Genomic DNA, 90,441 nt, shown 5'->3' with positions numbered 1-90,441 from the left:
CTATCACAAGCCCCGAACATACGTTCGGGGCTTTTTTGCGTTTATAGGTTTTGAATACAATGGAATTATAGTACCTATAAATATTTGCGATTTGAGCCATCAAGTCGTTCATAAATTTCCTTTTTACCTAATAAAATTGCAGTTTTGCACAAATAATTTTTATATGGGTACAGTTTTCCAATCACTTCAATTAATCACTTCTGATAAAACCTCAGAGCCTGCGGATTATTTGTATGATGGACAAAAAATTGAGAAGATCTCTGCGAATTCAAATGACACCTCTCACGACTATTTAGACTGTTCAGGTTTATTGGGTTCATCGGGATGGATAGATCTTCGTTGCTTTGCAGGTGAACCGGGTATGGAATACAGGGAGACGTTGGAGAGCCTTTGCCAGACACTTGCGTATGGCGGCTTCGCCCAAGCGGTCATACTGCCAAACACGAAACCTGCCTTACAATCCAAAAATGAGATCGCCTTTGTACAACAAAGGGCGAGGCAATTTTTCCCTACATTGCATATTCAGGCTGCTATTACCAAGGATATCCTTGGCGAAGATTTTACGGAGATGCTGGATCTACATGACCAGGGAATACGGATTTTTGGGGAAGGAACTAACCCGCTTTCGCATTCAGACCGGATGACCAAGGCTTTACAATATCTTCAAAAGTTTGACGGAATCCTTTTTGACCAGGCCTATGACCCCATGTTGGCACTTTATGGGCAGATGCATGAGGGATATAGTTCCACGCTGTTAGGTTTGAAGGGTATCCCCACACTTGCTGAAGAAGTAGCTATACAGAAAAACCTGGCTATTTTAAGATATAGTGGGGGAAACCTGCATTTTCAAACTTTAAGTACGGCTGAAGGCGTAAGACTTATTCGACAGGCAAAAGCGGATGGTTTGCAGGTTACGTCGGACGTATCCCTGTATCAGTTGTTGTTTTTGGATGAAGATTTGTCGGATTTTAATACGGCCTTAAAAGTAATGCCACCATTTCGAACCCGTGAGGACAGGGAAGCCTTGGTCGAAGGTCTTACCGATGGGACCATAGATGCAATAGTTTCTAATCACATTCCCCATGACTTTGATTCCAAGCATATGGAATTCGACTTGGCCCCGTTTGGTATGGCAGGTATTCAGACGTTTGCTGCTGGCCTCTCTTTATTGGAAAAGGAACTGGGTTGGCCACTGCTGATTGATAAAATCACCAAGGGACCAGCGCGGGTGATTAAGATGGAAGAGGGAGAAATGCGCAGTCTAACGGTATTTGATCCCAAAGCTATATGGAAATTTGATGCGGCTTCTAATCCCTCTTTAAGCCAAAATTCACCTTGGTTCAATGCTGAAGTAGCTGGTAAGGTAAGGTATGTAGTGAATGGACAGAAAATGGTGAAAATCGATGAATAGGTATTTCAACGCTGCTTATCCATTTGGTTTTACAGCGGGTATTTTGTGTGTTGTTGGATTCTTGTTGATGTATTTATTGGAAATTGAGCCTATAAGTATGGTTCTTGTTTTTGGATATATCATCACGCCGGTTTTCGTATTCATTGGTATAAAGCAGTTTAGGGATAAGTTTAACGGAGGTGAATTGTTTTTCGGGCAGGGTATGACCGTTGGATTCTTTGTGTACACATTGATGGCAGTGATTTCGGCAACTTTTATTGGGGTTTTTATTGCGTTTGAACCTGAGGTTTTTGAGACCTTTAAAAGTATGAATATTAATTTACTCAATGAGAAGCGGGATATCCTGGTTGAGCAGCTAAACCAACAGGCATTTGACGAAACCTATGTAAATATCCAACAAATGACTACATGGGACGTAATAATGAATGATTTTTTGAGAAAAGTTATTCCGGGATTGTTCTTTACAATTTTAATTTCTATAATTTTAAAAAGAACTTTAAATACTTAATCGTCATGGAAACATCTCCTATTGCTTATGCTGCCAAAGTAGGCGTATATATCGGGCTCATTATGGTGATAATCACTCTCCTGTTATATTTTGTGGACTACACTTTATTGGTTTCAATGTGGTTTGGGATTCTTGCTTTGATTTTGTTTTTTGGCCTTATTCTTTATGCTGGGTTTAATTTCAGGAAAGCCAAAGGAGGCTTTTTAGCCTTTGGCCCTGCTTTTCAGTTTGCCTTTGTAACCCTGATAGTATGCGGTGTTATTGCCATGTTGGGAAACATACTTTTATATCAAGTGATCGATCCGCAACTTCCAGAACTACTCGTAGAAAGCCAGCTAGAATCAATGCTGTCGATGATGGACAGGTTTGGGGCTGGGGACAGCATAACAGGTGATCAGATTGATGAGATGCGTGGAGGGCTGGAGGTAAACTATACCCCTGCCGGACAGATGAAAAGTTTTGGGATAGGCCTCATTATATATGCAGTCTTGGCCCTGATAATCGCTGCCATAATTAAAAAGAAGGACACTTCATTGGACTACTAATTTTGAATGCTACAAATATCCGTTGTCATACCAGTTTTCAATGAAGAAGAATCCCTGCCGGAATTGACGGCTTGGATAAGTAAGGAAATGGAAATTCATCAATATACTTACGAGGTAATACTGGTGAATGATGGCAGTACGGATAGGTCATGGGATGTGATAAAGGAATTGGCAAACAAGGATTCGCGGATAAAAGGTGTTGAATTTATCCGTAACTATGGTAAATCCGCTGCTTTGGATGTAGGCTTCTCAAAAGCCCAAGGCGAGGTGGTCATTACTATGGATGCCGACCTGCAAGACTCTCCACAGGAGATTCACTCACTCTATCAAATGATATCTAAAGAGGGATATCATTTAGTATCTGGTTGGAAAAGGAAACGTCATGACCCGATTAGTAAAACCATTCCTTCGCGGTTCTTCAATGCAGTCACCCGCTTGATATCCGGAATAAAGCTCCATGATTTTAATTGCGGCTTGAAAGCCTATCAAAATAAGGTTGTCAAAAACATTCACATTTACGGGGAAATGCACAGGTATATCCCTTTGATTGCCAATTGGCAGGGATTTGATAAAATAGGTGAAAAGGAGGTAGTCCATAGACCTAGAAAATATGGCTACACAAAATTTGGATTGGAGCGCTTTATTAATGGATTTCTTGACTTGATATCTGTATCGTTTGTCAACCGTTACAAGAAAAAACCCATGCACTTTTTTGGTACTTTGGGTACCATTTCCTTCCTATCTGGCTTTATCATCACGATCAAACTAATCATAGAGAAGATAAATGGCCTTAACAAAGGGATACCTGTAAGGGAAATCACTGAACAGCCGCTGTTTTTTCTGGCCTTGGTCGCCCTTATAGTTGGGGTACAACTGTTTTTGACCGGTTTTTTGGCTGAGATGATGACGTCAAACAACTCCCATAGATCGGACTACACTATTTCCGAGGAGATAAACTTGCTGGAATAATGTTTTTTTCCATCATCATTCCAGTATTTAATAGACCTGATGAGATTGTGGAGCTTCTTGAAAGTATTAGTCTTCAGGAGAACATTCTATTTGAGGTCATCGTGGTAGAGGATGGCTCCACCCTTACATGCAAGGAGCGTATAGCCCCTTTTAATGAGCGTATAAACCTGAGCTATGTCTTTCAAGAAAACACAGGGCAGGGTTTTGCCCGAAATAGGGGCATTTCTCTTGCTAAAGGAGACTTTTTTATATTCTTCGATTCCGACTGTGTCTTGCCAAAGGGGTATCTGGTAAAATTATATAGGGCCATTCAATCCAGAAACCTTGATGCCTTTGGAGGACCGGATGATGCGGGTGAGGGATTCTCTGCTTTTCAAAAAGCCATGAACTTCAGTATGACTTCTTTTTGGACTACTGGGGGGATTCGGGGCAAAATGAAGGATCCGTCAAAATTTCAGGCCCGTGGCTTCAATATGGGGTTTTCCCGGAAAGTGTTTGACCGGGTTGGGGGATTTATTGACCCAAATATGGCTGAAGATATTGAGATTAGTTTGCGGATTAAAAAAGCTGGGTTTCGGTTGGAGTTGGTACAGGAAGCCTATGTGTTTCACCATAGAAAAAACACGTTTGTTTCCTTTTTGAGGCAGAGCTTCCAATTTGGCAGAAATAGAGTACATATTTCCACCTATCATCCAGATGCGGTTCAGTTTGTCCACGTTTTACCAGTCCTATTTCTATTGGGCTTGTTTGCAATCCCGCTAGTTTCACTTCTTAGCCCCGCCTTATTCCCGATTTTGGTCGGAGTATATTTATGTTGGGGGCTGGGCGTGGTGATTTCTTCCACATGGGGTAACCGTTCTATTTTAGTAGGCACCCTTGCATTTGTTACGTCTGTCGGACAGCTAGCGGCGTACGGTGCCGGATTTTTAAGACAGTGGTTGTACAAATAAACTGATCTTTCTCCCTATATCTAGTATTCTAAGCTCCTTTTCGGCAAACGAAGATAATTTCCTCAGGGGGTAGTCCATGCCGTTTGACTAGGTCGGCAGGTATGCTAGTTACAAAGGTATCTTCCTCAATCTGAAGTCCCGATTTGCGTAGCCGGGCTGCATAGTCCTTACCGTATTTTCTCACATGGTCTCTTTGTCCAAAAACTCTTTCGCGTTCAACGGGATCGGTGATAGAATCGTCCTCGACGGTCTTCTCCATGGAATAAACGGGAGATTGTATGATACCCCAGCCACCATATTTTAACACTCTATTGATCTCTTTACACGCGGCAATGTCGTCGGCGACATGCTCCAGAACGTGATTACAAAAAACAACATCAAAACTTTGGGCTTCAAATGGGATATGATGTATATCCATTTTTACCTGCGCCAGGGGTGATTCCAAATCTCCTGTGATATATTCCAAATTGGGCAATTGGTTAAATCTATCGATAAAACATAGTTCCGGTGCCACGTGCAGGACCTTAAGATCATCTTTGAAAAACCCAGTTTTTTCTTCCAAAAAGAGCCACATGAGCCTGTGTCTTTCAAGGGCAAGACAGTGAGGACAGAGTGCATTTTCTCTTGCTTTTCGACCATAGGGCAGGAACTTTCTCAGCCTATGCCCGCATACATTGCATAGAACGCTGTCACCGCGGTAAAAAATAGCAGCCACTCTCAGAAACAGATGGCTGAATAGCTGTAAGTATTTACGGGGAATATAGCGGATCGTCCAGCTTATTAGTGTCTTCATTGGGATTCAATATGGGAAATTTGAACTCGCAAGGTAAACATACTTCCTAAATTCCGCAGTACTTTCCAGTAACCGGGTGATCCTTATGAAGAAAAAACCCTCCAGGTTTCAACTGTTTAATTTGAACAACTAGCAGATTATACACAAAACCTGGAGGGTTTGCGGATTTAAGGTACTTTGAAAATTATCCGTACCGATACCGTCATCTCCACATTTGTCTAAAATTTTTTAGGTAATTGATGTTATATTATGCCTTCTATGGATGTTTTGGAATGGCAGCGTTTAGACACGCAATTCAGTCCATCTACATGGTTGTCAGATAGAATTTATGTTAGTGGTGATATAAAATGCTTACTGGGAAAGTTTTTGCCATAGAAAAGTTTAAATTTGTAGTTATAAATTACAAATTGATGAATAAGAACCTATTATACGTACTCGTTGGGAGTGTCATTGTTATTGTCATTTTATACTTTTCATTGGGCTCCAGTGGTCCGGGAGGGATCCATGACATTACAGCCTCAGTCGTACAGGGTAAGTTTAAAGTCGAAATTACCACAACCGGAGAATTGGAAGCCCTCCGATCTGTTCAGGTGTTTGGTCCCAGTGACGCGAGGAGATTTAGGATCGGAAATTTCACCATTGACAAAATGGTGGATGAAGGAACTGTAGTAAAGGAAGGTGATTTTATCGCATCCATTGATAAGACGGAATTGTTTGGTCGAATTGAAGATAAGCGCCTTGATCTTGAACAGACAAAAGCCCAGTTTGAACAAATTCAATTAGATACTTCGCTTAACTTAAGACAAGAGCGGGACAATATACTTAATATGGAATATATTGTTCAGGAACAAGAACTAATATTAGAGCAGTCCCAATACGAACCACCTGCGATAATCAAACAAAATCAATATAACGCTGAAAAAGCTAAGCGTGAACTTGAACAAGCAATCGAGAGGTATCGGATCAAGACACTTCAAGAACGGGCTAGAATGATTGAAATTGGGTCCAAACTCAGGGAGGTGAATTTGGAAGTGGATCAAATGGTGGAAGTTTTAGATAAGTTTGTAGTAAATGCTCCCCAGGATGGGATGGTCATCTATGTGACAAACAGAGGATCTAAAGTGAAGGACGGATCTCAGATAAGCTCTTGGAATCCTGTTGTCGCGACGCTTCCTGACCTTACTACTATGCAGAGTATTACCTATATCAACGAGGTGGATATCCGTAGGGTAAAAATCGGGCAGGAAGTAGAAATTGGATTGGATGCATTTCCTGATAAAAAATTTACCGGCAAGGTAACTAAAGTGGCAAATGTAGGTCAGCAACGTCCAAATTCTGACGCAAAAGTTTTTGAGGTAATTATACGGGTAAATGAAAGTGATGACCTCCTACGTCCGTCCATGACCACAAGTAATGCTATCATTGCGGATGAACTGAATGATGTCATGTACATTCCTTTGGAAGCCATCAACGTAGAAAATGACAGTATTAATTATGTCTATTTGAAAAACGGTGTTAAGCAGGAAGTTCTGATGGGACTAACCAATGCCAATGACGTAGTTATTGAGAAAGGGTTGAATCCAGGGGATAAAGTATATCTTTCCACGCCCAGTTGGGGGGATAATTTAGCAGTGAAGTTGTTGGAAGAATTGAATGGAAAAAGAAATTTGGACTTGGATGCGCCCAGGGTTACAGCTGACAGAAGTCAAGGATTTTTAAAAGAAGGTATTGAATAATTTTTTAAAGGGATTAGGTATATCCAATAGACGGCTTATGTTGAATGAAAGGCTATTAGCCAACCTTTACATAGCATTTGAAGCAGTAGTGGCAAACAAGTTGCGTTCCCTGTTGACCGCCTTGGGGATTATATTTGGGGTGGCTGCTGTAATTGCGATGTTGGCAATTGGCAACGGTGCCCAGCAGGAGATCCTCGAACAAATAAAGCTTGTCGGGGTCAATAATATTGTTGTTGCTCCAATCGTAGAACAAGTCGAAGAGGATGTCGATGAGAATAGTAGCTTGGATCGGGAAAAAGGAAAATTCTCCCCGGGACTTAAACTTCAGGATGTCGATGCTATTCTAACTACAATTCCTGGGGTTAAGAAGATCAGTCCCGAGATAGTTTTTGACACATACATTGTCAAAAGTGGACTACGCCGTTCCGCAAAGTTAGTCGGTGTTACCCCATCTTATTTCGATGTTTTGGATTTCAGACTTAGAGAGGGTCGGATGTTCAGCGAAAAGAATCTTGTCAAGGGCGATGCTGTTTGTATCATAGGAAGAAGCGTACAGAGTAAGTTTTTTCCCAAAGAAAATCCCATAGGAAAGAAGATCAAAAGTGGGAATCAATGGCTGGAGGTAATAGGTATACTAGAGGAACGAGTAGTAACTGAATCCAGTATTTCTAAATTGGGAATTAGGGACTTCAATATGGATGTCTATATCCCCATACAGACCATGCTGGTTCGCTATAAAAACAGAGACTTGGTGACCAGTTCGGCATTGATGAGCGGCAATAATCAATCTAGCAGTTCAAATTACCACCAGATAGACAAACTAGTGGTACAGGTTGAGGAAAGCGAGCTACTTAATCCTACAGCAGAGGTAATTTCTAAACTATTACAGAGACGTCATTTCAATGTGGTGGATTTCGAAATTACCATACCAGAACTACTTTTGAAGCAACAACAACGCACCCAAAATATTTTTAATATTGTGTTGGGGGCAATCGCCGGCATATCATTATTGGTAGGAGGAATAGGGATTATGAACATCATGTTGGCCTCTGTTATGGAAAGAATAAAAGAAATAGGACTAAGACTTTCGTTGGGAGCAAAAAAATCCGATATTGTGAATCAGTTTCTTTTTGAAGCTGTGATGATAAGCGTTTCAGGTGGTATCATTGGCGTGATTCTAGGTGTCGTATTGGCACATATGGTGTCAACCTTTGCCGAATTCCCAACCATCATTACCATGCCGTCGATTATTCTCTCCTTTGGAGTGGCTGCGACGGTGGGATTGGTGTTTGGAATTGCCCCCGCCCGAAGAGCTGCAAGCCAGGATCCTATAACTTCTTTGCGATATGAATAAAAAACTAGTACTAAGCCTACCAATCTTTTTCTTCTTGACCTTTTTTACGACCTACGGTCAGGAAACAGTTAGTTTTACACTTCAGGACATCATTACCCGGGCAAAATCCCAGTCCCCTGCTTCGCTTCAGGCTGAAACAAGGAGGGAGAATTTTTATTGGGGGTATAGGTTTTACCAGTCCAATTACAATCCCCAACTTCGGTTGTCAGGGACCGTTCCAAGTTACAGACAGGAATTCAGTAATGTAGAGCAGCCGGACGGGTCCATAGAATTCAGAGAAGTCCGTCAAAACTTGATGGATTTGGAATTGGGACTTGTGCAGGAAATTGCAGCGACCGGCGGAAGAATTTCAGTCAACAGCAGTACCAACAGGTTTGATAATTTCATAGCCTTGCCAGGTGCTCCTCAGACCAGGTGGAGTGGAGTCCCGATGAATGTGCGCTTGAATCAACCAATTTTTGCTTTCAATCCACTTAAATGGGACAGGAAGATAGAACCATTGCGCTATGAGGAAAGCAGAAGGGGATATGTGGAAGATATGGAGGCAATTTCCCAGCGGGTTTCTGAGATGTTTTTTGACTATTTGGTAGCCCAAGTAAGCCTGGATATCGCTACCATAAACCTGAACAATTCAGAGGAAATTCTTAAAATAGAGCGGGGAAGGTATAATATAGGAACGACCTACGAGGATAAACTGCTCCAAGTGGAGCTCCAAGTGCTGCAAGCGAAGCAAGACTTTGCTAAAGCCAAGTTGGAAATGGAAACGAATTCACTACGGCTTAAATCCTACGTAGGGCTCAATGAAACGCTGGCACTGATTTTAATTCCGCCGGCAGAAATTCCAGCTTTTTCCATCAATGTTGAAGAAGCGATTGACTATGCTTTTCAAAATCGATCCGATGCTCTAAATTTTGAAAGGCAACGCCTGGAAGCCGAGAGCGACGTTGCTCGAGCGCGTGGTCAACGATTCACGGTAAATTTAAACGCAAGTTTTGGATACAACAACGCAGCATCTGCGTTAAATGATATATACGTGAATCCAAATACCCAGGCCTTGGTAAATCTAGGATTTCAAGTTCCCGTTTTAGATTGGGGAAGGAACAAAGCTAGAATGAGTATGGCTAAAGCAAATCAAAAATTGGTTAATTATACAGTAGATCAGGAGATCATTAATTTTGAGCAAGAGGTGTTTACCAAAGTGAAAAACTTCGAAATGCTTCGGGATCAAATTGAAATTACGGAGCTATCTGATCAGGTGGCAGAGAAGCGATACGAGATTTCTTACAGAAGGTATCAAAATGGAAATGTTACAATTACTGATTTGGGAATTGCGCAGGAGGAAAAAGACAGGAACCGACGGGCGTATATAGAGTCGCTTAGGGAGTTTTGGACGGCTTACTATGAAATGCGTGCACTCACCTTATATGATTTTGAGAGTAAGCAAAGGCTCTATAGTGAAGACCTCCCTGCTAAATAGGATCCTTATAATCTTTTATGATAGATGTAACCTGCGCTGTTATTTCTTATGGCAATAAAGTTTTGGCCGTTCAGCGTGGACCAACCCAGGATTTGCCCGGCAAGTGGGAGTTTCCCGGAGGGAAAGTGGAGCAAAATGAATCTGAAGAAGAATGTTTGATTCGTGAAATCAGGGAAGAGCTTTGTTTGGATATCCAATTAAATAGAAGACTACACCCTGTGGAACATGTATATGATAGATATACCATTCGTTTAATACCTTTTACGGCCACCATTCTTGGAGGGAAAATCCTTCTCACAGAGCATCAGGATTACACATGGCTTTCTCCGGTAAATTTGGAATCAATTGACTGGGCTCCGGCTGATTTGCCGATTGTTTATCAGTTGCAAGACAATTGGAAGTCGAGGTGATGATCCATATAGAGAATACATTCGGATTAATTTGTTTTTCAAAATCCTGAAAGAATATTAGATAAATACTTAGATGTCCTTTTTTATCTAGATGATAATCAATTGTCTGGTTTTTTTAGTATTTTGTAGAAAAATTTTTACCATACCCCTATATCTATGGAAAAAGACGAAATATTGCCTGAAGATCATTCTTCCAAACCGCAGTACACAGGACGTAGGCTTGTAATGATGGAGCCTGGGTCAAGTAATAAAAACATCAGTGATGCAGCAAATAAGGTTTCATTACGGCTTGCTTTTTCATCAGATTATAAGAACCATGAAGAGGATTATGCCAATGCTTTTGATGAGGCGGATGGAATTGTCTTTGAAAAATTCGGCATAGCAGTCATCAATGACCATCATGAAGGGGAGATCGGAGAGCTTACAAATGCACCCCTAGCTAGAAGGGTGTTTTTATATGATGAACCAGAAAGATACCTTTACACTCTAAATTCAAACCCATTGGCCAATATGGGAAGATCTTTATGGGGTTTTATCTGTTCAATTTTCGGATTGCGTAACGACAGAAACCCTATTTCAGATCCGGTAAATCCCCATCCTATTTCCCTTCCAGATTCATTTAGTGATAATTCGGATTCCTATTGGGGAATTCAATCGATTGGATTTCAGAACAAAAGCTATTCGGGCAAAGGGGTTAAGCTTGCTATTTTGGATACGGGCATCAATGAAATCCATCCGGATTTTACAGATAGAGAAGTTGTTTCTAAGTCCTTTATAGCGAATGAAAAGGTAAATGACCTAAATGGTCACGGGACACATTGTACGGGAATTGCGGCCGGGTATACCCAAGGAGAAAATGGAATTCGATATGGCGTGGCAAACAAAGCTTCCATTTATGTAGGCAAGGTTCTTTCCAACGCAGGACGAGGACCAGATAGTGGGATTTTGGCGGGGATGGAATGGGCCATGAGAAACGGATGTAAAATTATATCCATGTCCCTTGGTTCCTTCATGCGGCCCGGACATACTTATTCCAGAATCTATAATGATGTTGCGAAAATTGCGCTGGATCAGGGGACGTTGATCATCGCTGCTGCGGGAAATGATAGCCGAAGATCCCAGAAAATTATTCAGGCAGTCAATCATCCAGCCAACTGCCCGAATATTATGGCAGTAGCGGCTATTGACAGATTTTTGAAAGTGGCGGACTTTTCATGTGGATCGGTCAATAAAGACGATGGTCAGCTGGTGGATATTGCGGGGCCTGGTGTAGCTGTTTTCAGTTCATCTAAGAGCCCTGAGAATTACATTTGGGACAGCGGAACCTCTATGGCAACACCCTTTGTGGCTGGTGTGGCGGCTCTTCTATGGGAGATACATCCGAAAGCAACACCTTATGAAATATGGGATATGCTGAAAGACCAGGCAAGAAGTCTACCGTTGTCTATCGATGATGTAGGAGCTGGCTTGGTACAGGTGCCGCGATAATTTAACAGTCAAACACTTAGACCATGCCAAATCAACCTATAAATTTCATAGCTTCGGTGGAGCCTTCGGAACGTTTCCAGATACAAATTATAGCTGGCAAACTGAAGGATAAAGGATGTCAGATTCGGAATATATTAACGATAACAGGGATAATCACAGGTTGTACTTCCGGAGTTGAATCCAGCCTCGATGAGCTTAAAATCGACGGAATTCAAACCATTGAAGAAGATAGGGAAGTAGGGGCAATTTGATTCGAAATGGGCATTAGCATACTGCTGCATATTTCATCACCTATACCCATCGGGGACGATTACTACAAGCTTTCCTGCAATGCCTGCTTTTCGTCCGTTATTGTAACGCTATCCGGTTCCACAACTGCATTATGAGCTGAAACCTGAGCTATTTCTTTTTCAAGTTCACTCATATTTTCCGGATGATACCGATTTCCTACCACAGATTTCCCGGTCAGAGATTCAAACCAGGTACAGGCGGCGGTATACCTGCCTATATTCATGTCAAGATGGTAGCCGTCACGGGTAAAGTTATCTCCAATCACTGTGTTTCTGCCGTTTTGTATCGCTGTACCTGAGGGAATGAGGAGATCGAAGTTGTATTCCTCGTATATCATTCTATAAGTTTCTACCAAAGCGTCATACATTTTTTCTTGACTGCCGCCATAGTTTACAAAACCTTCATGCTTGGAATTCTGCGCATAGGCCCAGGTTTGGTGGATTATGAATTTTACGTCGGGGTTAGTGGCCTGCTGCCTGACAAAGGCTAACAACGAGGGAAGGGTAGCGCCGTAGGAATCATACACTCCGGAGAGGGAACTTACCTGCTGAAAACTGATATAATCCCAATCATCCTCTTTTATAGCATCTGCCAAGGCCGTGTTGGGAGTACTCGATTTATTCCCGTTTACTTCGATTTTACGATACGTGTAGGCGGGGTTGTTTTCATTGGCGTGCTTCCAGTGAATCGCCAAAGGGGCTCCTCCAATGTAAAGATTTCCTATTTGCATTGATATCCCTTCGGATTCAGCTAGTTCAAACAGGTAGTTTTCTATTGCATCTTCCGAAAAGCTGTTGCCTATGGCTAAAATTTTGATTGCTCTATCCTTTTCTAATACGGAATCAGGAATTTGAGCGAGTAAGTGAGCTAAGAAGGGGTTTAAAAATAGCAAGAGGATGGCTAATAAAGAGAATTTAGCAGGTGAATGCGCCTTTGGTGTGTTCATATCGTTAAAATTGGTCTTATGGGTAGGGTAAAGTTCAACCACAGCATAGTGGCCTCCAATACCCCCACCATGGATTGGTACAGTGCTGATTTTATTTGAAGGTATATTTCAACCCAATTCCCGCCCGAAAATAGGAACCATAATCCAACGGGAAAATTGGGCTAGCCTCCAAAGATAGCCCAACGTTCCGGCTGGCTGAAAATGGCTTAATTAGTATCCCCAGGGGTACACCTATATAAAGACCATTCGACGGCTGATTTCCAAGGTGAAAGCCGGAGTAGAAATTTACCTCTTCCCGCTGAATGAAATTATACCCAAATGTCCCTTCAATACCGATTCTTCCTCCTGTGGAAACCCGCGCTTCTCCAAACATTTTTTGGTCTGGATCGGAACCTATTGAGGCGAAGGTACCGGAGCTCAATCGATAAATTCCTGCACTTACCTGGGCTTGAGAAGCAGTGATCCAAGCAAGGAATAGGGTAGCTGTCAATAAAAATAGTTTTTTCATTCGTTTATAAAGTTAGTTTGAATGGATATTGTCAAAGACCCTGCCAAATGGGTTAATGAATCAACGATTTAAATCGAGAATAAAAATTCGAATACATACTTCTGTTTTTATTCCGTAGGTAGGTTTTTATGACTGCCATCGCAAAATGGAGGATTTTTAGTTTGCTTACACATGCAAAGTAAAACTTCTCGGTCTTCATCAGGTGTGAATTTTACGGGTTTGAAAGTTGTGCCGCGGTGGGTTCCGTCACAAAATGGCTGCTTGAGACTTCTGCCGCAACTGCACCATGCTTCTAACTTCCCTTTGATTACCCTTACTTTTGCTGGTTGAAATCCTGAATTGTCGTAATGGTTTGCCATAGAGTGTTGGAATAAAAAAAGGCAGCCAATTTGAGTGGCTGCCCTTCTTAATAGTATTATTGCTGTCTAATGTGCGGCTATTAACGGCGGTTGCTCAAAAGACCGTTATATTAATGTGCCGTTACTTCTGTCGGAACACCTCTAGTATTTGTTGAGTTTTTCTGCCAAAAGAAGAAAATCAAAAACAATACAATAAGGATGGCAGGGAAAGTAACCATGCTAAGAAGTGTGTCCTGTCCGGCAGCCAATGCTAAGGCATCGCCAGTCAAGCCCTCTGCGCTTTTTTCCGCGGTAGAACTGTCAATCCATCCTCCAATGATCGGTTGGAAAATCGCTGTGGAAAACATGCCAATTCCACCAATAATTGACATTCCCAAAGCACCACTAAGTGGAACCCGCTGCGCAACGGCTCCAACCATCACTGGCCAAAAGTAACATACTCCCAAGGCAAAAACGATGGCAGAAACGTATGCCATTGGTCCTGTAACAATGCTGAAAAGGTAAATCCCGATAGTAGCAAGGATCGCCCCTCCAAGGAGTACGCCTGTTTGTCCTAATTTAGCTACAACTGGACCAGCGAAGAATCGTCCAACAGCCATAACCCCTGTAGTTAACGCCAAAATCAACATGGCATTAGCCCCACTATTTGCCATTACGATATTAACCCATTGTTGAGGTCCGAATTCGGTAATTGCGGTGAAGGCCATAGCAATGAATAAAAATATAAAAACTGGGCTGATCATCGCTTTGAAATTTTCCCCAAGTGATGTAACACCCTCCACTTTTGGCTGAGGGAATTTTTTTCCATAAAACAATACGGCATATATAACTGTAGGAATCATCAGCACCCACATTTGAGTCTGCCATGCACCCATCACACCGCCTATACTCGTCATGATGTTTGAAATAATCGCACCGAGCATGATTCCACCGGGAAACCACATGTGGAATCGGTTGAGCATTTTATTCATTTTGATGCCGGAATACATATCGGCAATCATTGGATTACAGGCAGCTTCTGTACATCCGTTACCAAAACCGATAAAAAGTGTTGAAATCAACAATGTGGTGTATCCATCTGCATAGATGGTAAGCAAAATGCCCAATGTATGGGCGACAAAGGCTACCCGCATGATGTTGGCGGGCCCGAAGGTGTGGTAGACCAACCCGCCAATAATCATGGAAATCGGGAAGCCCAAAAACCACATGGAGTTGATAAATCCTAATTGTTCGCCACTTAAACCAAATTCTTCACCAAGTTGGGGTAGAATACCGGCCCGTATGGCAAAAGTAAAAGCGGTGGTAATCAGTGCAAAGCAACTTCCGTTAAATAAAGCGCTTTTGTTAATGTCTTCGTTCATTGATATTGGGTTTAAAATGTTGTAAAATGGTTTTTAAGGATGATTAATAGATTTGTTCCGACAAGATAAAAAAAAATGATTTTAACTTTTGTCTTTTAAAATAAATATTGAGAAAAATTTGATAATTCTGTACATTTCAGAGGTTTAGGAATTTTTTAAAATTCAAAGGAAAGTCGATTGGGCAAAAAAGGCCGGGAAATTGATATCCCAAAATATGTCTTAGTTAAATAATTAAATGTTTATGTTTTTTCTGAGTAGCCTTTAAAAGGCTTACTCAGGAGTGTTATTTTGGAGTTAAAAGGAGAAAAGATCAATAATCGGGTTGCAATTCACACGAATTAAAAGATGTTGGTTTTTTTAGTTAATTTTATTACATTACCCTCAGTTTTTGTTAAAAATCCCGACGATCTGAATATGAAACCAATTCAAAAAGAAGACCTCAATCAAGAGATTTTCGATATATACGATGAATATGTACATAGTAAAATTAACCGCCGTGACTTTGTAAATCGGCTTTCCGTATATGCAGTTGGCGGGCTTACCGTTTCCTCCATAATGGGTTTTTTGCTGCCCAATTATGCAGCGGCCAAACGCTATACCATGGAGGACGATCGCTTATTCTCTGAGTATGTGGAGTATGATTCACCAAAGGGTGCCGGAAAAATGCGTGGACTACTTACTCGACCTGCAGGCCAAACCGGCAAGTTGCCAGGGGTTTTGGTAGTTCACGAAAACCGGGGGCTTAACCCATATATCGAGGATACAGCTCATCAAGCTGCCTTAGATGGATTTATCGCCTTTGCACCAGATGCATTAACCCCATTTGGCGGATATCCAGGCACAGATGACGAAGGCCGAACCATGCAGGCAACCCGTGATAGGGAAGAAATGCTTCAGGATTTTATCGCAGGGTACGAAATGTTGGTGAAACATGAAGGTTGCACTGGTAAAGTCGGGGTGGTAGGTTTTTGTTTTGGAGGATGGATTTCCAATATGATGGCCGCCAGGATTCCGGAGTTGCCTGCGTCGGTTCCCTTTTATGGAGGGCAGGCCTCCGCGGAAGATGTGCCGGGAATCAATGCTGCATTGCAGCTGCATTTCGCTGAATTAGATACCCGGGTAAACGAAGGATGGCCTGCCTATGAAGAGGCACTTAAAGCCAACAATAAAAACTATGAAGTTCATTTCTATCCTGGTGTCAACCATGGATTTCACAATCATTCTACCCCCCGCTATGACAAGGAGGCAGCGGAACTGGCTTGGGGAAGAACCATTGCGTTTTTTCGGGATATGTTAAAATAATGTTCTAATTAATTCGCGGTCCTAAAAATAGTTGAATAGGTTATTTGGTTGGCAGATTGGACCTTTTTGGAAATTGACAACGTGAAAAAAATAATGTCATGCCATCTGAACCACAATTAAACGAAGATCCAATTATTTCTAGTACTGTAGATCCATTAGGTGCAGACCAGGTTTCTGGCCAAAATGAGAATAATAAGGAAACAGCAACCGGAAAAACAAAGAAAAATAATTGGCTGGTGGCCTCTCTTAGAAATAAGAGTGAGCGATACCGGGTATCCGTTCTCATTGCCCTGGTAATAATCGGGATTACTTCTACTATCATCTTGGCCTATTTTTGCTATTTTGTTTGGCTACCTGCTATTTGGAGTTGGGGCTTTCAGCCGATTTCTTGGTGGAGAGCAATCTTCGCAGTGATTGGAGCAATCTATTTGATATTAGGACCACTTTTACCGTATATCGCTCTTGAGGGCACTTTATCTGGAATAGGAGGGCTCTATACCGAGGAAGCTTCCAATAAGTTTGAGGCTCAGATCCACGAAATCGAAGTAAAGCAGTCGGGATATGAGGAAATTTTAAAAGAAAAGGATACTGAAGGATTAATTCCGATGGTCACTTACAGTCGAATAGAATTGGAGCAATACTATAAAATTGGACTTAGCCAGTCCCAGCGTAGCTTTCAATTCGCCATGATCGCCATGTGGCTGGGATTTTTGATCATTGTATTCGGAATAGTTTCCTATATCGTTCCCGCGAGTTTTATCAATAGGGACCTTGTGGAAGGAAATTTTCAAATTCTAACGATTTCCAGTGGGATTGTAATGGAAGTTATCGCCGCACTTTTTCTGGGGATTTATAGAAATTCGATGAACCGGTCTACCTATTTCTATAACAGGCAAGTATTTATCCATAATGCGCTTTTGGCCTATAAGATTTCCAAATCGATGAAAGAGCCGGACCTTTCCAAACAGCTTATCATAGAAAAAATCCTTGAATTTGGTATTTCTGCTAATCCATTGGAGAGTAAACGTAGGTCTTCAGACGACGGGGATTAGACCGTTTCCTCATTCATTCTGCTTTTTCGACGTGTGTTGGAGTTGTAATACTTGTCCGGACAATCTATCTTTTACATGGAGCGAGTCCATCCAATATATGTTGGGAGCAAAAACTTCGTCCAAGTGCCTTTGCCACCGCTCTGCCCGGATTTCTTCAATCTGCAAGGCTTTTTTTAAATAGGTAAAAATCGATGTGCCCTAACAATTGACCCCTGAGCACATAGAAAACAAGCTCATTCTGATTCTTCTCCATAAAAAAGGTCTGTCGAGTAAAATGAATTTATATTGATTTTTCTGGCATGAGCCTTTAATGCAGGAACATCGCGTCTTGGCATTGTTTAACTTCGAGCAGTATCCAAATTCAATAGTGTTAAAATTAAGAATACTTATCCAAAGATTGATTTGGGATGGCTACCTTTGTTCATTAGTAATCGACCACTTTGCGAAACACGCTAAATTTATGACCATGGAAGAACAGATAGATGCCCTGATACTCAAATTTCTTAACAAAGATGAGGGTGATCCTTATCATTATGGCAATAAACTGGCGAAAATTGGCACCCCGGAAGTAAAGGAAAAGTTGATCGCCGTAGTTAAAGGGGATGATTTGGACAATGCTTTTTTGGCCGCAAAGGTCTTGGGAATTATGGAAGAAAACACAGATGCCCTTAACGCCATCCTGGAAGTCATCCATTTGCCCGCCAATAGGGGAACCAATGGAGGGTTGGTGTCTATACTGGAAGATTTTGATCTAAGTGATAAATTTGTCGATATTTTTCGTATTTACCTTTTTGGCAATTTCAAGGCTCATACCTTAGCCAAACAGTACTTGGATTATACCGAATTTGATATCACTCCGCGCACGCTGAAGAAGGCAGAAAAGCACTGGAACCATTTTCTGAACAACTCATCAGCAGATGAATGGTTTGAACTTAAAAAGCAGGAAGCGGAAGTTATATTTAAAGAAATCCGGGAAATATTAGGCTCCGATCAGTAACTTTATCGGAAAAGGAAAATAAAAACCTGCATACAATATGTATTATATCCTTACCTACCACACCGTTGCGGATTATGTCAACAGGCGAGTGCCTTTTCGCAACGAGCATTTGGCTTTAGCAAATTCTTACCGAGATAGAGGAATTATGATTATGGGGGGTGCTTTAGCCAATCCTGTTGACAAAGCAGTTGTACTATTTAAATCGAACTCGACGGAGGTCATAGAAGAATTTGTCCGTCAGGATCCATATGTACAAAATGGATTGGTGGAGTCTTGGGAGATTAGGGAATGGACCGTGGTAGTGGGGGGTGATGAATAGGGAATGCCGGGGTGAATTTGTCGTACAACCTCACATTAATTTCTCCCGTTCAAACTATCATACTTGATAGCTATGGTCCGGGTATTTATCTTTTTCACAGGAGTATGCTTACTTCCAATTTTTGGATGGTCTCAAGATTTATCGCCAGGCATTATTGGACGTTCGAACTTCACCCTAAATCGGTTTAATGAAAGTCTGGACAGAGCTGTTATTCCGGAGTTAACGCTAATAGGTCTCTACAGGCTCCCATATCTACAACCTTTGGATATGGGGCTCAGTTTGGGTTATAGCTTATATGGTACAGATTTGGAAAAGCGGGATGACCTTTTTCCTGACTCCTCCGAAACATATCGCCTTAGAAAATACCACAACCTCTTGAACCTGAAGGCACACCTTCGCTTCTATCCATCCCGCTCTATACATTTCCCACTATTCTTTGAAATCCAGGGCGGCGCGGTCAATATTAACACCCGATATGCCATCCGGGATAAGGCTTTTGACGAACCTCTAGAAAAAGACGGGATTATCAGGGACTGGGTGATGGGATATGGGGCAGGTATGGGATATAAGATCCCCTTTCGTAAAGATCCTACAAGAGGTCATATCGAAATCCGGTTACTATACCATGACAGTGCTTTTGCCAAATTTATCAGGAAGGGTCAAGCCCAATTTGATGCGGACATGGGGGAATTTGGGCAATTTGTTTATCAACCTCACCGTGCTCCACTTACCATGCTGGAGCTTTCTATTGGTGTTTTTATGGCTAATCTTGGAATTTAACCCTACTGTTTATTACTCATTAGTTCCTCAATTTCATCTGGGTTGATAGGGATATGTCCCATAAGGTCTAAAAAGCCATTTTCTTGAATGACGATATTGTTCTCAAGCCGAATGCCGATACCTTCTTCCGGAATATATATTCCAGGCTCCACCGTAAATACCATGCCGGCGTGGATAGGTTCGTACATAGTACCCACGTCATGCACATCCAAACCCAAGTGGTGGGAGGTGCCGTGCATAAAATATTTTTTGTAAGCAGGCTTGTCCTTGTCCTCTGAATCAATGTCGGATTGGGTAAGCAAGCCCAGACTCATCAACTCAGATTGCATGACCAAGCCCATCTCCTTATGGTACTCCTGAATCGTAACTCCGGGCTTCAATATGGTATAGGCGGTTCGCATGACCCGCAACACTCCTTCATATACCTCCCTTTGACGCTTGGTAAACTTTCCGTTTACCGGTATGGTCCGCGTCATATCTGCGTTGTAATTACCATATTCGGCACCCACGTCAAACAAAATCAGATCTCCGTCCTGACATGTTTGGTTGTTTTGGACGTAATGGAGTACACAGGCATTGCCTCCAGAGGCGATGATTGGCTCATATGCAAATCCCCGACTGCCCTGACGGACAAACTCATGAAGAAACTCTGCCTCCAACTCATACTCTTTTATTCCCGGCTTAACTACGTTTAAAATTCTTTTAAATCCATCATTGGTGATGTCGCAGGCCTTTTGGATTTGGGCGAGTTCCTCGGGTTCTTTTATTGCCCTAAAAGTATGCATCAGAGGAGCAGCGCGCTTATAAGTATGTAGGGGATACCGCTTTTTGCAGGTTTGGATAAACCGCGCATCCCTGGTTTCAACCTGCACGGCAGCACGAAGATGCTCGTTGGTGTTTAAGTAAACGTTCTCACTTAGTGCCATTAATGTGGAAAATACAGCGTCAAAATCCTCCAGCCAATTTACCTTCTGAATCCCAGACCGCTCAGTGGCTTCTTCCTGAGTTAATTTATGACCCTCCCATACGGCGATATGTTCGTCTGTTTTTCGGATAAAAAGAATTTCCCGCATATCCGCTTTGGGGAAATCGGGACATATAACCAAAACCGTTTCTTCCTGATCGATTCCGGACAAGTAGAAGAGGTCATTGTTTTGCCTAAACTTCATCGTACCGTCCGCATTGGTGGGCAAGACATCGTTTGACTGGAACACAGCGATGGAATTGGGAGCTAACTTTTCGACTAGTTTGGCTCTGTTTTTTATATAAAATGATGCGTCTATCGGTTGATATCTCATGGACTTGGAAATTGCTCTGTGGATACAAAGGTAAAAAATTATCAGCCTTTACCTATAATCCGGTTTCTTTCCCAATAATTGCTGTTATTTTTGTGTTTTGGTGAAAAACAACGCATGTCATATCAGATAAGGGAATTAGCAAACGGAATACGAATTGTACATCAGGAAGTCACTCACACCCGAATGGTTCACTGCGGATTTATCCTGGATATTGGTAGCAGGGATGAAGGAGAGGATAAGATTGGACTGGCGCATTTTTGGGAACATATGGCCTTTAAGGGTACCCAAAAGCGGAAAGCTTTTCATATCATCAACCGACTTGATTCTCTTGGCGGGGAATTAAACGCATATACAACCAAAGAAAAAATCTGCTTCTATGCAACCATCCTCCGGCAGCATTTTGGCAAGGCGGCAGAGTTGCTTTGTGACATTACCTTTGACAGTATCTTTCCACCCAAGCAAATTGAAAAGGAAAGACAAGTAATCCTAGAAGAAATGGCCATGTACCGGGATTCTCCGGACGATTGCCTGCAGGATGAATTTGATGAAATCCTTTATCCCGGACATAGTTTGGGCAAAAATATACTGGGTACGGAAGAGAGTGTTGGTACCTTTGTCCAGCAAGACTTCCTGAAATTCCTGGAAGAAAGAATGGATACGCATAAAATTGTTTTTTCCGTAGTGGGAAATATCAGCTTCAATCGTGTGCTTGCCAAGGTGGTTCCCTTTTTGGAAAACATTCCCACCAAAACCAGCAACTATCAGAGACAACCGGTGATGGCCTATAAGCCTTTGACCTCCATTTCATATAGGGATGTCACCCAAGCGCATTGTGCTCTTGGCAAACCGGCCCTGTCCATCAATGATCCTAACCGATTCAAGCTCTTTTTACTCAATAATGTACTGGGGGGACCGAGTATGAATTCGCGGCTGAATATGGCTCTACGGGAGAAAGCGGGTTTGGCCTATAGCATTGAATCGGTATTTCAGTCTTATACGGATACAGGATTTATCGGTATTTATTATGGCACGGAAGAAAGGGCTGCTGCAAAAGCTCGTAAAATTGTCATGAGGGAGCTTAAATTGATTAGGGAGAAAAAACTGGGATCTCTTCAACTCCACATGGCCAAGGAGCAAACCATCGGACAAATGGCTATGGCAGAGGAAAACTATGCCGGTCTTATGCTCGTCTATGGTAAAAACCTGCTGGACAAAGGAAAGATCGAACCCTTGGAAAACATATTTGAAACGATTAAATCCGCTACCGCCTCCGAGCTGTTGGAATTGGCGCAGCAGGTATATGACGAAGATCAGTTTAGCTACTTGACATATCTGCCAAAGGAGGTGTAATATGATACCCGAAGAACTATTTGCTTATTGTATAGCCCATACTGAAGCGGAAGATGAGATTCTCCAAGAGGTAACCCGGCAAACCCATCTGAAAGTGCTGAAGCCGCGGATGCTTTCAGGACCTGTTCAGGGCAAATTTCTTGAAATGCTTGTCAAACTGATGCGACCCAAACTGGTTTTGGAAATAGGAACCTTTACCGGATACTCCGCAATATGCATGGGAAGAGGAATGGAAGCCGGTGCCAAACTGGTTACCTTGGATATCAACGAGGAACTGGAATCCATGGTCCGTGGTTTTATCAGCAAAGCGGGTTTGGATGAGAGGATAGATTACCGGATTGGCAATGCTTTGAAATTGATTCCTGAGATTTCCGGGACTTTTGATCTGGTTTTTATTGATGCGGATAAGATCAATTATGCGAATTATTATGATCTTGTCGTTGATAGGTTAAATCCCGGCGGAGTGATTTTGGCAGACAACATACTTTGGTCAGGTAAGGTACTGGCTGAAAACCGCAAAAAATTGGATAAAGACACGGCGGCCATTCTTGCCTTCAATCAAACAGTGCAGGAGGACCCCCGGGTGGAAAATGTAATTTTACCCATCAGAGATGGAATAATGATGGCCAGAAAGCGATAAGCAATCCCATGAAAAAACGAATACTTTGCAGTCTTATTTTTATAATGTCCTGGTTGCCACAGTTGCTGGCGCAGGTGCCTGAAGTGCCTTCTGTTATTTATTTTGCAGACATGACCTTGCGGCTCAATGAGCAGGCTAGGAGGGAAATACAGGCAGACGTAAATGCACTCTACCGCAGTCCCAACTACTTTCAGATCAAATTGGACCGGGTGAACCTATATATGCCAGTCGTGGAGCGGGTACTTAGGGAGCAGGGAGTGCCTGTGGATATGAAATATTTGGTCATCCAAGAAAGCAGCCTCATATCCGATGCAGTATCTACTTCAAATGCAGTAGGCTTTTGGCAATTTAAAAAAGGAACCGCTGAAGAGGTATTTATGCGGGTGGACAACCAAATCGATGAGCGCAAAAACATCGCCTCCTCCACCCGGGGAGCTGCCGAATACCTTAAAAAGCATCAGCGCTACCTGGACAACTGGGCTATTACCTTGATCTCTTATCAGATGGGATTGGGTGGTGCCCGGGGGCATTTTGGTGATCAACATAAGGGTAAGCGTACTATGGATATAGATCGCAATTCCTATTGGTATTTGAAGAAATTTTTGGCACATAAGGTCGCGTTTGAAGGACAGACAGGTAAGCTTGTCAGCAACGGGGACTATTTGCATGAGCATGCGGTGAAAGGGCCGACAACCCTCGGCGCCGTTGCGAAAACGCTGGGCGTTAGCGAAAATCATCTGAAAGAATACAACAAATGGGCCACTACGGGGCAAATTCCTGGAGATAAAGTATACATAATTAGTTATATCAGGAAAGGTGTTGCTCCAGTCAGGCCTGCGATTGCAGATTATGAGCCCCGTATAGAAGCAGGGCCCCAAACCGCAGCCCGTCAAAATTCAGAAGCGTTTCCGAAGGTTACTGGGAATACGGCAAGGGCAACCCAGCGAGGACAGGTCAAAGTAAACGGTATTAAGGCCGTTTTGGCAAGTAACAGTGGGCCGATAGAACAGTTGTCCGATCAGGCAAATATTCGGGAGCGAAAGCTCCGCCGAGTAAATGATCTTAAAAAATCTGACCCCATTGTAGGGGGGGCTTTTTACTATACAAAAAGGAAAAAGGGAAAAGCGGAAGTAGCTGAGCATATTGTGCAGCAGGGTGAAACACTCTGGAAGATTTCCCAACTTTATGGTATCCGCATGCATTCTCTTAAAGCAAAGAATAGAATATATAAAGACGCCGATCTCCGGCCGGGAATGGTCCTCAAATTACAGGGATATCGGGCAAGAAATGAGGATATCAAGGTTGTCGCCCCTTCCCGCGTGCAACCAAATCAACCCGCAACTCCGGTGCAGGTTGCAGAATCCCGGCCTAGCTTTTCCACACCACCGCGGACAACTAACTCGAACAACACGGTATCTACTCCATCGGAAAACCAGCAGAATATCGAGCATGTGGTACAACCCGGAGATACGTTGTATGCGATCTCAAGAAAGCATGATGTAAGTGTGGACCAAATTAGATCTTGGAACAATATAGATGAAAGTAATCTTTTGAAGGTGGGTCAGAAATTGATTATCAAAAAATAGCATATTTGTTCGGCCTAAGCAGCCGAAGTAAAAGTGATTTCCCGATACTATGCGAATAGGAAGAGTTTTTTTAGGTTTGATTTGCCTGCTACTTGGCAGCAGGGTTGTTGCGCAGGACATTTCTCCTATTGTCCGGGCAGATACAGTCATTATCAGCGGAGATACGTTGATCATGTTGGGGGATTCGCTTATTTTCACCCCCAAAATCAAAGAAATTTACTGGGATAAAGGCGGGAATTTTAATCTGAGCATTCAGCAGGTAGGACTAAGCAACTGGTCTGCGGGTGGGGCAAGTACATTTGCCTTCAATACTGCCCTGTTGATGTATGCGAATTATAAAAAAGACGAAAAGATATGGGATACAAAGCTCACTGTAAACTATGGCTTCAATAGGCAATCGGGTCGGGCATATCCTATAAGGAAGACGAATGATAACTTTATATTTTTAAGTAAATACGGAAGAGAAATATCAGAGAGCATGTATCTTTCTACACAGATAGACGCACGGACACAGCTTCTGGAGGGGCATCGGTATTTCAGGCCTGCTGGGGCTGAAAGAGAAAGCCGAAACAGAATTTCCGACTTGATCAGCCCTGGATATATCCAATCCTCCACCGGTCTAAACTATCAAAAGGAATTAAAAAATAAAGGAAGATTTTCTTCCATCATATCACCCTTTACAGGAAGGTTTACCGTAGTACTAGATGATTCGTTAAGTATGGCAGGTGCCTTCGGTGTGATACCCGGAGAGAATGTGCGTGCGGAGGCTGGAGTTTCTTTGGCTACCTCCGTTGATACTCAGATAATGGAAAATATCCGATGGAAAGCTGACCTCAACCTATTTTCCAACTATGAACGGTTTGGAAATATGGTCGTCAACATGAATTCGATTCTTAGCATGAAGGTAAACAAATACATTACCACGCGGATAGAAACAATTTTGATTTACGATGAAAGCGTGTTCATCCAGCAGGAAGACGGAACCTCTACCCGGGCCATACAATTGCAAAACCTAATAAATTTCGGAATTGGGATTGACTTTTGAAAGTATACTAGCTAATTCAAAAATCAGCCTCCAGCCCAAACCGCTTCTGTAGTTCCTTTAGAGCTGGCGACTTTTCAAGCAGGTAATGCAGTTTATCGGAAGAGGTATAGAGATTTTTAGAGGGCTCAATGGCTTCCTCCACAATCTCATAGGTCACATCTACCCGGACATGTTGGAGTTTTTTGCGAAGCAGTCCGGTGAGTTCAGGCTTGCACTTCGAAAAAATGTCCTGCTGCAGCTCGCCTGAGAGTTGAAAATGCACCCGTTCCTCTTCCACTTCAAAAGGTTGCATAAGCACGGATACTTCCATGTTCTTATGTGCTATCCTGTAATCTGCTATAATTGCGTTCAGCGCTTCTGTTACGATGCTTTTATCCAGTGTGGGATTGGTGTGAATTTCCTCTTCTGTATGTAACGGTTTGGAAGAGTCAGCCTGATTGGTATCAACTTTTTCAGGTTTTTCCTTTGACTGTTGTTCAGCATGAAGGATACTACCCGGGATTGATAAGGTTTTTTTAATTGGTGAATTGGTCCTAGCCTTGACAGTAGATGGGGCTGTTGTGGCAGATTCAACGTCTTCCGGATTCTCGTTAGCTAGGCTTTTTTTTTTGCGTCTTCCTGAACCAATGCTGCCAAGGATACCGCCCGAGGTAATTTGGCAAGTTTCATAAGTAACAGCTCTACGTGCAGCCGTTGGTTTTTACTGCTCTTATAGCTTAGGTCGCTTTGATTGGACATATTTAGAGCAGACAACAAAAATGAAAGGGAGGTTCGTTGGGATTGATCCCTATACCGCTGTTGCGCACTTTCGGACACTTGCAGCAAGGGAATAGTTGCAGGGTCCTTGGATACCATCAGCTCTCTGAAATGCTCGGACAATCCTACCAAGAAGTTGTGCCCATCAAAACCTTTCTTCAGAATCTCATCAAAAATCAACAAGCTTTCAGCTATGCTTTCGTCCAATAATGCGTCCGTGACCCGGAAGTAATAATCGTAATCAAGGATATGGAGGTTGTTGATGGTTTCCTGATAGGTGATTTTATTGCCGTCAGAAAACGTGACAATCAGATCAAAAATGGACAAGGCATCACGTAATGCACCGTCTGCCTTGGTGGCAATAAGGCGTAGTGCTTCTTCCTCATAGGTGATGGTTTCTTTTTCGGCGATAAATTTTAAGTGATCCGTAATATCGCTGATCTGAATGCGGTTAAAGTCAAAAATCTGACACCTGGACAGTATGGTTGGGATAATTTTATGCTTTTCCGTGGTCGCAAGTATAAAGATAGCATACTTGGGTGGCTCCTCCAAGGTTTTCAAGAAGGCGTTAAAAGCCTGATTGGAGAGCATGTGAACTTCATCTATGATATAGATTTTATATTTGCCCTTCTGAGGTGCATACCGTACCTGGTCGACCAGGTTACGGATGTCTTCCACAGAGTTGTTGGAAGCAGCATCCAGCTCGTGTACGTTGAAGGAACTGTTGGCATTGAAGGAAAGGCAGGAATCACAGGTGTTGCAAGCTTCAAAGTCACCTGTGATGTTTTCGCAGTTTATAGTCTTGGCTAGGATTCGGGCGCAAGTAGTTTTGCCCACCCCTCTGGGACCACAAAATAGAAATGCCTGTGCCAGGTGGTCATTCTTAATTGCATTCTTGAGCGTGGTTGTGATATGCTGCTGTCCCACGACGCTCTTAAAATCCGAAGGCCTGTATTTTCTGGCTGAGACTACAAAATTTTCCATCACCGCAAGTTATAAAATTAATTCAAATCCGCTTCCCTCCGGCAATGAATTTAGATCGGAGAGGCGGTTATTGTCCTGATTGTATGCCGCTTAAAAATTGAGTGATAGACCGGTCCTAAAAGCAAAGATCACATTGGTCACTGGTACAATGGGTCGGTTCTCATAACTTATATCAAAGCTATTAGTCAAAGAAAATCGTTCCGTGATTTTGGTGTTGATGATGGTAGAGCTGTTGATCCTTTGTCGGAAATCTGAAATGTCCCTATCATAGCCCACCTGATAATAGTTGACCAAGTTGACATCCACATAGTCATTTAAAGTAGCTCTCAGCGACAGGTAATTGGAGCTTTTTATTAGACTGACCTGAACGACCTCCTCGGTGTAGGGATGCTGCCATGTTTCCCATTCCTGCAGTCCTCCCAGGCCTAATATGAAGTCTACACGGTCATTTTTGACCATGTTGATCCGAACAGATCCTCCCGCCAGTAGCCTGGGATCAAGGCCCCGGAAATTATCAAAGGAATATTGTAGGTAGGTTTCGTAATTGACTTTGTTTTCCCGGTTGAAATTGACCCGCCCGTGGACAAATCCAAAGTTTAGAAAATCCGATTCGTTGATTCGGAGGTAATCAAAATTGGAAACGAATACATAGGCATGCCGTTTTGGATAATAAATGGCGTTTACATCCAGATTGTATCCGAACAAATTGACCGGATCTTCAATACCGGCACTGCGGTTAAATACATTTAACCCGAATGTCGTCTTGAACTGGAAATGTTTTGCCGTATCCTTTTCCATCCGCAGCCTCTCTATGTTGAGGATCTGCGCTTCGCTGCTGAAGGCAAAAGCAAGGAAAAAAAGGAAAAGGAAAATTAGCAACGGAGGGTATTTGATGTGCAAACCTGTTAATTTTAGATTCAAGAAATTATTCAGAAGGATTCGATTGGCTTAACCCAATTCCGGACCTGCCACGAGAAAGCACTGTTCAGGTTTGCCTGGATGTGAGTTGGATTTCAAATACATGCGGTATAAGTCACGCTGCTTTTTGAAACCACAAGATTCGAGCCAAGACACCCAATGGGAGTTTGAAACAGACGAATCCAATACCAAAGGTACATCCCTTGTCCGAATACATGCAAAACTAAGTAAAGTTTTTGCCACTTGTGCGTCAGTCGCCACCAATGGGCCAATGTGCAAATATCTGGTCCCACTTCGTGCCAAAAGGAATCCTTTTACATTCCCATCCTCCTTATACATACAGGCCAAATCGGGTTGCTGGCGCTGGGCATGTATGAGAACTAGCTTCCGGTCTGAACCGAAAGCTCCTTTGTCCATTGGAAATATTTCAAAAAGATTCTCGGATGTAAGGGGAATGACATTAGCGGAATTTTCTTCAAAGATCAGAGAGGGTGTAAATTTGTCGGTGGTCATCCGAATTAAAGCATATTCCTGCTTGAACCCGAGTTTATCATAAACCGGATAGCCAGCTGGTGTAGCATCCAACTTGATGGAGGAGGCAGCTTCGAGGCTTTGGATAACCGCCGTCATCAACATCTTACTGACACCTTGTCCACGGTAGGCTTGGTTCACAAGCATCATTCCTATCCAAGCCACTTTGTTTTCGTAATTTATCCCAGTCACGGTACCGATTACCTTATCTCGGTATGTTGCAACAAGACATGATTCCGGGCTGTTTTCCATGAAAAGTTCCCAATCGAAAATCGTTTGGTTCCAGCCTTCGGCATTTTTTAATTCCATGGCTGCTTCCAAGTCCTCGGGACACATGGTGCGTAAACGGATAGGTAGTTTGGGAGGTACTGAATTTGACATGGTGTAAATTTATAAAAATCTATAGAAATAGGCACTTCTCAAATATACAAAATCTGCGTACCACATCGATGCTTTTTTTTTCAAGTGAAATTCCTCCGTTATCCATCATTTATTTAAATCCAACTATTGCCGTTCAACTAGACTCTATTATTGATTTTTCTTTAGTTCACATCTTTTGCGGAGGTTTAGAGCAGTTACGACATTGTTATACCTTGTTACTTTTTTGCTGCAGGTCAAAAATAGAATTTATCCTAAACACTTTTAGTACCAAAAACTTCGTCAAACATGCCTCTGCCTTTGCCGCCGCACTGCCCGGATTTCTTAACGCCAAAATCTGCAAGGCGGAAGCTATACTGGTATATAGGTGCGAATTGGGGGATTGGGGTATAATTTTCCACTGACTTCCAAATAGTATTTTACATTAATGCGTAAACCTTTCAGGTTTATTGATAATCAACTAGTTGTTCAAATTTTTTGATTGCAACCTGGAAGGTTTTTTTCAAAAGGATTACCTAGTTACAGGAATGTCCCGCGGATTTTAGGTTTTATTTAAACTGAACAAATTAGGTTTGTTTTGCCCATTAGGAATTAATTGTTGCTTTAACTTTTTTATGTGCTACGGTTGGCAGCTGTCAGCCGTGGTTCCATTCGATACTATTGGTACATATCCTTCCAATAATAAAATAACGTACACAAATACCACCTTTCCAAGGGATGTTGGGAATTTTTTCTTATTTTTCAGATAATTCTTAAAGAGAATATATTTGACAATCCCTTAGATAGCCCTAATGATCAAAACCTTTATCCAACTTGAAATATTGAAGCGAAGCCGCTCCACCTCTTTTGCCCGGAGTCTGGCCATCGGTATATTTCTTGGGTTTATGGCCTTGTTGTTGATGGGTTATCTGTTGCTGATCGGCATTGGAATGAAGTACATTATTGAGGAGTTTTTCTCCCCCAAAAACACAGCGGAATTTCTCAATACCTACCTGATCTATTTTTTCCTGTTTGAGATTATCTATCGCTATTTCGTCCAACAACTACCTGTATTTTCCCTCGAGAATTTCCTACACCTTCCTATCCCCAAATCTGGAATTATTCATTATTTACTGATTTCCTCTTTTATTTCTCCGTTAAGCATTATTCCATTATTGCTATTTGGTCCATTTGCTTATCTGGAAATAGCACCTAGTTACGGTTTAATAGCTTCTTGGGTTTGGTTGGGGTCGGTATTACTGACGAGTTGGTCCATCCATTGGTTTATGCTTTGGTTTAAGCAACGCTTTGAAGATAGTTTTGTGGTAATTTTGGTTCTGTTCGCTGTTATTCTTTTGGGTTCAGGTTCTGCTTATTTCGGTTGGTTTGATATTGGAGCTTTTTTTGAGCCGGTTTTTACCTTTGCGCTGGAGCATGCGGTGCCGGTGGTATTGTTGGCGTTGGTGATGGTCTGCAGCTATTTCCTGTGTTTTGCCTTTTACCGTCAAAATGCCTATTTGGAAGATATTGGGGAGGAAGATCCCTTTCATTCTGGAGCTGCTTCTTTGGGGTTTTTATCTAAGTTTGGAATGGCAGGAGAGATGGCCAATCTGGAGTGGAAGCTGATTCTTCGCCACAAGAAGAGTCGCACGTACCTAACACTCTGCTTTTTTTTTCTGTTATATGGGTTGATTTTCTACGTCAACCCTGCCTATGTTTCCCAGGATGGGTTCTCCTATCTCTTCATCTTTGTGGGCATGTTTATCACCGGGATATTTATGTTGCAGTATGGGCAGCTTTTTCTGAGCTGGAACTCGGCCAGTTTTGATTTCTTTCTACATCAACGTCGGGGATTGGAAGCATTGGTGAAGGGCAAGTACCTGCTGTTCGCGGGGGTATCAGTAGTTTGTTTTCTACTATCTATTCCATACGCTTATTTCGGATGGGATATTTTATGGATACACCTGGCCACATTCCTCTTCAATATGGGCATAACTGTTCATTTGGTCATATACCTGGCACTCTGGAAACCAAAACCCATGGATTTGAATAAGGGCGCTATGTTCAATTACGAAGGAGTGGGCATCGCCCAGTTTTTGATGATTATACCCATGATGGCGGCACCTTATGTGGTGTTTTTGCCGGTGGCTTATCTGGGTGGTGACTATGCGGGGTTGATTGCCTTGGGGGTAATCGGGTTGCTTGGCATGATTGCCTATCCCAAACTGTCCGATATCTCCGTTCAAAAAGTACTCAACAACAGGTATGAAATTTCCTCCTCGTTTAGACAAGAATTATGATAGAAGTAAAGTCTCTTAAAAAAATCTATAAAGACACTACTGTACTTGACATTCCCTTCCTGACTATACCCAAGTCTGAATGCTTTGGGTTGGTGGGGAATAACGGGGCGGGAAAAACCACCTTTTTCCGGATCATGTTGGACTTAGTACGTGCGACAGAGGGAAATGTGTATGTTGACGGAGAGGATGTGGGCCATTCAGAGAATTGGAAGTCCAAAGTTGGGGCTTTTCTCGATGAACACATGTTACTTTCTTACCTGACTCCGGATGAATACTTTCAGGCCTTGAGAAAGATATACCGGCTTTCAAAGGAAGATCTTGATATACACTTGGAGCGGTTTAGAGATTTATTCAACGATGAAATATTGGGTAAGAAAAAATTTATCCGCGATCTGTCTAAGGGTAATATAAAGAAAGTAGGCATAGCTGCAGCTATGCTGGGAAACCCCGAGGCGGTATTGCTGGATGAACCCTTTGAGAACCTTGACCCGAGTTCCCAGATACGTCTAAAAAAGTTGATTTTGCAGGAGAAGGAAGCCAACCAAGTTACCTTTCTGATTTCCAGCCACGACCTGAATCATGTCACAGAGATCTGTGACCGTATAGTGTTATTGGAAAAAGGGTTGATTATTAAGGATCTAGAGGATAAGAGCCGGATGACTGAGGAATTAAATTCCTATTTCAATGTTCTCTAAAGTCCGTTGAATTTGTATAATCCAATCTTTTTTCCAATTAAAAGATATTGACTTTACCTATCTGGAAGAAAACCTTTTTTCGATAGTATCTCCTCCGTTTTAAATAGTTTCATTAGGAGGCTTTCCGAATAGAATTATGGCAAACCCATGGTGCTTTTTTTGGTTTGTATCCAAAAAACCGATAATTTGGCAACCTTGGAACACACAGATTGATTTTCAAAATATGAACACATTTGATCCTTCAGATAGAAGGAATTTCATTAAAAAGGCAAGCTTGGGTTCCTTTGCAGCACTGTTGGGGACGGATATTGTATTTGCGCTTCCTAAAGGTTATCTCCCGGTAGCTTTGGAAAATGACCCCCAAAAACTCTTTGGGAAACACAAGGATCTAATCGTTAGAAACAATCTTCCATGGAACGTAGAACCGCCAGCGCACTTGCTTGACGACAAAATAACTCCTGCTGATAAAATGTTTATCCGTAATAACGGATTGGTGCCGGAAAATATCGATGTAGCCAAATGGATCCTTACTATCAAAGGGGAAGCCATAGATCAGGAGAAAACCTATACCCTTGAGGAGTTGAAAACAAAATTCCCCCGGCATACCTATCATTTAGTTTTGGAATGTGGAGGCAATGGCCGATCGGAATTTTACCCACCCACAGAAGGAAATCAGTGGGAATTGGGTGCGGTCTCCTGTGCCGAATGGACAGGAGTACGCCTTAAGGATATACTGGCAGATGTAGGGATCAAAAGTAACGCGGTTTATGTTGGTTTCCATGCAGCCGATCTTCATCTAAGTAGGGATGCGAATAAGGAGGCAATTTCGCGGGGTATTCCCATTGACAAGGCACGTGAGGATGAAACGTTGGTGGCTTTTCAGATGAATGGGAAGGACATCCCACTGGTACATGGTCACCCGCTGCGCTTAATCGCCTCTGGGTTTCCTGCGTCTGTGTCGGGGAAATGGTTGACTGCTTTATCTGTAAGAGATAGAGTGCATGACGGTGAAAAAATGGCGCCTCCGTCTTATTCTATTCCCTGTGATCCGGTTGAAGCTGGGGCTGAGGTAGCCAACGAAAACATGTGTATAATCGAAAAGATGCCCGTTAAATCGCTTATCACATATCCCAAAAGTGGTGCGATGATCAAGGAAAATGCAACACTTGGAATTCGTGGACATGCCTGGACGGGTGAAAGCCGAATTACTAAAACTGAATATTCCATTGATTTCGGGGCTACTTGGAAACCCTGTCAGCTTGAGCGAGGCAAAAACAAATATGCTTGGCAGGGTTTTGAGGCTAAAGTAGACTTTCCTAAAAAGGGATATTACGAAGTTTGGGTAAAGGCAACAGACGATAGCGGTATGAGTCAACCCATGCTTACGCCAGGCTGGAACCCGAAGGGATACCTAAATAATGCCTGTCACCGAATAGCTATTAAAGTCACTTAATTGATGCGGGAACGTCTAAATACAAGGTATTATACAATTATTCTGGGACTGGGTATTTTGATATTAGTCTTAGTAGGCTATTTTTTTTATGATACTGCTGTACAGGAGCAAGTAGATTTTATTGCCGCTGATGCCCCGATTCCCCTAGAAGATATAGAAAATCGCATCGAAAACGGCGTTCATGTACAAACAGGACTGTTGGATGGGGAAGGTTTAAATCTGGTAATCGCACATTGTACTGCCTGCCATTCCGCACAGCTGGTTACCCAAAATCGTGCTGATAGAGATGGATGGAAAAAAATGATTGTATGGATGCAGGAAACCCAAAATTTATGGGATTTAGGAACGCAGGAAGAAACCATACTGGACTATCTGGCCAAAAATTATGCGCCGGAGGAAGTGGGAAGCGGTAATTTTCGTCGTGCGCCGCTAAAGGATATAGAATGGTATGAGTTGGAGAAATAATCTCATGGCAGATTTTTAATCTGCCATTATTGAACAACCAGTTTAAGGCTTGGCAATGAATATTTGAATAAACCTGTCATTTCCGTTTGTAACGTACCTGTTAAATGCTATCTGGGCCCCGTTTCTTGACCAACAATGGGCGAAAGGTGCTTCTTCTTTCTTTTCTGTAATTCGGGTTGGGTTTGATACTTTTCCTTCGGAGGAAACCTCCGCGGTAAATAGGCTATTGTCCGTCACATACGCAAACGTGATAGAAGTAGGATGCCAGCGAACCATGCTTTGAACGTCCGTTTCGTGATGGGTTGCCTGAATAGGCTCTCCACCGAGAGGTGATACTAAAAAGACCTGTACTATACCGGTGTCGTCTTTAGCCAAGTAGCTAATATAAGAACCATCCGCAGGTGAACTTACCCAATGACGGGGATTAGGGGAGACACCGGGATAGGTTCTGTTTTCCGTTCTTGTGATCCTCCTTATAGTTACTCCTTTAGGTGGTGCAGGCATGGTTTCCGCTGTTCCTTCCAGAGGGCCTTCATTTCCCGGGATATGAATATCATCCGGTATATCTACCACGAAAACTTCCGAGATATTTGCCCCATCATCTGTGATCAAATCGCCAATAAATCCCCTAGCCCGTTGGTAGGTATCGTCCGGTTTTCGGTAACCTTGGCTTCCCACCCACCAGTCTTCATACGCCCGACTTATTTCATCGGTTCCGGGTTTGGGATTGGGTACGACGGGGACTACCAATGCGGAAAACCATTCCCCTTGGATATTTGAGGAGTCTGGTTTAACGGGAACTTTTGGGCCTATTCGTTTGGATACACCTATAGTTCGGAGATCATTTTTCTGTCCTGTTTTAGATTCTAGGTCGACCATCAATGCATCGTTGTACGTGTACCCCATCCAGTCGCCATCTCCGCTCCATTGATGCCGGTGGGTTCCTCCACGCAAGGCTCCAGGTGTAAAGGGGTCATAAATATCTCTGGAATCCATATAATGCAGGGTCTCCGGATCGCGCTCGTCTAGGATTACGCCGCTGCGTCTATGAGCCGCATAGGGCTGCTTTTCATTTGCCGGCTGCAATCCGTGGATAAACACCACCTGAGGAAGAAACGGATGATAGCTGACTGCGCCGACTCCGGGACCGAAAGGGGTAGGGTTGCTTACCTGATAAAGAATTTCTTGGATTCTGGAGGATACATGTACTTTTTCTATCTTGGTATTTAGGGCGATTCCAGCGGGATTTGGCCTAGTATCGTAGACTATCCATTGGTCGTCCGGGGAAAAATTCTCGTTATAGTCCAGTTCATGGTTTTGATCTGAAAAGGTGAGTTGGGTTTCCGTCCAGTAGCGTGGCGTGTCGCAGGCAGTCATGGATATAAAGCAGATAATTCCCAGTAAAGGTGTGGGATAATTTTTGATATGCATACTTGAATTTCTTTGGCGATTAATGTAACCTCTTTAATGCCAGTGGGTATATGGATGGCTCTAAACTATTTCCTTCCATAATGGGTTTAATTTTCAGGGTTGGTCATTTATACATTGAATGATTTGCAATATCCGGTGAATTTTTATCTTTTTACGCAAACAAGTTACTTATGAAAAACGTGAATTCAAATTTTCAGCTACAAAGGACCTTGCTGCCTTTTTTATTGATGGTATTATTTATGGTGGCCAGTTGTTCCACAAAGATTTATTTCCCTGAATCTCCGGTTGTGCCGGGGGCAGATCCAAAGGCTGATGTTAAAAAAAATAAAGAGGGAGATTACGTAGTCAAACTGGATGTAAATAACCTGGCTTTGCCTGAACGGCTATCTCCTCCGAAAAGAAACTATGTCGTGTGGGTAAACACAGAGGGCGAGGGAGTCCGTAATATTGGCGAACTAAAAAATCGCAGAGGAATGTTTTCGAACAGCAATAGGGCGAGTTTTGAGGGAAGTATTCCTGTGAGGCCCACCCAAATTTTTGTAACGGCAGAAAGTAATCCCGATTTACAGTTTCCGGGAGAGCATACTGTACTGAAGAGTGATGTGTTTAGAATTAAGAAATAGAGGTTAATACCATGGAAATACAAATTTGGTCAGATATTATGTGTCCATTCTGCTACATTGGAAAGCGGAGGATGGAAGGAGCACTTAGGCAACTTGATCTCACAGATGAAGTGACGATAGTATGGAAGAGCTTTCTGCTCAACCCGGATATGAAAACCGACCCTACACGAAACAGTCTGGAATATTTGGCCGAGACCAAAGGATGGACCAAGGAGCAAACCCAAGAAATGGTGCAGAATGTGGTGGATATGGCCAAAGAAGAGGGCTTGGAATACAGCATGGACGATACTAAGGTAGCCAATGCGATGGATGCCCATAGGTTGATTCAGTTGGCTAAGACAGTTGGAAAGGGCGGTGATATGGAGGAGCGGCTTTTCAGGGCTTATTTTATGGAGGGGAAAAACATCGCCGATATGGATGTGTTGGTGGATTTAGGGAAAGATGTTGGAATAGACGGTGAGCGAGTCCGGGAATGCCTGGAAAAGGGCGAGTTTTCGGACAGTATTCGGCAGGATATCCTGGAGGCCCAGCAGATTGGAGTTCGGGGAGTGCCGTTTTTTGTTTTCAACAACCAGTATGCCATTTCCGGAGCCCAGCCTTTGGAGCTGTTTGTGCAGACGATGGAGAAGTGTTTGGAGGGGATTAAATAATTAAGAATCTCACGGCGGGTCCAATTTGGCGTGAATAGGACGATCCTGCACGAATTAGCGGGCATTAATATTAAGGAACCAAAAATTACTATATAATTTCCCACACATCAAATATATTATCAATGTGTGGTTTCCCTCCAATTGAAATGATTTTAGCTGATATAAATCTGCGCATATCTGCGATATCAGCGGGAAATATTTGTCTGACTAATAAAGGACAGACGATGAAGTTTGGCTAAATATTTTATCTCTGTTCAAGCGTATCTTTTTCGGGAACTTAATTAGGCTTACTTTTGTCTTCTATTTCCAAATGGGGCTGACCGGTTTTGACAGTAGGTGTAAGGACTGGGCCAGCATGTCGGGTGGAGCATGTACGCCCGTGAATAATTCATGCGAACCATAATTGGCGAATCTAATTACGCCATGGCTGCATAATCTATCCCTCTGGGGACAAGATACGCGTAAAGGGTTGAGCATCGAGAGATGTTCCCCGGCCACATCCCTCAGTCCTCCGTCCGTTCGGGGCTGATCCAGGGGTGTCGACAAGATCGGACTAGTGCCTGCGATGCTGCTAAGCGGGTGCGAAACTCTAGCGGATAAGTCGCGCATGGGTGTGTCATCCAGCAGTGCGCGGTCGAAAACCCAACCGATGACTAAACATGTAGACGGTACGGTGTTTCCCTATCTGGACGAGGGTTCGAATCCCTCCAGCTCCACCTAAAAATTCTCCGCTTCCCCTGAAAATCTTTGATTTTTAGGAGAAGCGGAGAATTTTTGTTTAGGTTTAATTTGACTTTTCCGTAGTTTTGAAGCTTTGGAAAAGATTTATTCAACACGTTAAAATTGATAAACTTGCGAGAACTTGGGTTGAAAACATTCTGTCCAGTATAAGGTCTATATAAGCGGAAATATGATCAAACGTACAATTTCAAACCTGCCAATTTCAACTTCTTAATATGCATTCCAGCCCGGATTAAGTCGTCTGCTTCTATGGCAGCTAAGGTCTTTTGAATAAGTTCGAATAGTTTTTTACGCTTTTCCAATCTGTCGAATGGAAAAGGATCCAGATTTTGCGAAAGTAACTGATTGATTTTCTCCTCAATCTGATTTTGTCTATTCCTCAATTGCTGCGCGATCAGCGAGATATTGGTCATTGTCAATTAAATTAACGTTTAGAAGTCAATAATTTAGACAAAAAATATTAATGTTTACCTTTGATTGATGTCTATTTTTTTTTCACCAGCAACTTTCTTTTCTCTGATTCGACTTTTCCGTCCCTCGTCTTAGATATTTTTATTTGTTTAATTTTAGCTATCCATTTACAGGTGTATATAAAAAGAGCGCCGGAGGGCTCTTTTCTAAACTTTTGCCTTCTTGGCCTTTCCACCTTTCGGGGCAGCTACCTTTTTACTGATATACGCCGTATGGGTTTTGCCATATTTGTCGGGCTCTTTTAATGATGCGACTTCAAATACTAGGTATTCGTTGCCGTCGTAGTCGATCATCAGGATTTCCTCCAGTGTTTCCTTGGAGATGGATACCCGGATGATGTCGAGATCTTTTACCTGAGTTCCTTTGCCGATGTAAGTTATTTCATCTGTTTATAATTGTTTTTTAGAGGTCAGATGAAATCTTCGCATGCATTATAATCATCCCTCCGTGTAAGGTTCTCCTCATGCTCGATTTCATGTGTATATAATTGTTTTTTAAAGGTCACCCCGATCAATCGGGGCAGGCTATGGAATCTCGCTACTATAATCATCCCACTGTGTGACGTGCTCGTCATGCTCGATTTCAAATTGTGACATGACTTTATCTGTTTCAATTTAATTGAGAAAACAGGGGCTGCCAGGGACATCCAAGCCCCGAAAAAATTGTGGAAGGCTTCCCCTGGAAAACCCAATTTTTCAGAACGGGCGTAGCGTACCCTTTGCGGGTGTACCGCAGATCCCATCTTTGCATCAATTAAAGGTTTCAACTGGTCAAACGATCGAAAACAGATAACTAAAAGTATGTTTTAATCACACGTGCCTTGGCTTTTCAACTTTAAACAGTTTATCAAATAGATCCGTTTTTATTACAGAAATCTCATTCCGCCAAAGCTCACCCTCAAATTTTATTTCTACTAAGCCCAGGTATTTCATAAATTTTTCAAAAACACGGTAGGAATAACAATTTTCACAATGATCAATTCTGTTTGAATAAGGGGGTTCGGGACCATCAAGCAGATTAGGGAAAGCCTTGAAATATTTTTGGGCATAAAAGCGATTACTATGCCATTCATTGCCAAATCGGCTTATCAGGATGAGAGAAAACCCACTACCTATTGGACCAATGCCGTTTTCTCCATATCCGTCGAAAAAGGCCCAATTAAACTTTTTCATATAGGTTTTTATAATCAACTGGGTTAGCATATCGTCCTTTTGAAGGATTTGTTGGCCCTGTTTGGTTAAACTAAGTTTATTTGAACGTTTTTTGACCAGTCCCGCTATAGTGAGCAAGATTCTTGATAGCGTAATCGAAGGGACTTCGGCTTCTTTTAACTGTTTAAGCGTCCGTCGTTCAACATATTTTTCTTTAATAAAATCTTTACTGTAAATTTCGGCAACCACTTTGGTCGGTAGAAATCCCAGCTTTGTTAGTTTGAGCTCACCCATCCCTTCAATTAACTTAGCGAGGTATTTGATCTGGTTCAAAAGTGGTATTTTTCCGTAATCGTCGTCTTCCAATTTCTGTAAACCGATTGGACTGCTTTCTTCAAACGTAAAATGCAAAATCGAATGCATTTCTGCCGGTGAGTATCCTTCAAAATCAGGGACAGGCCGGTTATTTTGTTCAAGCATTATTTTATTTAGGTGCTTTTGCAGTTCTTCAAGCATCGTTTTCCATTTTGAAAATTAAATTAATGAGATTAAGTCACAAGTTAGACATTGTAAGAGCAAAGGTTTTTAAATTTAAATTATAACAAAATATCCAGTATGCCAGAAAAACACAAAAAAAGCCCCGAAGGGCTCTTTTTTAAACTTTAGGCTTTTTCGCTTTACCACCTTTCGAGGCAGCTACCTTTTTGCTGATATACGCCGTATGGGTTTTGCCGTATTGGTCCGGTTCTTTTAGCGAGGCGACTTCAAATACCAGGTATTCGTTGCCGTCGTAGTCGACCATATGGTCTTTGAGGATTTCTTCCAGTGTTTCCTTGGAGATGGATACCCGGATGATGTCGAGATCTTTAACCTGGGTTCCTTTGCCGATGTAAGTTTTTTCGAATTGTGACATGACTTTTCTGTTTAAGGTTTTAAATTTGATTATGCCCAAGATATCGGGGGCTGCCAGGGACACCCAAGCCAAGGGCCGTACTAAAAAATTGTGGAAGGCTTCCTCTGGAAAACCCAATTTTTTCGAACGGGCGCAGCATACCCTTTGCGGGTGTACCGCAGACCCCATCTTTGCATGTATCATAATTCACAACCGGGAACAGGATAAGTCGATGAGACGGGAAAAACTTGAATAGTTCGAGAGCTAGGGTAGATTGACATTTCTGAAAATCCTGTCTATGCAAATAAGGGGCGTGTTATCATCGAGTATTAGGGATGTATATATAGAAGCGGCTGGAGTATTCTATTCCAATAAAGTGTAATTCATTGACATAAATAAATGTAGACAATGCCCGCATAATAAACGAGAAAATCAATAATTGGCTAAACACTCCCGGATGAGGAGAATTTAAAACGGCTGTATTTTCACAGGTATTATTCAAGTATAGTTTGAAATTCTTTGTGAAACTCTTCCCCGTAAATGTTTTTATATTCCTTTTTGAAGTTCTCGAAAACACCTTTTGCTAGGGAGTGTTTGCCAAGATAGACAAGGGATTTGCATTTCAACATCATTGCTTCTTCGTTAACCAAATCAAAATAGAAAATATGATTGGCAATCTCAATCAAAAATTCAGGGTCATCAGAAATGTTGATGCTATTTGCATAATGAGTGTAAAGATCGATTATTTCATTGCCAATTTCGGACTTAAACGAATCGAGCCATTCATATTCAAGATTGGATAGAAAGCTTCCCCGTTGCACAATTGCAATCAATTCTTTAATTCTTTTTTTGCTTAGGTCTTTTTTGTCCTGAATTATGTTGTAGTAGTTGAAAAAGTCTACGTTAATTTGGGTAGGGTCAATGTTTGCCTTCCAGTATCCCGTTTCTTTAGATATCTCGCATCCATTTACCTCAGAGAGTATCGATTTTAACTTTGCGATATTGACCGACCGATTATTTCTCGCACTTACGTTAGATTTGTCAAACCACAGTAAATCTTTTAGCTTTTCTGAACTGATTCCTCTTTTCCATCTGATAGAATATAATAAAATCAATAGAAATAGTTCTCGGATCAACGGGGTGAAATTTTTCGTAATATCATTTCCAGATTTATCAAACAACTGGAAAACTCCGAATAGATACATGGTATTTTGTTGCACCTCCCCGACTGTTCTCCTAGAATCGATTTCTGTAATAGACGTTGAGGTTATTTCTAATATCGGGATATGACCAGAATTTTCAATTTTCTTCCGTCCATTCAAATAGAATATAAGTATAAAAAGTAAAACTAAAATACCTAATATGGACAAAATATAGGCGTATGAAGGTATATTAGAAGGCTTTTCCGTATCAAGAATTGGGATGGGAGGGCTTGAAATTGAGTATATTGCTATTTCGCTATAGTTGTCAGTGGTATAGAATAGGGTAACGGCAAAGAATTTCTCCAGTTTAGAAGAGTAATACAAATCGACAAATGAATTGATGTCGTAGAATTTAAACGGTATTTTATTCCCTACTTCAGTATAGGTAGCAGAATCCAGTGATCCCCTAATAAGTTGCAATTCCGAATTAAACTTGTGTTTGGAAAAAATAAGACCATAATAGCCCCGAGCATTCTGGTCTATAACCATGGAATTAGCGAAAACGAAATCCTCATCCTTAATTCTTAATTCCGTCATTTTTTTGAATGTTTGATCTTGGGGATCAAATCGTAATAGGTCGTATAAATTTGAAGGATTATGAATTTGCTGGCCTGTATAAGTACCATATCCGCCTATCAGGTAAATATCCCCTTCAGCAGATCCTCCAAGAGCGGCAAGATACCTTGGCGTGTAGGACTCTGCGGGAGGAGCAATAGAATCCCAAGTTCCGGTTGGATTGTGGAATTTCCTTACAATATTTTTATAGATAAAATGACCATATCCTCCAAAAAAATAAAATGTGCTATCCTTGCTGTTAAATATTTTATTAAAATGCCAGTTGTCGGTAATCCGTTTTGGAGGAGTATAGTTTTTTGTCCAAGCTTGCGTTTCCGGACTGTATGTTGAAACCAACCCCTGATCTAGGTAGATGTTGTGAAGTCTTTTGAGGGTTGTGTCATAATAGGACTGATTGCCCTGCTGAAGTTGAAGACTTCCCGACTGATTGGGTAGGGAAGTTAACTCGTTGTTGGATGGAGAAAATGAGATCAAAGAATCTACTCCAACGATGTATAGTAATCCATCCGTTGAATTGAATGCCACACTTACAGGTCCTTCCGATGAAATCTTCTTTAATAACCTCCATTCGGAACGTAGCTCCTTTACCCATAGGGGATTAAGAACATCTCCTGACCTGCCCGCAATATTTTCCGCAGCTATATTTCCACTTTGTTCATCTAATAACCATTGGTATATTAAATTCCCATGTTCATGAATCTCGATGTTTTGAACGACCATCGGCGGAACATCAGTAGTTTTAAATTTCGAATAGTCATTTGCTCCAAACAAAATCTTAAAGCAACTTCCCTGCTCAAAGGGGATTTTTTGTGAACTGGTAATGCCCAAGAAGGAATATGTTAAGGTTTGACTTTCCAGATCATAGTCGAACGTAAACTTATTCCAAGATTTGAAAATATCCGTATCGTCTAAATCAAAATAGTGCGGGATAGACTCCCCTTGGTTTATGAATATAATATGGTTTTTTGAGGGCGAATTGATATTACTTATCAAGTCAATATTTCGGTTTTCTGGGTCAATTAGTCGAAAGATGTAACCGAAATATTCAAACTGATCAGGTCTAAATGAAATGTCAAAGGATAGCTGAAAATTTTTATCAAAACATAACCTGTTTTTTGGGCTTAGGTCCAATCCTGTTCTTTGGTCTTGAATTGCCTCATTGCTCACAAAAGATAGACCATAGAATTGGCCCATTGTAGGGGATGATACAAGTAGAAGACAAAATAGAGTAAAAGAAAAGCATGTATAATTGGATTTCATTGTGTATTTCAGTAGGATTTCAGCAACAATATTTGCAATTACGGTTATCGTGGATCGAGATCATTTAGCTTCAATTGCATAATTTATCCGTTGCTTCTCCGTATCATTTTGATGGATTATATAAATTTTACATTTTCAACGATTTCTGTACTTTAAAATCAAGATATAAATACAGTAAATTTTTGATTGGATGGGGATCGCTTTACATCATGCTCTACAGAGCATTAGATTCAAATAAATAAGCTTAAAGCAACTATTTGGGATCCTCTCTCTCAAAACCCATTATACAAAATTACATTTAAAATTTCACTTAATGTGACCATCTAATTCCGTATTGCAACCATCTATAACAAACGGAAAAAATAATATTGCCATTAATCCAGATGTTAATTTTTCATTAATCTTTTTTTAATGATCTCCACTATCATTGTAAAACGGCTTTGCGATGCTTTCCATTTCACGGCATAATTATTTGATTGTTAAATACCTATAAGCAAGGTCTCAATTTTACATACACCAATAACCCTTAATTTATGAAACCTACAAATCAAAAATCACCTGCCGCAAGGAGAAATGCACTTAAAGCAATCGCATTGGGCTCAACTGCCGGATTGTTAGGTCTTTTGGATAGTTCTGAAGCTCGGGCGGAATCCTATGTAACTCCGTCTTATCAAAAAGGCACTTCACCTGTTACGATTACCAAAGTAAGAGCGATCACCACTGCGCCAGGAGGATCCAATCTTGTAATTGTCAAAGTGGAAACATCAGAGCCTGGACTTTTTGGTTTGGGCTGCGCGACTTTCACGCAACGAGCGGCAGTAGTGGTTCCGGCAGTTGATATTTATCTCAATGATTTTTGCGTAGGCAGGGATGTTGACAATATCGAGGATCTGTGGATGTCCGCTTATGTCAGTTCCTATTGGAGAAATGGACCTGTATTAAACAATGCGCTATCAGGATTGGATCAGGCTTTATGGGATATTAAAGGTAAACGGGCAAAGATGCCTGTGTATCAATTATTAGGGGGGCGTAGCAGAATTGATGTTGACACCTATATACACGCAAGTGGAGGTACAGTTGAAGAAATTACGGACAAGGTACAGGAATTTATGGATAGAGGATGGAGACATGTCCGTATCCAACAAGGCGGATATGGAGGAACCGGAACTTTTGGAAAAGTTGTGCCCGATTTCAAATCTGCCGGATATGCAAGGGATACCGACGGATATTCTGATCAGGGAGAATACCTCCGCCGTGTCCCCAAAATGTTCGAATACGTGAGGAAAACCTGCGGTGAGAAAATAGAGCTGCTGCACGATATGCACGAACAAGTAGAGCCAATCCAAGCCATTAATATGATAAAGGAGTTGGAAGACTACCGTCCATTTTTTATAGAAGACCCGTTCTCTCCAGAAAATATGGGGTGGTTTAAGCAACTGCGAACTACAACTAGTGTACCACTCGCCATGGGAGAACTTTTTAATAATATAAATGAGTTCCGCGAACCAATGATAAATCAGATGTTTGATTTTATCCGTTGCCACATCTCTCAGATTGGTGGTATAACTCCGGCGATGAAAGTGGCGAGATTAGGTGAGTGGTTTAATGTACGAACGGCTTGGCATGGCCCGGGAGATACTTCCCCGGTTGGACATCAGGCAAATAACCACATTAATCTTGCTGTTTACAATTTCGGGATTCAAGAAGGGCAGTTTTTCAACGAAAAGGTTCAGGAAGTCTTTCCAGGAACTCCACTTATGAAGAATGGTTACTTTACAGTAACTAACCAGCACGGATTGGGGATTGATATCAATGAGAAAGTGGCTGCTAAGTACCCCATTCGTCATAATGGTATGGGGACCCTTCGGAAAGGCGACGGAACCATTATAAAGCCCTAGTTCATCCTTTTGTTGCCGCAGAACCTCGGAAATTTTTTTCTGTGTTTCTATCTCCAATCACATTGGTTCTGCAATAACCCGGATTCAATCTAACTAAACGATTTCATGAGAAAACTACTATTTTTAATTTTGTCATTTGTGATTTTTTGCTGCTACATATTATACTATTGCACTGATAACCGATCGAGGTTAACAACTGGCGAAAATTGGCCAAGATATGGTGGAAACAATCTGGGAAACAGGTATTCTCCTCTAACACAAATTCATGGTGGAAATGTGAATGACTTGGAAATTGCCTGGATGTATAATGCTGCTGTTACAAAGGAGGGAGCAATACAGTGCCAACCAATTATGATTGACGGGATACTCTACGGGACTACTCCTGAGCTAAATTTGTTTGCGTTGAATGCCGGAACAGGAGAAGAGGTCTGGAAATTTATACCTTCCAAGACTGATCGTCCTCACCAAAGTCGGGGCATAATGTATTGGGAATATAGGAAAGATAAACGTGTCCTTTATACTGTAGGCAGTGGACTTTATGCGGTGAATGCAATTACTGGGGAAGCAGTTGATGAATTTGGAGAAAATGGAAGGGCAGACCTAAAGCAAGGATTGCAGACCAATCTAGACCACGACGTCAGACGGCTATCTGTCAACGCTACAAGTCCAGGGGTAATCTATAAGAATACGCTGATAATCGGATCCGCTGTCTCAGAGGGGGGAGATGCGGCTCCAGGTCATATACGCGCATTTGACGTAAAAACCGGAACGCTTAGTTGGGTTTTCCATACAATCCCACACCCAGGTGAATTTGGCTATGACACTTGGCCAGGGGATGCCTATAAAAAAATCGGAGCTGCAAATAGCTGGAGTGGAATGACCTTGGATGAACAGCGCGGTATTGTCTTTTTCGGCACCGGTTCGCCAGCCTCTGATTTCTATGGAGCGGATCGGAAAGGAGAAAACCTATTTGCCAACTGCATCGTGGCATTGGACGCACTCACTGGGGAACTTAAATGGTATTATCAAACAATCCACCACGATCTTTGGGATCGGGACATATCCAGTCCACCCAATCTCACAACGGTGAGCCATAATGGGAAAGAAAAGGATGTTGTGGTACAAGCGACGAAAGATGGACTAATATATGTTCTTGACAGAGATGATGGTACTTCAATATTTCCTGTCGAAGAACGCCCGGTTCCAACAAATGGACTTCCCGGTGAACATCCTTTTCCGACCCAAAAATATCCACTCAAACCAGAACCATTTACAAGGCAAGTGTTTACTGAAGCTGATATTACAGATCTGTCACCCGAAGCCCACGCATTTGTAAAAGAAAAATTTCTTCGATTAAAAACAACAAATAAATATGCCCCGCCAAGCACCCAAGGGACTTTGCTTTTCGGGTATAGTGGAGGTGCCCAATGGGGTGGAAATGCCATTGATCCTGATGGAATTCTTTACCAAAATTCAAATGAAGAGCCCTGGGAACTTGTAATGACAGAAAGGAGCAATCTAAGTAAAAATTCCGGAAGGACTGGAAAAGTATCTAAAGGTACGGCACTGTATTTAGCCAACTGTGCATCATGTCACGGCAAGGACATGAAAGGAAATGGACCAGAATTACCCAGCCTCATTGATATAGAAAATAGACGTTCAACAGCTGATATCGAAAATCTTATACTAAACGGTGGAAGCAGAATGCCATCTTTTCAGCACTTATCTCAAGAGGACCGGAATAGTATCTCTGGGTTCATTTCCAATAGTGGAGCTGACACAATAATGGTCCAAACTGATCAGCTCGAACAAAAAGGAAACGAACTCGAAACCAACAACGCATTTCCATATATCCCTGCCTATGTCAGTAACCCATGGAGGAGATTCACTGATCAAAATGGATATCCAGGAATAAAGCCACCCTGGGGTACACTAAATGCCATTGACCTTAATACCGGTGAATACCTCTGGAGAGTCCCATTCGGAGAATATCCTGAACTTGCCAAAAAAGGAATCCCTATTACCGGAACGACCTCTTATGGTGGTCCGCTGGTTACTGCCGGCGGTTTAGTGATCATAGCAGGCACGAAGGACGAGAAGATAAGGGCATTTGATAAAAATACAGGCATTACACTATGGGAGTTCCAACTTCCCGCAGGAGGTTTCGCCACTCCCATTACCTATGAAGTAGACGGCAAACAATATATAGTAGTAGCGGCAGGTGGTGGAAGAGAACAGAAAATGGGAGGCAGTTATATTGCCTTTTCTTTAAAATAAATCAATTAAAATAGCCAATGATTGTGCGTATCTTCCGTGACATTCGGTTGGTTACCTCAAAGTGAATCGTCAAAGGTTGAATTATCTGATGTTTTGGTTCAGAAAAGCAGTCTCACTTTTGTCTTAGGAAAATGTACCAAATCTTACCTTATGAAGTTTCGGGACAATACTCCGGCGTTGTGAATTCGCGACTGCTCTGTCAAAATGAAAAAGACCGTTTCCTATATGTTGAATTTTGGAAACGGTCTTAATTGAATATTGCAATAGCGGCTATAACTATCCCGGGTGTGGGTTGGAACCTTCTTTATTTTTTAAATTATAAAGATAAGCTTTGAAAAATAGAACTAAGGTCTGACTGGTTTTTGGGCACTGAAACCTCCATTACCTCGAAACCACTGAGTAGCCTGGCCGGTAAGCCAAAGGTAATAATCAGAATCCAAGCCATCCTCTATACCCATAAATTTACCACTTCCATTGAGTGGAACCTCAGACTTTCTAAGACATTTAAAGATGGCTGTACCTTCATCAATTTCGTCAAACATGGCAACATATAAGGATTTAGCCCCCGCAATTTTAGCTCCCGCCACTTGTTTCCATAGAAAATCACCTTCATTTCGGGGAATTTGATCGTATAATGCTGCGTCTTGTCGCAAATTGCCCCAGGTAAATCCGGGAAAAGCCAGTGGTATGTAATGAATACCGTTGGATTCACACCATCTAATATCCTCGGAAAGAACGCCTCCTGATGTGTTCGCATAACTTTCACCGTTGTACCTGCCTACTGCCCAAGGCATGATGACATCCACTTTTTTGATTAGGGTATGTAATGCGGAGGAGGATTCGGTATCTCTATCCAACGTCCTCCAATAATAGGGCACCCCAAGCATGACCGATACTTTGTTTTCAGGACCTTTAAGCTGACCGACTAAGTGATCCACATCAGAAGTTGTGTAATTTCTGTCGTCATTGAATCCTACTCCCCAGATGGTAACTAGCGGCTTGCCATTATGTCGGACATAAGTGGGATTTTCATTATTGTCAAACAATTTGAACATTGCTTGCAACTCCTCCCAATCTTGTTTCAGGTACGCTACATCCTCTGATCGACAACCACTGAGATCATACATTACGCTGATAGCTCTCCCATATTTTTTAGCCGCCTTCAGAGCGTTGGAAAGTACCTGATTAAAATGCCGTCGGCCTTTAACATTTTCCTCTTTAATCTCCACTACGAATCTTTGCATTTGAACACCGTCAATGCCATAATCCTTCATCCATTTAAAATGGAGGTCGACACTTTCCTCGTCGTAAGGACTATAGACATAAGCCGGACTTCCATCCCCATATTGAAACGCAGTCATGTATTTTTGGCTGTATTCATTCACTTCTGGCCAAAAATCAATTGTCGAATAACCAGGTTCAAATCTACCGGCACGCTCGTAATGATACCATCCCCTGTCAGATCCGTCGCCTTCGGTAGCAAACCAGCCTTGATAACCAGCCATTACAAGGCTGTCAAGAGAGGTGTACATTAAACCCGTTTCGTCATACACCATTTCGGGAACGTTTTCTCCAGGAAAATCGGGATCTTTTACTATAGGGTTTGCTTCATTTTTTACACAGCCATTTACTATCAAACAAACTAAAGCAAGAATAGATATTTCTTTCATTTTCATTTTGGATATAGAATAAAAACAAACCATCCCCAAGGTTTTAGATGGGGATGGTTTACTGCAAAATTAAATAGTAATTCTAACTGCCGGGCCGTAGTTGAATTTCGCCGACCCTGCACTGCTTAATGCCCCGATTCGGAAATAGTATGGTCGTCCAGGTAATAAGGTGTTTGTATTGTTGGAGAGGTCTATCGTTAGCGTAAAAGTCTCCTGAGTATCTGTTGTTCGATTTAAAGTGCTCTCCACTCTTGACGTTAAAGTCATGGGATTGCCCACATTTGGGTTTGGGTGTACATATAAACCTATCCTTGCCACATCTTGGGTGGAGGTTTGTTCAATTTTGAATGTAGCCGTGACCAAATTCCCGTTCCGCTCTATTGATGGCTCAATTATTCTTAGATATGGAGTAACAAGAAAATCAAGCTTTGTTCTTCCCTTAATTTCCATAGTATCGATAGGCGCAATGTCATGGAAGTTGCCACGTACTGCGCGTACCAGATACTGTCCCGAGAATATTTGACTGTTTCTATATGTGCCATCACCCGTACTTACCAATGTTTGTGTCACATTGGTCTGGTTTTCAACCCAACCGTGCTCAATGATTTCGATGACAGTTCCGTTTATGATATCCTGTGCAAGCGGCTGATTGGTACCCTCATCGATAAAAGTACCGTATAATTCCGCATTTGGCTGGTCATAATTATCAATTACACATGAGTAATTTAGAGCCAATGCCAGAAAATAAAATATATGTCTTACCCTTTTCATAGTTGTTTCTTTTCCAATATTTTAATGATTTTTCAAATTGATATTAAGTGGATTAACCTGTTGGGTTCTGGATCACACCACTAGCTCCCACACCTGGAATAGAAAGGTAGTAGTCCCTTATCAAAAAAGTTCTCGGATTCATATTGTGCACATTTGCCCGAACAAAAATGTACTGGACCGGATTGATCCTCAAATCTAATATAGGAAGGAGAGCATGGGATATTTGCGCTTCGAAGACTTCATGTCGTTCCCTCCTTCGAATCAGGTCCCACCATCTCTTATTTTCAAACGCCAATTCAACGGTCCTTTCTCGCATCACATTGGAAATAGTTAAGGGAATTGCAACTGTGTGACCCGCCCGTCGACGAATATCATTTATCGCCTGCGCTGCCTCTGTTTCGTCTCCAAGCCCGCTTTCTGTTACCGCCTCCGCATAATTTAACAGGATTTCGGCGTACCTGAACTCAATCCAATCTGAAGTGCTTTGATTCCATCCGGGTGCAACCGGACTTTCTCTCAAAAATTTCCTAAAAGAAAAGCCAGTTTTTGTATTGTTACCTCCAAATCCGTCAAACCCTGAATAATCATTCGGTGTAGGTCCACCGTAATTATAATAGGTTTTACCGTTTATCTCAACGGATCCGCCAGTACGGATTCTCGGTGAGCCATCCGGCAAAATGTAACCTGCTTGGATTACTATCTCCGTACCCTTCATACTGCTGCCCGGTAGTACTACGGTGGCATGTAGGCGTGCATCTTTGTTTAAAAACGGGTCCGAGGGATTGTCAAATCTTAGATAGGTTTTATTTGCATCAAATCCGTTATAGTTGTCAATGTCTCCGTCGGTTGTAGTCACAATAGGAGCGGATTGTCCAGGTACAGTGTAGTCTTCATACATATCAACCAGATCGAGAGTTGGGTTCATACGACCAGGATGTGGCCAACCATTGGCAAGCTGGGCTGGGGTAAACCAAATATCATAATTATGACCTCTTCTGTCTCCAGGGATTGTATGACCTTTAATGAAAATTGCTTCGTTTAACGCCACATTGGGATCTTGAAACATCCTCCTGTAATTTTCTGCCGCTTCGGCGGGAGTCGCAGGCGTAGGCTGATAAAGTGAGAAAACTCCGGAATTCATGATTTCAGCAGATGCCTCAATGCACTGGTTGTAATATCCGTTTGCATCGTTTGCTGACATACCAACATAGCCAAGATCCACAGCATCTCCGGTGAGTGGGGCTTTATTCCAGAATTTCGCTAATGAAGCTGCGTGTAAAGCCACGCGGGATTTGAGGGCTAAGGCAACCCATTTTGTTGCTCTTCGTTCGCCATTCCATGATTCCGGGAGTTTAGTGATTGCCACATCGAGCTCTGATAAAATATAATCGTATGTTTCCTTTTCTGAACTCCTTTGAACTTTCAACGATTCAGCGTCTCCGAGATATTCCTGACTTTCTTTAATTAATGGTAAACCACCATAGCGGATCGCAATACCAAAATAGGCAAATGCCCTAACAAATGAGGCTTCTCCGCTTAACCTGTCCCTCTCTTCCGTGGGGATATTTAAAGTTGGAATTGCATCTATGAGTAGGTTTACATCTCTTACTAGCGAATAACCTGAAATCCAATAGTTGTTCATATTTTGCCCATCGCCATTTGGTCCATTGTTGAGACCTCCGGCTTCAGAATGAACTGCTTCGTCAGTAGACTGGGCTCTTGTTTGTCCACCATTGTTTGGGCCTCCTTGGTTTTGGTTGAATCCGGCGTTGAAGAAGAGAAAATCTTCTGTAGGCAGCTGATAATATAAGTTTGCCATATAAAGCTTGACACCAGCCGGTGAAGAAAAGACCGCCTCTACGGGAAGCTTATCCTGTGGCTGCAAGTCAAGTACATCCGAACAGCTGGATGCAATTATGGTAAAAGCAGCTAGAATTGCAGTTGATAAATATATTTGTATCTTCATTTTTTTTCGAATTTTGTTATTGCTATTCGTTAAAAATTTACACTCAGGCCTAAATTATAATTCTTGCTTAAGGGATAGGTATAGCCTGCATTAAACGCGCCCTCCACTCTTTCGGGGTCAAACTGCTTCATAAATGGATCCTTTGCGAAAGTCACCAGGTTAAAGCCATTCATATAGACTCTTAGTCGCTCCATCCCAAGCCGAGACAACATGTCAGAATTAAACGTGTATCCAAACTCCATACTTTTTAATCTTACAAAAGAAGAATTCCTTCGCCATACAGAACTTTCCGCGTATAGCATTCCAACGTCTCCATTAAAGCGGGTGGCGGGCCATTCACCAGCGATCCACTCACTATCCAAATTATAGGGATCCTCTTGGTGCCACCTATCGAAAAAGTATGCTGGCAGATTACCCCTGAACGCAAACATTTCTCCATACACTTCACTGAATCGCATGGTATATCCGCCAGCACCTTGAAAATGTAGGTTCAGATCAAAACCTTTCCATTGTGCGCCAAAAGTTGCACCAAAGTTGACTAACGGTGTTGCACCGTAATTTAGTGGTGTTCTTGCATCCTCTTCATTAATGATTCCGTCGTTGTTTACATCTTCATACATGAAATCCCCGGGAAGTTCCCTCATACCTCCCAATGCGCCCCCGTATACCGGGCCATTCCATACTTCTTCTTGGCTTTGGAATTGTCCTGTTACTATATAACCGATTTGTCTGTTGCCCCATCGATTTTCCTCTCCGTGAAGCCACCTGTCGCGTTGGCTTTGAAATGGAGCCCTTTCTTGGTATAATGTCATGTAGCGGCTAAAATTGAAATTACCTCTTACAGTGTATTGGAAATCATTAATAGAATTGGTGTGTCCCAAGGAAAATTCAAAGCCAACCTGACGGCTACTGTTCAGATTTTCTTCTGGAAGAGTACCACCAAAGGTATTGGGGAGGGATATAGTACGTCTTGCCAGCTGCCCTCTTCGTTCCCTATTATACACATCCGCGATGATCTCTAACTTCCCGTTCCACATTGTAAGATCAAATCCGATATCCGATAAGTGGTTAGTAGACCAAGTTAATAGCCTGTTGGTTATTTCCGGCGAAGCTAGTCCATTTGTTAGGTTGTTATTGGAAAATTCCCAAGTACTAACACCACCAAAAGTAAATCCCGGAAGGTATTGAAATGGTGCTCCCTCATCAGAACCAATTACTCCGTAGGAGCCGCGAATCTTAAGTTCGTTTATTGCTGGGGCATTATTTAAAATGAAGTTTTCCTCGGAGATTCTCCAGCCCGCTGATACAACAGGAAAAAATCCAAATCTTCTTTCCGGGTGGTACCTGAAAGAACCGTTGTAGTTAAAAGCAGCTTCAATTAGATATTTTTGAGAGAATGCATAATTTACCCTACCTATATAGCTAATCCTGGAATTCACATCGTCCTGCCCATCATTCTGCAGGTTGGTTTGCCCAGCGAAACGTATTTGATCACTCGTGTAGAAGTCGCCATAATACCTTCTAGCAGATTGCCACCTACTCCAGCCTTTGATTTGCTCCGCAACGAGCGTACCTGAGATATCATGGTTTTGGCCAATTTTTGTTTTATAATCGGCAGATAAACGAAGGGTGTAGGTATTGCCCACATCTGTTCGGGCACTGATATTCTGATCGGCCCTCTGAATCAGCGGGTTGTATGTATCTGTAGCTGGAGTATAAGTATATGTGGTAAATCCTTTGTACAAGTTTTTAAACATGATGTTACCCGTATCAAATGCCCCGGTTCCGGTAATGACTAGGTTTTTTACATAGGGAACTGTATACCTCAACTCAGCCATGGTTTGAACTGCTCTGTTTTCTACTTCAGTATAACCTGACAAGTCACGGTCTGCTATTACAGTAGGTGTTTGAAATCCCGAGGATACAAATCCCGGATAGAGTGGATTATCATTGGCAAACGGCCTCTCCGTAGGAAGTGTAACCCGGGTTGTTTTAAAAATATTAAAGAAGTTGTCCCCAGGTTCTGTTTGTTTATCATACCTTCCAGAAATCATAAGTCTGGCCTGGAGATTATCAGTTAGGTCGGCTGTTATATTACTTCTTAGGTTGAATCTGCTATAATTCATGTCATTGCTTCGAAGTAATCCACCATCTTCCACATATTCCAATCCTAAATAGTATAGCACTTTTTCACCCCCACCACTTACAGATAGGTTGTGCTGGGTTTGGCGGGCATAGTCTTTCATAGTGGCATCATACCAATCGACATTGGTATAACCGGGCAAAGTGCCTTCCATGTACCTCTGAAGCTCGTCTCGAGTATAGTAGGGAATTCCCGCTCCCGGGCCATAAATATTCGCATCATTGCGCATTTGGGCAAACTGGGAAGTAGAAGACATAATTGGGATACCAGTAGGTCGGGTAATACCTGAGACGGCATTATAGGTAAATGAAGTTTTCCCCCGATTTCCCTGTTTGGTAGTGACGATTATTACTCCATTTGCTGCACCAATTCCATATACAGCTGCCGACGCGTCTTTCAAAACGGAGATGCTCTCAATGTCCTCGGGATTTATACGTTGGAAGGCGCCTGGATCATTTCTTATGATGCCGTCAATTACAAACATAGGGGTACCAAAACCGCGTATGTTTATTGAATTGTCAAACGATCCAGGTTGTCCAGAATTTTGACGGATGTTAAGCCCTGCCACTTTACCTTGAAGCTTTTGGGCCAAGCTTGAATGCGTGGTGGTTTGAATTTCTCGGTTGTCAATAGCACTTACAGAGCCAGTTAAGGTTGCCTTTTCCGCAAATCCATAACCTACTACGATAAATTCCTCCAATTCTTTTTGGTCAGTTATCATAGCTACATCGATGATGTTTCTTCCATCAATGATTTCCGTTACAGTCTCCATACCTAGGAAAATAAAAACCAATTGTGTTGCATTGGCTGGGACGTTTATAGAATAAGCTCCATTAATGTCGGTTATCGTTCCACCGACTCTTGCTCCGTTACTATTTAAGACGACATTAACTCCTGGCAAGGTGGTGCCATCCGCACTATCAGTCACTGTACCTCTTATTATTCCATCTTGAGCTGACAGGAATAATGGGCAAATGAGCAAAATGGTTAACAAGTAAATTGCTTTCATATGTATTGAATCAATTATGTTTTTATAGGTTATTGTTGAATTTCATGAGTTTTTGAAAATGTTCAGGGTGGAGTAGAATAATGCATGATTTTTTGGGTTAAGAAAATTTATGGAAATCGATGTCGTATAATTTTAGTCATCACCTAATATCTTGTTAAAGAGATTTTCATCCTTATCAACACATGCAACAGCCTGAATTACGGCGAATGGATTCTGAATAGTGATCGGATCTGCGGACTCGTAATTGCGCATTCGTGATCCAATCAGGGATATTGTCAATTTTTTTTCACCCCGTACTAACATGAAATCTATTGACTTGCCGACGTTTGTTAATGCTCCGTTTCCACCTGAAAATGCCTCGACATTGGTAAACGCCGTGTGCCCTTCGCCTTCGATTATTATTGGATGCGTTTCCTCCACGGTAGCTCCAGCATTTGCGATAATGGAACCTTGGGCTATCATCCAATTGCGATTTTTGGTGTTGTTTCCTTGCTTAAAAATTCCAACTGCGACACAATCTAAATTGAAATTAGTTAGTTGACCATAGCTCTCATCTCCAAGATGAATTCCGCCCCACGTACCGAATGTGAATACGTCTATCAGTTGGGCATTGTCCGTATGATTAATGGAATAAGCAAAGGTTTTATTTGCCACAACATTATCAATTACTGCTTTAGAAAACCTAAGTCCGATTTTCCGCATAATGGCTGGATTCACATGGGTGTGGAGAAACCGGGGAATATCATAGCAATAATCAATTTTTATAAACTCACCGCTTAACGGATAGCCATAGCAATGCTCAATTAGAATCAGTTCACAAATAAATTCCCTAGAAGCGGTAAAATCCATTGCCATATATTCTCCATAAAAAGTAAGATTGGACAAAGTCACCCCTTGGGTACTTGATGTTTTGCTGGTTTGAATTGTGGGTGGGTATTTAATAACTTTTTGGGGATCATCAAGCTCTTGATTTCCATACCAAAACTGGATTCCTCTGATCTGGGTTGCGGATTCTACAGTAATGAAGGCACTGGCTGCATCTTCTATTTTAAAGACGCTACCAACCGGCATATTTTTCGTAGGATGTTTCGTGCCCCTGGGTGTTGGACCATGTACACCAATTAGCGATACATTCTGTTTAAGGACCAATCCACTATTTAATGAATAGGGTTGATCTGTCGGATCGATATATAAAGCTGCACCGTAAGTTGAAGCCCAATCTATAGCTTTTTGAAGGTTTGAGGTATTTTCTGCCGGAGTGTTTTCGGGTAATACGTTAAATTCTTTTATGCTAATATGGGATGTGCTATGCTGTTGGGCTACACCAAAACAATGAATAAATTGTGTAAATAACAGGAGGAAAATTAAGTACTTCATAGTGATATTTTGGGTTTAAATAATCTAGACTAGTCAACGTATGACTAATTTGCAATTTGGCTCAACTTAGTCCCGAGGGGATGAATAAAACATTAATAATTAATTAACGAATTAAAAAATATTATTAAATAACTGAATATCAAATAAATAAAAATCAATCGCATTGATTTATCAAAAAATATTATGTTTACCTTAAAGAAGAAAATCTAAAGTTTAGATGAATTTACCATGACTAAACAATGAGGAAAATGACCTAAATCACTACAGAAGATCATATATTTCTTCTCACTTATTCATCTTTTCCAATCTCATAATAAGCCTGTAAACAGCCGTATTGAAACCTGTCATCGACATACCTCATACCTATTTTTTCCATCAGTCTGCGGGAAGCAATATTCCCAATATGCGCCGACGATAGGATTTTCTTTAATACAAAACCCTGACAGCCGTATTCCAGCAAACCCAATGATGCTTCCGTAGCATATCCCCTGTTCCAATGTTCCTTTTGAAAACCGTCGTAGCCGACCATCAGGATTCACGCCAGTGTTTCACTTGAAGATGGACACCCAGATGATGTCAAGATTGGGAACCTTTGCCGATGTAGGTTTTGCGAATTGTGACACGACTTTTACTGTTTCAATTTGATTGAGAGAACGGGGGCTGCCAGGAATCCCAAACCAAAGGCCGGGCTAAAAATTGGCGTTGCCGTAAATTTGAAACGTTGAATCAAATAAACCAAAACGTATATAAATAATGGGACAAGTAAAAAAAATCACAGTGGAAGCAACAGAGAATGCTCCCGTAGCAGAAGTTTGGAAGGTCTGGAAGATGTTGGAACCAAACCTTTAGGCTATCCTGATTATTTTGCCAGTGCCCTTACCATCTGCAAAGTTCTGGGGCTATTGGCTATTTCCAATCCTAAAACTCCGGCTAAGTGGAAAGAATAGGCCTAAGCGGGATTTTCCTTTAAATTAACTGAAATTATGAAAATCGTAAATGTAGTCTAATTCAGTTATATTGAATACATTTATAAGAATATTTAAATTTATATACTTTTTTTTTTGGTTTTGAGTTAATGCCTCTTCGTCAGCGCTTTATTTGTTTATCCGAGAAATAGTTAGACTGGAGTTATTTACCAAGTATTGGGTAAAATCCATTCAAAATAATGCATGAAGAATATTAATATTTCAAAAAGGTAAATCAAATTTTAACAAATATTTGGAAGTAAAACATGGATAGACGTGAATTTACAACTAAATCTGCATTTATGGGTGCAGGACTTGCATTTTCAAATTTCGTTGACTTTGCACGAAAGAAATCCGTTCGCAACGCTGGACTGAGTGTGTCAATACCCATTCCAATTCAGATAGTCATAGATGATGTGGGCTGGTGGTCTGGTAAAGACGGCCATGACCGCCAGGAGCCATACCGTACGGGAATTAACCGTAATCATGTTCCTGCGGATTATCAAGCTATCGTAGATTTGGGAAAAAAACTAGGAGTACGTCCACAGGCAGCTACCATTCTTTGTGAGTGGGACAGAGAAAATATTTTGAGAAATGTGCCCACGATTACGTGGATGCGTGAGAAATGGGAGAACAGTAAATGGGTGGGGCCTTGGTTGGATGAGGCAGCAGATATTATAAGAAATAATCAAAATCACTATGAGCTCACATTGCATGGTGTAGGGCATGAATATTGGGAAGATGAAAACATGACAAGGGCAGAATGGGCGGACAGCTCGGGAACGATGCGACCTCTTGACCAGGTTGAACTTCATCTTGATTATTATGAAGAATTGCTGAATCAAAATCAATTAGGTTCTTTTCCATCTTCTTTTGTTCCTACCGCTTTTCTACATGGTTTTGGTTTAACAGGTGATCATCCAATCAGTATGGCAGAAGTGGTAAAGAAACGTGGAATTGAATACATCAGTACTCCTTTCGAAAATATGTTTAATGCAGAGGGTGCTCAATTTGGCTTATTTGGTGTTGATTCTGGAGTTATTACCGTTGACCGAGGAGAAGATTTGCTTAATTGGGATGCTTTTAGTGCCAAACCAGAAGGGGTAGTAATTGGAACCACTTGCGGTTTACATTGGCCAAATCTACTACATGCAGACCCAAATCGCAATTCCGAAATTGTCGATGCCTGGGTAGAACTTTTAAAGCCATACAATGATAAACCCGAAACTTTATTGGCCAAGAATTCTTCATCATTTAGAGATCAACTTGTACATCATGTTTGTACCAAAGTGCAAATTCATGATAATAAATTTGACATTGATTTCCTTGAAACTGCTAAGCTCAATGGACAACTTTGCAATACCCAGCTATCGGTTAAAATAGAGTCAGAAAGAATGTTAACATTCAATTCGGATGATTTGAAAATATCCAACTCCGAAACATTTCATGGTAAAGATACTTATGTATATACTTTGGTTGTTGATCGAATTAATGATATTGAAAAAGCTGTAGTGAAATTTGAGGCCTTATGAAATTTCACTAACCAAATTTCGAAACCCAATCGGCCAATTATCCCTGCGAAATAGTGTGTATCAATGCTAATGTGCCTATTATCTAGGAAATAGTTGAAGTATCTGCGGTCAATGCTTTTTTTGTTTTTATAGCTGATCCAACAAATATTGATGTTCCCAAAACAGCCGTTTTCGATTAAAGCGGATTACAGTAGCGAAAGCTTTGTCCGGAATGCCTAACGATATAGGAGATAAGTGTAATTTTTTTGTCGCACACCTTTCGCATACCGATCCTATCAATTCACGAAAAGATACAAGGGAAAAACTAGAAGTTGGAATTTCTAAAGAGAGAGTTGATGTGACTACTCCTCAAGTGCCGTTTATATAGAGGATATGAAAATTGAGCCGAAGCAATTCCTAGTAATTCAATCCATGCTGTCTTTTAAGATCCCACTTGGCGGATTGTGGGTTAGGATGGGAGAAACAAAAATATTGGACAGTTTTTTTCTGACAGCCCGTATGTAGACCCACCAAGATTGTAGGGAGGATAAAGTATCCTTCTAGACGCCGACAGCGATTATAAACTTACAGATACATTTTAATCTGTTGAAACGAAAGGTTTAATAGAAAATATTAAGGTTTAATAAATAGATGGCAATAAAATAAAAGTTTTTTTATTATATATACATTTTATTATATATTGCACTAACCTCTGTGGAAATGGTAAATAATGATTTTTTTAACTAAGGCGGTTACCCATGATTTCGCTTATATGTGGAAAAATAGAATTGAATTTATAAGTATGGAGGCGTAAAGCTCTCCGCAAGGATTGGCAGATGCTCTTGCCTTGCCAAACATGCAAGGTGACTATAATAATAGGAGGAAGGTTTGGTGGCACCAGAATGATAATGATAAGGTAAAAATTGAAAACTTAACTTAGTAGAAGAAAAATGAACTTAGAGATTAGGCAGCACATACCCAGTTTTAATAATGGGCCGTTGAGCTTGTTTTTAGTATTTGTGTTTGCCCAGTGTTCTAATCCATCGGTAACTACTTTGCCGAGCTCCGATAAGGATAACGGTGGCATTTTTTTACCAGGAGGTTTCGAAGCGTTGGTGGTCGTTGACAGTATCGGCAATACTAGGCATATCGCCGTAAACGACAATGGAGATGTCTACGCTCAACTTCAGAGTTCAGAAGATGGGAAAGGCACTATTGCCATGCGCGACCTTGACAAGGACGGCAAGATGGACAGCATTGTCCATTTCGGGGATTACATCGATAGAGGTAGCGGCGCCACCGGTCTCACAATACATAAAGGTTTCCTATATACCAGTACCAAGAAATATATATTTCGGACCAAATTGGCTCAGGGCGAATTGGTCCCTACGGGTGAGACAGAAATAGTGCTTACAGATATGGATCCCAACGTCGATAGAAACTGGCATACTACAAAACCAGTTGCCTTTGATCAAGAGGGAAATATGTATGTGCCCTTTGGAAGCCCATCTGACGCTTGTCAGGATATAGATCTATATGGGCCGGTAGGCATTCCCAACGGGAAAGGAATTGATCCATGTCCAGAGCTGGAGAAACATGCCGGAATATGGCGTTTTGATGCCGAGAGGATCGGTCTTACCCAAGAGGATGGGACTAAATTTGCCACTGGTATAAGAAGTGTTGTGGGGATGGAGTGGAACCCGAAGGATGAAAGCCTATATGCGGTTGGAAATGGAATCGATAATTTCCATACTATTTTTCCTGACCTTTATACAGGTTGGCAGGCCGCAATGCTGCCCGCCGAAGTTCTGATGAAGGTGACCAAAGGTTCTGACTATGGGTGGCCCTATGCCTATTATGACCAGATTCAAAAGAAAAACGTCCTGCAACCTGGGTATGGTGGTGATGGCAAAATTGTAGGTAGGGCGAGTGAATATGACGAGCCCGTGATAGCGTTTCCCGGACACTGGGCCCCTATGGACGTTATGTTCTATCATGGGGATCAATTTCCAAAACGGTATAATAACGGTGCATTCGTAGCTTTTCATGGCTCAACGGACCGGGCTCCCTATCCTATGGCCGGATTCATAGTTTGTTTTGTGCCCTTTGATGACGATGGCATTCCGAAAGGGACATGGGAGGTCTTCGCTGACGGGTTCGCTGGGGTGAATATCGTTAAAAATACAAGCGATGCCGACTATAGGCCCATGGGACTTTCGGCAGGTCCGGATGGTTCCCTGTATATCAGCGAGTCCAACAAAGGAAAAATCTGGAGGGTAATGTACAAGGGGGATAAAGATTTGTTCAGTGACGAACAGCTGATTGCAATGGAGGACCGCAAGGAGACCCAAAGCTATATCAGGGATCCTGATCCGGTAAAGGATCTGATACAGGAGGGTGATACGTACAGCGGCCGGATACTGTATAATACCTACTGTACAGCATGCCACCAAGGCGATGGGAAAGGGGACAATAACCGTTTTCCCCCGTTGGTCGATTCAGAGTGGGTCACAGGAGACGAGGATAGATTAATTGATATTGTTCTGAATGGAATGCAGGGAGATATAGAGGTCAACGGAAAGACCTATAACGGTTTTATGCCTGGACATGACCACTTGGACAATCACTCCATTGCGTCCATATTAACATATGTCAGAAAGAGATTTGGTAATGAATCATCCCCAATCAGTGCTTTGAAAGTGGAGGAAATAAGAAAGCAATCATCAGATAAAAAGTAGGCAAAACCTAAGAATGGATTTCATATGATTAGAATCATAACAAGGACCAAAGGAACAGTGGCTATCGTTTTAGCTAATTTATTATGTGTATGTTCTTTTTCACAATCTTTGGTCGATAGCTCCTCACATGGCCTTGCCAATGAATTAACAAACGATACCCAAGAGCCGTTTTTGGTCAAAAGGTGCAGTGAATTCCATATCACGGGCAGTGGAGATAATCCTGAATGGGAAAAAACCGAATGGTTACCACTTACTAAACTGGATCCGGAGGGATCAAATTATAAAAGTAAATTCAAAGTCTTGTCATCGGAAAAAGGCATCTATGTGCTCTTCCAAGGTGAGGATGACATAATTACCACCTCGGATTATGAAGACATGGATAAAATTTGGAATGGTGATGTTTTTGAGGTTTTTTTTCAACCGGATAAACAAGATCCAGTATATTTTGAATATGAGGTGAACCAGTTTGGCAAGCAATTACTTCTTACTATCTCCAACTCGAAGAATGGAGTAAGTTGGATACCCTTTAACGAGTATGATAGGAATACGTATGGAACACTCAATAAAGTTGAAATAGAGGGGGGGCGGCAAGCACTTGGTGAAAAGATTACCTCATGGAGAGCGGAGGTTTTTATATCCTATAAATCATTAGAACTCGTTTCTCCAGTACCCCCGAAAAGTGGCACGGTATGGAACGCCAATTTTTGCAGGCTTGACCATGATTCCGGAAAGATGGTAAAGTGGTCCTGGACTCCGACGATAGAGAATTCTCTTCACGAACTGGACAAGTTTCGCGCCATTAAGTTTGAATAGCCAACGCTGTAATGAAAATGACAATTGAGTAATTAGCTTAAAAATATTTAAGGAATATTAACTATAACACATCTAACTACACGATTGACACCAAAAAAGTACTATTTAAACACTATATAGCTTATTAAATGCCCTTTATTCAGCTCAGGGGAAATACCTCCTGGGGAAACAATAAAAGTGGGTTAGAATTTGCAAATCACAAAAGATAAATAATTCGTTTTAAAATTTTAATATGACCAATTCGCCTTTCGGTATTACACCCGAAGAAGATCATGTCTGTAATGAAGGGTATGTTAGGTCAATGAGGCGAACAGCACTTCTCACCTGAGCTCAAAGTGTAAATGCTTACAAGATGCTTTTGGATGCATATCTCGATACCGTTCCCCATTCGCGAGCACTGTTGTCCCATGCGGGCGGATTTCTGGCATGGTATAACGAAGCCTATAGAACTACCTTTACCTTTACAAACATAGACGCCATGCCCGCTCCACAGAAGGGATCGTCGGAGGTGCGTTTTGGTTTTTTCAACGATTGTTATGAAGCTGGAAGGATAACGGCTCGCTTTCCGTGGGGAATCCTATGATCAATGACAAGTATGGAAATAGTACCTATGACCGATACCGAGTTGTCAAATGGCTCTACAAACAAAAACAAATCGTTCAGGGGGAAGGATGGATTGGCGATAATGTCTTTGGCAATATTCCGCGCGATATTATAGAAGCCCAACAACTCAGGACAAGTAGTTTGAATATGAGGTACGGTGCGTATAACCTGTGGAATAATTTTATTGAATTAGGCACTTACAACATAAACTCTTTATAGGGGTTGGGAGGCTTATCTATCATCCTTCGCATTAAATTTTCAATGATTCCTTCCTTCATTTGGTGACGGTTAAATCTGTAAGTGTACTCATTGATGTATAGTTGTAGATACTTTATTGAGTGGTGTGTTCGTCTCAACCGAGACTTAAACATCATGATAGAATATAGGGAGTTTCATACAAGTGCCTAAATCAAAAAAATAATTTTAATAAGGTTTTGAAAGAGAAAATTAAATTATAACTTTACTAACGAAAACTTAACACCAAAATACTTTTTAATTAATTCTTTTATCTAAGGAAATGATGTAATTAGTTTCGATTACTTAGCATTTATGCAGAGGTTCTAGAAACTCTTGTTTAATATTTTGAATGAATATATAATCACACCGAAACTAAAAGCTATGATTTCAAAATTACGTGGGTTTTCGTTACACCGTGGTTACGGGGTAAGAAACATTGCTAAAATGGCTACGGCAGCCATTCTATTTTTTAATTCCTTAACTGCTTTTTCTCAATCCCTAGAGATAACCGGAAAGGTGGTGGATGAAAACAATGCTCCCATTTTCGGAGTTACAGTATTTTCAGTTGAGGATTCCAAATTTGGCACAATTACGGATTTTGATGGAAATTATTCATTGATTGTTCCGGCAAACAGTACCCTTCGCTTCAGTTACATTGGATTTCAAAGCCAGGATATACAAGTAATGAATCAATCAATAATTAATGTAACGCTAGAGTCTTTGACATCTCAATTGGATGAGGTAGTCGTTATAGGTTATGGAACTACGGAGAAAAAAGACGTAACTGGGGCGGTTTCTACCATATCATCCGACCTGATTACACAGGCTCCCGTTGGCGGCCTTGAGCAGGCCATTCAAGGTAGGGTGGCCGGGTTAACCGTTGTGCAGGATGGATCTCCTGGGGGTTCCCCAAGTGTCCGCATTCGAGGCATTGGGACTATTGGCAACAATAATCCGCTATATGTTATCGATGGGGTTCAGACTACAGGAGGTCTGAATAGCTTAAATCCCGGGGATATCGAATCCATAAGTGTACTCAAAGATGCCTCTTCAGCCGCAATTTACGGAACCCGGGCAGCTAATGGAGTTATAATAGTCACCACAAAGAGAGGCAGAAAAAACACTCCAACTCAGGTTAGCTTATCTATACTTAACGGTTTTCAACAGGCTTGGAAACATGCAGATGTGTTAAATGCGCCAGAATATGCAAGAGTGATAAGGGAATCAAGGGTCAACGCAAATACGCAGCGAACGGCCAACGGCAGTACAGACTTACTGCCGTTGGTACCTGAGTTTGATAATCCCGATTCACAGGTTTCCTTGACGAATTGGCAGGACAAATTATTTCGTTCAGGACATATACAGGAGTATAAACTGGATATAGCAGGAGGTAATGAAACAACTAATTTTTCCTTTTCGACAAGCATACGTGACGAAGAAGGTATAATTCTTAACTCTTTATTTAGGAGATACACCGGAAGAGTCAGTTTAGACCATGCTATAAGTGAGAAGTTAAATATCGGAGCTACATTATTTTATTCTCATAGGAATTCTCAGGGTGTGCCAAATAATGATATTTGGAATGGGGCTTTGCAATCTGCGTTAACCATGCCGGAGAATTTTCCCGTTAGGAACGCTGACGGAAATTTTGCCGCACCGACTGGAGGAAATGCTGGTATCTATGGCAATTCGCAAAATCCCGTAGCGCAAGCGTTAAGGTCTGACAACAGCTCGCCCATTAACCGCGTTTTAGGAAACGTCTTTTCGGAGTGGGAAATGTTGGAGGGTTTAAAATTCAAATCAATGTATGCAGTAGATTTGACATCTTCTACCTCTAAATATTTTCAGCCTACTTTTGCCGAAGGTTCTAGACCAACAATAATAGCCACATTGTCCCAATCGAGCGGAACAAGTTCATGGTGGGGTTTCGATAACACGTTAACCTACACAAAAATGTTTAACAATCATGATTTTTCTTTAGTTGTCGGAACGTCCGCACAAAAGGAGAGTTTTGAATCGTTTTCGTCTTCCAGGCAAGGGTTTCCCGAAGGTAATCCCGAAGGTCTGCGCTATCTGGATTTTGGAGGTCAAGGGTCGGATTTAGTTTCCGGTTCAGGGGGTACAGCTACATTGTTGTCCTACTTTGGCCGTTTCGGCTATAGTTATTTGGACAAGTATTTATTATCTGCTACACTTAGAAGGGATGGCTCCTCAAGATTTACAGAGGGTAATAGGGTTGGAACTTTTCCATCCGCTTCCTTGGGATGGAGGATCTCCAATGAAAATTTCCTTAATAAGTCTGAGTTTCTTACCAATTTGATGGTAAGAGCGAGTTGGGGAAAGGTAGGAAATCAGGATGTTGGAAGTTATTACCCCTATGTAACCACAGTCGGATTCAACAACAGGTATAATTATGTCTTTAATGGCCAATTGTTTCCAGGGGCTGCTGTTCAGCGTCTTGGCAATCCAGATCTTACATGGGAAACCACAGAAATGAAGAATTTTGGAATTGACATGGATTTCTTAAATAGTCAGATTGTTCTTAGTGCTGATTATTTTGTAAATGACACGAGGGATATTTTGCTGCAAGTGCCGTTACCCCAATTAATAGGACAAGTGCAAACACCGAATGTCAATGCGGGAAATGTTAGAAACGACGGTTTGGAGTTGGTTCTATCCTACAATAGTGCTGGTGACCAGGATTTTAATTACAGTATCAGTGCGAATGCAAGTTTCTTGAATAACAAAGTAACAAGTTTATCAACAGCAACTGAAATTATTGCTAATAATGATCTTCGGGGTTCAGATCCCGTTTCAAGGGCTATTGTTGGGGAGCCTATAGGATCATTTTTCGGTTTTGTGACTGATGGGTTATTTCAATCCCAGGAAGAAGTGACTGCACACGCTTTTCAAGAACCAAATACTGCCCCTGGGGATTTTAGATATAAAGATCTTAATAACGATGGCGTGATTACCGGAGAGGATAGAGCTATTATAGGTAATGGTTTTCCCGATGTCACCTACGGCATCAACTTTGGTGCTGACTATAAAAGGTTTGATTTGGCCGTGTTTTTTCAGGGTGTAAATGGGGTGAGCGTTTTCAATGGATTGGAATATCTTACTATGAATAATGTAGGTGGCAACAAGAGCGCAAAAATTCTAGACCATTGGACTCCAGAAAATACCAATACAACTATCCCCAGGTTGACTTGGGACGATCCAAATAGAAATTCTAGAGTATCAGATAGATACGTTCAAGATGCCTCATATTTGAGACTAAAAACAGTACAACTGGGTTACAATTTTGGTCTAAACGTTATACAAGCGTTGGGGATTAAGCACCTACGAGCCTATATTTCCGGACAAAATCTTTTGACTTTTACCAGTTATGATGGTCTAGATCCTGAAGTAACAGGTTCCGATCTTGCAATTGGGGTTGATCAAGGTATCTATCCACAAGCCAGACTTGTAATGCTTGGTATCGATGTTAAATTTTAAAATACCTATACTATGAAGAAGTTATATTTTGCATTGTCAATTCTTACGATGTCGGCACTGTTGGTATTATCATGTACTAACTTTTTAGACCAAGCTCCAAAATCAGTATTAAGCACTGAAAATTTTTTCTTGAGCGAATCAGATGCTATTGCGGCGGTATCGGCTGTGTATGATAAATTGAACAAACGTCATCTCGTCAATGCTACGGCTTGGATATATGCGGATATAACCACTCCAGATACATCGACTCCCTCTGCCGAATTAGACATTGCGGTTTTTGACAACTTTAACCTAGGGACATCAAACCCTTATCTCAACGGAAACTGGCCCGAGCTATATGAAGGTATTACGAGAGCAAATTATGTTATTTCCAATTTACCAGGAATGGCGGACATTGACAATGTCCTAAAGGATAGGTTGCTGAATGAGGTGAAATTTCTGCGCGGTTGGTACTACTTTTTCCTTGTACAAGCGTACGGCGGAGTTCCTTTAATAACGGAGCCCATTAACATCAGCGACGAAACACAATATCTTGTACCAAGGTCAACTAAAGAAGAGGTTTATGCCCAAATAGAGGCGGATTTTACCGCAGCGGAAGCACTTCCGGCTACTTATACTGGTTCGAATGTGGGTAGGGTTACCTCGGGTGCTGCAAAGGCATTTTTGGCAAAAGCCTATTTATTTCAGGAAAAATGGGAATTGGCATCAAGTAAGGCCCAGGAAGTCGTAGCGTCAGGCGTATATCAGTTATTGCCGAGCTTTAGGGATGCTACATGGAACAAAAATACTTTAGAATCTATATTTGAAATGCAATCGATCGGGGGTACTCCGGGTTGGGAGGATGATAATGAAGGAAATTCGATTGGTATCTGGGCTCGTCCTACCTGTTTTGGCGGTTGGGGTCTTCATAATGGCACACAGGATTTGTATGACGCCTTCGAGGATGGTGACCCGAGAAAAAGCTATACCCTCTTGGACGTTGGAGAAGAATACGATGGTCAAGTTTTGCCTAGTGGCTGTTTGCCTGACAACACGTATGCGTTGCTCAAACTTTTGGGCGACCCTGCAGGAGGAACGGGCGGTGATGCCAATGGAAGCCAAAATTTCATTTTCATGAGATTATCAGAGGTATATTTAATGATAGCCGAGGCGAACGTGATGATTGACAATTTGAGTGCTGCGGAGAATGCTTTGGAGGTGGTAAGAAATAGAGCGAGAAATGACGTAAATGCTGATGCTGGTGCTCTCCCCACGTTAAGCGGCCTCAGCAAATCAGCGTTGATTGATGCCATTCGCAATGAGAGAAGGGTTGAGTTGGCATCCGAAATGAAGCGGTTTTATGATTTGGTCAGATGGGGAATTGCCGGAGAGGTAATACGGGCAGATGGTAAGAACTTTATTGATGGAAAACATGAGCTTTTCCCAATTCCTCAATCCCAGATTGATATTAGTCAAGGAACATTAATCCAAAATCCGGGTTATTGATTTAATTTATTATGCTGAATTAGTTTGAGTTATGAAAGGACTCTAAAGCTTTAAGGGTCCTTTCTCTTTTACGGGAATATTTATTTTTCCGATACGAAGTATTTTTTCCTAAATTGAGGTCTTTGGTATAACTGCCTACAAGAATTAGATAACGTACGCAATACCAAAATCCAATTTAACTACATAAATTCATTCACATGGCCCATAAACATATACTAGCAATCCTTATTATTGCCTTTGCTATGCTGTCGGGATGTGCAAAGGATCACGATGGAACGCTTTTTAGAACATTGAAATCATCGGCTACCAATCTGGATTTCACGAATACCATTACTGAAAATGACTCCGTCAATATACTTACTTACGAGTATGTATACAACGGCGGGGGTGTAGGTATTGGGGACTTTAATAACGATGGTTATCCCGATGTTTATCTTTCTGGAAACATGGTAGGCAACCGATTGTATCTTAACAACAAAGATTTATCATTCACCGACATAACTACAACTGTTCTGGAATGCAAAGCTAATTGGTCCTCCGGAGTAGCGGTTGTAGATATAAACCATGATGGATGGCTAGACATTTATGTCTGCACTAGTGGCCCATATGATTTTTATGATAAAAAAAACAAATTATTCGTCAACCAAGGACTTGATGCGGACGGAATTCCCCAGTTTATTGAAATGGCTGAAGCATATGGATTAGATTTCGATGGTCCCACCACACATGCAGCTTTTTTTGATTATGATAAGGATGGAGACTTGGACCTCTATTTATTGAATAACACGCTTAAGAATAATTCTTCTCCTAACCGCATTGTACCTCAGGTAAATGATGGTTCTTCCGTTAATAATGATAGACTGTTCAGAAACAATGAAAGGGAGACTGGTCAACTTAATTTTACCGATGTCAGTAAGGAAGCGGGAATAATATATGAGGGTTATGGTCTGGGGCTTGCCGTCCAAGACCTTAATGACGATGGGTGGATCGATATCTATGTGTCAAACGATTACATCTCGAATGACTTGGTCTACATCAATAAAGGTGATGGTACTTTTAGCGAGGAATCATCCTCAGTATTCGGACATCTAAGTTACTCGGCCATGGGCAATGATGTTGCCGACATAAACAATGATGGATTAGTGGATATTATTACCGTTGATATGTTGCCCGCAGACAATAAGGGCAGGAAAATGATGTTGCCCTATGTGACATATACCCATCACCAATACCAAAAGTTAAATGGTTATCACCCACAATATACCCGCAATACGTTGCAGCTGAACAATGGTGTTATGAAAGGAGGGTTGCCCAAATTCAGTGAGATTGGGCAGTTATCAGGAATAGCCGAGACAGACTGGAGCTGGGGGCCGTTGTTTGTTGATTTCAACAACAATGGCCGTCGTGATTTGTTTATTTCAAATGGTTATCCAAAGGATATTACCAACAGGGACTTTTCCGATTTTAGACAAAATACCGGGGTGCAACTTTTCAAATCATATGTGGAAGGAAACAGGAATTTGCTGGAGCAATTGGACCAATATCCTGACTTGAAAGTACAGAATAAGATCTTTGAAAACAATGGTGACCTCACTTTTACGGATAGATCTTTAGATTGGGGTAGTTTTGAACCTTCCTACTCATCAGGCGTTGCCTATGCGGATTTTGATCTGGACGGAGATATGGATGTGTTGATCAATAACATCAACCAGGAAGTACAACTTTTGGAGAATACGCTACGGACTCCAGAATCAAATTTAGCTGAGAAAAGCAATTATATTAAAATTGACCTCATTGGACCAGAACTAAACCCAAACGGTCTTGGGGCGAAGGTAAGGTTGTATTGCCACGGATATTTGCAATTCTATGAGAATTCGCCATATAGAGGTTATCAGTCTACTGTTGAGAACCTAATCCATTTTGGTCTTGGTGATGCCAGTGTTGTTGACTCAATAGAAGTTCAGTGGCCAGATGGCAGGCATTCCTCCCATAAATCCATTCGTATTAATGAAGTATTGAAAATACATTATTCCGGATCTATTACCAAAGACTTCGTCAGTCGTGAAATAAAGGCACTTTTTAAGGACGTGACGAAGCATTCCAACATCGATTATATCCATAAAGAAGTACCGTATGTGGATTTCCATAACCAAATTTTATTGCCTCATATGTTTTCCCAAAAAGGGCCCGGTATAGCTGTAGGTGACATCAATGGGGATAATCTGGAGGATTTTTACGTTGGTGGCGGTTTTAAACATGCAGGACAATTTTTTGTCCAAAATACGGACGGCACATTCTACAATAAACCGATTACCTCCGGGGAAAAATTTGAAGAGGACATGGGCTGTCTTTTATTTGATGCGGATGGGGACAATGATTTGGATTTGTATGTGGTCAGTGGAAGCAGTGAATTTGAGATGGGTTCTAAATACTACATGGATAGATTGTATGTCAACGATGGAAAGGGAAATTTTGATATCAAATCGGACGCACTGCCAGATATTAGAAGGAGCGGCGCCAATGTTTCGGCAGCGGATTATGATAAAGACGGTGACCTTGATTTGTTTATAGGCGGCATGCTTGTTCCCAATCAGTATCCTATGCCTGCGTCCAGTCTTATTTTGAGAAATGAAACTACATCAAAGGATAATCCACAATTTGTAGATGTAACCAACGAAATTGCGCCAGAACTCTCCAGACTGGGATTGGTGTCTTCTTCGTTGTGGACAGACTTTAACAATGATGGACTGTTGGATTTGATCGTGGTCGGGGAATGGTTACCTGTGACATTTTTTTTAAATGAGGGTGGGACATTCAAAAATATCACTGCTGAACTGCCCGGCAACGTGCAAGAATATACAGGTTGGTGGAACAGTATCGTTGGTGCGGATTTTGATAACGATGGCGATATTGATTACGTGGTCGGAAATTTGGGATTAAACTCGAAGTTAAAAGCCAGCTTTGATAACCCCCTTAAGTTATATGCAGATGATTTTGATAAGAACGGGAGCATAGACCCGATTATAGCCTATCCGCTCGATGGTAATTATTATCCATTGGCCTCGAGAGATGAAATTGCATCTCAGACCCCGAGCATGAAGAAAAAATTCCAAAACCACACTTCCTTTGCCGAAGCCACCTTTTCCGATATGTTTTCGGAGGAGGAATTAAAAAATAGTGTGGTTTTGAATGCAAAATATTTTAGAACAGCCTATTTCGAAAATATTGGAAATGATGCCAATGGCCTTCCGAAGTTCGAAATAAAATCCTTGCCGACAATCGCACAGTTTGGACCCATTTACGGAATGAATGCTCAGGATTTTGATGAGGATGGCAACATTGACCTTCTTTTAACAGGAAATTCTTTTAGCGTAAATCCTATGCTTGGCAGATATGACGCATTAAATGGCATCTTTCTCAAAGGTGATGGGCACGGAAATTTCGGTGTTGTCCCAAACCAGGAAAGCGGATTTTTCCTTGAAGGGGATGGCAAAGCGTTGGCGGAACTTGTCATGGATTCGGGGGAATCGTTGTTGTTGGCTTCACAGAACAACGATTCGGTTAAAGCATTTCTTCAGGAGGAAAATAAGTTTACTATATACAATACGGAATCCAATGACGCGTATTCATATCTTTATTTCAAAAATGGGAAGAAAAGGAAGCATGAATTTTATTACGGGCATTCTTATTTGTCACAGTCCACAAGAAAATTAAAATACGATATCCATAGAATTGATTCGATCCAAGTTTACAATTTTTTGGGGGAAAAGAAAACGATAATACCTTAGTTTTTTCAACTGAAAAGTAGGTTAAATGTAGATAAGAAAAAAGTTAAAACTCAGTGGCACAAATAAATGGAGACAATAGCCGCTAAGGGAATAAAAAATGATTAATAGGCTGAATCACTTGCGAATGAGGAGATTCTGAACTGGCTGTATTTTCATCGCTTTAGTCGAGTATAGTTTGAAATTCTTTGTGAAAGTCTTTTACTTAAATGTTTTTGTATTCTTTTTTGAAGTTCTCGATAACACGTTGCTAGGGAATGCTTTCCATGATAAAAGAGTGCTTTGCATTTTAACATCATGGCTTCTCGATTAACAAGGTCAAAATAGAGAATATGTTTGGCAGTTTCAATTATAAATTCAGGGTTTTGGAAAAGCCCTCTGTTCCATTGTTAGAAAATCCCCTTCCTTTAGGATGTGTACGATTAACTTTTTTACCTTTTGATAGGCTACCAACACCTGCTTCTGTTCTTGGAACAATTCATTCATTACATCAACTATCGTGTGAAGCTGAAGTTCCAATTGAAAAAAATCGGAAATAAGATCCAGTTCAATCAAATCAACAAAAATACAGGCATCCGTAACAGCAATCTTTATCAAATAACCATGTTTTCCTTTCTAAACTCCGCCAGTTTCTGATTCGTCAACGCTGCTGCTTTGCTGATACTAATAAATTCTTCTGCCAGTGCCCTGAACAGGAGTTGGGAAAACCGATTCGAGTGCTCTACGCCTTCATAAGCTACAGGCTCATTGACTCGGAATCCCAATTGATTGAAAAAAATGTAAAATTGTTTGAGGTAATTTTCGGAAATCAACCCCAGATTTTTGGCCCGGTACACCAAGGCTTGCATAGAAAAACCATACTGTTGTTTGATGGCACCTAATTCAATCATCGACAGTTTGCTTCTTTTACCGCCTAGTTCTTGTCTTAAAGTTTCCTCGGGAATTAACATAGCGGATGCAAATGCATGGCAGAATTTTTCCTTTTGCTTGTCTTCATATCCATTGACATCAAGGAGAAGGTGTCCTAATTCATGTAAAGTTTGACATTACCCTTTATCCTTCTTTTCCCTCAACCCCAAACCCGCAAACAACTCCCCAGAATCCGCATTGATGGCTCTGTAAAGTTCGTCGGCCCTGAGTTTGGCTGAGTCGTTGGCTGTGAGCTGGGTCATTTGCTGATGCCAGTGCGTTGGTAAAACGGTTTACAGTCCTTTTGGCTAAATGATGCTGTCATGTGAGTATCGTTTTTTGGTATACCAATTTACTTTAAAATCGCTTTATTAATTCTGGTAATGAAAAAAATATTTGAATTTTTTTATTTTTTTATTGCACATAAAATATTTTTTATTTAATTTAGTTTCGTTGTTGACAATACACTTTACTAATGATTTAAATCATTCTTTGGTTCTCGGTTCCGATTAGTTCGGAAAATTTGTTTTTACAGAGCTAACTTTTGTACTAAAAAAATCATTAAAATGAAAAAGTCAATTAATTATTCGTTCGTTTTTGTATTTTTTTAATTTCTTACAATGAGATTGATTCTAACGTTCCAATGGAATTTAATGTGAATCAAAATTTAGATCAAGAAATCCAGCAAATGAAGAATTTCTACAATAACGGTCTTGACTTAGTTGTAGATAGATTAGGGAAGGAGCCTTACACTCACGTACAGAATTCTGATTTAAATGTTGAAACTATTGAAACTGATATTTTACAAGTTTTCAATGATATATCTATTCTATGAAGGATGTTGAGAACGAAAACTATTCCTTATCAATGCAAAAATTGTTTAGTTCTAAAAATAGTCCAAGCTCCAGAACTTCTCTACCAAATTTAAATGGGGAGCCTATTTTTAATGTAAAACAAATGGATGTCGCTAGCCCATTTATTCATGATTTACTTGAAGTGGATAATCCGTATACGGCAAGGAATATTTCTATTTCATTGGAAAAGGAAATATTAAATTCATCGTTAAACTATGAAGAGAAAATCTCTTTACTTTCTCTAAGTTCTGGAACTCATGTTGTTCCAGATTTCATTATTAATGACGGCATCAATAAAATTGAAGATAAAATCTATACAGGACAAAATCCTGATTTCCAAATTACTGGGTGTTCTATAAATATGAGAAGTGTCATGGCTGATGCAGTTGTAGGTTTTGCAGGAGGCGCACTTGCTGGCTGTTACGCCGGAGCTACTGCTGGGACCGTTGCATTTCCTATTGTAGGAACGGTAACAGGATGTGTCAGTGCCGGAATGGTAGGTGGGGCAGGAGGGTTTTTAACAGGAGCAACCTATAGCATTGCCTCCGGGTTGTTGTTAACTTGTTTTAGGTAAAAATAGATTTAATAAATTATAATTAAACTTCTAAAGGGAATTATGGATACTGAATTTAAAAATGAAAATCTTAAAAAGCGATTCATAATTGGAAGTTTCGGAATTGCTATTTTATTTATGGCCTTCGGATCGTACGGCTCTTTTAATCCTTTGGATGTTGGGTTTTACACCTCAATAGGAGCCGCTGTATTATGGTATTATCTTAGCTATTACGGATTTATGTTAACAATGAGCAAGCGTAGGTAATACTAGTATTTACATTTATTTATTACCATTTTAAACCTAAAGGCAGTTCTATTACTTATAGTTCTGCCTGGGGATACCAGCTTTAAGTGGGCTGAAGAAAGAATGAGTGAGGAGGATTCATATGTTCACCTCTCAAGGCAATCTGAATTTCCTTTTCCTCCTTATCTCCCGAAATCATCAGTGGTAAAGCGGGATATGTGGAAAATGTACAACAATATTTCAGAAATGGATAGACAGTTGGGTGCCGTGTTGAAGCAATTGGAGAAAGATGATTTATTGGAAAATACATTAATAATTTTTTACGGCGATCATGGTGGACCACTTCCACGACAGAAGCGGTTGATTTATGAATCCGGCCTGAATACTCCTATGATTATTAGGTTCCCCAATAAGAGATTGGCAGGGTCAGAAGATGATCAGTTTTGTAGATTTTGCACCTACCTTACTTTCCTTGGTAGGCGTAGCACCCAAATCGTATATGCAGGGACAGGCCTTTTTAGGTGATCATCAGCCCAAAGAGGAACGAAAATACATCCACGCTGCGGCGGACCGTTTTGATGAAGTTACAGACGCTATTCGGGCGGTAAGGGATAAGCAATTTAAATACATACGTAATTACCGTCCCAATCAAGGATATTATCTCCCTTTGTCTTATCGTGAAAGGATGCCAACGATGCAAGAATTACTTCGGTTAAAGGAATCAGATAAATTAGATTCTATTCAATCTCAATGGTTTCGGGGAAACAAACACAAAGAAGAGATATATGACTGTAAAGCAGATCCCGATGAACTCAATAACTTAGCGGAAAACCCTAATTACCAAGATAAGCTCTGGGAGTTGAGCCAAGAAATGGACAGGTGGCTTATTGAAATAGGTGATGATCCAGAATTATCTGAAAAAGAGCTTATAACGCAACTCTGGGGCGGGGAAGAGTCACAACCAAAAACAGATGATCCTTTGGTGAAAATTGAAAATGGTAAGATCAATATCACATCAAACACCAATGGAGCGTCTATTGGATACAAAATAATACATGAAAATGGGCAAGTTCCTCAATCCTGGACTATATACAAGGAGGCAGTCGATATTCGCAAAGTGGATTCAATACAAGTAAGCGCACACCAGTGTAAAGGCTGAATTTCGCCTTAAGGTATTGGGAGTAGAAGATGTGGATGGTATTGATGCCTACAAAATTGCAATGCATCATAAAGGTTTCGGTGATGGACACCTGCTACTGTCAGCTTTTATGGAATACAGAGCCGAATATGCACCCTTCAAGCTAGGTGCCTACCTGTATGTGGACAAGACCAATGGCACACTGCTTCAGGTCAACAATGAAAATGAGGAAGTTGTCTTCGATTGAGAATCTTCGATGTGTAAAAAAAGAACAATTGGAGGGAGTTCATCTTCCAGCATCTTTTCTACTCCCTGGATATAAACCTGTCCCATGAGCTGGGTACAGGTACCTGTATGCGGGCACCCACTCAACAGCACAGAATTCCGCCATGATATACTCCCTGTTCGCCACCTGCAAAAAGCACGGAGTTAACCCACATGACTGGCTGCTCGACTTGCTGAGGAAAATGAACGACCGAGCCTATAAAGGCAAGTTCTCCGACCTGCTACCCCACAGGTGGAAAAATAACAAGGGGAACCCAAGCTGATTTTTTAATAGGGGGATGGGCGTTCGCTTACAAATAAGGGCCTATAAATGGCCTTTATACGCAAAGCTGAAATATCCCTCGTTTGCAAATATCACGGGGTCAAGAACAGAAATCCCCAGATATTTTCCGGCCTCTGCCAATCTTCGTGTCAGCGTTCTATCCTATTCGGAAGGTTTAAGGTTTCCCGAGGGGTGGTTGTGTATCAGGATGAGTTCGGATGGGAAAATAAAGGCTGTGGTCAATAATTCTGGAAATTAAAAATTGGACATTAATCTGAAAAAAAAGCCCTGAATTACCTCAAGGCTTTTTTCTTAAATGTTATATGTTCAAACTGGCTACTTAATCCACTTTTGGACTTAACCCTTCTTCTTTATCCAATCCATGCTTCATCTCAAATTGATTCCTTCTGATTTCAAACCGTTCCAATTCGGTATTGATCTTATCCAGCGATTCATTAAAAGTGGAGAATAAATTGCCCATATTCTTTTCCATTTCTGAAAAATTGAATTCCATGGCGTCCACCTGAAGCTTTGAGGACTTTTCCACCATTGCCACCTGACTTTGTTTAAGGTCTTGTAACAGCCTTAAAGCCCGGTCCATTTTTTCTAATTTCTCTCTATTATCCATTTCTTTATGATTTTTTCTTGATTAGTGCAAAAACTATTCCGTAGCGCAATTTGCCTGTACAAATGATAAACTCCGAATCCAAGGACTGGCATTTCTATACCGTAGTTTAACTACTGATTTCATTATTTTTAGTTTACTTATATAGGGACAGAGATTTTGGCACTTTTCACAATGTGGATTGAATGGTTTGTGAGAAAATATCCTTTTGCAACCTGATGGTTTACCAAACAGAATAATTTTGCCAAATTGGTAATGGCTGAAGGCAGGATGAATTTTACTGTAGGCTGGACACCATCCTCCTGAAAAGATCTTCGGATAATTATTTAAAACGTTTCATAATGTGCTTACCGAGGGCCAAATGTATGATAAGCCCATCCCATGGGGAGTTTCTCACTAAGCACCGAATAAATCTCGTCAGACAGTCACATCCTATTGAGTTCCTTGATATACTTCTGGAAGTCAATTCCTATTTAAAATTTTTTGCTCCCAGGGGGCGGCTTCTTGTGGTAAAAAAAGAAGACAGTCTTAATAGGGTGGATAAATAAGGCGGAGTTGTGGAAATCAGGATTGAAAGGTTTTGCAAAGGAATTGATTCGGACTTTAAAGTAGAAAAACTAAGCTGTGGTATCAATCATCTTTAATGGACAAGTAGAAGAAAACGTCAATAGGCTAAAAACCTTCAACAGAAAATGTATGGAAGCGCAGGGTACCACCTATTAAAAAATGTACTCGCAAACTATGATCCATTCACCAACAAGGACGAAGAACCTTTTTCCTCCAGAATACCCACTAGCCAACTTTCTCAAGAATAAAAGCAAAACTTTAAAACTCATTTGGCCCTTATTTTAATAGTAAATTTCATTAGATTTATTGTAAATTTATTTCTTTGAATTAGGAGTTTTGTAAATGGGAAAGATCAGATGAACCAGACGATCATGATATTAAAAGGCTGGCTTAGGGGTCCCCATCATCCGGTCATAAATCTTTAACCATAAATCAACTAGAGCTCATATCGGTTCAATCGCCACAAAATGAAAGATGTAATCTTTAAAACTTAGTGCAAAAGGTGGCGGAAAAGCCACCTTAACCATATAAAGAATATATTTTTTAGATGGCTAAATTAATTATTTATAATGTTAACAGAGAATAAATATGAGCAAACTATTTATAAAAAATATGGTCTGCAACCGTTGTATTATGGTAGTGCAGAATGAAATGAATAAACTCGGATTAGAGATAAAGAATATTAAATTAGGAGAAGTTACACTTGAAAATGAGCCCACTTTCAATGAAAGAGATGCGTTGCAAGAAGCTTTAGTACCTTTAGGGTTTCAGGTAATTGATGATAAAAAAAGTAGAATCATAGAGCAGATAAAGAATATTATCATTGATCTAGTACATTATCAAAATAATGAAGCAAAAACCAATCTTTCTGACATTTTAAGTGAAAAACTCAATCATGACTACAATTATCTTTCTAACCTATTTTCTGAGGTGGAGACTACCACAATAGAAAAATATTTTATTGCCCAAAGGGTTGAAAAGGTGAAAGAGCTGTTGGTCTATGATGAGTTATCTTTAAGCGAAATCGCCTACCGATTGAACTATTCTAGTGTATCCTATCTGAGTAATCAATTCAAAAAAGTAACTGGATTGACACCAAGTCATTTTAAACAAATCCGTGAAGATAAAAGAAAACCCTTGGATAAGGTGTAAGTAAATATTACAAATCAACCCCATAATTCCACAAACACATTATCCATTATTGTAACCAATTTTGTATTGTAAAAAAAACAATTCAAAATGGCTATAAATAACAATGCAGGAACAGTCTACATTCCCCTTGAGGATGTAGAAAGCGAACACTGTGCATTAATCGTTGAAAAAGGATTGGCGAAGGTCGCTGGAGTGGAATCCCACAAAGTAGAAATTAACAACCGGAGAGCCGCCATTACCGTTACGGGCAGTGAAATAGTGGGAAAGGCCGTAGCGGCTATCAAAGACCTTGGGTATGGCGTACCTACAGTTAAAAATTCTTTCCCCGTTTTGGGGATGACCTGCGCATCTTGTGCAGGCAGCGCAGAGAGTATCGTGTCGTATGAACCGGGGGTTGTTAGTTCTTCAGTAAATTATGGAACAGGCAATCTGACGGTAGAATACCTTCCCAATATGACAGATGCTTCCAAATTTCAAAAGGCATTGCAATCCATTGGTTACGATTTACTCATTGTAGAGGAAACAAGGCAGCAAGAATCTTTGGAGGTCATCCATGCAGAAAAATTCAAGAAGTTAAAAAACAAAACCCTATGGGCAGTTATCCTTTCCATACCTGTAGTAGCTATCGGTATGTTTTTCATGGATATTCCGTATGCCAACGAAATCATGTGGGCATTTTCCACGCCTGTAATTCTTTGGCTGGGTAAAGACTTCTTTATAAATGCCTGGAAGCAAGCAAAACACCGATCCGCTAATATGGATACTTTGGTGGCATTGAGTACCGGAATTGCCTATATTTTTAGTGTCTTCAATATGCTTTTTATGGATTTCTGGCATCAGCGCGGATTACATGCTCACGTGTATTTTGAAGCTGCGGCTGTCATTATCGCATTCATACTCCTTGGGAAATTATTGGAAGAAAAAGCAAAAGGAAACACGTCTTCAGCGATTAAAAAATTAATGGGTTTGCAACCCAAAACCGTGATGGTAATACAGCCAGACGGTACAGAGATACAAACAGCTATTGAAGATGTAAACGCAGGCGATGTACTGTTGGTAAAGCCAGGTGAAAAAATTGCTGTGGATGGAATGGTTACTTCCGGTAATTCATACGTGGATGAAAGTATGCTGAGCGGCGAACCCGTTCCTGTGTTAAAACAAGACGGAGAGAAGGTATTTGCCGGAACGATTAATCAAAAGGGTAGTTTTCAATTCAAAGCGATTAAGGTAGGAAAAGAAACCATGCTTTCCCAAATAATCAAAATGGTGCAAGATGCTCAAGGCAGTAAGGCCCCCGTGCAAAAACTGGTCGATAAAATAGCAGGCATTTTCGTTCCGGTAGTTATTGGAATTGCCATCCTCACATTTGTTTTGTGGCTAATTCTTGGTGGTGATAACGGTGTAGTACAGGGATTGTTAGCAGCGGTTACAGTATTAATTATTGCATGTCCATGTGCATTGGGGCTAGCAACACCAACGGCTATAATGGTAGGAGTTGGTAAAGGTGCCGAAAATGGCATTTTGATTAAAGATGCAGAAAGCCTTGAATTAGCCAAGAAAGTAAATGCAATTGTATTGGATAAAACAGGGACAATTACTGAGGGTAGACCCCAGGTGACAGGCATACAATGGCTGAATAATGATGATGCCACAAAGGATATATTATTAAGTATTGAAAAACAATCGGAACACCCATTGGCGGAAGCTGTAGTAAAAAATTTGGAAGGGGTTACAACCACAACCTTATCAGGGTTTGATAGTATTACGGGTAAAGGAGCAAAAGCAGATCACAATAGTGAAACCTATTTTGTAGGTAATAAAAAGCTGTTGGCGGAGAACAACATTGCTATTGCGGATCAATTGCAACAACAGGCCGATGAATGGGGAAAGCAATCCAAAACGGTTATCTGGTTTTCAAACAGCCAACAGGCACTTTCTGTAATTGCTATTTCTGATAAAATTAAAGAAACATCTGTTCAGGCAATTAAAGAAATGCAGGATATGGGCATTGAATTGTATATGCTGACGGGGGATAACGAAGCCACAGCAAAAGCAATCGCAGAACAAACCGGGATCCTGCATTACAAAGCGGAAGTATTGCCACAACATAAAGCCGATTTTGTAAAAGAGCTTCAAAAGCAAGGTAAAATTGTGGCGATGGTAGGAGACGGAATTAATGACAGTACAGCCCTGGCAACAGCCGATGTGAGTATCGCAATGGGTAAAGGTAGCGACATTGCTATGGATGTGGCCAAAATGACCATTATTTCGTCCGATCTCACCAAGATACCTCAAGCTATACGCCTGTCTAAACAGACCGTATCCACAATCAAACAAAACCTGTTCTGGGCATTTATCTATAATCTTATCGGTATTCCTCTTGCTGCCGGCGTACTGTTTCCGATCAATGGATTTTTACTGAACCCAATGATAGCCGGAGCTGCAATGGCGTTAAGTAGTGTAAGTGTAGTAAGTAATAGTTTAAGATTGAAATGGAAGAAATAAACTCAAAAGTACTGGAAATTTTGTAACACAAATTAAACAGTAATCGAGTTTTGCTTCACAACCAGTAAATATTATAAATCAAGTAGGGAATATGGTAACTAATAACAGCAGGACAATCAGGAACTTTGTTAAACAAAAAAAAATAATTTAATATGAAAAATGTAGAATTGAGTATTCCAGGAATGCAGAGTGCGCACTGCCAGGCTAGAGTTAACGGCGCAATTAAAGATATTGATGGCGTAATAATTGAAAAATTAGAAGCGGGAAAATTATCCGTTTCTTTTGAAAGAGATGAAGTAAAAGAGGAGATGATAGAAGCTATTGTAAAAGCTGGTTATAAAGTTGAAAACAATAACACTATTAGTTCTTCGTGCTCCTCAACAAGCTGCTGCTGAGGTTAAAAATTTAACCAAATTTCAGGGATAGCGCATAATCACTACGGTGCGTATTATCCCTGAAATTTTTGTTCCTGACCGATATTCCGAATGAGCTGACTATCAATCGCTAAAACAAAACAAAAGTTAATTATCAGCTTAACAGCAATAAAGTATAACGTAACATTTTAATGTCAACAAAATCAGACTTTTAGCTTTATAATATCATGAATTCTCAATAATCATTTTAAACGTTGAAATCGAGCATGACGCAGGCGACGCACGGAGGGATGATTAAAATTGCGAGATTCCATGTGACCTTTAAAAAACGATTATAAACACATGAAACTATTAATCAAAGGAATGGTATGCGATAGGTGCATTTACGTTCTATCTGAAGAGCTGCCAAAACTTGGTCTGGAAATTACCGAAATACGATTAGGTGAGGTAATTCTGAAAGAAATGGATATAATTTTTGAAGAGCATGTTATTAGAGCTAAGTTACAAACAATCGGCTTCGATTTATTATACAGCAAGAATCAAAAGATTATTGACCAGATTAAAAGCGCAGTTGAAAGAGGTATTAATGAACAACTGAATACTGGCGAAACGGTCAAATTTTCGACACTTATCAGTAACGAATTGCGGAAAGACTATGATTCGTTAAGTTCCCTGTTCTCATCTTTAGAGGGATACACCCTCGAAAAATTTATCATTTCAAAGAAGATTGAGAAAGTAAAAGAGTTTTTGGTCTATACGGATCAATCGCTGTCAGATATTGCTTACGCTTTAGGCTACAGCAGTCCCGCCTACTTATCCAATCAGTTAAAAAAGTACACCGGCCTTACTTCTTCCTATTATAAACGAACAAGGCACCTACAAAAGATCTAAAAATATTTTATCCGGGTACGAAATCCAAAGTACAATGGGCTAGATAAGTTATAAGACAAATGTTTTAGATTGCCCAAAAATTGATTCAATAGTATATCGCTAAGTCATTATTTGTGTGTCTTATTTAACTACAAACTAGCTGTAAGCCAGCTTAACTTTTTGAAAAATGAACCAGTCTATATATAAAATCCGTTTGGGTAGGATTTATTCACGGTTGGTGATGCACATGCATGTTATCGTTTTTTCACTTTTTGTATTGCGGTGTGCGGATTAAGAAAATTTATCTGAATCATTTAATTCCATTGTAATGTATTCCTTAGACGTATTTCGCATAGTCTTTTTAATATAATCATAAAGCGAAATCTTGTCCTTTATGAGACCAGGATGTCACTTTTTTAATCATGTAGCTCTAACACCGTATAATTTCAAATAACAAATAAATATATTGTTTTATTAACATTCCTGAAGTCGTATTTACTTAAACTGAAAAATAACAAATAACAAAAAGTAAATATCATAACTCTTCCCTGTAATATCATCAAAAAGACAGCAAACCCCACCTCTATCTTTGTGCTATAAATTTAATTGTTTGTTACATCATTAAACATAAGACTATGTTATTTAAATCAAAAACACAAAGGTTGGGAATTTTAATTCCACTAGTGGGCATCTTATTGATTGCTTGTGAGACCAAGCCGGAAAAGTCAACAGGAGAAACCCCAACAGCTAACGCAGATGCCAGCAGATTGCCGGTAGACATTATCATCGCACAGGAACAACAGCTCAATCATGAAGAAGCTGTTGTGGGAACAATGACTTCTAATCGGGAAGTGTCCATTGTCAGCGAACTTCCTCAAAAGATTACCCAGGTAGCCTTTGAAGATGGCAACTATGTTACTCAGGGAGCTGTGCTTTACACACTGAATGACGGTGACATCAAATCCCGATTAAAACAGGTGGATGCTGAACTGGAGCTGGCGGAGCTGAACAAAGAACGGATGGGTAATCTCTTAAAAACCGAAACCGTCAGGCAGCGGGAATACGATGAAGCGTTAATGCGTTTCCGCTCCTTAGAAGCACAGCAAGAAGTGCTTCATGTGGAACTGGCCAAGACGGTAATTCGGGCTCCATTTTCAGGAGAAATCGGAATTTCAAAAGTATTTCAAGGGGCCTATGTTACCCCAGGGGCAGAGCTGGTGATGCTGCAAGATCAAAGTAGTATCAAAATCAATTTCTCTGTTCCGGAAAAATACCTGCCTTTGATACAGACAGGTGATAAAATCAGGTTTACTTCCGAATTGTCTGACCAAGAGTACACGGCAACGATCAGTGCTACCGAACCGGGCCTTGACGTTCAAGGCAGGAGCTTGCAGGTTCAGGCAATTACAAATAATACTGACGGTCAGTTTCGTGCAGGTCTTTCTGCAAAAGTCTATTTCCGTGTTTCACATAAAGGCGCAAAAGGAATATTGGTGCCAACCGAGGCCCTTGCTCCAAGTGATAAGGGTTATACTGTTTTTGTCATAAAAAATGGAATGGCGAAACCAGTGGGAGTAACCATAAGCAACAGGACAGAAACGGATGCGATCATCACAACTGGCATTACAACCAACGACAGTCTCATTGTTTCAAACATGTTGCGCTTAGGAGATGGTACTCCCGTCAAGGCGTTAATTTCCAACTAATTAACCTAAAATCTAGCCATTATGAGTATTTCATCTTTAAGTATTAAAAAACCGGTTTTGGCCGGAGTATTTTCTCTCCTGCTTATTATTTTAGGAATAGTAGGATGGAAACAATTAGGTGTTCGCGAATTTCCGTTAACAGAACCCCCCGTGATTTCGGTAATTACTTTCTATCCCGGAGCAAGCCCGGACGTAATTGCCTCAAAGCTTACGCGGCCTATGGAAGAATCTATCGCGGAAGCAAGCGGAATACGTACCATTTCTTCTGAATCCAGAGAACAGGTTAGTATTATTTCAATAGAGTTTAACCGTGAGGTGGACCTCGAGGATGCATTGAATGATGTCAGGGATAAAGTAGCCAAATCCCGCAAACAACTTCCTGCTGATGTTGATCCGCCAATTGTGCAAAAGGCGTCTTCACCGGATAATCTGGTAGCATTTCTGGAAGTAGAAAGCGATACCAAAGACATAAAGGAAGTAAGTCATCTTGCATCGACCACTATCAAGGACAAAATGCAGTCCATCCCTGGGATCAGTAACGTAGCCATTGTAGGAGAACACAAATACGCCATGCGCCTTCGATTTGATCCTTCAAAGCTGGCTTCCTATCAATTAACTCCCGCAGACATTCGTCAAGCTTTAAATAGGGAGAACATTGATTTACCTGCTGGTAGGATAGAAGGAAGCAACAGCGAGCTGAGTATCCGTACGATGGGCCGCCTTACCTCGGTAAATGATTTTGAGGATATGCTTATCAAGCAAGTAGGCAATACTGTAATTCGCCTCAAAGATATTGGCTCGGCGGAGTTGGGAGAAGTGAACGAACGTACCGCCATTATCAACGAAACCGGTAATCTGAACCGTGTTGGTGTTGGGGTGGCCATTCAGATACAGCGTGGTGCGAACGCCATTGAAGTAGTGGATGAATTTTACAAAAGGTTGGATGAGCTTCGCAAAGAAGTCCCGTCTGAATACCGTTTGATTATCGGCTTCGACTATACCAATTCTGTTAGGGAATCTATCAAAGAGGTAGAAGAAACCCTGTTCATCGCCTTCGGACTGGTTGTATTAATCATTTTTCTGTTTCTAAGGGATTGGCGGTCTACCATTATTCCGGTTTTGGCTATTCCAGTATCCATACTTTCCGCATTTTTCATCATGTATGTGGCTGGATTTTCCATCAACATACTTACCCTTTTAGGATTGGTGCTTGCCATAGGACTGGTAGTGGACGATGCCATAGTCGTACTTGAAAATATTTACAAAAAGATTGAAGAGGGAATGACGCCCATCCAAGCTGCATTCAAAGGATCGAAAGAAATCTATTTTGCGGTTATTTCGACTACTATAACGCTGGCTGCCGTCTTTCTTCCGATTGTATTCATGGGAGGTATCAGCGGACAGCTTTTCAAAGAGTTCGCCATTGTGGTATCGGGTTCTGTGATGATATCCGCTTTTGTGGCATTGACACTCACACCAATGTTGAGTGCTTATTTTCTAAAGAAAAAGGAAAAACCAAGTTGGTTTTACAGAGTTACTGAGCCCTTTTTCCTCAGTTTAAATAATGGTTATGCTCGTTTGCTTACCACATTTATGAAGGCCAGATGGTTAGCCTGGGTTTTTTTGGCAGGTACTACAGCACTCATTTATTTTGTAGGCAAAGGTCTTCCTTCCGAATTGGCACCAATAGAAGATCGTTCAAACATGAACCTCATCGCCGTTGCTCCCGAAGGTGTTTCTTTCGACTATATGAAAAAACACATGATCGAGGTTGGGAAATATGTGAATGACTCAACCGATGGGCTGTATCAAACCTATTCGATGGTTGCAATTTCCTTTATCCCCGCTCCGGCACCTGTGAATGTTGCTGTACAGAGCATCTATCTCAAGGATCCAAAAGAAAGAAAGCACAGCGTTCAGGACCTCTACAACCAATATGGAGCTGCATCAGGGCAATTCAGGGGATTCCTTTTGTTTCCCTACCTGCCACCTACTATTGGCAGCCGCTATGGTGGTGGTATGCCAATCCAATTTGTGTTGCAATCGCAAAATCTTGACAGTCTGACGGCAGTGCTTCCAAAATTTTTGGCCGCGGCACGCCAAAGCAAAAAATTGATGTTTGTTGATGCCGACCTTAAAATTAATAAACCAGAGGTAAAAATAAATATCGATCGTCAGAAAGCTGCCATGATGGGGGTTTCAATGGAGGAAGTAGCTCACACCTTGCAACTCTCTTTCTCCGGACAGCGATACGGATATTTCTTGCGGGAGGATCGTCAGTACGAAGTGATTGGGCAGTTAGACCGAGAACATAGAAACGATAAAAGTGATTTAAGTGCGATCTATGTTCGTTCGGCATCTGGAAATATGATTCCATTAAGCAACCTGATAACAACAGAGGAATCTGTAAGTCCTGCCGCTATATACCGATATGACCAATACACCTCAGCCACCGTTTCCGCAGCAATGGCTCCCGGAGTGAGCCTTGCCGAAGGGATTCAGGAAATCGAAATGATAAAGAAAGAAGTGCTGGGGGAAATTTTCAAAGCTTCGTTAGCTGGCCAGTCGAGAGATTATACAGAAAGCCAGGGCAATATCACCTTTACCCTAGTCCTTGCCTTGTTGCTTATTTATATGATTTTGGCCGCCCAGTTCGGAAACTTGCTTGATCCACTCACTATTATGCTCACGGTTCCTATGGCAATAACCGGTGCTATTCTCAGCCTGTCGTGGTTTGGTCAGAGTTTAAATGTGTTCAGCCAGATCGGGATTATTACACTGATAGGGTTAATTACCAAAAACGGGATATTGATCGTTGAATTCGCCAACCATCTTAAAAATACAGGACTTTCAAAACGGGATGCAGTCATACAGGCGGCAGAGCAACGTTTCCGTCCTATTTTAATGACCTCGTTGGCGATGATATTCGGAGCCTTACCCATTGCGCTTACTGCAAATAGCCGCCAGTCATTAGGGATTGTAATTGTAGGAGGATTGGTTTTTTCAGGAATATTGACACTGTTCATTATCCCCGCTGTTTACTCTTATTTATCCAGCAAAAAAGCTGAGAAAGTGATAACGGAAGAAGATACCGAAACCGAACTCCTTCCTGTAGCATAATTCTAATTTTAAATCTCAAAGAAAATAAAATGAAAACTAATATTTTAAATATAGTTGCGGTATTGCTGTTGACAAGCAGTCTAAATGTAGTGCATGCACAGAAAAAAGCGCTGTCCCTCAAAGATGCTTTGGAAATGGCTAAACAGGGAAATAAAGAATTGCAGGTGCAGATTTTGGAAGAAATATATGCCAAAGAAATGACCCGGGAAACTAAGAGCAGTTTACTGCCCAGTATATCAGGAAACGTAGGCTATTCCTATTATTTTGATAGGCAGGCAATTTTTCTACCAGGTTCATTTGCTGGATCGGAAAGGCCAGTACAGGATCTCGCTGTTGGCGGAAAAAATGCTTATAACGCATATCTGTCCTTAATCCAGCCCATCCTTGCACCAAGTCTTCGGCATCAGACAAATGCGGCAGGAATAAATGAAAAAATCGAGAAAGAAAAAACGATTGATCTCCATAGTCGTGTGGCTCTTCTCGTTTCTACCCGGTATTTGGAGATACTGATGATGAATAGCCAGCTCGGTGTACTTGATCAAAGTTTGCAACGGAACATCAAAGCACTTCAAGATTCCCGGTTCTTATTGGCACAGGGAAGAGGTTTGAAATCTGATACCTTGAGAAGTTTTATTGCAGTGGAAAATTTAAAGTCCTCTGTTTCTTATTTAAAAAATAATGTGGAGGTCTCAGGCTTTGAATTAAAAAGAGTTATCGGATTGGAAGACCCAGCTGAATTGGAATTGACTGACAATCTGGAATTCGGTATTGAAGGAAGCAAAGGTGTGAATTACCTAGCTGAGGAAGCATTTCAAATTGCTGAAGCAAATCGAAAAGATTTGAATATTCAACAGTTATATATTGAGCTTCAGCAAAGAAAATTAAAAGCTACACAAGCAATGTTGTTGCCGCAGCTCTCACTGATTGGACAATATCAAGTACAGGCACAGGCAGATGACATGAGATTTGGGCAATATACTTTGCCAAGAACCTCTTTTTTAGGGCTTCAATTGACCCTGCCCATCTTTAACGGCAACCGTACCCAATCTCAAATCAGTCAAGCAAAAATTAAAGCTGAGCAAGAAGATATCCGACTAAAGAGTTTAAAAGACGAAGTTAAAACGGAATTGACCACCATTTTAAGCAAATGGAAGGAAGCCAATACTCAATTGGATATCCAGGTGGCAACAGTTCAATCGGCAGAATTGAACCACCTTATGATGGATGACCGGTTCAAAAATGGTTTGGGCTCTAGGCTTGAATTAACAGATGCCGAATTGGCTTTGACACAAGCCAAGATAAACTACCTGAATGCTATATATAATCTTCGAATTCTCCACTTAGAGCTACAACATGCTCTTGGACTGTTAAACCTTTAGTCATACTCTGAAAATTTAATGAAATCATGAAATCGAGCATGACGAAACTCCTCACACACTGGGATGATTATAATCCATGCGAGATTCCATCTGACCATTAAAAAACAATTATAAACAGATGAAATCGAGCATGACGCAAGCGACACACACTGGGATGACTATCCGCCATGCGAGATTCCATGTGACAACTGAAAAACAATTATAGACACATGAAAAATATAAGTAAACAACAAATAGAAAAACCAGCTCCGTACAGTAAACGATGGTCGGCACTTTTCCTACTCTGTACTGCACAGTTTATGGTGATTATGGACACCTCCATTATTGGGGTAGCCCTTCCGGCAATAAAAGCAGACCTCGGCTATTCGCAAAGCGGCTTACAATGGATTTTTAATGCATACGTGATCTCGTTTGGTGGCTTTCTGCTACTTGGTGGGCGATTGTCGGATTTATTCGGTGCCCGCAAGGTTTTTATGTGGGGCTTTGCCATCCTTTCAGCCGCATCACTTTTGGCAGGCGTAGCTTGGTCAGAAGCAGCACTCAATATGGGTAGGGCACTGCAAGGATTGGGTTCTGCCCTAATTGCCCCGGCAGCACTTACTTTATTGCTCTCCAAGTTCACCGACCCTAAAGAACTCAATAAGGCGTTCGGATTTTGGGGTGCTTCTGCCGCCGCTGGCGGTTCTGCCGGAGTTTTCCTGGGAGGTGCCATTACTGAATGGCTTTCCTGGCATTGGGTATTCCTTATAAACATTCCTGTAGGACTTGCAGTGCTGTTTTATAGCCGAAGCCTGCTGCTCAAAGGCAGTACTCAAAAAGGGAAGGTGGATGTTGCAGGTGCCATTTTCGCGACAGCAGCATTGGTGATGGCGGTATATGCAATCGTATCGGCTGAGAGTGCAGGATGGAAATCGCTGCAAACTGTTGGGTTGCTAGGTCTATCCCTTATACTGTCAATTATCTTCTTTGTCATCCAGAAGCAGAGAAATGAGCCACTTGTGCCCTTAACAATCTTCAAGGTACCCAATCTTTCCTCGGGTAACCTAGTAATGGCTTTAATGGCTGCATCATGGATACCCTTGTGGTTTTTCCTAAACCTTTACCTACAGCAGACGCTTAATTATTCTGCTTTCAACAGTGGGTTGGCATTACTGCCAATGACTATTGCTATAATGTTTTTGATGGTGGGTGTTACGGGCAAGCTGGTAGCAAGTTTTGGTTTTAAAGCAAATCTCATAGCAGGATTACTAGCACTTACTGCTTCATTACTTTTGTTTAGCACCATCCCTACTGATGGAACGTTTTTGGTGAACGTATTACCAGCCTCTTTATTGGGAGCAATCGGTATGTCTTTAGCCTATATTCCGGGTACGATTGCTTCCATGTCCGGAGCTAAACCCGAAGAAACGGGGCTTGCTTCCGGCTTGGTGAATACCAGCTATCAAGTCGGCTCAGCTTTGGGCCTGGCCATTATTGTAGCTATTTCTGCAGCAAAAACCAACATGGTGAAAATTTCAGGTGTATCTGATATGATCGCATTAAATTCAGGTTTCCAAACTGCGTTTTTAGCCGCAGCGGGTGTTTCTGCCATTGCAGCAATTGTCGCTGCTTTTTCTATCAAAACGCTTAAACAATAATATAATTATAAACGGTAATGATATCTAGGTTTTCAGTAAATCTTACAAACTAAACTTAAAATACCGTAAAAAAAATAATGCTATTGTGAGCAACTTTGTAACATAAATTAAATCAAAATTAAATTAACATGGAAGATCAAAATTTTCAATTCAAGACTAACATCAATTGCAGTAGTTGCGTAGCAACAGTAACCCCTTTTCTTAACGACGCCGAAGGCATTTGTCATTGGGAAGTAGATACCACTAATAAGAATAAAGTCCTTACCGTAAAGCCGGAAGGGATTAGTCAACAGGAAGTTATAGAAGCTGTTCTAAAGGCAGGCTTTAAAATAGAACCTTTAAATTCTTAAAATAATGGACATGAAATCGAGCATGACGAGATCGACTCACATAGAGATGATTATAGGACATGCGAGATTCCATCCCGACCTTCAGTACGGGACAGGTTATGACCAATTAAAAACAATTATAAACATATGAAATCGAGCATGACGCAGGCGACGCACGGAGGGATGATTATAATTGCGAGATTCCATGTGGCCATTAAAAAACAATTATAAACACATGAAATCGAGCATGACG

76 protein-coding genes, 1 other RNA gene and 2 pseudogenes are annotated in these 90,441 nt (G+C 41.2%); 52 read left to right on the top strand and 27 right to left on the bottom strand.

The window, feature by feature from the left end; translation table 11 throughout:
• Positions 1-163 precede the first annotated feature (163 nt).
• The 5 genes from FQ608_RS24705 to FQ608_RS24685 are packed head-to-tail and all read left to right on the top strand — an operon-like array spanning position 164 to position 4,383.
• Positions 164-1,411, top strand: coding sequence for a dihydroorotase (locus tag FQ608_RS24705; RefSeq protein ID WP_158861168.1), 1,248 nt, complete (start codon positions 164-166; stop codon positions 1,409-1,411).
• Entirely contained in the window at positions 1,404-1,919 is a 516-nt protein-coding gene (locus FQ608_RS24700) for a DUF4199 domain-containing protein (protein WP_158861167.1), read from the top strand. Before FQ608_RS24705 ends, FQ608_RS24700 begins: the two co-directional genes overlap by 8 nt.
• Positions 1,920-1,924: 5 nt before the next feature.
• Positions 1,925-2,464 (top strand): DUF4199 domain-containing protein, encoded by a 540-nt coding sequence (locus tag FQ608_RS24695; protein ID WP_158861166.1) that lies wholly within the window; start codon positions 1,925-1,927, stop codon positions 2,462-2,464.
• Positions 2,465-2,470: 6 nt separating this feature from the next.
• The gene (locus FQ608_RS24690) at positions 2,471-3,433 is read left to right on the top strand and encodes a glycosyltransferase family 2 protein (RefSeq protein WP_158861165.1); all 963 of its coding nucleotides are present in this window, start codon (positions 2,471-2,473) and stop codon (positions 3,431-3,433) included.
• Positions 3,433-4,383, top strand: a complete 951-nt coding sequence (locus FQ608_RS24685) for a glycosyltransferase (protein ID WP_158861164.1) — start codon at positions 3,433-3,435, stop codon at positions 4,381-4,383. Before FQ608_RS24690 ends, FQ608_RS24685 begins: the two co-directional genes overlap by 1 nt.
• A 28-nt stretch (positions 4,384-4,411) precedes the next feature.
• Here FQ608_RS24685 and FQ608_RS24680 read toward each other — a convergent pair whose 3' ends face one another.
• Positions 4,412-5,176, bottom strand: a complete 765-nt coding sequence (locus FQ608_RS24680) for a class I SAM-dependent methyltransferase (RefSeq protein WP_158861163.1) — start codon at positions 5,174-5,176, stop codon at positions 4,412-4,414.
• 410 nt (positions 5,177-5,586) lie between these two features.
• On the opposite strand from FQ608_RS24680, the gene FQ608_RS24675 reads away from it, so the two are divergent.
• The 6 genes from FQ608_RS24675 (at position 5,587) to FQ608_RS24650 (ending at position 11,892) form a co-directional block, all read left to right on the top strand.
• Positions 5,587-6,912, top strand: coding sequence for an efflux RND transporter periplasmic adaptor subunit (locus FQ608_RS24675; RefSeq protein ID WP_158861162.1), 1,326 nt, complete (start codon positions 5,587-5,589; stop codon positions 6,910-6,912).
• A 37-nt stretch (positions 6,913-6,949) separates the two neighbouring features.
• Positions 6,950-8,266 carry an ABC transporter permease gene (locus tag FQ608_RS24670; protein ID WP_158861173.1) on the top strand — a complete coding sequence of 439 codons (1,317 nt, stop codon included), beginning with the start codon at positions 6,950-6,952 and terminating at the stop codon, positions 8,264-8,266.
• Positions 8,259-9,743, top strand: a complete 1,485-nt coding sequence (locus tag FQ608_RS24665) for a TolC family protein (protein WP_158861161.1) — start codon at positions 8,259-8,261, stop codon at positions 9,741-9,743. Before FQ608_RS24670 ends, FQ608_RS24665 begins: the two co-directional genes overlap by 8 nt.
• 17 nt (positions 9,744-9,760) lie before the next feature.
• A complete protein-coding gene (locus FQ608_RS24660; RefSeq protein WP_158861160.1) occupies positions 9,761-10,153 on the top strand; it encodes a (deoxy)nucleoside triphosphate pyrophosphohydrolase in 393 nt (130 codons plus the stop codon).
• A 156-nt stretch (positions 10,154-10,309) separates the two neighbouring features.
• The gene (locus FQ608_RS24655; protein WP_158861159.1) at positions 10,310-11,641 is read left to right on the top strand and encodes a S8 family serine peptidase; all 1,332 of its coding nucleotides are present in this window, start codon (positions 10,310-10,312) and stop codon (positions 11,639-11,641) included.
• A 23-nt stretch (positions 11,642-11,664) separates the two neighbouring features.
• A complete protein-coding gene (locus FQ608_RS24650) occupies positions 11,665-11,892 on the top strand; it encodes a hypothetical protein (RefSeq protein ID WP_158861158.1) in 228 nt (75 codons plus the stop codon).
• A gap of 62 nt (positions 11,893-11,954) precedes the next feature.
• Here the strand turns inward: FQ608_RS24650 and FQ608_RS24645 are convergent, their stop codons facing one another.
• The 4 genes from FQ608_RS24645 to FQ608_RS24630 all read right to left on the bottom strand — a co-directional run bounded on the left by FQ608_RS24645 (position 11,955) and on the right by FQ608_RS24630 (position 15,106).
• Positions 11,955-12,878: a DUF4886 domain-containing protein gene (locus FQ608_RS24645; RefSeq protein WP_158861157.1), complete on the bottom strand. Its 924-nt coding sequence runs from the start codon at positions 12,876-12,878 to the stop codon at positions 11,955-11,957.
• Between the two features lie 91 nt (positions 12,879-12,969).
• A complete protein-coding gene (locus FQ608_RS24640) occupies positions 12,970-13,386 on the bottom strand; it encodes an outer membrane insertion C- signal (RefSeq protein ID WP_158861156.1) in 417 nt (138 codons plus the stop codon).
• Between the two features lie 107 nt (positions 13,387-13,493).
• Positions 13,494-13,745, bottom strand: coding sequence for a CDGSH iron-sulfur domain-containing protein (locus tag FQ608_RS24635; RefSeq protein ID WP_158861155.1), 252 nt, complete (start codon positions 13,743-13,745; stop codon positions 13,494-13,496).
• A gap of 110 nt (positions 13,746-13,855) precedes the next feature.
• Positions 13,856-15,106 carry an MFS transporter gene (locus tag FQ608_RS24630; RefSeq protein ID WP_158861154.1) on the bottom strand — a complete coding sequence of 417 codons (1,251 nt, stop codon included), beginning with the start codon at positions 15,104-15,106 and terminating at the stop codon, positions 13,856-13,858.
• 414 nt (positions 15,107-15,520) lie between these two features.
• Here FQ608_RS24630 and FQ608_RS24625 point away from each other — a divergent pair, with 414 nt between their 5' ends.
• The 5 genes from FQ608_RS24625 to FQ608_RS24605 all read left to right on the top strand — a co-directional run bounded on the left by FQ608_RS24625 (position 15,521) and on the right by FQ608_RS24605 (position 19,556).
• Entirely contained in the window at positions 15,521-16,408 is an 888-nt protein-coding gene (locus tag FQ608_RS24625) for a dienelactone hydrolase family protein (protein ID WP_158861153.1), read from the top strand.
• Between the two features lie 98 nt (positions 16,409-16,506).
• Entirely contained in the window at positions 16,507-17,460 is a 954-nt protein-coding gene (locus FQ608_RS24620; RefSeq protein ID WP_158861152.1) for a TRADD-N-associated membrane domain-containing protein, read from the top strand.
• Positions 17,461-17,926: 466 nt separating this feature from the next.
• Positions 17,927-18,457, top strand: a complete 531-nt coding sequence (locus FQ608_RS24615) for a HEAT repeat domain-containing protein (RefSeq protein WP_158861151.1) — start codon at positions 17,927-17,929, stop codon at positions 18,455-18,457.
• Between the two features lie 37 nt (positions 18,458-18,494).
• Positions 18,495-18,776: a YciI-like protein gene (locus FQ608_RS24610; protein WP_158861150.1), complete on the top strand. Its 282-nt coding sequence runs from the start codon at positions 18,495-18,497 to the stop codon at positions 18,774-18,776.
• Positions 18,777-18,848: 72 nt separating this feature from the next.
• Positions 18,849-19,556 carry a hypothetical protein gene (locus tag FQ608_RS24605; protein ID WP_158861149.1) on the top strand — a complete coding sequence of 236 codons (708 nt, stop codon included), beginning with the start codon at positions 18,849-18,851 and terminating at the stop codon, positions 19,554-19,556.
• 2 nt (positions 19,557-19,558) lie between these two features.
• Here the strand turns inward: FQ608_RS24605 and FQ608_RS24600 are convergent, their stop codons facing one another.
• Positions 19,559-20,854, bottom strand: a complete 1,296-nt coding sequence (locus FQ608_RS24600) for an aminopeptidase P N-terminal domain-containing protein (RefSeq protein WP_158861148.1) — start codon at positions 20,852-20,854, stop codon at positions 19,559-19,561.
• A 114-nt stretch (positions 20,855-20,968) separates the two neighbouring features.
• Here FQ608_RS24600 and FQ608_RS24595 point away from each other — a divergent pair, with 114 nt between their 5' ends.
• Genes FQ608_RS24595 through FQ608_RS24580 form a run of 4 tightly spaced genes read left to right on the top strand, consistent with a single transcriptional unit; the run spans position 20,969 to position 25,475 of the window.
• Positions 20,969-22,204, top strand: coding sequence for a M16 family metallopeptidase (locus tag FQ608_RS24595; RefSeq protein WP_158861147.1), 1,236 nt, complete (start codon positions 20,969-20,971; stop codon positions 22,202-22,204).
• 1 nt (position 22,205) lies between these two features.
• A complete protein-coding gene (locus FQ608_RS24590) occupies positions 22,206-22,844 on the top strand; it encodes an O-methyltransferase (protein ID WP_158861146.1) in 639 nt (212 codons plus the stop codon).
• A gap of 8 nt (positions 22,845-22,852) precedes the next feature.
• Positions 22,853-24,430, top strand: coding sequence for a LysM peptidoglycan-binding domain-containing protein (locus FQ608_RS24585; protein ID WP_158861145.1), 1,578 nt, complete (start codon positions 22,853-22,855; stop codon positions 24,428-24,430).
• A gap of 49 nt (positions 24,431-24,479) precedes the next feature.
• The gene (locus FQ608_RS24580; protein ID WP_158861144.1) at positions 24,480-25,475 is read left to right on the top strand and encodes a DUF3078 domain-containing protein; all 996 of its coding nucleotides are present in this window, start codon (positions 24,480-24,482) and stop codon (positions 25,473-25,475) included.
• A 16-nt stretch (positions 25,476-25,491) separates the two neighbouring features.
• On the opposite strand, the gene FQ608_RS27335 is transcribed toward FQ608_RS24580, so the two are convergent.
• The 4 genes from FQ608_RS27335 to FQ608_RS24560 form a co-directional block, all read right to left on the bottom strand.
• Entirely contained in the window at positions 25,492-25,785 is a 294-nt protein-coding gene (locus FQ608_RS27335) for a hypothetical protein (RefSeq protein WP_199856466.1), read from the bottom strand.
• Positions 25,786-26,069: 284 nt separating this feature from the next.
• On the bottom strand, positions 26,070-27,215 hold the full coding sequence (locus FQ608_RS24570; RefSeq protein ID WP_158861143.1) for a DNA polymerase III subunit gamma/tau: 1,146 nt from the start codon (positions 27,213-27,215) through the stop codon (positions 26,070-26,072).
• 90 nt (positions 27,216-27,305) lie between these two features.
• Positions 27,306-28,115, bottom strand: coding sequence for a DUF481 domain-containing protein (locus FQ608_RS24565; protein ID WP_234364381.1), 810 nt, complete (start codon positions 28,113-28,115; stop codon positions 27,306-27,308).
• A 48-nt stretch (positions 28,116-28,163) separates the two neighbouring features.
• Entirely contained in the window at positions 28,164-29,045 is an 882-nt protein-coding gene (locus tag FQ608_RS24560) for a GNAT family N-acetyltransferase (protein WP_158861142.1), read from the bottom strand.
• 788 nt (positions 29,046-29,833) lie between these two features.
• Between FQ608_RS24560 and FQ608_RS24555 the strand changes: the two genes are divergently transcribed.
• From FQ608_RS24555 to FQ608_RS24540, 4 genes are all read left to right on the top strand, one after another.
• Complete coding sequence (locus FQ608_RS24555; protein WP_158861141.1) at positions 29,834-31,321, top strand: DUF5687 family protein; 1,488 nt, start codon at positions 29,834-29,836, stop codon at positions 31,319-31,321.
• Entirely contained in the window at positions 31,318-32,016 is a 699-nt protein-coding gene (locus tag FQ608_RS24550) for an ABC transporter ATP-binding protein (RefSeq protein ID WP_158861140.1), read from the top strand. Before FQ608_RS24555 ends, FQ608_RS24550 begins: the two co-directional genes overlap by 4 nt.
• A gap of 223 nt (positions 32,017-32,239) precedes the next feature.
• Positions 32,240-33,469 (top strand): sulfite oxidase, encoded by a 1,230-nt coding sequence (locus tag FQ608_RS24545; protein ID WP_158861139.1) that lies wholly within the window; start codon positions 32,240-32,242, stop codon positions 33,467-33,469.
• Between the two features lie 3 nt (positions 33,470-33,472).
• Complete coding sequence (locus tag FQ608_RS24540) at positions 33,473-33,934, top strand: hypothetical protein (protein WP_234364380.1); 462 nt, start codon at positions 33,473-33,475, stop codon at positions 33,932-33,934.
• A gap of 42 nt (positions 33,935-33,976) precedes the next feature.
• On the opposite strand, the gene FQ608_RS24535 is transcribed toward FQ608_RS24540, so the two are convergent.
• Positions 33,977-35,365 (bottom strand): DUF3748 domain-containing protein, encoded by a 1,389-nt coding sequence (locus tag FQ608_RS24535; RefSeq protein WP_234364379.1) that lies wholly within the window; start codon positions 35,363-35,365, stop codon positions 33,977-33,979.
• 170 nt (positions 35,366-35,535) lie between these two features.
• Here FQ608_RS24535 and FQ608_RS24530 point away from each other — a divergent pair, with 170 nt between their 5' ends.
• From FQ608_RS24530 to ssrA, 3 genes are all read left to right on the top strand, one after another.
• Positions 35,536-35,988: a hypothetical protein gene (locus FQ608_RS24530; RefSeq protein WP_158861137.1), complete on the top strand. Its 453-nt coding sequence runs from the start codon at positions 35,536-35,538 to the stop codon at positions 35,986-35,988.
• An 11-nt stretch (positions 35,989-35,999) separates the two neighbouring features.
• Positions 36,000-36,638: a DsbA family oxidoreductase gene (locus tag FQ608_RS24525; protein WP_158861136.1), complete on the top strand. Its 639-nt coding sequence runs from the start codon at positions 36,000-36,002 to the stop codon at positions 36,636-36,638.
• Positions 36,639-36,950: 312 nt separating this feature from the next.
• Positions 36,951-37,357: a transfer-messenger RNA gene (gene ssrA / locus FQ608_RS24520) on the top strand.
• A 195-nt stretch (positions 37,358-37,552) separates the two neighbouring features.
• Here the strand turns inward: ssrA and FQ608_RS24515 are convergent.
• The 4 genes from FQ608_RS24515 to FQ608_RS24500 all read right to left on the bottom strand — a co-directional run bounded on the left by FQ608_RS24515 (position 37,553) and on the right by FQ608_RS24500 (position 39,914).
• On the bottom strand, positions 37,553-37,792 hold the full coding sequence (locus tag FQ608_RS24515) for a hypothetical protein (protein ID WP_158861135.1): 240 nt from the start codon (positions 37,790-37,792) through the stop codon (positions 37,553-37,555).
• Positions 37,793-37,996: 204 nt separating this feature from the next.
• Positions 37,997-38,143, bottom strand: coding sequence for a hypothetical protein (locus FQ608_RS27665; RefSeq protein ID WP_234364378.1), 147 nt, complete (start codon positions 38,141-38,143; stop codon positions 37,997-37,999).
• 516 nt (positions 38,144-38,659) lie between these two features.
• Positions 38,660-39,517 (bottom strand): hypothetical protein, encoded by an 858-nt coding sequence (locus FQ608_RS24505; protein ID WP_158861134.1) that lies wholly within the window; start codon positions 39,515-39,517, stop codon positions 38,660-38,662.
• Between the two features lie 139 nt (positions 39,518-39,656).
• Positions 39,657-39,914, bottom strand: a complete 258-nt coding sequence (locus FQ608_RS24500) for a hypothetical protein (RefSeq protein WP_158861133.1) — start codon at positions 39,912-39,914, stop codon at positions 39,657-39,659.
• A gap of 31 nt (positions 39,915-39,945) precedes the next feature.
• Between FQ608_RS24500 and FQ608_RS24495 the strand changes: the two genes are divergently transcribed.
• The gene (locus FQ608_RS24495; protein WP_158861132.1) at positions 39,946-40,149 is read left to right on the top strand and encodes a hypothetical protein; all 204 of its coding nucleotides are present in this window, start codon (positions 39,946-39,948) and stop codon (positions 40,147-40,149) included.
• A 238-nt stretch (positions 40,150-40,387) separates the two neighbouring features.
• Here the strand turns inward: FQ608_RS24495 and FQ608_RS24490 are convergent, their stop codons facing one another.
• Positions 40,388-42,865 carry a Kelch repeat-containing protein gene (locus FQ608_RS24490; RefSeq protein WP_158861131.1) on the bottom strand — a complete coding sequence of 826 codons (2,478 nt, stop codon included), beginning with the start codon at positions 42,863-42,865 and terminating at the stop codon, positions 40,388-40,390.
• A 599-nt stretch (positions 42,866-43,464) separates the two neighbouring features.
• Between FQ608_RS24490 and FQ608_RS24485 the strand changes: the two genes are divergently transcribed.
• Together FQ608_RS24485 and FQ608_RS24480 are read left to right on the top strand one after the other, a co-directional pair.
• Positions 43,465-44,829 carry an enolase C-terminal domain-like protein gene (locus FQ608_RS24485; RefSeq protein WP_158861130.1) on the top strand — a complete coding sequence of 455 codons (1,365 nt, stop codon included), beginning with the start codon at positions 43,465-43,467 and terminating at the stop codon, positions 44,827-44,829.
• 105 nt (positions 44,830-44,934) lie between these two features.
• Positions 44,935-47,106, top strand: a complete 2,172-nt coding sequence (locus FQ608_RS24480) for an outer membrane protein assembly factor BamB family protein (RefSeq protein WP_158861129.1) — start codon at positions 44,935-44,937, stop codon at positions 47,104-47,106.
• Between the two features lie 344 nt (positions 47,107-47,450).
• On the opposite strand, the gene FQ608_RS24475 is transcribed toward FQ608_RS24480, so the two are convergent.
• From FQ608_RS24475 to FQ608_RS24450, 6 genes are all read right to left on the bottom strand, one after another.
• Positions 47,451-48,776, bottom strand: a complete 1,326-nt coding sequence (locus tag FQ608_RS24475; protein ID WP_158861128.1) for a glycoside hydrolase family 71/99-like protein — start codon at positions 48,774-48,776, stop codon at positions 47,451-47,453.
• Between the two features lie 69 nt (positions 48,777-48,845).
• Entirely contained in the window at positions 48,846-49,547 is a 702-nt protein-coding gene (locus FQ608_RS24470) for a DUF3823 domain-containing protein (protein ID WP_158861127.1), read from the bottom strand.
• A 52-nt stretch (positions 49,548-49,599) separates the two neighbouring features.
• Positions 49,600-51,513 (bottom strand): RagB/SusD family nutrient uptake outer membrane protein, encoded by a 1,914-nt coding sequence (locus FQ608_RS24465; RefSeq protein ID WP_158861126.1) that lies wholly within the window; start codon positions 51,511-51,513, stop codon positions 49,600-49,602.
• A 29-nt stretch (positions 51,514-51,542) separates the two neighbouring features.
• Complete coding sequence (locus FQ608_RS24460) at positions 51,543-54,665, bottom strand: SusC/RagA family TonB-linked outer membrane protein (protein WP_158861125.1); 3,123 nt, start codon at positions 54,663-54,665, stop codon at positions 51,543-51,545.
• A 132-nt stretch (positions 54,666-54,797) separates the two neighbouring features.
• A complete protein-coding gene (locus tag FQ608_RS24455) occupies positions 54,798-56,042 on the bottom strand; it encodes a hypothetical protein (protein WP_158861124.1) in 1,245 nt (414 codons plus the stop codon).
• 289 nt (positions 56,043-56,331) lie between these two features.
• Positions 56,332-56,571: a GNAT family N-acetyltransferase gene (locus FQ608_RS24450; protein WP_158861123.1), complete on the bottom strand. Its 240-nt coding sequence runs from the start codon at positions 56,569-56,571 to the stop codon at positions 56,332-56,334.
• A gap of 702 nt (positions 56,572-57,273) precedes the next feature.
• On the opposite strand from FQ608_RS24450, the gene FQ608_RS24445 reads away from it, so the two are divergent.
• The 8 genes from FQ608_RS24445 (at position 57,274) to FQ608_RS24410 (ending at position 71,680) form a co-directional block, all read left to right on the top strand.
• Complete coding sequence (locus FQ608_RS24445) at positions 57,274-58,539, top strand: hypothetical protein (RefSeq protein WP_158861122.1); 1,266 nt, start codon at positions 57,274-57,276, stop codon at positions 58,537-58,539.
• Positions 58,540-59,468: 929 nt separating this feature from the next.
• The gene (locus FQ608_RS24440; protein WP_158861121.1) at positions 59,469-61,256 is read left to right on the top strand and encodes a PQQ-dependent sugar dehydrogenase; all 1,788 of its coding nucleotides are present in this window, start codon (positions 59,469-59,471) and stop codon (positions 61,254-61,256) included.
• Positions 61,257-61,280: 24 nt separating this feature from the next.
• On the top strand, positions 61,281-62,069 hold the full coding sequence (locus tag FQ608_RS24435) for a carbohydrate-binding family 9-like protein (RefSeq protein WP_158861120.1): 789 nt from the start codon (positions 61,281-61,283) through the stop codon (positions 62,067-62,069).
• 352 nt (positions 62,070-62,421) lie between these two features.
• Positions 62,422-62,652 (top strand): hypothetical protein, encoded by a 231-nt coding sequence (locus FQ608_RS24430; protein ID WP_158861119.1) that lies wholly within the window; start codon positions 62,422-62,424, stop codon positions 62,650-62,652.
• Positions 62,649-62,891 (top strand): hypothetical protein, encoded by a 243-nt coding sequence (locus FQ608_RS24425; RefSeq protein WP_158861118.1) that lies wholly within the window; start codon positions 62,649-62,651, stop codon positions 62,889-62,891. The genes FQ608_RS24430 and FQ608_RS24425 overlap by 4 nt, the downstream gene beginning before the upstream one ends.
• 399 nt (positions 62,892-63,290) lie before the next feature.
• A complete protein-coding gene (locus tag FQ608_RS24420; protein ID WP_158861117.1) occupies positions 63,291-66,407 on the top strand; it encodes a SusC/RagA family TonB-linked outer membrane protein in 3,117 nt (1,038 codons plus the stop codon).
• Positions 66,408-66,419: 12 nt separating this feature from the next.
• Positions 66,420-67,892: a RagB/SusD family nutrient uptake outer membrane protein gene (locus FQ608_RS24415; RefSeq protein WP_158861116.1), complete on the top strand. Its 1,473-nt coding sequence runs from the start codon at positions 66,420-66,422 to the stop codon at positions 67,890-67,892.
• Between the two features lie 197 nt (positions 67,893-68,089).
• Positions 68,090-71,680: a VCBS repeat-containing protein gene (locus FQ608_RS24410; protein WP_158861115.1), complete on the top strand. Its 3,591-nt coding sequence runs from the start codon at positions 68,090-68,092 to the stop codon at positions 71,678-71,680.
• Positions 71,681-72,034: 354 nt separating this feature from the next.
• Here the strand turns inward: FQ608_RS24410 and FQ608_RS24405 are convergent, their stop codons facing one another.
• From FQ608_RS24405 to FQ608_RS27855, 3 genes and pseudogenes are all read right to left on the bottom strand, one after another.
• Positions 72,035-72,274: a hypothetical protein gene (locus FQ608_RS24405; RefSeq protein ID WP_199856465.1), complete on the bottom strand. Its 240-nt coding sequence runs from the start codon at positions 72,272-72,274 to the stop codon at positions 72,035-72,037.
• Positions 72,271-72,708 (bottom strand): annotated as a pseudogene (locus FQ608_RS24400) (ImmA/IrrE family metallo-endopeptidase); the annotation flags it as partial. The gene FQ608_RS24405 and the pseudogene FQ608_RS24400, both read right to left, overlap by 4 nt.
• A gap of 15 nt (positions 72,709-72,723) precedes the next feature.
• Positions 72,724-72,849: a hypothetical protein gene (locus FQ608_RS27855; protein ID WP_262885539.1), complete on the bottom strand. Its 126-nt coding sequence runs from the start codon at positions 72,847-72,849 to the stop codon at positions 72,724-72,726.
• Positions 72,850-73,417: 568 nt separating this feature from the next.
• Here FQ608_RS27855 and FQ608_RS24390 point away from each other — a divergent pair.
• From FQ608_RS24390 to FQ608_RS27850, 5 genes are all read left to right on the top strand, one after another.
• Positions 73,418-74,014, top strand: a complete 597-nt coding sequence (locus FQ608_RS24390) for a hypothetical protein (protein WP_158861114.1) — start codon at positions 73,418-73,420, stop codon at positions 74,012-74,014.
• Between the two features lie 348 nt (positions 74,015-74,362).
• Positions 74,363-74,764, top strand: coding sequence for a sulfatase-like hydrolase/transferase (locus FQ608_RS27660; protein WP_234364377.1), 402 nt, complete (start codon positions 74,363-74,365; stop codon positions 74,762-74,764).
• Positions 74,673-75,398, top strand: coding sequence for an alkaline phosphatase family protein (locus tag FQ608_RS24385; RefSeq protein WP_234364376.1), 726 nt, complete (start codon positions 74,673-74,675; stop codon positions 75,396-75,398). The genes FQ608_RS27660 and FQ608_RS24385 overlap by 92 nt, the downstream gene beginning before the upstream one ends.
• A 16-nt stretch (positions 75,399-75,414) precedes the next feature.
• Positions 75,415-75,624, top strand: coding sequence for a hypothetical protein (locus tag FQ608_RS24380; RefSeq protein ID WP_158861113.1), 210 nt, complete (start codon positions 75,415-75,417; stop codon positions 75,622-75,624).
• Between the two features lie 142 nt (positions 75,625-75,766).
• Entirely contained in the window at positions 75,767-75,925 is a 159-nt protein-coding gene (locus tag FQ608_RS27850; protein ID WP_158861112.1) for a transposase domain-containing protein, read from the top strand.
• A 41-nt stretch (positions 75,926-75,966) separates the two neighbouring features.
• On the opposite strand, the pseudogene FQ608_RS24370 reads toward FQ608_RS27850, so the two are convergent.
• Both FQ608_RS24370 and FQ608_RS24365 read right to left on the bottom strand, forming a co-directional pair.
• Positions 75,967-76,167: pseudogene (locus FQ608_RS24370) on the bottom strand (JAB domain-containing protein).
• 97 nt (positions 76,168-76,264) lie between these two features.
• Entirely contained in the window at positions 76,265-76,552 is a 288-nt protein-coding gene (locus FQ608_RS24365; protein ID WP_158861111.1) for a hypothetical protein, read from the bottom strand.
• A gap of 1,152 nt (positions 76,553-77,704) precedes the next feature.
• On the opposite strand from FQ608_RS24365, the gene FQ608_RS24360 reads away from it, so the two are divergent.
• The 9 genes from FQ608_RS24360 to FQ608_RS24320 all read left to right on the top strand — a co-directional run bounded on the left by FQ608_RS24360 (position 77,705) and on the right by FQ608_RS24320 (position 90,209).
• Entirely contained in the window at positions 77,705-78,268 is a 564-nt protein-coding gene (locus tag FQ608_RS24360) for a helix-turn-helix domain-containing protein (protein ID WP_158861110.1), read from the top strand.
• Between the two features lie 87 nt (positions 78,269-78,355).
• Positions 78,356-80,773: a heavy metal translocating P-type ATPase gene (locus FQ608_RS24355; protein ID WP_158861109.1), complete on the top strand. Its 2,418-nt coding sequence runs from the start codon at positions 78,356-78,358 to the stop codon at positions 80,771-80,773.
• Positions 80,774-80,925: 152 nt separating this feature from the next.
• Positions 80,926-81,168 (top strand): heavy-metal-associated domain-containing protein, encoded by a 243-nt coding sequence (locus tag FQ608_RS24350; protein ID WP_158861108.1) that lies wholly within the window; start codon positions 80,926-80,928, stop codon positions 81,166-81,168.
• Between the two features lie 321 nt (positions 81,169-81,489).
• Positions 81,490-82,038 (top strand): helix-turn-helix domain-containing protein, encoded by a 549-nt coding sequence (locus FQ608_RS24345; protein ID WP_158861107.1) that lies wholly within the window; start codon positions 81,490-81,492, stop codon positions 82,036-82,038.
• 614 nt (positions 82,039-82,652) lie between these two features.
• Positions 82,653-83,723: an efflux RND transporter periplasmic adaptor subunit gene (locus FQ608_RS24340; protein WP_158861106.1), complete on the top strand. Its 1,071-nt coding sequence runs from the start codon at positions 82,653-82,655 to the stop codon at positions 83,721-83,723.
• Positions 83,724-83,744: 21 nt separating this feature from the next.
• Complete coding sequence (locus FQ608_RS24335; RefSeq protein WP_158861105.1) at positions 83,745-86,843, top strand: efflux RND transporter permease subunit; 3,099 nt, start codon at positions 83,745-83,747, stop codon at positions 86,841-86,843.
• Positions 86,844-86,872: 29 nt separating this feature from the next.
• Positions 86,873-88,222 (top strand): TolC family protein, encoded by a 1,350-nt coding sequence (locus FQ608_RS24330; protein ID WP_158861104.1) that lies wholly within the window; start codon positions 86,873-86,875, stop codon positions 88,220-88,222.
• A gap of 209 nt (positions 88,223-88,431) precedes the next feature.
• A complete protein-coding gene (locus tag FQ608_RS24325) occupies positions 88,432-89,859 on the top strand; it encodes an MFS transporter (RefSeq protein WP_158861103.1) in 1,428 nt (475 codons plus the stop codon).
• Positions 89,860-89,987: 128 nt separating this feature from the next.
• Entirely contained in the window at positions 89,988-90,209 is a 222-nt protein-coding gene (locus FQ608_RS24320; RefSeq protein ID WP_158861102.1) for a heavy-metal-associated domain-containing protein, read from the top strand.
• Positions 90,210-90,441: the final 232 nt, after the last annotated feature.

Source organism: Lunatibacter salilacus, from assembly GCF_009797935.1.
Classification (GTDB): Bacteria; Bacteroidota; Bacteroidia; order Cytophagales; family Cyclobacteriaceae; genus Lunatibacter; species Lunatibacter salilacus.
The sequence above is the reverse complement of the archived record's forward strand: the minus strand, read 5'-3'. Positions and strand labels throughout refer to the sequence as shown.

What these genes read in the sequence shown, in the direction of transcription:
- FQ608_RS24500 (WP_158861133.1), bottom strand. Translation starts at nt 39,914, where the DNA reads ATGTCACAATTCGAAAAAACTTACATCGGCAAAGGAACCCAGGTTAAA.
- FQ608_RS24515 (WP_158861135.1), bottom strand. Translation starts at nt 37,792, where the DNA reads ATGACCAATATCTCGCTGATCGCGCAGCAATTGAGGAATAGACAAAAT.
- FQ608_RS24700 (WP_158861167.1), top strand. Translation starts at nt 1,404, where the DNA reads ATGAATAGGTATTTCAACGCTGCTTATCCATTTGGTTTTACAGCGGGT.
- FQ608_RS24430 (WP_158861119.1), top strand. Translation starts at nt 62,422, where the DNA reads ATGCTTTTGGATGCATATCTCGATACCGTTCCCCATTCGCGAGCACTG.
- FQ608_RS24420 (WP_158861117.1), top strand. Translation starts at nt 63,291, where the DNA reads ATGATTTCAAAATTACGTGGGTTTTCGTTACACCGTGGTTACGGGGTA.
- FQ608_RS24555 (WP_158861141.1), top strand. Translation starts at nt 29,834, where the DNA reads ATGATCAAAACCTTTATCCAACTTGAAATATTGAAGCGAAGCCGCTCC.
- FQ608_RS24570 (WP_158861143.1), bottom strand. Translation starts at nt 27,215, where the DNA reads ATGGAAAATTTTGTAGTCTCAGCCAGAAAATACAGGCCTTCGGATTTT.
- FQ608_RS27850 (WP_158861112.1), top strand. Translation starts at nt 75,767, where the DNA reads ATGATATACTCCCTGTTCGCCACCTGCAAAAAGCACGGAGTTAACCCA.
- FQ608_RS24635 (WP_158861155.1), bottom strand. Translation starts at nt 13,745, where the DNA reads ATGGCAAACCATTACGACAATTCAGGATTTCAACCAGCAAAAGTAAGG.
- FQ608_RS24690 (WP_158861165.1), top strand. Translation starts at nt 2,471, where the DNA reads ATGCTACAAATATCCGTTGTCATACCAGTTTTCAATGAAGAAGAATCC.
- FQ608_RS27665 (WP_234364378.1), bottom strand. Translation starts at nt 38,143, where the DNA reads ATGATCGACTACGACGGCAACGAATACCTAGTATTTGAAGTCGCATCA.
- FQ608_RS24360 (WP_158861110.1), top strand. Translation starts at nt 77,705, where the DNA reads ATGAGCAAACTATTTATAAAAAATATGGTCTGCAACCGTTGTATTATG.
- FQ608_RS24655 (WP_158861159.1), top strand. Translation starts at nt 10,310, where the DNA reads ATGGAAAAAGACGAAATATTGCCTGAAGATCATTCTTCCAAACCGCAG.
- FQ608_RS24680 (WP_158861163.1), bottom strand. Translation starts at nt 5,176, where the DNA reads ATGAAGACACTAATAAGCTGGACGATCCGCTATATTCCCCGTAAATAC.
- FQ608_RS24550 (WP_158861140.1), top strand. Translation starts at nt 31,318, where the DNA reads ATGATAGAAGTAAAGTCTCTTAAAAAAATCTATAAAGACACTACTGTA.
- FQ608_RS24605 (WP_158861149.1), top strand. Translation starts at nt 18,849, where the DNA reads ATGGTCCGGGTATTTATCTTTTTCACAGGAGTATGCTTACTTCCAATT.
- FQ608_RS24465 (WP_158861126.1), bottom strand. Translation starts at nt 51,513, where the DNA reads ATGAAGATACAAATATATTTATCAACTGCAATTCTAGCTGCTTTTACC.
- FQ608_RS24350 (WP_158861108.1), top strand. Translation starts at nt 80,926, where the DNA reads ATGAAAAATGTAGAATTGAGTATTCCAGGAATGCAGAGTGCGCACTGC.
- FQ608_RS24485 (WP_158861130.1), top strand. Translation starts at nt 43,465, where the DNA reads ATGAAACCTACAAATCAAAAATCACCTGCCGCAAGGAGAAATGCACTT.
- FQ608_RS24540 (WP_234364380.1), top strand. Translation starts at nt 33,473, where the DNA reads ATGCGGGAACGTCTAAATACAAGGTATTATACAATTATTCTGGGACTG.
- FQ608_RS24410 (WP_158861115.1), top strand. Translation starts at nt 68,090, where the DNA reads ATGGCCCATAAACATATACTAGCAATCCTTATTATTGCCTTTGCTATG.
- FQ608_RS24320 (WP_158861102.1), top strand. Translation starts at nt 89,988, where the DNA reads ATGGAAGATCAAAATTTTCAATTCAAGACTAACATCAATTGCAGTAGT.
- FQ608_RS24480 (WP_158861129.1), top strand. Translation starts at nt 44,935, where the DNA reads ATGAGAAAACTACTATTTTTAATTTTGTCATTTGTGATTTTTTGCTGC.
- FQ608_RS24455 (WP_158861124.1), bottom strand. Translation starts at nt 56,042, where the DNA reads ATGAAGTACTTAATTTTCCTCCTGTTATTTACACAATTTATTCATTGT.
- FQ608_RS24475 (WP_158861128.1), bottom strand. Translation starts at nt 48,776, where the DNA reads ATGAAAGAAATATCTATTCTTGCTTTAGTTTGTTTGATAGTAAATGGC.
- FQ608_RS24335 (WP_158861105.1), top strand. Translation starts at nt 83,745, where the DNA reads ATGAGTATTTCATCTTTAAGTATTAAAAAACCGGTTTTGGCCGGAGTA.
- FQ608_RS24705 (WP_158861168.1), top strand. Translation starts at nt 164, where the DNA reads ATGGGTACAGTTTTCCAATCACTTCAATTAATCACTTCTGATAAAACC.
- FQ608_RS27660 (WP_234364377.1), top strand. Translation starts at nt 74,363, where the DNA reads ATGAGTGAGGAGGATTCATATGTTCACCTCTCAAGGCAATCTGAATTT.
- FQ608_RS24490 (WP_158861131.1), bottom strand. Translation starts at nt 42,865, where the DNA reads ATGGGCCAATTCTATGGTCTATCTTTTGTGAGCAATGAGGCAATTCAA.
- FQ608_RS24445 (WP_158861122.1), top strand. Translation starts at nt 57,274, where the DNA reads ATGGATAGACGTGAATTTACAACTAAATCTGCATTTATGGGTGCAGGA.
- FQ608_RS24660 (WP_158861160.1), top strand. Translation starts at nt 9,761, where the DNA reads ATGATAGATGTAACCTGCGCTGTTATTTCTTATGGCAATAAAGTTTTG.
- FQ608_RS24580 (WP_158861144.1), top strand. Translation starts at nt 24,480, where the DNA reads ATGCGAATAGGAAGAGTTTTTTTAGGTTTGATTTGCCTGCTACTTGGC.
- FQ608_RS24640 (WP_158861156.1), bottom strand. Translation starts at nt 13,386, where the DNA reads ATGAAAAAACTATTTTTATTGACAGCTACCCTATTCCTTGCTTGGATC.
- FQ608_RS24615 (WP_158861151.1), top strand. Translation starts at nt 17,927, where the DNA reads ATGGAAGAACAGATAGATGCCCTGATACTCAAATTTCTTAACAAAGAT.
- FQ608_RS24470 (WP_158861127.1), bottom strand. Translation starts at nt 49,547, where the DNA reads ATGAAAAGGGTAAGACATATATTTTATTTTCTGGCATTGGCTCTAAAT.
- FQ608_RS24435 (WP_158861120.1), top strand. Translation starts at nt 61,281, where the DNA reads ATGATTAGAATCATAACAAGGACCAAAGGAACAGTGGCTATCGTTTTA.
- FQ608_RS24645 (WP_158861157.1), bottom strand. Translation starts at nt 12,878, where the DNA reads ATGAACACACCAAAGGCGCATTCACCTGCTAAATTCTCTTTATTAGCC.
- FQ608_RS24595 (WP_158861147.1), top strand. Translation starts at nt 20,969, where the DNA reads ATGTCATATCAGATAAGGGAATTAGCAAACGGAATACGAATTGTACAT.
- FQ608_RS24460 (WP_158861125.1), bottom strand. Translation starts at nt 54,665, where the DNA reads ATGAAAGCAATTTACTTGTTAACCATTTTGCTCATTTGCCCATTATTC.
- FQ608_RS24585 (WP_158861145.1), top strand. Translation starts at nt 22,853, where the DNA reads ATGAAAAAACGAATACTTTGCAGTCTTATTTTTATAATGTCCTGGTTG.
- FQ608_RS24670 (WP_158861173.1), top strand. Translation starts at nt 6,950, where the DNA reads ATGTTGAATGAAAGGCTATTAGCCAACCTTTACATAGCATTTGAAGCA.
- FQ608_RS24390 (WP_158861114.1), top strand. Translation starts at nt 73,418, where the DNA reads ATGAAGGATGTTGAGAACGAAAACTATTCCTTATCAATGCAAAAATTG.
- FQ608_RS24440 (WP_158861121.1), top strand. Translation starts at nt 59,469, where the DNA reads ATGAACTTAGAGATTAGGCAGCACATACCCAGTTTTAATAATGGGCCG.
- FQ608_RS24365 (WP_158861111.1), bottom strand. Translation starts at nt 76,552, where the DNA reads ATGGATAATAGAGAGAAATTAGAAAAAATGGACCGGGCTTTAAGGCTG.
- FQ608_RS24665 (WP_158861161.1), top strand. Translation starts at nt 8,259, where the DNA reads ATGAATAAAAAACTAGTACTAAGCCTACCAATCTTTTTCTTCTTGACC.
- FQ608_RS24325 (WP_158861103.1), top strand. Translation starts at nt 88,432, where the DNA reads ATGAAAAATATAAGTAAACAACAAATAGAAAAACCAGCTCCGTACAGT.
- FQ608_RS24355 (WP_158861109.1), top strand. Translation starts at nt 78,356, where the DNA reads ATGGCTATAAATAACAATGCAGGAACAGTCTACATTCCCCTTGAGGAT.
- FQ608_RS24610 (WP_158861150.1), top strand. Translation starts at nt 18,495, where the DNA reads ATGTATTATATCCTTACCTACCACACCGTTGCGGATTATGTCAACAGG.
- FQ608_RS24630 (WP_158861154.1), bottom strand. Translation starts at nt 15,106, where the DNA reads ATGAACGAAGACATTAACAAAAGCGCTTTATTTAACGGAAGTTGCTTT.
- FQ608_RS24340 (WP_158861106.1), top strand. Translation starts at nt 82,653, where the DNA reads ATGTTATTTAAATCAAAAACACAAAGGTTGGGAATTTTAATTCCACTA.
- FQ608_RS27855 (WP_262885539.1), bottom strand. Translation starts at nt 72,849, where the DNA reads ATGACCCAGCTCACAGCCAACGACTCAGCCAAACTCAGGGCCGACGAA.
- FQ608_RS24625 (WP_158861153.1), top strand. Translation starts at nt 15,521, where the DNA reads ATGAAACCAATTCAAAAAGAAGACCTCAATCAAGAGATTTTCGATATA.
- FQ608_RS24600 (WP_158861148.1), bottom strand. Translation starts at nt 20,854, where the DNA reads ATGAGATATCAACCGATAGACGCATCATTTTATATAAAAAACAGAGCC.
- FQ608_RS24425 (WP_158861118.1), top strand. Translation starts at nt 62,649, where the DNA reads ATGATCAATGACAAGTATGGAAATAGTACCTATGACCGATACCGAGTT.
- FQ608_RS24545 (WP_158861139.1), top strand. Translation starts at nt 32,240, where the DNA reads ATGAACACATTTGATCCTTCAGATAGAAGGAATTTCATTAAAAAGGCA.
- FQ608_RS24685 (WP_158861164.1), top strand. Translation starts at nt 3,433, where the DNA reads ATGTTTTTTTCCATCATCATTCCAGTATTTAATAGACCTGATGAGATT.
- FQ608_RS24590 (WP_158861146.1), top strand. Translation starts at nt 22,206, where the DNA reads ATGATACCCGAAGAACTATTTGCTTATTGTATAGCCCATACTGAAGCG.
- FQ608_RS24620 (WP_158861152.1), top strand. Translation starts at nt 16,507, where the DNA reads ATGCCATCTGAACCACAATTAAACGAAGATCCAATTATTTCTAGTACT.
- FQ608_RS24415 (WP_158861116.1), top strand. Translation starts at nt 66,420, where the DNA reads ATGAAGAAGTTATATTTTGCATTGTCAATTCTTACGATGTCGGCACTG.
- FQ608_RS24695 (WP_158861166.1), top strand. Translation starts at nt 1,925, where the DNA reads ATGGAAACATCTCCTATTGCTTATGCTGCCAAAGTAGGCGTATATATC.
- FQ608_RS24345 (WP_158861107.1), top strand. Translation starts at nt 81,490, where the DNA reads ATGAAACTATTAATCAAAGGAATGGTATGCGATAGGTGCATTTACGTT.
- FQ608_RS24675 (WP_158861162.1), top strand. Translation starts at nt 5,587, where the DNA reads ATGAATAAGAACCTATTATACGTACTCGTTGGGAGTGTCATTGTTATT.
- FQ608_RS24450 (WP_158861123.1), bottom strand. Translation starts at nt 56,571, where the DNA reads ATGGTCGGCTACGACGGTTTTCAAAAGGAACATTGGAACAGGGGATAT.
- FQ608_RS24330 (WP_158861104.1), top strand. Translation starts at nt 86,873, where the DNA reads ATGAAAACTAATATTTTAAATATAGTTGCGGTATTGCTGTTGACAAGC.
- FQ608_RS24505 (WP_158861134.1), bottom strand. Translation starts at nt 39,517, where the DNA reads ATGCTTGAAGAACTGCAAAAGCACCTAAATAAAATAATGCTTGAACAA.
- FQ608_RS24650 (WP_158861158.1), top strand. Translation starts at nt 11,665, where the DNA reads ATGCCAAATCAACCTATAAATTTCATAGCTTCGGTGGAGCCTTCGGAA.
- FQ608_RS24535 (WP_234364379.1), bottom strand. Translation starts at nt 35,365, where the DNA reads ATGCATATCAAAAATTATCCCACACCTTTACTGGGAATTATCTGCTTT.
- FQ608_RS24560 (WP_158861142.1), bottom strand. Translation starts at nt 29,045, where the DNA reads ATGTCAAATTCAGTACCTCCCAAACTACCTATCCGTTTACGCACCATG.
- FQ608_RS24525 (WP_158861136.1), top strand. Translation starts at nt 36,000, where the DNA reads ATGGAAATACAAATTTGGTCAGATATTATGTGTCCATTCTGCTACATT.
- FQ608_RS24495 (WP_158861132.1), top strand. Translation starts at nt 39,946, where the DNA reads ATGCCCAAGATATCGGGGGCTGCCAGGGACACCCAAGCCAAGGGCCGT.
- FQ608_RS24530 (WP_158861137.1), top strand. Translation starts at nt 35,536, where the DNA reads ATGAAAAACGTGAATTCAAATTTTCAGCTACAAAGGACCTTGCTGCCT.
- FQ608_RS27335 (WP_199856466.1), bottom strand. Translation starts at nt 25,785, where the DNA reads ATGGAAGTATCCGTGCTTATGCAACCTTTTGAAGTGGAAGAGGAACGG.
- FQ608_RS24385 (WP_234364376.1), top strand. Translation starts at nt 74,673, where the DNA reads ATGATCAGTTTTGTAGATTTTGCACCTACCTTACTTTCCTTGGTAGGC.